The following is an 88234-nucleotide window of genomic DNA, read 5'->3' as shown; positions in this document are numbered from 1 at the left end:
ATCAGATACTATGATAGTGATCGAGTTAGCTTGATTTCCAACATTGGCCGCCTTCCTGAGCACACCCGCTTCCCTAAAGATCTGGATATTGAGCATTTTAACCAAAATGAAGACGTAGTTAAGCTTGTCAGGGAGACGCAAAGAGAGAAGCCATACTTTGAAGCAAGAGTTAACCCAGTCGATATTTCATCAGTGGTTTGCGTTAAGCCAGTACTGGATAATCCAAGAATCATAAAGCAGGATGGCGCCTTTCTACTTTTCGGAGTCGATGGGGGAAAAGGAAAGCCTGCTTCCGTCCCTGAAAGATACTTATTGACAAGCGACGAATTCAAAATAATTGTTCGGGGTGGTGACAAAATTAAAATACTGGAACAACTAGAGTCACTGGGAATAACTAGATCCACTATATATCCTGAGATTGAACATGTCGCGGGATTCCTAAGGGATAGGTACGGGGACAAATAAAACGTAACGATTTTCTAGCCCCTAGAGTGCGACTGACTGCTTCTGGCCGATTTCTGCCGTTCGTGAAGGACAGCAATCGGCCAACCTGACACCCAGAGCTAAACCACAGGTATCTGATACACAACCGACTCATATTTCTCCGCCATCCGCCTTTCGATGACCACTCCCCCCAAAGCTTCAGCAATACGTCGACTCGCACGATTCCGCGTCGCAACAGGATAGATAAAGTACTTAGCCGCCACCCACTGGCTAGCCCACTGAACAACCGCCCGCACCGCTTCACCACCAAACCCCAACCCATGTTTATCTTCACGAACCCAGATCCCCAACTCCGGCGTTTCACTGCCGCTATGGTGCAGCCCGACCAAGCCGGTAAAACGAGCACCTACCCGCTCCCTGACCGTGAACACGATGTCGCTGCCATCCGCTATCGCAGGCAGCCACCGCCCCCAGACTTGCGCGTACTCTTCCAGCGAGGCAGGCGGTTCCCAGGACATGTAGCGAGTCAGAGGCGGTGAGATACAAGAGAAAGACTCAACAGCGTCCTGCTCGCAGAAGGGCTCGATGCTCAGGCGTTGCGAGAGAATGCGGATTGCGTGGGTGTCCACTGGCATTGCAATTTCCTTCCTGGGGACCGTTACTCCATGTATGCCGTGAACATACCACGCAGGTCGCGTCATCAGTATCAGGCTCTCTATACTGAGCCCCCAGGATGGTAGCTAGAGCACCCAATATGCCCGTCGCACACAATCAAAATTCCCCCATCATTTTGGTCCCGGTTCAACAAAGCGACTTGGATAATCTGGTAGCCATTCGAATCGAGGCCATGCGCGAAAGTCTGGAGCGTGTTGGGCGATTTGACCCAGTGCGTGCGCGGGAGCGGTTTCTTGGCGGCTTTGAAGCTCGCGACACACGCTATATCGAGGCGTCTGGAGAGAGGGTGGGTTTCGTAGTGGTGAAACATCACCCCAATGAACTTTTGCTCGATCACTTGTATGTAAGGCCGAGCGCGCAAGGGTCAGGGGTGGGGTCTGCTGTTCTCATGCAGATTTTCAAAGAGTCGGATGCGGCTGCGCTTCCTATTAAAGTAGGGGCTCTCAAAGAAAGCGCTTCGAATCGCTTTTATACCCGCCATGGCTTCCAGTTCATCGAAAGCAGTGAATTCGACAATTATTATGTTCGTCAGCCTATTCCGGCGATTGGCGCTCATTCCGGAACCATGGGCTGACGTGGACTAGTTCTTCAGTTCACCAGCTCGATTGCTCGCCGCGTCGTCATACGCCACATACAGCGACTCTGCAATTTGGCTTTTGATCGCCTTGGTGGCCTCCAGCCCCAGCACAAAACCCTCGGCTTTACCGCCAGCACGGTTGAGTTCTTCATGGGTGGAGGCGCCAGTAATAGCGTCAAGCAGCTTGGCGGCGTGGGGGCCGACGCCTTTGGGGAGGGAGATCTGGTCGATGGACATTATCGCTACCTTGAAAAATTGAGTTCGGGAGCGAGTGAAACCACTGCCGGGGCTGGCATGGTAGACCTGTTTGCCATGAAAGGGGTCGCTTTACGCGCAGCGGCGCTATTCTTTGCGGCTACGCAGTGAGATGGGGCCATTGGTAAATCTGGAGGGGCTTATGGAGTATTGCGTTGAGGGCTATTGCCTTCGGCCATTGTGGGCCGACGATTTCGAGAGGGTCAGCCGTTACGAACGCGTCAACCGCAGGCATCTGCAACCCTGGGAGCCGCTCAGGGATGAGGAATACTTCACCACTGGCAACGCCAAGGCCAGGGTCGAGCAGCAGGTCAACAATATGCACGCTGGCAACGCTCTGTGTTTCCTCTTGCTTGAACCCGAGAGCGGAGAGGCTCTAGCGCGGTGTAACTACACGAACATTGTGAGAGGCGTTTTTCAGGCCTGTCATCTTGGCTTCTCGCTGGCTGAATCTGCCCAGGGTCGCGGCCTGATGAAAAAAACACTTCAGGTCACTAACCAACACTGTTTTGAGCAGTTGGGTCTTCACCGGATCATGGCCAATCATTTACCCCGCAATGTGCGAAGTGAACGCCTTCTGGAGTCGCTGGGGTTTGAAAAAGAAGGACATGCGCGAGCCTATCTGAAGATTGCTGGCGTTTGGGAGGACCATACGTTGAGATCGTTGATCAACCCTGAACAATAAGCGCGCCCCCTGCCACCGAGACAGTCGCTGGTTGCGCCAATCAAGCCTGGGTGCTGAACCCCTGGGCAGCACGCCGCTCCAACATCGCCCGCTCAGTCTCTTGCGTAGCGCGCTCGCCGTTGGAAGACAATTGGTTTATGAAAAACTGGTTTCTGCCCGCTTTAATATCCGACGGGTCATGGGTTCTGAACAAGGGCGCAAGATCAATAGTGCTGGCGAAGTTTTCATTGGTCAGGCTGTAGTAGCCCAGGGTGCTTCCCGACCAGGGTGAACCTGCGTCTACCATGTCGATGGCGGCGTTGCGGTAGGCCACGGCTGTGGCTTTCAGCTCAACGGATTGATTGAGCAGAACCGTCAGCCTCTCGGTCGCCTCACGGCTGAGCTGGCCAGCCGTATCCAGCACTTTCAGCCGGCCGTCAGTCTCAACGGTAAAACCGTACCCGCTGCTGGCCAGGTCAGGCGCAGTGGCTGCCAGGTTCGCTTCGAATGCCTGGAAGGAAGCTTTCAGCGCACTTTGCGCGCCATTGAACAGGTCGACGAAGCGAGGAAAGTGCGGCGATTCGGAGCGACCGACCCAGGTATCAACGGCCTCCGGGGCTTGTGCCGTGGTTGTCGCCGCTTCACTGGGATGGTAAATGGCCGCGGGGCCGGCGTTTGCCAGGGCTTGCTTGGCGGGGTCCGTCGACGCCTGGGGTACGAGCTTCTGCTCAGAAGGCGTGAGGTTGAGATTGGCCGGTGGAATATAGGCAGGGCTAACGGAAAGTGCCATTTAATCGGTCCTTGATTAGCGGGTTCATACGGGTTATCGACCATAAACGCGTCAGCTTTAGACCGTCACGGGAGCAAGCTCCCTCGCCACAGCTTTTGATCGTTCCACGCCCTGCGCAAGAACGAACACGCGCCCGAAGCATTCCTGGTGCTCGAAGGCTCGCCACGGGGCATTTTGAATAGCGGGCATGAAGGTGGGGAGCGTACGGCTGAAAATGCTCGGTGGATTTGAACAGGCTACGCCCATGCCATTGGGCATCCAGATCACACCCTGAGGGATGCATGTTTTCTTGATGTTTCGACACGCCCGCTGCCTGTGTCTCCTTGTATATGATCTGGTCACCGCCAGATTCATTCTGGCCGTTTATCATCTGTCGCCTCAATGCGCTTGAAAAAGAACGCAAGGCGACTCGCCAGAAGGATACGACAATGACGACTTGCGCCCCACCTGCTGGGTCACGTGAACACTACGACTCGGTAAGCCGAGCAGTGCATTGGCTGATGTTCTTGTTGTTTGCGTGGATCTATTGCTCAGCCATAACCCATTACCTGGCGTCAGACTCAACGCTGGATAAATGGCTGTGGCCCTTTCACAAACCCGTGGGGTTGTTATTACTGGTGTTGCTGATCCTACGTGCCGGCTGGAGTCTGCTGAGCCGACACCGGCGCCCACTCAGCGTCAGCCGTGTCGCCGCCGCCGGGCACGGCATGCTGTATGCACTGATGTTCCTGATCCCGCTGATCGGGATAATCCGCCAGTACGGCTCCGGCCGGGCTTTTTCTGCGTTTGGCGTGCCGGTCATGGAGGGGTTCGAGGGGGAAAAAATCCAGTGGATGGTTGATCTGGGCAGCAACTTTCATAGCTTGCTGGGTTGGACAATGCTGGTGCTTATCCTCGGGCATGTCGGGGCGGTGGTCATGCACTATTGGCAGGGCGATAAGCAGGTACTGCGGCGTATGACAAGAGGGGTGCGCCAGCACTGAAGTGACGCGGCCCACAGGTAGGGCCGCGCTGTCAGGATTGCTCCCACACCACCGGCTTGATCGCCCGCCCATGCTGGCGCGCCGTGACCAGGCCGATGGTCGATGACACTTCGCTGCAATGACCAGACCACTTGCATTGCGGTACCCTTCTCCACCGAGTTGGCGATGGAACACAAACGGGGATACCCGGATATCGTTGCCGAGGATTGCTTGAATGAGTGGCAACGCTTGCGCCCCGCGCTTCAATAACGCCCGCTCTGATCAGCCTATCGCCTGACGCCCCAACCCACTCCCAGGATTCACGGATTTCCTTTATGCCGCCTGCCTCACGCGACCACGCCCGTATCGAACGCCGTCTCATCGCGGCCCTGACCGACGCCTGCGAGATCGCAAAGGTCGAAATCCCGGGCTTCGACTGGTTAACCCACACCGTCGACTACTGTGCTTTTCCCCAAAGCCTGCGGGTGATCTGGGTGTTCGACAACGTCGCGAGCAAGGCTCGCGCCCTTGCGACCGGCGCGGACGCCCGTATGCGCGAGCTGACTACCGCCGCGCTGGATGACGCTGACGTGCACGTCCCGAACATCGGCCGCTGCGTCAGTTTCGACTCCGAAGAGGAATGCCACCTTCGGCATGGCGGCGATTGGCGTCGGCGGTTGGCTACTCTCCGGGCGATCTGAATCGCGCCACCGGTTGTCGAGCAAGGGCAAACATCGCTACCCCACTTTGCACGTCAACCAAGCCCCCCAGAAAAGGCTGCTGAAGAAACGGATCGCGTCGCCGAAGCCAGCGTCATGCAACAGCTTCTGAACTGCGGCCTCGGAATGGGGTGGGTCGGCGCCTTGAAGGATTTTGCCGAGCTTGGCCTTCACTTCGTCCGGGGTGGCGCCATGCTGACGCCACCGTTGGCCCCATGCCGCCAGCAGCAACGGCTGGCTGGCATACGCGTAATGATTGCCCGCGACGATCAGCGGTGCCCCCCGTTTCAGGTGCGCCCGAATCGACCGCAGCATCCGGCCCTTGGCGTCATCCCCCTCCAGATGGTGGAGCACACCGATCAAGGTGGCGGCGTCGTATGACGCGTCTGCTGCCAGGTCTTCAAGCGTCCCGAGATGCAGGGTGGTTCTGTCAAGCAAGTGGTTGGCTTCCAACTGCTGCCTTGCCGCGTCCAGCATCGGCTGGGAGGGATCAACCGCCATGAAGCGCCAGCCCGGTTCAAGGTTGGCCATGGCGATGATCTCCTGCGCCGTACCGCCGGCGCCGACCACAAGTACCTTGGCCGAAGGGGCATCGCCAAGGCTCGCCGCGAGCATGCAGGCTGCCAGATCCTGGCACGCGTCATAGCCCGCCAACGCGATACGGCTTTGTCGCGCGTACTCGTTGGCTCTTGAGGTATCGAATTTGTCAGCAGGGTTGGATGAGGATGAGTTCAAGGCGGTTCTCCGTGGCCTTGACGCAAATTACGTTAACCGTCGCAGTAAGAAAAATGCATTAATTTTATGCGCTGCATTCCCGTGGGGAATGCGCACCGGGCTCCCCCATGACTTGGCTCCCCCTCGAATGCTCAGCCAGGAATAGCGGGCTGGAGCGTCTAAGGTGCAAGCTCCCTCACCCTGGATACTGCGTTGCGCAGACCCACGGCATCTATTCCACGAGGCGAAGGAGCTGGCCGTTTGTTAAAAACTACTTATCACACACCTGCAATCTGCCAATCACTCCTGGGCTTTGTTCACTACGTTGCGATCTTCATCCACTTGGTACGGCGTGTCAGCCTCTACCCCGTCCTTGCCCGTCGTCGCTACGACGTTGGTGTAGCGCTTGCCGTCCCAGCAACGAAATATCAGCGTGGAATGCTCTCCCGCCGTTAACGTCGAGCCGAGGCTGGCAACGAGCCGGCTGCGGGCCCCCGCAGTCAAGACGCTGTTTTTACCGGCCGTCAACCGGCTGCGGTCGCCCGCCATCAGCACGCAGTCATTGCCAGCGGTGAGTTTGCTGCGGTCTCCGGCGGTAAGGTAGCTGTTGCTGCCGGCCAGGAGTTTGCTGCGATCGCCGGCGGTCTGGATGCTGTCGGCGCCAGCGATAAGCTTGCTGCGTTCACCGGCCATTTGGGTACTGTCGGCACCGCAAATAAGGGTGCTGCGGTAGCCAGCGGTTTGTGAACTGCTTTTGCCGGCGATCAACATGCTTTTATGCCCGGCAGTTTGCGTGCTGCCATGCCCCGCAATCAATGAGCTGCGGTGGCTCGCCACTTGGTTGCTGCCGTATCCAGCCGTTAGGGTGCTGTGCATGCCGGAGGTGAGGCTGCTGCCATAACCGGCGGTGAGCACGCTGCGCAGCCCGCTGATCAAGGTGCTGCCATAACCGGCCGTCAGGAAGCTGCGAATGCCGCTGGTGAGCGTGCTGCCGTAGCCGGCGATCAACGAACTGTCTTGGCCTGCGGTGCCGGTGCTGCCGTATCCGGCGGTGAGGGTACTGTCGCGCTCGGCGGTTTGAGTACTGCCATAACCGGCGGTCAACGTGCTTTCGTAGCCCGCGGTCTGCGTGCTGCCGTAGCCGGCAATCAACGAGCTGGAAAATCCGGTGGTCTGGGTACTGCCATAACCGGCGGTGAGCGAACTGCTGTCCAGTGCGGTGAGTGTGCTGCCATAACCCGCCGTCAGTGTGCTTTCATAACCGGCCGTCTGAGTACTGCCATAACCCGCTACCAGCGTACTTTTATAGCCTGTGGTTTGGGTGCTGCCGTAGCCGGTTGTAAGGGAACTGTTGTACTCCGCGGTTTGGGTACTGCCATAACCCGAGGTCAGCGTGCTTTCATAACCGGTGGTCTGGGTGCTGCCGTAGCCCGCGATCAATGAGCTGTGGAAGCCCGCCGTAGAGGTGCTGCCGTAGCCGGTCGTGAGCGAGCTGTTTTCCTGGGCAGTCTGGGTGCTGCCATAGCCTGCCGTGAGGGTACTTTCATGCCCGGCTGTTTGCGTGCTGCCGTAACCGGCGATCAGTGAACTGTCGGGGCCGGCCGTTCCTGTGCTGCCGTAACCGGCGGTGAGCGAGCTGCCTTCCTGGGCGGTTTGCGTACTTCCATAGCCTGCGGTGAGGATGCTGCTATGCCCAGCGGTCTGCGTACTGCCGTAGCCGGCGATCAGAGTGCTGGCATACCCCGCCGTGCCGGTGCTGCCATAACCGGCCATCAGGTCGCTGTTTTCCTGGGCTGTCTGGGTGCTGCCATACCCTGCGGTAAGGACACTTTTATAGCCTGCGGTTTGGGTACTGCCGTAGCCCGCGATCAGCGAGCTTTTTGCGCCTGCGGTGCCCGTACTGCCGTAGCCAGCCGTAAGCGTGCTGCCTTGTTGGGCGGTTTGGGTGCTGCCGTAACCGGCGATCAACGAGCTGTCGGAACCTGCCGTGCCGGTGCTGCCATAGCCGGCGATGAGGTCGCTGCCTTCTTGTGCCGTTTGGGTACTGCCGTAGCCCGCCGTCAGCGAGCTTTCTTCTCCGGCGGTTTGGGTGCTGCCGTAGCCGGCGATCAGTGAACTGTCAGAACCTGCGGTGCCGGTGCTGCCGTAGCCGGCGGTGAGGTCGCTGCCCTCTTGGGCCGTCTGGGTACTGCCGTAGCCCGCCGTCAGCGAGCTTTCTTCTCCGGCGGTTTGGGTGCTGCCGTAGCCGGCGATCAACGAGCTGTCCGAACCTGCCGTGCCGGTGCTGCCATAGCCGGCGATGAGGTCGCTGCCTTCTTGTGCCGTTTGGGTACTGCCGTAGCCCGCCGTCAGCGAGCTTTCTTCTCCGGCGGTTTGGGTGCTGCCGTAGCCGGCGATCAGTGAACTGTCAGAACCTGCGGTGCCGGTGCTGCCGTAGCCGGCGGTGAGGTCGCTGCCCTCCTGGGCCGTTTGGGTACTGCCGTAGCCCGCCGTCAGCGAGCTTTCTTCTCCGGCGGTTTGGGTGCTGCCGTAGCCGGCGATGATCGAGCTATCAGAGCCTGATGTCCCGGTGCTGCCATAGCCGGCAATCAGGGTGCTTTTGTCGCCAGCAGTTTCCGTACTACCGTAGCCGGCAATAAGTTGGCTCTGGTTTGCGCCAGTCAATGTACTGCCGTACGTGGCCGTCTCTAATGTGGTTGATGACGAAACACTCTCAACGGGCCTGGCAATATCAAACACACTTTCAGTCACTGGCAACGACACTGCAACCGTCGCGTTCACCTCGACAGGTATCTGTGTAGAGGCGTCCACCTCAATAAAGTCCACCGCAGACAAGGGATAATCAGCAATATGCTCAACGATATAACGCGCTGCGCTACTTCGCGTGCCAACATGTACAACTTCAGCACGAGGAAACTTAACGCCTTCACCCGCATCCAGAACAACAACTTCTTGAGCAAGCACTTCACACACCACCCAACGAGCATCGGGCTGCATATTCAGATGGGTACTCGCGCCCTTGCCCCAGAGCAGTCCAGACAAGCCATTCTCGACTTTTCGGGTGGGTTTCCAATACTTGCACTCCGCAACACCGGAGACCGGCCAAATCAGGCCGCAGTGATCGGACATATTATTGGCACACGTGCGTAACACTAGAACTTTATCAGTGTTCATAACAATACCTTCATAAGGTTAATTATCGGAGAATCATTGCTCCTTGCTCACTGAAAGTAACATCTAATGTCCAGCAATAATTTTTTCATCTCTCGGACGACTTCACGCAATTTCGGAAAATGCAGAAAAACGCCAGGGCTTTCAGAGCGCTGCCCAACTATTACAACCCTTATTTGTTTTGTGCGAAGACTTCAACGATTTCGGCATGACTGCAATTACGACATGAATAAATCGCCGCAAACATTAAACCGTTATAAATATTGATCCACATCACTTGTGCAGGATCGTACAAGCCCTCGGATCAGCATCTGGATACGCTAAGGCCTTCGAAAAGAGGATCCAACATGACTCAACGCCCACATCCCACCCAGCCTGTAAACCTCACGCACAAAGCCTCGCTCATCGATCAGCAATGGAGCCCAAGAGTGGTCGCCGAAATGAACGACTACCAGTTCAAGGTGGTGCGTATCGAGGGCGAATTCATTTGGCATTCGCACCCCGAAACCGATGAAGCGTTCCTGGTGCTTGAAGGCACGCTGCGTATCGACCTGCCGGATGGCCCGGTGTATGTGAAGCCGGGTGAGTTGTATGTGGTGCCGCGTGGCATTGAGCACAGGACGGCGGCCGAGGGAGAGGCCAAGCTGATGATGATTGAGCCACGGGGCATTTTGAATACCGGGCATGAAGGTGGAGAGCGTACGGCAGTCAACGATCAGTGGATTTGAGCGCAAGCGTACGCTGCTTAGCGCTGTACAACCCTTAACCAAAACCCATAAGATGAGAAGAGTTATCATTTAAACCAAGCGAATCTCACATGTTCAACGACAGCACCGCCTCGCCGGTCGAGCAGTTGTATACCCGCCATCGCACGTGGTTGCGGGGCTGGTTGCATCGGCGCCTGGGGCACCGTGCCGATGCCGAGGACCTGGCCCACGACACCTTCGTACGCGTGCTGTGTTCACGCCAGGAGGTGGGCGAGCTGCGCCAGCCCATGGCGTTTCTGGCCAAGATTGCCAACGATCTGTTGATCAACCGTTGGCGGCGCCAGGCGATTGAACGCGCTTACCTGGAGGCATTGGCCGCGCGGCCCGAAGCGCTGGAGCCTTCGCCGGAGGAGCGGCTGCTGACCATCGAGACCCTGCTGCAACTCGACTCATTGTTGGTGGGGCTGTCGATGCCGGTGCGGCGGATTTTCTTTTTGTCCCAGCTCGACGGCTTGACCTACCCGCAAATCGCCGCGCAGTTGAACCTCAGCGTGGCTCAGGTGCAGCGGGCCATGGGCAAGGCGTTCAGCGTGTGTTACGCGAGTCGTTTTGAATGAGCCTGCCGGTTGATCCGCAGGTCCGCGACAGCGCTATCGACTGGCTGGTGAAAAGCCAATCCGGGCTGATGAACGCTGCCGATTGTTTGGCTTTGCAGCAATGGCGCCAAGCCAATATCGAACATGAATACGCCTGGCAGCGCGTCAGCAGCTTGCCGTTGTCGTTGCAGCCGGGGGCGGCGCTGTTGGCGGATGCCACCACGCGACGGGCGCTGGAAGCTGCCGGCAATGATCCACACCAACGCCGCCAGGTGCTCAAGGCCCTGCTCGCCGTCGGCCTGCTCGGCGGGCTGTCGTGGCAAGGTGCGCAGTCCACTGTGGTGCGTTCGGCGTTGGCCACTTATAGCACCAGCACCGGTGAGCGGCGCCAGTGGCGGTTGGCGGACGGCAGTTCGTTGTGGCTGAACACGGCCAGCTCGGTCAACCTGGACTTCAACGCCGCACAGCGCAGCGTGCAGTTGGTCGAGGGCGAGATGGCCCTGGACGCGCCCGTCGAATCGCGAGCACTGCAACTGAAGACACCCGACGCGACGCTGCACAGCCCGGGCGCTCATCTGCTGGTGCGCCATGACCGCCAGAGCACTCAGGTGACGGTCCTGCGCGGCTTGGTGCAGGTGCATACGCGGGGCCACCCACTGCCCCTGCGGCTGGAAGCAGGTTGGCGCACCCAGGTGAACAGCCAGGGGGTCGCCGCGCCGGTCCCTGTCGATGGGTTCCTCGCCCAGGCCTGGCTGCGAGGTTTGCTGCCTGCCGAACGCATGCGCCTGGACGCGCTGCTGGCCGAACTCTCGCGCTATCGCCCAGGGATTTTGCGCTGTGGCGAAGCCGTTGCGGGCTTGCGCGTCACCGGCAGTTTCCAGCTCGACGATACCGATGCCGCCCTGGCCCTGCTCGCCCAAGCGCTGCCGGTGCGCATTGAGCGGCGCACGCGCTATTGGGTGACCGTGGTGCCGGCCTGAAAATATTTTTGTCATACAGCGCAGTTTTTTCCACGTCGCTTGGCCTATGGGAATAACCCATCGAAACAGGTGGGCCTTCACCCTCAGGAGCCCTGCATGACCTCCCCCCTCCATGTTCTGCGCAGCCGCACCGTCGGCCTGCTGTTTCTTGCCTTGCAACCGCTGTGCGGCGCGGCGGTGTTGGCTGCCGATGAGCGCCAGCACTTCAACATCGACGCCGGCACGCTGGATCAGGTGCTCTCGCGCTTTGGCGTGCAGGCGGGCATCAGCATGGCGGGGCGTGCCACGCTGACTGCCGGCAAGAACAGCCAGGGCCTGACCGGCGACTTCACCACCGAAGCCGCGTTGACAAAGCTGCTTGAAGGCACGCGCTTGGTTTATCAGCGCCTGGCCGATGGCAGCTACGAGCTGTACCAGGGCGGCACGGCCCTTGCGCTGCCCACGCAGAAAGTCATCGGCGAAGACCCGCAAAAACAGCAGGTGTATGCGGCGCCGCGTTCCTCCGTGTATATCTCCGGCGAGGACATGCAGCGCTTTGGCGTGATCTCCGCCGGCGACCTGCTCAAAGGCCAGCCCGGCGTACAGGTGGGTGACAGCCGCAACGGCGGCGGCCTGGATGTAAACATCCGCGGCATCCAGGGCCAGAGCCGCGTGGCGGTTACGGTGGATGGCGCGCAGCAAGCACTGGATGTGTATCGCGGCTACGCCGGCACCCAGCAGCGCAGTTACATCGACCCGGATTTGATCAGCGACGTGACCATCGACAAGGGCCCCAGCGTTGACTCCAGCGCCATCGGCGGCACGGTTAAAATGCGTACCCTGGGAGTTGAAGACATTCTGCGCGATGGGCAAAACATCGGCCTGCGCCTCAAGGGCGAGACGTGGAACAACGGCGTTGCGCCCGCCTACCGCGACGGTCACTCATCAGAGGGCAGCCTGTACGCCGAACCGCACCGAAACCGTGGCGGGTTGTTCGGCTCCCAAGCCGAATCCGGCAGCGCCGCGTTTGCCTACACCCATGACCTGTTCGATGTAGTCGCAGCCTACGCTCACCGCAATCAAGGCAACTATTTTGCGGGCAAGAAGGGCCAGGATCGCTACCGTACCTACGACCGCTATGGCGACGAAGAAAGCACGGTGGCCAGCACTTATAACGCCGGCGAAGAAGTACTCAATTCGTCGGCTGAGACCGAATCCTGGTTGCTCAAGACCACCCTCCGCCCCACCGACGAACACACCTTTGACCTGGGTTACCAGCGCTACAACGGGCACATCGGCGAGATCATGCCGTCGGACATTTTTCGGTTCGGCACCGGCGGCATCTACCAGTACCCGCTGGGCCATACCCAGATCGACACCTATACCGCGCGCTACCATTACCTGCCCACCAATAACCCGCTGGTGGACCTTACCACCAGCCTGTGGATGACCGATGCGCAAACCAGCCAACTGACTTCAGTGCTCGCGCCCGCTTCCCAAGCCTACCGTTCGGACCGCAACTGGAGCCGCCAGGCCAACCGTCGCATTGGCGGCGACCTGGCCAATACCTCGCGGTTCACCAGCGACTATGGTGACCTCAAGCTGGACCTGGGCGGTGGCTTCCAGATCGAAGAGCTGCGCCCGCAAAAAGGCGTGGTCACCACCCAGCATGACATCAACGCCAACCGCAGTTTGCGCGATGGTTCACGCCAGGAATTCAACCTCAACGGCAAGCTCGAATACCAACCCGTGGACCGCCTGACACTATGGGGCGGTGGCCGCTATACCTATTACCGCACACAAGACCACGTGCCGCTTTCAACGGCGCGCCGGGAAGAGCGCCCGTTGCGCTACGTGTCAGCCACGAAGGCCGGGGCCTACGGCAACATGCTCTGGTTCCCCGACCTGAACGGGGACTACACCGACGCTACCGACCCGCGCCTGAACAACGGCATCGTTTTCAGTAACACCAACTACCCATTTGAAGGCCCGCGCTATAACGATTTCGGGGCCACCGATACCACGGTGTATGAGCCCCAGGTGGGCGAAGTGGTCAGCGGTTATGACTACTCCGGAAAAAACCGCAACAGCGGCGGTGCGTTTGCGCCTGCCTTCGGCATCAACCTGGAGGTGGCGCCCGACACCTTCGTCTACGCCTCTTACACTCAGGGCCTGCGGATGCCGTCGCTGTTCGAGACCAGCCAGGGCGTATTACAAACTTTACCCGGCAAAGGCTTGAAGCCCGAGCGTTCGAGTAACTGGGAAATCGGCGCCAGCACCCTCCAAAAAGGCCTGTTTGTGGCTGACGATGAGGCGGCGATCAAACTGGCGTACTTCAACAACACCATCAAAAACTACATCACCCGTTACTACGACCCCAGCCCAGGCCTGATGGGCCTGATGCAATTCAGCAACACCGACAGTTTCAAGACCAGCGGCCTGGAGTTGCAGTCCCATTACGATGCCGGCCGTGTGTTTGCCGACCTGTCATCCACCTACTACCTCAAGACCCAAACCTGCGACTCGGCGTTCGCCGCTCGCCTGCGTGCCAGCAGTAACCGCTATCGCGACACCAGCCAGACGCCCAACTGCACGCCCGGCAGTTTCATGGGCTCCTACACCAATACACAGAACCCGCCACGCTTTGCCGCAAACCTGATCACCGGCCTGCGCTTTTTCGACCAGTCGCTGACGGTCGGCACGCGCATCACCTACACCTCCGGCCCCACGGTGACCGCCGATAAACCTTGGCAGACAGGCGCCACCACGCCGCAATTGGTCTATCGCGAAGTGACGCTGGTGGATCTGTTCCTCAACTACAAATTGCAGGACCACACCCAACTGAATGTCTCGCTGCAAAACCTCACCGACCGCTACTACCTGGACCCCTTGGCGCAAAGCTTTATGCCGGCACCGGGCCGAACACTCAGGGTGGGTCTACAAACGAAGTTCTGACAGGGGCAGGCACAACTCTCGAAAGGCACACATTCCAACTGTGGGAGCTGTCGAGCCCCGGCGAGGCTGCGATGGCGGCGGCACAGGCAACATCCTCATCGACTGAACCACCGCTTTCGCAGCCTCGCTAAAGCTCGACAGCTCCCACAGGGGTTCGGCAGTGCTGGGTTCAAAACGGTTGGCAGCGCCATCGCGCCAAGCACAACCCCCGACAACAACACCGCCCAACTGTGGGAGCTGTCGAGCCCCGGCGAGGCTGCGATGGCAGCGGCACAGGTAACATCCTCATCGCCTGAACCACCGCTTTCGCAGCCTCGCTAAAGCTCGACAGCTCCCACAGGGGTTCGGCAGTGCTGGGTTCAAACCGGTTGGCAGGACCATCGCGCCAAGCACAACCCCCGACAACAACACCGCCCAAATGTGGGAGCTGTCGAGCCCGGGCGAGGCTGCGATGGCGGCGGTACAGGCAACATCCTCATCGACTGAACCACCGCTTTCGCAGCCTCGCTAAAGCTCGACAGCTCCCACAGGGGTTCGGCAGTGCTGGGTTCAAACCGGTTGGCAGGGCCATCGCCCCCGACAACAACACCGCCCAACTGTGGGAGCTGTCGAGCCCCGGCGAGGCTGCGATTGCAGCGGCACAGGCAACATCCTAATCGCCTGAACCACCGCTTTCGCAGCCTCGCTAAAGCTCGACAGCTCCCACAGGGGTTCGGCAGTGCTGGGTTCAAACCGGTTGGCAGGACCATCGCCCCCGACAACAACACCGCCCAACTGTGGGAGCTGTCGAGCCCCGGCGAGGCTGCGATGGCGGCGGCACAGGCAACATCCTCATCGCCTGAACCACCGCTTTCGCAGCCTCGCTAAAGCTCGACAGCTCCCACAGGGGTTCGGCAGTGCTGGGTTCAAAACGGTTGGCAGGGCCATCGCGCCAAGCACAACTCCCGACAACAACACCGCCCACAAAGAATTGGCTATGTCAGGCTTGTTACACCACGACCGGCTTAATTGCCCGGTTGTGCTGACGCGACGTAACCAGGCCGATAAAGGAAATCACCAACGCCAGGCCAATAGTCGAGGACACTTCGGTGCGGTGTTCCGGCGTCACCATCATCACCCCCAGGGCCAGGCAGATGAATACGATCACCAGGTAAGTCAGCCACGGAAACAGCCACATGCGAAAGGTCAGTTCGACGTTCTGCCGAAGCAGCAAGCGACGCATACGCAGTTGCGAGATAGCGATCACCAGGTACACCAACAACGCGATGGCGCCGGAGCTGGCGAGCAGGAACTGGAACAGACCGGCCGGCATGAAGTAGCTCAGCAACGTAACGCCCGCACCGATGATGGTGCTGGCGATCACCGCCGCCCTGGGCACGCCCGCCTTCGAGGTGATTTTAAGCGCCGGCGGCGCATCGCCGCGTTTGCCCAGGGAAAACAGCATGCGCGAAGAAATGTAGATCGAGGAGTTCATGCAACTGGCTACTGCGATCAACACCACCACATCGACCATGAACTTGGCGTTGGGGATGTTCATAATTTCCAGTGCGCGCTGATAGGAACCCACGGAGGCCAACAGCGGATCGTTCCAGGGCACCACGGAAATCACGACGGAGATCGACAGCAGGTAGAACACGCCAATACGCCAGATCACCGAGCGGGTGGCCTTGGCGATGTTCTGCGCCGGGTTGCTCGATTCCGCCGCGGCGATGGTCACCGCTTCGGTGCCGATGAAACTGAACATGATGGTAATGAACGCGCCCACCACCGCCGACAGGCCGTTGGGAGCAAACCCGCCGTGTTCCTCCATCAAGCGGCTCAAGCCGCTGGCTTCGCGATCTGGGATCCAGCCCATGAGGACGCTGAAGCCCAGGCCGATAAAGCCGACGATGGCAATCACCTTGGCCATGGCGAACCAGAATTCGAATTCGCCGTATTTGGCCACGCTGAACAGATTGGTGATCACCAGCAGAACGATTGAGATCAACGCAAACAGCCACGCATCAACCTGAGGGAACCACTGGTTGAGCACATGCCCGGCGGCCAACGCTTCGATAGGAATGACCAACACCCAGAACCACCAATACAACCAGCCGATGGTGAACCCCGCCCAGGGGCCGATGGCCTGGTCGGCGTAGGTGGAAAACGAGCCGGTGTCCGGGCGCGCCACCGCCATTTCCCCCAGCATGCGCATGACCAGCACCACCAACAGGCCGGAAAACAGGTAAGCCAGCAACACCGCTGGCCCGGCGGCGGCGATCGCATGCCCGGAGCCGACAAACAACCCCGCGCCGATGATGCCAGCGATGGACAACATGGTCACATGGCGCGGCTTGAAGCCCTGCGCCAGCTGACCGTTGGAATCGTTGCAGTTGAGGCTAGTCATTGTTTTTGTTGTTCTCGGGCGGCCAATGACCCTCACCTTAAGTGCCCGAGGCCAGGCACAAGTAGCCTGGTTACGCCACCATCGTGCCTGATATCGACATGGGGAATAGTGGCACCGTGAGGCAACGCGCGGCGTGCTCTACTCTTGCGCGCTGCGTATCAACGACCCGAACAGCTCGCCACGCGGCATCTTGCTCAGCTCGATATCGGCATTTTCAAACCATTCCCGCCCAGCTTCCGGATGCGGCCCGCTCAGCACCACCACGCCACGTTCGTAGGTGTAACGCGCCGCCGCCACGTCGCCATTGTGGTAGGTCGCGATGACCTTGTAAGGCGCAGCGGCGCTGGCTTTGGGGAAGTAAGGGCCATCCTGATAGAACACAGAGTCGGGCTGCCCGTCCCACGTCACCCGCACGGCGGCGTCTTCAATGCCGGACACTTCAAAACCGGGACGGCCAGCTTCGGTATCAAGCGCCTGGGGGATCAGGCCGAGGTTGTTGTCGTCGGCCAGGTAGGCGCCCATGCACAGGCCCAGGTAGCGGCCGCCTTTGGCGACGTAATCGCGGATGGCTTCTGCACGCGCATCGCCCAGGCTGTCGAGGGCGGCCGGGATGTCCTGGCCACCGCCGGGTTGCACGTATAGATCGTAGCGCGCCAGGGTTTGCGGGGTGATGTCGATGGGTTCGTTGGCACCGACGAAGTCGATCTGGTAATTGGGGTTAAGGCGCTGCAGGGCGGTTTTCACGTTTTCCGAGCAATCCGGGCAACCCGCCGGGCCTCGGTAGATGGCGACATGGGTGATGGGGCCTGCGCTGTGTACGGGTAAAGGATGCAGCGTAGCAACGGCGAGAAACGTGGCAGCGAGGGCAGGCAGTTTCATGGGTTAGGCTCAACGGTCAGTTGAATGGGTTTGATCCGGACGTGACAGCGCCAAGCCTATAACGATGAGCCTTTTGAATTCGTGAAGAGTTGTAAATCCACGAGGGCCATTTATCCACTTCCCAGCATCTGCCATAACGACGCGCCTACGCCGGTAATGCTCTCACCGGCGATCATCCCCGCCGCTGCCGTGATCGCAAAGCGCTGCGTCACGCTCGGCAAGCGACAGCTCACGGCCCAGGTCATGATCGCGCCAAGGGCCATCATCAGCGACACCGACGCAGGCAAGACAAACGCCAGTCCCAAGGCTGCCGCACTGGGCAGATAGCGGGCGCGATGGGCGGGCAGCGTGCTATCGAGTATGCCCAGCAGTACGCCGCACAGGCTTGCAACAGCAATGGCCCAGCGGATGCTGGGTGACAACGAATCCAGCCCGTGGGTCAGGGTTTGGGCCACGGCTTTCCAAGTGGCGACGGCCGGGGCTGGCCACTGTTCGGTGAGCAGCATGGTTTGCGGGTCTGGGATCAACGCCAGGTAAGCGAATACGCCGACGATGCTGCCGACAAAAATCCCGAGGATCTGAGCGATCACTTGCTTGTGCGGCGTCGCGCCAATCGCTTTGCCCACCTTGAAGTCATTCATCAGGTCTGTGCACTGCCCCGCCGAACCGCCGGCGGTGTTGGCGCTCATCAGGTTGATCGGCACCTGGCCCGGCGCAACGATGCCAAAACTCAGCTGAGATAATTGCCCGATGGCGCCAATCGGCGGAATACCCGTTGCCCCCACCACCCGCGCCGCCACGGCGGCCAGGCAGATCGCCAGGGGAATGGTCAGCAGCGCCATCCCAAGGTTGATACCGAACAACAGCGCTTGCAGGCTCACCACCAACACGATCGCCAGCGCGAACCCCACGGCAGGCCCAGGTTTTGGAATCGCCCAGGGCGTGCCGCCAGTCGCTCGGGTTGAGCGATGCAACGCCCACAGGCGAATCGCCAGGGACGCCAGGGTGGAACACACCATCAGGCTCACCCCGGGCCACAGCAGCCATTCCACCAGCGCGGCAAACTGCGGGCCGCTGCTGTCGGCGGGCAGGCTCACCAGGTCGTTGGCCAACAGCCACGGCCCCAGCCCGCCCCATGCCAGCAAGGCGCCGAGCAACAGGGTCAGGCCCACGCGAATGCCGATGATGCCGCCGAACCCCAGCAACAGCAGAGAGGGGTCGGCGGTGAAGGTCAGGCGCTCCAACTGGGCGTTCGGAGACCAGCGCGGGAAGGCCCACATAAAGGTATCCACCCACTTGACCAGCCCGGACAACAGCGCCGCGCCGAGCAGCACTTTTAAACGCGTGGCGGCTTCGCGGCCATGGTTGTAGATGTGCAGCAGGGTCTCCAGGGTGGCCATGCCTTCGGGAAACTTCAGCGCCTTGTCATTGAGCAATGAAGGCCGCAGGTACCATGCGATCCAGATCCCCAGGAAACTCACCGAAAACACCCAGGCGATCATCGGCAGCGCTGCCAGTTGGTTTCCGGTGAGCAAGGTATACGCCGGGATGGGCGCGACCAGCCCGCCGGAAATGATCGACGCCGCGGCAGAGGCCACGGTCTGGTTGATATTGCTCTCGTGCAGGGTCCACGGCAGGTGTTCAGCGGAACGCCGGGCCAGGCCTTGCCAGATGCCATAACCGATCAGCAAGGCGATGATCGACATATTGAACGACCAGCCGATCTTCAAGCCTGCATAGACATTGGAAGGGGTCAGCAGGATGCCCAGCACGATCCCGGTGATGACTGCCCGCAGGCTCAGTTCGCGCTCTACGGGCGCGATTGACGAGGTGGAGTGCATGCAGATTCCTTTCGAGAAAAGCCAGTGCCACCTTTAAGTGAGCGCTGGGAGACTCGAAGGTTCACCTGCCGAAACGGGTTCTGTAGGAGCGAGCTTGCTCGCGAAAAACCCAAAGGCGCCGCGTTCATCCAGGAAACACGCGTTATCGTTTACGTTTTTCGCGAGCAAGCTCGCTCCTACAGGAGGCGGTGTCGGTGGGCCCGCTATTTGGCAAACGCGTATTCCCCGCCCCGCTCCACCGCCTTGCGGTAAGCCGGGCGCGCCTGGAGCTTTTGCAGCCACGCGGCCAAGTTCGGGTAGGCCTGCAATTTGCCCTGGGCCTGGGCGACTTCGCCGATAAAGCTCATCTGAATATCCGCGCCGCTGAGTGCGTCGCCCACCAGGTACGGCGTGTGGCCCAGCACGTCATTCAGGTAGCCCAGGTAATTGGCCAGCTCCGATTCGATCCGCGGATGCAGCGGTGCGCCTGCTTCACCCAGGCGTCCGACGTAGAGGTTGAGCATCAGCGGCAGCATGGCCGAGCCTTCGGCGAAGTGCAGCCATTGCACATAGCTGTCATAGGCGTCGGTAGCCGGGTCGGGTTGCAGTTGGCCGTTGCCGTGGCGGCGGATGAGGTAGTCGATGATCGCGGCGGACTCGATCAGCACACGAGAACCGTCTTCGATCACCGGGGATTTGCCCAGCGGGTGAATGGCCTTGAGTTCAGGCGGCGCCAGGTTGGTCTTGGCGTCGCGCTGGTAGCGCTTGATGTCGTAGGGCAGGCCCAGTTCTTCAAGCGCCCACAGGATACGTTGCGAGCGGGAGTTGTTGAGGTGGTGAACAGTGATCATCGAGGCAACACCTTGGGGGGATTTAAGAGAAGACTACAGCGTAGCGGTGAAGTGCCGCGAATGTGGCTCAGGCGAGCAATTGATCGATCCACTTCACCTGCTGCATGATTTCCTGCACTTTCTGCTCGGGCACCGCCTGCCGCGCCTGTTCGAGGCTGGTCAATGTCTTGCGCTTCTGGCGCAACATCCGTTGCCACTTCGCCACAAACGCCGGGCTGCGGGCCTGCATTTGCAGCGGGCCAAAGTACAGTTGCTCTTCGGTGTAGGTCACCGCTCCAACACGTTCAGCAACGATGATTTCGTAGTAGAAGCGGTTTTCCAGTAGCAACTCCTCGTGCAGGATCTGGTAGCCGTTGCCCATCAACCATTGGCGCAGGGGTTGCTCGCCGCCGTTGGGTTGCAGGATCAGGCGCTCCCGCCCATTGAGGTGCGCCTTGCCGCTGTCGAGAATGTCGCGGATCGTCTCGCCGCCCATGCCGCACAGGCTGATGGCGGTAATGTCATCGCCCGATTGAATCGCCGCCAAGCCATCGGCCCGGCGCACGGTGATGTGCTGAGCCAGGCCGTTGTCGGCCACAGTACGGTTGGCCGCGTGAAACGGTGTAGCGGCCACTTCCCCCGCCACGGCCGCCGCAATAGCGCCGCGGTGTATCAGGGCCACCGGCAGATAGGCGTGGTCCGAGCCGATATCGGCCAGGCGGGCACCCGCCGGTATGTACGCGGCTACGCGCTCCAGGCGCTGGGACAAGGTGTGTTCGTTCAACGGTGATTCCTTAAGAGTGCCCGGAAAATCGATCCCGGCTGTTGGTCAAGTGCAGCACCATGGCCGCCCGTGCGGCGTCCGGGTCCTGGCGCTTGATAGCGTTGTAGATGGCCTCGTGTTCCAGGTTCGCCAACTGCCCCAGTTGGGCAAAGTCCGCGCCGCCGCGCTCGACGGCATTCACCTGGGTGCGCGGAATCATCGCCGTGCCCAGGTGCTGCATGATGTCGGTGAAAAACGTATTGCCGGTGGCTTCGGCGATCAGTTGGTGAAAGCGCTTGTCCTCCTCCACACAGCTGTCGTTGTTGGCCAGGGAGGCTTGGTAGTCGTCCAGTGCCTGGCGCATGTGGGCCAATTGCGCGTCACTTCTGCGCAGTGCGGCCAGGGCCACCGCTTGCACTTCCAGGCCCAGGCGTAATTCGAGCATGTTGCGCACGCTGGCGACCGTGTCCACATGCAAGCGCAGCCCCGGCTGCGTGTGCTGCTCCAGCACAAAGGTGCCGATGCCGTGACGCGTCTCCACCAGCCCCGACGCCTGCAATTTGGACAAGGCTTCACGCACCACGGTGCGGCTCACCCCATGCTCAAGCACGATGGTGGATTCGGACGGCAGTTTTTCACCCGGCTTGAGTTGCCCCAACTGGATGCGCTGGGTCAGTGCCTCGACCACACCCTGGGCCAGGTTGGCGGAACGTTTGCGCACAGGCGGTGTGCTTTTAATCGGCATCGAGACGGGTCCACGGGGTTGGGCTGGGGGGAGCTTATCACCCTGAACGCACGGGGCGACGGGTGGCGGCGAAAAACACTCAACTTGTATGACAACACACTCATCCCACCTCACCCGACCCTGTCTTCGCTTTGAGAGAAGCGCACACCCCGAGCCATCACCAGCGGGGCAAAACCCAATAAAATCTGGCAAATAACCAAAATAGCCAATCTCAATACCGGCTTATAAGCACAAAAACAGCCCTCACAGGATTGCGGCCTTTAAAAAACAACTTGTATGATATCTGTCAACAAAACACCAAACCCGCATAAAAATAATCAGGGGGAGTTTTCATTCGTGAAGCATTCAAGCCCAGCATCTGCCGTACCCGAAAGTGATTCAGCGCTCGCCCGCGCCGTGAGCAAAGTGAAGCGCCATGTGCTGCCACTGTTCGTGGTCATGTTCATCCTCAACTACATCGACCGGGTCAATATCGGCTTCGTGCGCACGCACATGGAGCATGACCTGGGGATCGGCGCAGCGGCTTACGGCTTCGGTGCCGGGCTGTTCTTCATTGGCTATGCGCTGTTCGAAGTGCCGTCCAACCTGCTGCTGCAAAAAGTCGGCGCGCGTATCTGGCTGACCCGCATCATGTTCACCTGGGGCATCGTCGCCACGCTGATGGCGTTTATCCAGAACGAAACCCACTTCTACATCCTGCGTTTCCTGCTGGGTGTGGCGGAAGCAGGATTCTTCCCGGGCGTGATCTATTACTTCACGCGCTGGTTGCCCGGCGTGGAACGCGGCAAGGCCATCGCGATCTTCCTCAGTGGCTCGGCGGTGGCGTCGTTGATCTCCGGGCCGTTGTCGGGTGCGTTGTTGCAGATCGAAGGTTTTGGTTTGCATGGCTGGCAATGGATGTTCGGCATCGAGGGCCTGGCCTCGGTGGCGCTGGGCTTCTTCGTGTGGTTCTGGCTGGACTCCAAACCCCATGATGCCAAGTGGATGAGCCGCGAAGAACAAGACGCCCTGGTTGACGCCATCGACCAAGAACAGCGCGAACGTGAAGCCCTGACCACGGTGAAACCCACCCTCGGCAAGCTGCTCAAGGACCGCCAGATCCTGCTGTTCTGCGCCCTGTACTTCTGCATTCAATTGACGATCTACGCCGCCACCTTCTGGCTGCCCAGCATCATCAAGAAGATGGGTGACCTGAGCGACGTGCAGGTCGGTTTCTTCAACTCGATCCCCTGGCTGATCTCGATCATCGCCATGTACGCCTTCGCGTCGCTGTCGGGCAAGTTCAAGTTCCAGCAGGCCTGGGTCGCGGCGGCCCTGCTGATCGCGGCGGCCGGCATGTTCATGTCCACCACCGGCGGGCCGATCTTCGCTTTCGTGGCGATCTGTTTTGCGGCCATCGGGTTCAAGTCTGCGTCGTCGCTGTTCTGGCCGATCCCCCAGGGCTACCTGGATGTGCGCATCGCCGCCGCGGTGATCGCGCTGATCAACTCCATTGGCAACCTGGGCGGTTTTGTGGCGCCGACTACCTTCGGCTTTCTCGAACAAACCACCGGCTCGATCCAGGGCGGGCTGTATGGCCTGGCCTGCACCTCGGTGCTCGCGGCCATCCTGGTGTTCTTTGCCAAGACCTCACCCTCTGCCGTACCGGCCGTGCCCAGCGGCGCCGCCATCAGCAAACCTCTTTGAACTCAGCCAGGAACGCGCCATGAATACCCCTGTCGTTACTCATTTCCAAGTCATCCCCGTCGCCGGCCACGACAGCATGTTGCTGAACCTCAGCGGCGCCCACGGCCCCTACTTCACGCGCAATATCGTCATTCTCAAGGACAGCAGCGGCAACACCGGCGTGGGCGAAGTACCCGGCGGCGAGCGCATTCGCCAAACCCTGGAAGACGCCCGCAGCCTGGTGATCGGCCAGCCGATTGGCCAGTACCAGCGCGTTCTCAACCAGATGCGGAGTACCTTTGCGTCCCGAGACAGCGCGGGCCGCGGCCTGCAAACCTTTGATCTGCGCATCACCATCCACGCCGTCACCGCCATGGAGGCCGCGCTGCTCGATTTGCTTGGCCAATTTCTTGAGGTGCCGGTGGCCGCCTTGCTTGGCGAAGGCCAGCAACGCGATGCGGTGAAGATGCTCGGCTACCTGTTCTATGTGGGGGATCGCAACGCCACCGACCTGGCCTACCGCAACGAGGCCGACGCCGATGATGAGTGGTTCCGCCTGCGTCATGAAACAGCCCTGACCGCCGACGCGGTAGTGCGCCTGGCCGAAGCGGCCAAGGCCAAATATGGTTTCAACGACTTTAAGCTCAAGGGTGGCGTATTGAGCGGCGACGCGGAAATCGAAGCGGTCACCGCGCTGGCCGAACGCTTTCCCGATGCGCGCATCACCCTTGACCCCAACGGCGCATGGTCGTTGAAAGAAGCCATCCGCCTGTGCCGCGACCAGCATCATGTGCTGGCCTACGCCGAAGACCCTTGCGGCGCAGAAAACGGCTACTCTGGCCGCGAAGTCATGGCCGAATTCCGCCGCGCCACGGGCCTGAAAACCGCCACCAACATGATCGCTACCGACTGGCGTGAAATGGGCCATGCCATCCAGTTGCAATCAGTGGACATCCCCCTCGCCGACCCGCACTTCTGGACCATGCAGGGCTCGGTGCGCGTCGCGCAGATGTGCAACGAGTGGGGCCTGACCTGGGGCTCGCACTCCAACAACCACTTCGACATTTCCCTGGCGATGTTTACCCAGGTGGCGGCGGCCGCACCGGGCGAGATCACCGCCATCGATACCCACTGGATCTGGCAGGACGGCCAGCGCCTGACGCGGGAACCGTTGAAGATTGAAGGGGGCTATGTGAAGGTGCCGGCCAAGCCTGGCCTGGGCGTGGACATTGATATGGACGCCGTGGCCCAGGCCCATGAGCTGTACAAAGGCATGGGCCTTGGAGCGCGGGATGACAGTGTGGCGATGCAGTTTCTGATCCCGGGTTGGGGCTTTGATAACAAGCGGCCTTGTCTGGTGCGGTAAATCGGCTTTAGGAATGCTCAGCGCAATTTGAGCGTGACGCAAAAAATCCGATGCCCAAACAGGCATCGGATTTTAGTCAGATCAGAAGCGTAGCTGTTGGACCTCTGGCACGTCTGCCAGAGGCCCCTTTGCACTACTGCCGATTGGCGATCTCCAGTCCCGCCTCATCCTGCTCCAGGCCAGCGAGATCAGTGCCATTGATCATCGGCCCATAACGGCGGCTGAATTCCCAGTTGTAGGGCACGTGGTCTTTGCTGATCCCGTTGTCCCAATTCACCGACCAGGTCATCAGGCCCTTGATCGACAATCCTTTGTCGTGCAAACGCTTGAATGTATTGGTCACGGCTGTCGGGTTGACTACATAACCGGTGGCAGCCGCATCGACGTTCGCGGGCAGGCCAATGACGAACTTGTCGGCCGGGATCTTGGTAAACCCGCGCGTTCCGCTCACCAGACTTTCGGTCAGGTAAAACAGAAAGTCCTCTTTCATTGCGTCGTTGTTCTGGGCAATCCAGGCGCCGTTGCCATTGTTGACCTCCTGCACCCAGATGCCGTCGCCCCCCTGGTTGTAATACTGCGGGGCGATGAAGTCGTAATAGCCTTCCAGCGCCTGGATGTAACCGACGTATTTGCCGGCGGTGGTGAGGTACGGAAACTCCGGTGCCATGCTGATGATGAAGTGTTTGCCTTGACCTGCGTAGTGGTCCTTGACCAGTTTCAAGGCGGCAGGCAGGACAGTCTTGTTGTCGGCGAAATCAATCGCGCTCTGTTCAAGATCGATATCCAGGCCATCAAAGCCATAGGTTTCCACCAGGCGGATAATTTCGCTGGCCAGTGGCTGTTCGTTGCCTTTATGCAGTTCGATGTGTGCATCGGCGCCGCCAAGGGAAATCAGCACCGCCCTGCCCTGGCTGTTCAGCACACCCACCTGGCGACGGAACTCGGCGTCGGAAAGCTTGTACGGGGTGAAGGTTGGGATACCGTTGCCCTTCATGAAGGCCACGGCCACCACGTTGTAATCCTTTGGCACATCCACCAGGCTCATATTGGCGAATTGGCCACGCTGGTAGCCATCGCTCGGGCCGGCAGGCCAGTTGTGCCAGAAGCCCATGAGGATCTTTTTGCCGGCAATGCTCGGCATCAGCGAAGCGGCATCGTTAAGCGGCGATTGCAGCGAGGTAAAGTCAATCTTTGACATGTTCTAATCCTTCAGAACGTATGGGTTTAACGGTGCGGGCTTATTTGAAGTCCACATCGAAGGCTTGATAGAAGGCGTTGCCGGTGTTGGCGACGATCCACATCAACACAATCACATGCTGGCCCTTTTTGTTGGTCGGCAGTTTCACCTCATGATTGACCTTGGCCTTCAGTTCGCCTGCATGGCTGTAGTACGGCACTTGGGCATAGAAGTCTTCAGCGAACGGCTGGGTTTCCAGTTGTGCGCGGGTGATGCGCTGTTTCGGGTCCCAACCATCCTTGGTGATCAGCCAGCGATAGCCACGGGTGGTGTGCGGCGCGGTGTATGCCCAGGTGACCTTGAAGGTCTGGCCCGGCTCGACATTGAGCAACGGCCAAGTGAAAGCACGGCCGAGTTTCTTGGCCATTTCCTCGTGGGTGAAGTTGATGCAGTCACGGGCATCGGTCTTGCCACCGCTGAGAATAAAGCCGTCGGCTGGCGGGGTGACGCTGTCACTGTCGGTTTGATAAGGCGCCGGGAACGGACCGGCCGTCAGTGCCGGGAAGTTCTTGCCGCCTTCCATTTCGTTGACCTGCCAGGTCTCCAGCAGGCCAAGATCCACGGCGACTGCGCCACGGCTGGAAGGGGATGTGACACGACCATGGCGAAGAGGTGTCTGGGTTTGTGGTTTGTTCATGTTGTGACTCCATTCACTTGATTAAGAACTCTCCTTTCTTGAAGGAGAGGACCTCAACTTAACGGAGTTGCTTTTTTTTGCCACAGGCCCATTTTTCACTCATTTTCGTTTCGTGAGCGCGCCGCCCTGAAAATACTGGATATATAACCAGTGCAGTGAAGGAAACCTTACGCTGCCAGAGGTCGATTTCCTACAAGACCAGGCGCACATCAACTCGCCTTCTCTCGTAAATGGCTTATCCCGTTCGTAACGGATGGGCGCTCTGTCGACAAAAAGGGAGGTATCTATTTTCAATCAAATAAACCGTCCTGTTTTTGGTTCATCACGCTTTGCCAATGACGACCGTTTTTTTAAGTGTGGGCGCGGCAATCGGTTGCACCGTCAGTTCCACCCCTAATGCCAACATCAGCTTCTGGACCGTCTCATATCGCGTCTTTGAGCCGCCTTTCAGGGTTTTATACAGGCTCTCCCGATTCACCCCCGCCGCTTCGGCAACCTTGTTCACTCCCTGGGCCTTGGCAACCTCGGCCAGCGCCTTCATAAGGACTTGCGGGTCATGGCACGCCATGCTTTGCGCAAGATAGGCACTGATGGTTTCCGGGCTATCAAGGAAACGTGAAGCTCCATAGGCGCTGGTGCCGGATGTATCCAGCTCGAGGATCGGCATGTCCTCTGGTTTGAATGTCGACTTACTCATGTCATTGACCTCTCAGGGCATCGAGAATCTCTTTTGCCCGCTTGATTCCTCGTTTCTGGTCGGTTTTATCGCTCCCCCACAGCATCAGGTAAGCGGTGATGCCCGTGCGCACAAAGTAAATCCTGTAGCCAGGCCCGACAAACACACGCATTTCACTCATGCCATCGCCTACAGGCTGGCAATCGCCAAAATTGTTTTCTTCGGCTCGATCCAGGCGGATCAGCACAGCCGTTTTTCCCCACACATCCCTCATACCGTCGAGCCATGTATCGAACTCGGGCGTCCTGCCAATCGTATTGATCACAGAGTCACATGTAGCCTACTGGCTACTCCTTGTAGATGCCAGTGAATTTTTAATGTTGGTGTGCACCGCAAGAAAAAATCCTAGTCCAGCCTCCGCGCAGGCAGCCGGGCAATACTATTAGCGCTTGTGTCCTCGGGCACCGAGTCGCCTTGGAGTAGCGCCATCAACCCTCCCACATCTTCCACCCACTTGAAAGATCGCTGAGTGGTTGTGACCACATTCATGACTGCTCGGCGATTTTATCTAGGGTAATTAAATCAGCCCCCCTCATCCGATATTGCAGAGCGTCTGACTGTCAGCTATCGTCCATAAAGGCACAACGCCATCTAACAAAAGGACTCGAAAATGAGCACAGTACAACGACTGGCTATGCTCGTTTTGATGGCGACACTTAGTACCGCCTGTATGCCACAAGGGCCCTATCGAGTAACGCCTGATCCTGCGCCTGGCCCAGACGGCCGGATTACCCCACACAAAACACTCGACGCGCAAAAAACCATGCAATGTGCGGACTCAGACGAGAAAAACCAAAACTGTATTTACTTTGTTGAATTTGACGAGTTTGGTAATTCATTTAGTCGGCGCCAGTTGGACTCAGGCGTGAATACAGCTCGAGACGTCGCGCGATCTGGGGGCAACATTATTGTTTATATCCACGGGTGGCATCACTCCTCCAGAGTCGACGACAGTGACATTGATAATTTTCAAAACCTGGTAACCAGATTCGGTAATACAAAAAACACACCGAATAAAACAATGGGCATTTATGTCGCTTGGCGCGGCGACTCTATCGACAAGCAAACTCCGCTCGTCGGCTGGAGCAGCTATTTACTTACATTCTGGGATAGAAAAGCTACAGCGCATAACGTTGGAAACGGCGGCGGGGTTTCGGAGCTTCTACGCAAGCTATCTAATATCCGCGAAATGAACCCCGACTCCCGTTTAATCGTGATTGGGCACAGCTTTGGCGGAGCAATTCTTTATTCCTCCATCTCACAGACGCTTGGGGACCAAATCCGCCGCGACGCCTATGGGAGCGAAAGCTCGAAAGCGACATCGGTTGCCGACTTAACGCTTCTAGTTAATCCTGCCTTCGAAGCTATGCGCATGAAACCGCTCTTTGACTTGGCAAGATCCTATGAATACTACAGTCCTCTCAGACCGAGTTTGGTGGTCGTCACGACCACTGCTGATTGGGCTACGAAGGATGCCTTCTCATGGGGCAGAAATTTAGGAACCTTATTTCAAGCATACCCGGACAAATATTACCGGGCTTTGAATACTACGGCGATAGGGCATTATGAGCCCTACATCACTCATCAGTTAGTGGCAGCAACTTGCACAAGCTCTACGCTCGACCCACTTCCACTGGAGGCCATCAATAAATCCCCAAAAGACTTATGCATTCCAGGTACTGGAGCCGACGGAGTGTCACCTTTATTACTTACTCGTTGCGAGAAAGCTTATGACTGCGAACGTGTAATAGGGGATAAATATTTGGCACGAGGTTCTATTGACGAAGGCTTCATCCCCTATCGATTTCCGATTTCAAACATTCGAACTGACGCATCGGTGATGACGGGACATGACGATATCTGGAATGACACGATGTCGAATTTCATTTATCAGTTAATGCTAGTGATCGTTGAACGCCCAATGGCAATGCCGGTGCCGATAGAGTAATTTCACCTTATCTGAACCTCTTGGAGTTCCAGATGAGCGAACGATTCTATCCGCCACACCCACTTCGAAGGACTTCCTATGAAGCCCCCTGAGATCAGCACATTCATTCCCCAATGGCCCTCACTCGGCATCGGCACTCGCGCCGCCTGGTTGATAGCCCAGGACTGCGAAAACCAAGTCCTGGGATTGCTTTCACGCCTCGGCGCAGGCTACCGCCGCCACGGAAACTGCGCCATCCACGAAACGGCCACTGTCGAAGAAGGCGCTGTGCTGAAGGGGCCGATCATCATCGGTGAAGGCTCATTCGTAGCCGCAGGCGCCTACCTGCGTGGCGGCGTTTATCTGGGCAAAAATTGCATCGTGGGCCCAAGCTGCGAGTTGAAAAGCAGCTTCATGCTTGCCGCGAGCAAGCTGGCGCACTTCAATTTTGTCGGCGACTCGTTGATAGGCGAAGGCGTAAATATTGAAGCCGGGGCGATCATTGCCAATTACCGTAACGAACTGGATGGGGCGGCTATCAAGATCCGCTACGCAGACGATGTGATCGAGACAGGGGTGAACAAATTTGGTGCCTTGGTAGGCAACGGCTGCAAAATCGGCGCGAATGCCGTCATTGCTCCAGGCGCAATATTAGAGCCAAACAGTCGTGTTCCGCGTTTGGGGTTGATTGACCAGTTCGCCTACGAGTAGCGATAGCCTGTAGACATGTCCTACAGCGCGCTGCACCACCTTGCTCCGTTGCCTACAGTTGCGTCAGAATCCGCCGGCTTGTGCGCTTGGATGGGCGTCTCTAAGGTGGCTCGGTCGCTGACAATTCAGTGATCGGGTTTAGTATCCCGAGTGACAACATAAAGTGCATGAGCCTCATCGATCAGATGTTCTTGTCTGTGCTTGATGGTGGCTGTGCGCAGGGCGCCCTCGGGCGCGCCGGCTTTGTGTGTTTCCCCGGTCTACTAACCTGCGTACAGCTGCCACCCTTTCGTTTAGTAGCGAAGATCGACTTCGCGACGACTCGACAGCGCCTTGCGCCGGTCAGGCCCTCGGAGCCTGGCGGGCGCTCTTTCTCTTGGTAGACGCTGGAGCCGCCCCATCCTCGCGCAGACGATCAATCAGCATCTGCGCATTCTCGGCACATGCCATGCCCTCGGGCCTACCTTCGATGCCCTTGATGACGTTCAACAACTGAGCCTTGTTGTGAGCCAGGCGTTGTTGCAGGACCTCGATTTCCTCGACCTTGTGCTTGAGCCCGCTGAGCAGCTCGTCATGCTGCCAACCACCGGCACTTCTGGGCATTAACTGCCGGATTTCCTCCAGAGAAAAACCTGCCGCCTGAGCGCCTGTGATGATCTCCAACACCGCCTCGGTGCCGGGCGCATAGTCCCGATAGCCGTTGGATTTACGCACAACCGATTGGATCAGGCCGCTCGCCTCGTAAAAGCGGATGCGTGAGGCCGCCAACCCGCTGATTTTTGCCAGCTCGCCTATTCTCATGTCCCATCCATAAAAACCATTGACCTTGAAGTTGACTTTAAACCTAAAGTCATTGGGCGGCCAAGGCGCCCGTTACCCTCTACCTGAACCGACCGATTCAGGTCATGCTGCGCCCTCTCTTTCAAGGACGAAAAAGCATGAAAGCCCCCCTCGCCGCTCTGCTGCTGATGTGCCTGAACGCTCCCGCATTCGCCGCCGACAACCCCGTCGGCTTCCAAACCACCACCTTGCCGGACACCCACAACAACCGCCCGCTGGAAATGGCCGTGTGGTACCCCGCCACTACCACCGCGCAACCCAAGCTGATCGCCGACAACCTGGTATTCATTGGTGTGCTTGCGGTACCTGATGCCGCACCGACGCCCGGCAGGCATCCTTTAGTGGTGCTCTCCCACGGCTACGGTGGTAACTGGGGCAAGCAGGCGTGGCTGGCCAGTGCGCTGGCCCGGCAGGGTTATATCGTGGCGGCGGTCAACCACCCGGGCACTACCAGCCAGGATCGCAGCGCCGAGGCCGCTGCGCAGTTGTGGCAACGGCCCAGGGATTTGAGCCGGGCCATCGATGCGCTGTTGGCGCAGCCCGAGCCATTCGGTGCGGTGGATAGCGGCCGGATCGCGGTGGTGGGTCATTCCCTCGGGGGTTGGACGGTGATGGAGACGGCCGGTGCACGTTTCGACCCGGCGCTGTTTGCCCGGGACTGCAGCGCCCATCCGACGCTGATCGCGTGTACCGCCTACCGTGAGATGAACCCTGAGGGCACTCCGAACGGGAAGGCGCAATTGGCCGCGGACTTGAGCGACAAGCGCGTCAGCGCCGTGGTGTCTTTGGACCTGGGCCTGTCGCGCGGGTTTACCGATGCAAGCCTGGCGGCGCTGCCGGTGCGGGCGTTGGTGATAGCGGCGGGTGTACCGTCAGCGGATTTGCCAGCGCAGATGGAATCGGCCGACATGGCCAAGCGGCTGCCAAAAGCCTCGACGCAGTACGTGGAGATCCAGGACGCCAACCACTTCAGTTTTATGTCCCAGTGCAAACCGGGCGCGGCAGCGGTGCTTGACGCTGATGTGCCCGGCGACAGCATCATTTGCCAGGACGGTGAAGGCGCGCGGCCACGGCCCGTGATCCAGCAGCAGATAACCACGCTGATCACCCAGTTCCTGGCGCGCTGAGCCCGTGGCGAGGGAGCTTGCTCCCGCTGGAGTGCGCAGCGCTCCCAGCTTTTTTGGGGCCGCTACGCAGCCCAGCGGGAGCAAGCTCCCTCGCCACAGTTACCGGCTCTGCCTTAACTGACTGGTATTAACCCAGCGCCCGGTCACATTTGTTGAAACTGGTATCATCCGCGCCTTTCCCCTTCAGGCAACGAAACATGAACCGCCAGAAAAAACTCCAGCAGCTCTTCAAGGCCAAAGCCAAAAAGGCCAGTGCCAAGCTGGCGCCAAAAAGCAAAGACAGATACATCAGCAAGGCCGATCGTTTGAAGTTGGAAACCGAAGTTGGCCAAGACCCGGTTACGTCCCCCGAGACGCCTGCTGAGTAAGGCGCATGGCTGAAGGGGTTGCCGCTTCATATTTACCCCAGATCCGCCGCAGATGACGCGCCGAACCAAAGCCTGCGCGTTCGGCGACGGTTTCAATGTCCAAGGCCGACTCGGCCAGCAGTTCGCGGGCTACGGCCAGGCGCAGGCGGTGCAAGTAATCCAAGGGGCTGATCTGTACGTGCTCCTGGAACAGGCGCGCCAGGTGCCGGCTGCTGGTGCAGGCCAGGCTTGCCATGCGGGTGAGTGTCCAGGCTTCACAGGGCGCGGCGGTGATGGCGTCTTGCACGCGATGGACCGCCGGGTGCAGGTGATTGCGCCCGCTCACCCAAGGCGACAACTGCGGGTCGCTGCCGCTGCGGCGCAGGTACACCACCATGTCTCGCGCCACCGCGCATGCCAGCCGTGGCCCGGCCAGTTCGGCAACCAGGTGCAGCATCAGGTCGATACCCGCTGTGACACCGGCGCTGCAACTGACCGCGCCATCGGTGACGTACAGGCGGTTTTCCAGAACCCGGGCCTTGGGGGCGAGGGCCTGCAGGGTGGCGCACAGCGAATGGTGCGTGGTGCATTGGCGCCCATCGAGCAGCCCGGCCCTGGCGGCACTCAACGCGCCAGCGCACACGCACACCAGACGCTCGGCCGAGGGCGCGAAGACGTTTTGCAGCCACTGGGTGAGCTGATGGCTGGCCGATTCGAAAGCCTTTTGGTGGGCTTTCGACACGTTCATCGTGGAGCCCACCAACACCACCAGCGTACCGGGGACCAGGGTCGGCGGCAGCGGCGCCAGCCCCGTCAGCGGCAAGCCGATGGAGGTGTGCAGCGTTGCCACTGGGCTGACGTATTGCAAGTCGAAATCCACCGCCGCCGGGTCATCGACCTGCGCGGCCAGGCGCAGCACTTCCGCAGGCCCGGCCAGGTCGAGCATCAGCACGTTTGGTAACAGCACGAACAGCACCGGCACGCTCACCGCGTCACTCCGCGAGTACCTGGGCGACCGTCACGATGCGGGCGAAGCGGTCATCGAGGACCAACTCCGTGCGTTCGCGAATCTCGGCCGGCGTATAGACCCGGCCGCTACGCGCGTGGGTCATCGGGAAGGTCAACGTCGCCTCACTGACAAAATCCACCTTGAAGCCGCTGTCCGCAGCCTGCCGCGTGGTGGTCTCGCAGCATTGCTCGGTGCGGATGCCGCTGATGATCAGCGTGGTGACGCCCATTTCCACCAACCGAGCGGCCAGTGGCGTACCGGCCAAAGCACTGTGGTAGCGCTTATGGATCACCAGTTGCGGATTGATCGACAGCTCGCTCAATGCCCTGACGTTGCCCGATTGCATGGAGAAATGCCCCTGGTCTTCAACATGGAAGACTTGTACCACCGGGATGCCGCGCTGAACACAACCATCGATGAGGGCCTGCTGTTTTTCCAGATAGTCGGGCAGGTCATTTTCGGACCAGTAGGTTGAATGGCGGAAGGAATGTTGGGCGTCGATCACGATCAGGGCTTTATGGGTCATGGACAGTCCTTGTGGCTTGCATCAGTGGGTAAACGATGCACGCCATGGTAAGGACCACCCACAGTGCGCGACAGGCGCAAGGCAGACTACTTCAGGACGGATTCGGACATGTCACCTGGCACGCCATGGCACAACGGCTGCCGGGTTCGAAGCCATGGGCGTACTCATCCGCCAGGATCGTTTCCAGACGCGAATCAAGGTAAGGGGCAAAGCCAAGGCGCCGGTAGAACGGAGCATTCCAGGGTACATGCACGAAGGTGGTCAGCGTCACCGCACGCAGGTGTTGGGCGCGGGCATGCTCTATCGCCGTTTCCACCAATCTGCGCCCCCAGCCCTGGCCTTGGAGCGGCTGAGCCACCGACACTTCATGGATATGCAGGTCGTCGCCAAAGCGTTCTGCGCTGAGGAAGCCTTGAGGGCGATCGTGGTCATCAACCACCACCCAACAGGTCGATAACGCGATCCACTGCCGATGGCACTCGACGCCGATCGGCGCGGCATCCGCCAGCCAAGCCAGCCCTTCGATTGCGCGAAACGCCTGGGCCGCGCACTGCTCGATGGCGGGCAAAAAACCGGCATCTTGCATGCGCCCCAGGCGAATGTGGGTGGACTGCTCAGCAGCCACTCAAGGCCACCTGGGGCCGTTCGCCCGCAAAGAAGAAGGGCCGCAGGCGCACGCCCACGCTGTTGCCGATAAAGGCCGCCACCAGCCACACCCAACCATGCAGGCTGCCCGAGGCGATGCCACTGAAGTACGCGCCGATGTTGCAGCCATAGGCCAGGCGCGAACCATAGCCAAGCATCAGGCCGCCGATCACAGCCGCGATCAACGAGCGCGCTGGAATATTCAGGCTGGGCGCGAAACGCCCGGCCAGGCCAGCGGCCAGCAGCGCGCCGAGGACAATGCCGATGTCCATGACGCTGGTGATGTCTTCCCACACCGGTGCAGCCAGGGCCTTGGCATTGCCCGGCATCTGCCAGAATGCCCAGCTGGCAACGTCCACGCCCAGCCCGCTCGCCACCTTGGCGCCCCACAGCGCGAACGCCGAGGTAATGCCCCACGGCCGCCCAGCCAAGGCCAGGGTGGCGTAGTTGAGCAGCGCCAGGCCAATCGCGCCCCAGACTAACGGCCATGGCCCACGCAGAAAGCGGCGTAGCCCTTGGTGCTCGCTTTGCACGCCTGGTTCAAGCTGGCCGTGACGGCGCTTTTCCAGGCGCACCGTGACTACCGCAATCAACGCAAACAGCGCCAGGCTCAGGACCAGCGCCGGCAGCACACCGAAACTTTTGACAATGGAAACCGCCGGGAACGATGGCAGTGCAAACCACCAGTCGACGTGATGGGTGGCGATCAACGAGCCACAGATAAAGAACAGCAGCGTCACCAACATCCGCGCATTACCGCCGCCGACGGTGAACAAGGTGCCCGACGCACAGCCGCCGCCCAGTTGCATGCCGATCCCGAAGATAAACGCCCCGAACACCACCGACACACCCGCCGGCGCCACCAGCCCCACGACCGGCTGGCCGAACAAAGTGCCCGCGCCCAGCGCCGGGAAAAACAGCAGCACCGCCACCGCCAGCATCACCATCTGCGCACGCAGGCCAGCGCCACGCCGATCATTGATAAACACGCGCCAGGCCGAGGTGAAACCGAAGGCTGCGTGATAGAGCGTCAGGCCCAGCGCGGCGCCGACCACCAGCAGCAACACCTGGCGTGCGCCAACCATGTTCTGCAGGAACAGCGCGCCCGCCACCAGGATGATAAAGGCAATCAGTGGCGCGACGGGCTTGCGCACGGGCGTCAGGGAAAGAGACGTGCTCATGGGGTTCTCGATTGGTTGGAAGGAGGCAAGTATAGCCTCAGAAGGAATTTGACCAGGTGGGGCATTACCGAAAGGATCATCGTTTGAACCACCGCTTTCGCAGCCTCGCTAAAGCTCGACAGCTCCCACAGGGGATCGGCGGTCTATGTGGAATATCGGTTTGCAGGGCCATCGCCACAAGCACAACTCTCGACAGCAACACCGCCCAAATGTGGGAGCTGTCGAGCCCCAGCGAGGCTGCGATGGCGGCGGCACAGGCAACCTCTTCATCGCCTGAACTACCGCTTTCGCAGCCTCGCTAAAGCTCGACAGCTCCCACAGGGGATCGGCTGTGTATGTGGAATCACGCTTTGCAGGACCATCGCGCCAAACACAACTCTCGACAATAACACCGCCCAAATGTGGGAGCTGTCGAGCCCCAGCGAGGCTGCGATGGCGGCGGCACAGGCAACCTTTTCATCGCCTGAACTACCGCTTTCGCAGCCTCGCTGAAGCTCGACAGCTCCCACAGGGGATGGAGGACTGACTAACCCAGGCTGATCGACTTCCACGCTGCTTCAGCCAGCAGTTCGCGGTATTCAAATGGGCTCTTTTTGACCTTCGCCGACAACCACGCACGCGAGTAACTTTCCGCCGCGCCAATGATCAGCGAAGGGATCAGCTCGGCAGGCAAGTGACTGAAATGCTCCTTGCGCCCTTCCCCGCTCATCCACTCCTTCAACTGTTGGTTGCGCTGTTTATTGCGTGCAAGCAGCTCGTCCTTGAACGGGCCGCTGGAGACGGCAAAACGGCTTTGGAACACGAACCGCGCCCAGTCCGGCTGTGCGGTCACCCATTCAACGTAGCTGTACACCAGCCCGACGACACCTGCGTGGGCGGTGTCCGCTGCTTGCAAATAGTGGTCACGCAGGCTGGCCTGGTCCTCCAGCGCCGCAAAGAACAGCGCAGCGACCAACCCTTCTTTATTGCCGAAGTGGTGATAGATAGCGCCCACGCTGGTGTCGCAGCGCGCGCGAATGGTTTCGATAGAGGTCGCCTCGATGCCCACCTCGTTAAAACACGCCAGTGCTTCGCGCAGGATGATGCGCTTGAGGTCGCTGCGCCTGCCGGGGAAGGTGCGCTCGATGAGATCGATGGAGTGCATGGAGGAACGCCAAATCAAAACAGTTTATAGGCTGAACGACCGGCAGAGAAAGCTCAGGTTGACAGTCGTGGAATCAACAGAATATTGTTCCGTTACAGAATATTATTCTGCAAATGACCCTTGAGAATATTCCGATGAGCCAAGCCCTGAGCATGTTCAATAGCGTAGGCCCCGCCGCATTCAGCAACCTGGCGTGCCAAATGGCACCCTACTTCAGCACCATCACTCCCGAGATCGCGGAGCTCAAACCCAACCATGCGGTGGTCACCGTGCCGTTTCGCAAGGAAATCACCAATCACCTGGCCTCGGTGCATGCCATCGCACTGTGCAACGCCGCCGAACTGGCCGGCGGCATGATGACCGACGCGTCGATCCCCGCAGGCGCACGCTGGATTCCCAAAGGCATGACTGTGGAATATCTGGCCAAGGCGAAAACCGATATCCGCGCTGTTGCCGATGGCAGCGCTATCGATTGGCAAACCACCGGAGACAAGATCGTGCCGGTGGAGATCTTCGATGCGGGCGGCGTCAAGGTCTTCACCGCCCACATCACCATGAATGTGAAGCTCGCTTAGGCACAATCGTTCAACAGACTCCAGGTGCGCCGTCTGCCGGCGGCGTGTCCCGCCCGCTCGTAAAATCAAGAATGACCGTAAACCGCTGCTGCTCACGGATCACCTCAATCTGCCAGCCCAGCTTTGCGCACAACTGCCGCATCAACTGCAACCCAAGCCCATACCCAAAATCATCGGACTCCTGCCGCGGCTTGACCTCACTGATGTAATTGGCAATCACCAGCCGGGGGTATTTGAAACTGATATCCACCGTGCCCTCTTCCGCGTATTGCAGCGCATTGCGCAGGAAGTTGCCGATCACGATACGACACGCCGTAGGGGGCAGCCGGCAAGGTTCGTTGTGGATGTCGATGCTTAGCTCAATATCCCGGTGACCGATCAGGTAGCGGTGCCTTTCAATCAGTTCGCCAACTACTTCGCTCAGATTAACGTCTTCCTCGGGCAACGACTCTGGACGTTCGCGGCTCATCCACAGCAATGTCTCGGCGATGAGCTGCATATTGAGCACGGAGCGTTCTACGCGCTGCAACGAGGGTGGTAGCACACCACCCGATTGCAGAGCCAACAATTCGATATTGGCCTTGAGCACCGCCAGCGGCGTGCGCAGTTCATGGCTGGTGTAGCGCAACAAGCGGCCTTCACGCTGGCTGGCGGCCTGCACTTGCACAACACTTTTGGCCAGGGCATCGGCCAACATATTGAACTCCTTGAAGTTGAAACCCGGCCGCTCGCTGGCCAGGGCGTCAGGATTGTTCAGGGTGCTGGACCATTGGATCAGACGTCCCAGCGGACGCACCAACCACCACACCAACAGCGCGATGATAATCAGCGCCGGCACGAATACGGCCAGGCTGATGAGCTGGACGCTTTCCAGTACCTGGTCAAAGTAGGCGTCGGACAATGGCGTCTCCACCTCACCCCCTACCTCCTTATCGTGGTCGATGTCATACATGTAGAGGGTTTTGCCGTCGCCCAGAGGTTGTTCGAGAACGATATGGAACGGCGCCTCGTCGTCATCGGAATAGAGATCGCCGAAGATATTCACCGCACCAAAGGACAGGCTCGGCGGTGCATTCAGCAACTCGCGCACGTCCTGCGGCAACGCCTCCTTGCCGATGACGCTGGTGTAGTAGTAATTGTGCGGCGTCGGCGTGGTCGGGTCCTGTTTGTAGTGCCGGAGAAAATACAGGGCTTCCTCCTCCATCATCGCGCTGGCGGTGTAGAACAGGCCGCGCACGGTGAATTCAGGCAGCAGCCTGCTATAGATCACCAGCACCACCGCAATCAGACACAGGAAACTGCCGCTGATTACCCACTTCAGGCTCAGGCCGCTACGCATGGGGCTTTACCTGGATGCCGACACCCGCCAGGGTGTGGATCAATGGCCGGCCAAAAGGTTTGTCTACCGCCTTGCGCAGCCGATGCATATGCACTTTGAGCGTATTACTGTCGGGCGGCTCATCGCCCCAGATTTTGCTTTCCAACCGCTCCCTGGGAACAGGCTCGGGACTGGCGCGCATCAAGTGCTCCAGCAAGGCCCAGCAGATGGGTGACAGATGAAGCTCCTGCCCTGCCCGGCTGACTGTGCGAGTGGTCAGCTCCATGACCAGGTCGTCCACTTGCAGGCGGCTGGTCTGGCCGCTGCGCCGCAGGCTCAAGGCGCGAATCCGCGCCACCAGCTCGGCAAGCTCGAACGGCTTGACCAGATAGTCGTCGGCTCCCGCAGCAAAACTGGCGAGCTTGTCGGGCAACGCATCCAGCGAGGTCAGCATCAGGATGGGGGTCTGGATGCCTTGCTGGCGTAACCCTGCGCACAACTGCTGGCCGTTCAGTCGCGGCAGCATGATGTCCAGCAGAATGACGTCGTAATGCTGGTTGAGCGCCAGGTTGAGCCCGGCCTGGCCATTGCTGGCGTGATCGCAGACGATACCGCTGATCTCCAGGTACTCGATGACAGTGGTGGCCAGGTCCAGGTTGTCCTCGACCAGCAGCAGATGAATATGCACGGAAAAACCCTCGGGCAGATGGTGCTCAGCGGTGTGAAGGATAGCGGAAGTCAGGCTGCTTCCTGCGATGTTTACCTGGTGTTAACCCCGCGCTGCTTAGGCTAAGGCTCTTCTTATCCAGAGCTCGTCACCGTCATGAACCTGTATTCGATGATCAAAGGGGTGCTGTTAGCCGTGATTTTCCTCGCGCTGATGGTGGGCATCCTTCCACAGCAAACTCAGTTGGTACGCATGGGAGGCAGTGGCTGGTTTCTGATTGGCCAGAATGTTGAGCAGACAGGGTCGTGTCATGTCGCCCGTGCGTCGTGATGAGCTGGGCGCCAGCTATGCCAGCCAGTTGGTCGTCTGCGTGGTGCTGGTTATTGGTGTGGCGGTTTCGATGGGTCTATATATCGCGCGCTTGAATGCGCACCTCGATGAGCAACGCAACCTGACCTCGGTGTATCTGCCCGACTGCCCTGACGGCCGTGGTGGTTTTATGGTCTATCCCGATGACAGGCGCAGTGGTGACGAGTGCTACACCGCGCATGAAGATGAGTCGAGCGATGTCGATGAGCTGCAGCGGCTATCAGGCTGGAACCTTGCGCAACGGTTCGACTACCTCCTGCCTACAGTTCAATCACCGCGCACGTTTTAGATGCACGGCCTTAATGCTTACCCAGCGCAGGCGCTGGGCAGCTTTACAGCCGTTGCGCTGGAGGCAGACTTGCTGCCAGGCCAGGTCGCCAACGGCGAGCTGCGCAGCGCACCAGAACACCCTCTCAACGTTTCACGCCTGAACATGCCGCCGCGTTGATCACTGTCATTCTCCTTAGTGGCTCATGAGCTTGTCGATGGCACCGGGTTTGTCATGCACACCGAAGCGGTCAACGATTGTTGCGCTGGCTTCATTGAGACCGAGCACTTCAACCTCAGCGCCTTCACGGCGGAACTTGATCACGACCTTATCCAGCGCTGCGACGGCGGTGATGTCCCAGAAATGCGCCTGTGTGAGATCGATGGTGACCTTGTTGAGCGCTTCTTTGAAGTCAAAAACCTCAGTGAACTTGTCCGCAGAGCTAAAGAACACCTGGCCCACGACGTGGTAAGTCCGATGCGATTTCGTCTCTTCCAGACTGCTCTTGATATCCAGGTAGTGCCCAACCTTATTGGCAAAGAACAGCGAAGCCAGCAGCACACCTACCAGTACGCCGTAAGCCAGATTGTGAGTGGCCACGACGACCACGACGGTCGCTACCATGACCAGGTTGGTCGACAGCGGATGCTCTTTCAGATTACGCAAAGAATCCCAGCTAAAGGTGCCGATGGACACCATGATCATCACAGCCACGAGTGCCGCCATAGGGATTTTGGAGAGCCATTCGCCAAGAAATACCACCATCAGCAGCAGGAAAATGCCGGCACACAATGTCGAGAGACGGGTGCGGCCACCAGACTTCACGTTGATGATCGACTGGCCGATCATGGCGCAACCTGCCATGCCGCCAAGCATGCCGGCAGCGATGTTGGCCACACCCTGGCCTTTGCACTCGCGGTTTTTGTTGCTGGTGGTACCGGTCAGATCGTCGACGATGGTCGCGGTCATCATTGACTCGAGTAGACCCACTACGGCCAAAGCAGCCGAGTACGGGAAAATGATGCGCAGGGTTTCAAAGTTCAGCGGCACTTCGGGCCAAAGAAAAATCGGCAACGTATCCGGCAGTTGGCCCATGTCACCGACGGTGCGGATATCCAAACCGAGGTAAATGGCGACGGCAGTCAGCGTCAGGATGCACACCAACGGTGACGGAATCAGCTTGCCGATCTTCGGTACGTATGGGAACAGGTAGATGATCCCGAGGCCCGCTGCCGTCATGGCGTAGACGCGCCAGGTGACATTCGTAAGTTCCGGCAACTGCGCCATGAAAATCAGGATCGCCAATGCGTTTACGAAACCGGTGACTACCGACCGTGAAACGAACCGCATCAACGAGCCAAGCTTCAGGTAGCCGGCAAGGATTTGAAGTACGCCACATAGAAGGGTCGCGGCCAGCAGATACTGAAGTCCGTGCTCTTTAACCAACGTAACCATGAGCAGTGCCATGGCGCCGGTGGCCGCCGAGATCATCCCGGGGCGCCCTCCGACAAAGGCGATGACAGCACAGATACAGAAGGAGGCGTAGAGACCGACTTTGGGGTGTACACCGGCGATGATGGAAAAGGCGATGGCTTCCGGGATAAGCGCGAGTGCGACCACTACCCCCGCGAGCACGTCGCCACGGACGTTGGAAAACCACGTTTGTCTAAGTTTTTGCAGCATAGAAAATATCCAAGGCAAAGCATCGCGCACGCCAAGGGAACGGCGAGCTAATCGATACAAATTCAAATTTTGAGGATTTTTTGCTGTGTGCTTAAGGTGAAAAACCAGGCGTACAGCAGTGCGCGCCCGCGAGCGAAGCTAGCGGAAGCAAGGTGTTGCGAGGGGGCGTAGCGCTAAGGCGGCGTAGGCTGCCAGTAGATCGTTTGGAGTACAGTCATGCTGATGTTCCTGTAGCTCAAAGGGATGCAGAGCTGGCACTGTACCTCAAATCCCTTTTAAATTGCGACCGGGTGTCAAGCTCTAAGTGGATTTCATAGCGTATAGGATGCTGACGGTTTACTGCAGGCAGTAGACTCCTACCAGCCCACTCTTGATCAACATCTGTGGCGCTAAACATGCTTTCGGTAGCACCGCCAGATCGCCATATTCAATATGGTGTTCGGAAAAGTAGTGTCTACGTTTTGAATTAAGGCGACTTCAATGGTTTCGAAGATTCGTACGGCGGCGGTAGCAGATGCTGAAGCCATCCAGCGCATTTACGCCCCCATCGTTTCAACAACGGCGATCTCGTTTGAAGAGATTCCGCCAAGCGTTGAGGAAATAGCTCGGCGGATAACCACGACACTTCAGACATATCCCTACCTTGTGGCCGAAGAAGATGGGGAGATCAAGGGCTATGCCTATGCAAGCCAGCACCGCGCACGCCCGGCCTACCGATGGGCAGTTGACGTGACGGTGTACATAGCAGAGTCAGCTCGCCGTCAGGGTGTTGGCCGTGAACTCTATGAGACCTTGCTTCCGATTCTTGATAAACAGAGATTTCGCGCAGCGTACGCCGGAATTGCGCAGCCCAATGAAGGAAGTGTGGGACTGCACGAGTCGCTGGGATTCGTGCACATCGGCACATATCCAGAGGTAGGCTTCAAGCTTGGAAAATGGCACGACGTTGGCTACTGGCGGCTCAGCCTGTGCCAGGCGACTCCGCCACTGGAGCCAATTATTTTTCCTGAACTTGAAGCCGTATCACAGTAGCCCGCTCGAACTCTCGGCGTGAACTATCAGGCTGTATCTGTGAGATAGCTTTGCACTTGCTTGACTACATCCCGAGCGGTACGGGTTACTCCGATCAATGTCGCAGACGCGAGCCCCGTCCAATCGCCGTAACCCACCAGCCACAAATTGGGTGAAGCGACACTCCGGTTTCCGTCCACAGCCGCTTTGCCATCCTGGCCTGCAATGCCTAGGCTCTTTAGGTGGTCGAGCGCTGGAGAAAACCCGGTGCACCAGATGACGACATCCACCTTCGTCTCGTTTCCTGATGACCACACGACACCCGTTGAGGTGAAGTGCGTGAATGGCCGCACCGCGTTCAGCACGCCTCGCTCGCGAGCGTCCTTTACGGGCGGCACCATCACAATGTCTCCCAGCCCTCCAACGGGTTGCTGAGGCTCCACACCAACCTGTTGCGCCTTCAATCGAGCAGTAGCTCGTTCGAACAGGACACGCCCATCAACCTCATCAGGTAGAAACTTTGGAGCCTCTTGAGTCACCCAGGTTGCCTGAGCCACTTTAGATACCTCGGCGTAAATCTGGGCTCCCGAGTTGCCACCACCCACGACAAGGACGGTTTTCCCCTCAAACTCATCCGGCCCAACGTAATGAGCGGAATGAAGCTGCTGCCCTACGAACAACTCCTGTCCGGGATAGCTTGGGGTAAATGGGCGGCTCCAGGTGCCTGTTGCACTGATAACCGCTTTGGCATCCCAGTTTCTATCCCCGGAGACAACCCGTAATCCTTCTTCGATTTTTTCGACACGGGTCACCCTGGCGGATCGGATGATGGGGAAGTCATATCGACGCTCGTACAGAGTCAGATAGTCGATAACATCATCACGGTGAGGCGTTTCTTCTGATACGGCAGGCATCGGCCAGCCCGCAATCGAGCTCCATGCCGATGGAGAGAAGAGTCGCAGCGAGCCCCAGCCATGCCGCCAGGCTCCTCCTGGTGCCGACTCCGCATCGAGCAGCACGTAAGACAAGCCTGACCGCTTCAAATAATAGGCGACTGTCAGCGCGGATTGACCACCGCCAATGACCACAACATCAAGTTTCGAATTCTGACTCACCAGCATCCTCCAGGCTCAATCGCGGCACCTCACCGTCGTCGTATCAGACTCTGCGACCGTGCTCATCAATGACTATTTGGCCGTCCTCTTTGGCGAAACTCCCACGCTGCTCTTGCGGTAACAAATCGAGCACAGCTTCTGACGGACGACACAAACGCGTCCCCAAAGGCGTCACGACGATGGGGCGATTGATCAGGATAGGGTGAGCCATCATGGCATCGATGAGCTGTTCGTCCGTCAGCGAAGCTTCACCCAATCCCAGCTCTTCGTACGGAGTGCCTTTAATACGCAAAAGAGCCCGCACCCCGATACCCATGTCCCCGATGAGCCTGGTAAGTGTGGCGCGATCAGGCGGGGTCTTCAGGTACTCGATAACCGTCGGTTCTTCCCCGCTGTTACGGATCAACTCCAAGGTATTGCGAGAAGTGCCGCATTCGGGGTTGTGGTAGATCGTGATCTGGCTCATATCGCTTCCTCGTGCTGACGTTAGATGGAGCGCTGGTTGACGCGCTTGGAAAGCTCTTGGGCGGACTCTTTACGCTCGGAGTACCGATCAACCAAATAATCCTGGCGATCCCGCAACAGCAGCGTGAACTTCATCAACTCCTCCATCACGTCCACCAGTCGGTCGTAGTACGAGGACGGTTTCATACGGCCTGCTTCATCGAACTCGGTGAACGCCTTGGCCACGGAAGACTGGTTAGGGATGGTAAACATCCGCATCCACCGTCCAAGTACCCGCAGTTGGTTAACCACGTTGAAGGATTGGGAGCCGCCACAGACCTGCATCACAGCTAGGGTTTTGCCCTGCGTAGGTCGTACAGCACCTATCGCCAGCGGAACCCAGTCAATTTGGGCTTTGAATACTGCGCTCATGGAGCCGTGACGCTCAGGGGAGCACCACACCTGTCCCTCAGACCATTGCATCAGCTCGCGCAGCTCAGAGACCTTTGGATGTGTATCGGGAGCGTCATCCGGAAGCGGTAGACCCGATGGGTCAAAGATCTTGGTTTCAGCACCAAACTCATTCAGCAGGCGTGCCGCCTCTTGCGTGACTAATCGGCTAAATGAGCGCTCTCGTGTTGATCCATACAGCAGAAGAATGCGAGGTTTATGGAGCGAAGGCGTGCGAGGCGACAGTTGCTCCAGCGACGGAATGTCGATCAGGTCAGCGTGTACGTTCGGCAATGTGTCTTGCATATAAACTCCTACGGCGGCGCCTAGTTGGGTGCCGCCTCGGTTGATCTTTAAAGCGAACCGATGCGGTTCAGTTCAGCTTTCAACTGTTCAGCGCTGATGGTCGTCAGTGGCAGCGCAAGAAATGCGCTCACGCGCTCGTGAATTTTGGCGAGTGTGGTTTCAAAAGCTGTGGTGATCTCGGCTTCCGAACCGCTAGCGTCAGACGGGTCGGCCAGACCCCAATGCGCCTTCAAAGCTGGCCCAAAGAAGATTGGGCATGCCTCACCCGCGGCCCGGTCACAGACAGTGATCACGATGTCTGGAGGTGAGCCTTCAAAAGCATCCGAAGCCTTGCTGCTCAAGCCCGCCGTGGAGATACCCGCCGTCTCCAGCGTTTGCAACGCCCGTTGATTCACCCGGCCACTGGGAAAGCTTCCTGAGCTGACGGCTTCTACACCCTCGGGCGCCAAGTGGTTGAAAAGCGCCTCGGACAGAATGCTGCGGCAGCTGTTGTGTGTGCACATGAACAAGACTTTCATCAGACGATTCCTTGATTCAAAAACTGAGGCGCAGTGCCAGGGCGGACAATGTGGCGACGAGGATGGGCACGGTCAGCACGATCCCGGTCTTGAAGTAGTAACCCCAGCTGATCGTTATGTTTTTCCGGGCGAGCACGTGCAGCCACAACAGAGTTGCCAAGCTCCCAATTGGGGTGATCTTCGGGCCCAGGTCGCAGCCGATGATGTTGGCGTAAACCATCGCTTGCTGGACAACACCATCGACTTCGGCGGCATGAATGGATAAGGCGCCTACCAGAACGGTGGGCATGTTGTTCATGATCGAAGACAGCAACGCTGTTAGCAGCCCTGTACCAAGGGACGCGCCCCAAACGCCATAACCGGCGAACACGTTCAGGATCTGCGCGATGTGGTCGGTCAGGCCGGCGTTCTTCAGGCCATAAACAACCAGGTACATACCCAAAGAAAAAATCACCACCTGCCATGGCGCCTCTTTTAGCACCTTGCTTGTGTTGATGGCGTGACCACGAGCCGCGATGACATAGAGAATGAATGCACAGACCGCTGCAATGGCGCTGATTGGCACTCCCAATGGCTCAATGACAAAGAAGCCGATCAGCAGTAATGCCAGCACCCACCAACCGGCTACAAAAGTGGCCCGGTCGTGGATCGCCTCGTCCGGATTGTCCAGTTGGTTGAGGTCATAGGTCTTTGGTAGATCTTTGCGGAAAAACCACAGCAGCATGGCTAATGTCGCTGCCACGCTGACGATGTTTACCGGCACCATGATCGAAGCATATTCGTTGAAGCCGATATCGAAGTAGTCGGCAGAGACAATGTTGACCAGGTTGGAAACCACCAGCGGTAAGCTCGCCGTATCGGCGATAAAACCGGCTGCCATTACGAATGCCAACGTAGCAGCAGGCGAAAAACGCAACGCCAACAACATCGCGATCACAATGGGTGTGAGGATCAATGCTGCTCCGTCATTGGCGAACAGGGCCGACACCGCTGCGCCCAGCAGGACGATAAATGCGAACAGCTTACGGGTGCTCCCGCCTCCCCATCGGGCCACATGCAGCGCAGCCCATTTGAAAAAGCCTGCCTCATCAAGCAACAGACTAATAATAATGACCGCGATGAACGTTCCGGTAGCGTTCCAGACTATGCGCCAAACCTCTGGTATGTCGGCAAGGGTAACGACACCTGCCAGCAACGCCACGATGGCACCGAACATCGCACTCCAGCCCACCCCAAGCCCCTTGGGCTGCCAGATAACAAGGACGATGGTGGCGATAAAGATCAATACGGCAATCAGCATTTCATTAATCCGGTTGGGCGTGAATCAGCTACACACGGCTTGGTTGATCGGACGGTCGCTCATGCAGCAGAGGCGCTTAGCCTCGGTTTCCAGCCATTGCTGATTGGCGTCTACTACTTCCTTCAAAACTGCAGTCACCCACGTGGGCAAATCAGGATTCAGCCGGTAGTACACCCATTGGCCTTGGCGACGATCCAACAGCAAACCGGCAGAGCGCAGCAGCGCCAAATGACGAGAAATCTTCGGCTGACTCAGGTCGAGTGCTGCCGTTAGCTCGCAAACACACAGCTCACCTTCACTCACGACAAGCAGCGAAATTTTTGCTCGGGTGTCATCCGCCAGGCACTTGAATAAGGTGGTGGGATTCATGGGTTCTGTCACAGATCCTCCAGGTGTTTGGTCTTGACCAAAACGAAGAGCTTGATGCGCTCGTGGATGTCGTGGAGCGTGTGGCGAAATGCGCCAGGATCATCGCTGGTTACTGGGTCAGGAAAATCCCAGGCAATGACTTCACCTGCGCTGGGCATTGGTAGGCACTCGCTTGCGGATTTATCACAAAGAGTGATTACGTAATCGAATCGATCAGCTTGAAACTCGTTGATGGACTTGCTGCGCAGACCCGTTGCATCGACTCCAACCGCCTCCAATGCTTGAGTCGTGCACGGATCAACCTCAGATGGTTCAGACCCTGCGCTGAAGGCCTCGAAGCGCGGGTCGGTGTGCCGCAGCAAAGCCTCTGCAAGCAGGGAGCGGGCTGAGTTGGCAACGCACACGAAAAGAACTTTGATAGCAGGGCTCATGGTTGAACTCTATGCATATGGAGAAACAAATATACGGATATTCGAATATCCAGTAAACCATATGTGTTCGCTATCGCCGCTTTTCTTCCTGTTCGTTGGAGAGCGGCGGTGAGTCGCAAGCCCGATACTCCAGACGATGTGCGGGAACTCCTTCAGTCGAAGATTAGGGATGCGGGTCTTGGAAATGACCTGATCGGCACGCGTCTCGTTATTGGCGATCAGTTGGTAGGTCCCGCCCGGCGCCTCATGCGTTAGCGTATAGAACGAGGACAGTGACGGCTGGGTATCGAGATCGATGAGTAAGGTACGAAGACCCACTTCGGCGCAGAACGCGCCTAGATTGGCGCCAACCGTAGTTTTCCCCGGTCCGCCTTTGGTTGAAACGACTGCAGCGACTTTCATTGGCCTTACCTCTGAATCGAAGGATTAGAGAGGGCGTCATGCTAAGCGCGCTAAGCGTTTGGATTGCTGGGTCAAATCCCAAGCAAAAAAAAGCCTGTATCTCTACAGGCTTTTCTCTATCTGGCTCCACGACCTGGACTCGAACCAGGGACCCAATGATTAACAGTCATTTGCTACCTGTCCATACGCTCCAGGGGGGCTCTCAACGGCAACTGAATGCTGATAGCCCCCTACCCGCCTCCTCACCGATGACGCGTATCGACATCGACCTCAACCGACATGCCCGGGCGCAGCGAGGACTCGAAAGGCTGGTCCGGATCAACAGATATGCGCACCCCGATACGCTGCGGTACCTTGACGAAATTGCCCGTTGCATTGTCCGGCTTGAGCACCGCGAATTCCGAGCCCGTCGCTGGTGAGAGCCGCTCGACATGCCCCTTTAGCGTCGCACCTCCTAACGCATCAATCCTGAGCGTCGCGGTCTGCCCGGGCGCAATAGCCTTAGTTTGCGCCTCCTTGTAGTTCGCGACTATCCAGTGATCAGCGGGCACTACCGACATCAATTGTGTACCGTGGGTCACGAATTGGCCCAACCGCACGCCCACTTCTCCGAGCACGCCATCCTCCGGCGCCTGGATGACCGTGTGATTAAGATCAATCTGAGCCGCACGCAGTTTTGCCTGTGCCACCCGCACCTGGGCTTCCAGACCTTCACGGCCGACATCCACGGTACGCAACTCCTCCCGAGCAATCGACTCTTGCGCACCCGCCTGCTGTACCTCGGCCTGGGCTTGACTGAAATCGGCTCGTGCCTGGTCGCGCTCGCGCGTAGAAATGGCGCCATCCATGACCAACGCGTTTGCGCGCTGCATATCAGCGCGGGCACGCAATAAGCGCGCCTGCGCACCAGCCGTAGCTGCAACTTGACTCTCGATGCCCGCCATGCGAGCAGCGTGCGCCTGCTGGTTGTTGGAGAGGTCGGCCTTGGCGACGGCAAGATTAGCCGTCGCCTCATCCACCTGCGCCTGGTAGACCTCATCGTCAATACGCACAAGGACCTCGCCTCGCTTGACCTGCGCGAAATCCTGCCCGGCCACCTGGACGATATAGCCGCTGACCTGAGGGGCAATCACCGTGGTTCGCCCCCTCACATAGGCGTTATCTGTCTGTTGCAAACCTGCGTCAAAAGGCGGCAATTTCCAGATGTACAGGACGATCGTAATAACGCCAATCGCAGCCAGCACCATGATGATGCCTTGCAAACGGCCCCGGGGCGGGGGCGACCAATGAGAAGCAGTGTGTTCAACATGTGATGGAACAGTATTGGAATCAGTCATTTACGGTCTCAGGCTCACGACGAATGCGCGAGAGGAAAAAAGCCGACATCTGCAGATAAAACACATACAGCGCGGTGCCAAAAGCCAGCACTGACACGATGCGAAAGACGTCATTGAATGCCAGTACGCTAGCCTCCTGCTGCAACGCTTGTCCAAGCAGCTTGCTGCCCTGCTGCTGGAGCTGTTCCGGGTCGGTTATATGACTCGACAGTGACGACTCGCCAATCCCGAGGCGCGTTACGACAAGAGGATTGGTGAGCAGCGTACTGTCCGCCAGACTAGCGGTATGGGACTGGGTTCTGATGAACTCGTAGCTGCCCATTACAGCCGACCCCGCCAGGCCGCCGATACTCTGGCTCGCCCCGTACAAGACCACGAGCGTGACCATGTAGTGCGGCCCCTTCGCGAACAGTTTGAGGAAGCCAAAGATCAAGGCAGGCCCGATAAACAGCGTCGCACCGAACCCAATCAAACACTGGCTCAGGTACAGTTGCGGCGCACGCGTGAGGCTGGTGGATTGCGAGTCCAGATACGCTCCCGTTGCGATAAACAACGCCGCGACCATGACCTGCCAGGGGATACGTTTGGGCGACAACGTCAGGCAAGCGACGACGATCCCCGCCAGCATCGACACCAGTACGCACGCAAACAGGACACGCAACTGATCGTTATTGAGCCCGCCCATTGATAGCAAACCTACCGAGCCGAAAGTCTGCTCGGCCAGCGATAGCCGAACCAGCAGCGCAATCGCAACAAAACGCATCAAGTCGAAACTGCCCAGCCATTCCAATTGCAACAGCGGCTGACGCCGACGTCTTTCAATGAACACCGCCGTCACCAGCAGAGAGATAGCCGCCACCAACATCCAGCCGAGAAAGGGCGCATCGGTCCACCAATAGCTCCGGCCGAGGCCAAGCACACCGGCAAACAGCAGGAAGGACGAAACCAGCAATACAATCACCACGCCGTCCGAGGCAGAAAACACGCTGACCCTATCACTGCGTGGCAAAGGCACCGCCAACGTCACACCCAACACCGCCATACCGATGCCAAGATTCAACAGGTGCAGCCCCAACCAATGTTCTGAGGCGAGAAATTCCACGGGAATCATGCGCGCCACCGGCGATCCTATCTGGGTAAGCCCTACGCTGATAATCAGGGCCATCGGCTGGGCCGATGGGGCTAGGGCCTGCATCAGATAATAGGTACTCAAGGCGATCAACGTCGCGCACATCAAGCCGTTGATCGCCGTGGCAATGACCGCAGTTGTCAGAGTGGGCCACAGTAACTGCAGCACACAGGCAGCGATGTAGGTACCAACAATGCTTGCCGTAACCAAAGGGATTCCGAACTGCATCCGGGCCTTGACCAAGGTCAGGTTGGCGCTGGCATTGATCGCCAAAAAAATTGCCACCAACCATGAGACCTGAGCCGTGTACTCACCAATAGAGCCAGAGATTACGCCTAGATTGCTCGCCACCAGGCCGTTGCACAGCGTCGTGCAGGTTCCGAGGAATAAGCCTACGACAAAATATATGCCACGCTTGGCCGGCGACAGCCTGGGCATATACGGACTGCCCGCCATCGCCGGTTTCTCGTCAGCTTTGAACACGTATTCAGCGCTGGCCATGTACAGGTAACGCCTTCTTTTGCCGTCGCTGCAGACGCTTCACGGTTGGGATGTCGGAAGGCTGAAGGCCATTACATAGTCACCGGTGTCGGGAGAATGCGCTGCCCCGCCTACGGAGATGACAACGTACTGTTTGCCCGTCGTCGGCGAGACGTAGGAGATCGGCGTGGCGCTGGCGCCAACCGGTAATTCATGCTCCCAGACGAGTTTGCCAGTTTGCCCGTCGTATGCCCGGATGTAGTAGTCCTGATAACCCGCAAAGAATACGAGGCCGCCTGCCGTGGTCATCGTTCCTGCATAAGTTGGCATGCCCATGGGCATGGGCAGGTGTGATGCGATACCCAGTGGCCCCAATTGCTCTGTGGTGCCAGCCGGCACTTGCCAGGCCACCTTGTGCGTATTCAGATCGACCGCCGTGACGGTCCCATAGGGTGGCTGGTTGCACGGAACCCCGAGGGATGACATCCAGATATAGATGGCTTGACCGTAAGGTGTTTTCAACTGCGGTGACGGCCCATGTCCACTCACCTCGATCTGGTGGGATTTTGTCCAAGTATTGAATTCATCACGAGGCATCAACCAAAAGACGTTCGGCACCCGAATATCGTTCATGTAAGCCAGATGGTTAACGGGGTCGTAGGAGACGCTGCCCCAGTTGAATCCTCCGATATTGCCTGGCTGATCCAACGCCTTGGTTAGACCGATCGGCGTAAAGTCACCCTCGTAGCGCAGTTGCTTGAACATGATGCGGCACATGAGTTGGTCGAACATGGTTGCCCCCCACATCTTCTTCTCGGTGAGGTGTTCGGCACCGATAGTCGGCATCCCTACCGAATAAGGCTGTGTAGGCGAAAGCTTTTCTTCAGGTACCGCACCGGCCGTAGGCACGGGCTTTTCGACGACGTCCGCAATCGGCTCCCCGGTGGCGCGATTTAGCAGGAAAAGCTGGCCACGCTTGGTGGTTTGCAATACCCCGGGGATGGTTCCGCCTTGGCCGTCAGGCAAATCGACCAGCGCGGGTTGAGAAGGCAAGTCGTAGTCCCAGATGTCGTGATGGACGGTCTGGAATTTCCATTTCGGGCGGCCCGTCATGATATCGAGGGCGACAAGGGAAGAGTTGTATTCATCCGAGTGCGGTGGTCGCTCCATGCCGAAAAAGTCCGGCGTGGCATTTCCCAGCGGCGCATAGATAAGACCCAACTGGTCGTCATAGGCAGCGGCGGTCCACATGTTTGGCGTGCCGGGCGTGTAGGTCTGCCCAGCCGGTGGCAAGCCGGTTATGTCCGGGTTGCCCAGGTCCCACGCCCATGCCAGTGCGCCGGTGCGGGCATCAAAGGCGCGGATCACACCTGACGGCTCACCGCGACTGTAGTTATCAACTACCCAGCCACTGATAATAATGTAGTCGCGCGCCACCAGCGGCGCGGAAGTCTGAAAGTAGAACCCAGGCTTAACGTCGCCCATGCCCTGCTTCAGGTCGACGACGCCGTCGCTGCCAAAACCTGGGCATTGCTTGCCGGTCTTGGCATCTAGTTCGATCAGGCGCGCATCGATGGTGGAGTTGACGATTCGTTCCGCACAGACGCCATCAGCCGGCGCCTCCTTGAGCTTGTAGTAACCCAGGCCGCGGCAACGGTTCCACATAGGAGATGCACTATGGGTATCGAATTTCCAGCGTTCTATCCCCGTATCTGCATCGATGGCAGCAATGCGATCATCGGGTGTGCAAGTGAACAACGTATCTTCAATTTGCAATGGGGTGTTCGAATCCACGGCACCCTTGTCCAACTCGATCTTCGCGCCGGTACGATAGGTCCAGGCCACTTTCAAGTCCTGAACATTGTCACGGTTGATCTGCGTAAAGGGCGCGTAGCGCGTACCCGCCGTGGTTCGGCCATATGCGGACCAATTTGAAGGCGTGGTGTTTGTAGCTGCTGCAGTAAAAGGTGTGCCCGGGACAGGCGAGATGACACCATGCGGAGTAAAGGCAAACCCGAAGAACACAACCGTCCCTAATAGCGCTAGTACACCCAGGCCGCGTATCCGACGCCGGGAGTCCGCAGGCAACCAAGTGGATAGCAGAAGCAAGCCGATGCTCGCCAACGCTGCCGGTACGAGCAGGCGTGGAAACAGCGCCCAATAGAACGTGCCTGACTCCCAGAGCGCCCATGGAACACTTAGCACGGCAACCGCTACCAGCAACCATACTCCATAAATTTGTCGACGCCAGAGCATGACGCCAGCGCTCAGATAGGCCCATCCGGCCAGGACGTAATAAAACGATCCGCCAAGGGTTAAGAGGTAAGCCCCACCTAACAATAGCCCCAGCCCCATCAAGGCGACCAGGCTGGCAAAAATACGATTTATCGAGGTCACAGTTGAACTCCTATACGCTAAATGGCTCTCAGACCCAGTCATGATAGTGTTAGCCTATTAGTTTTAGCCATGTCATATGGAGCAACTATACATTGCATAAAAGCAACGCCATGTGGAGCGAATACCACACCTTCCTCGTTGCCGCGGAAACATTGAACTTCAGCCGTGCGGCTGAACGGCTTGGGCAGAACACTTCAAGCATCAGTCGCGCCGTGACCCGGCTGGAGGAGCACCTGGGTCTGCGCTTGTTCAATCGAATGCCCTCTATGCGATTGACGGACCCGGGCGAGCGGCTCTATAGCGAAATCGCGCCCTTGTTCGAAGGCCTTCAGGAGGTTGAAAGCGCGATCAAGTCGGATGATGGAAAAATTAAAGGACGTATCCGAGTCGTCGGATCGCCCGAGGTTGTGTACTGGATTATCAACCCGGTTATTGCTCGAATGTTGGAAGAAAAGCACGACATTCATTTCGAAGTGGAGGCCAGCACACGCGTGCCAAACCCCCTTGAAGAGCCAGTGGATGTCTACTTCAGTCATCGCCGCGCCGAAGTGATTAACAAGTCGCTGGTTGCTCGGCCAATCTGTTCAGTGCCACAAGGGTTATTCGCTTCTCCCCTGTTACTGGCCGTCAGGAACCCTCCACGGGTACCGGACGATCTCTTGCAATGGCCCTGTCTTGGGCGTCAGGGAGAACCCGAGTGGGAGCTGATCGACCCCCAAGGACATAAACACCTGACGCCGGTGCAACCCATCCTGCTTGCCACACCGAACGATGCGCGCATGGATCTTACTCTACGCGGACTTGGCATCGCGCAGTTCAATTTGCCCAGCGCCGATGAGGCCGTAGAGAGCGGCAAACTGGTACGTATTTTACCTGGCTATACCCTCCAGAACATGTCGCTGTATGCTTTTCTACTGTCACGACGCTTGATTCCGCAGGCGGTGCAGATCTTTCTGCGCTATACCACGGAAGAGGCAAAAAAATACTTTCCCGATTGAGTCCTGACTTGATATCGGATCGTTAGGGCACATGACGTAAGGCCTTAATATTCTTATAGCCTCCTATTCGTTGCATAACCGAGTAAAAACACTATGGGTAATTACTTTCATCATGTTCTTATTGGACTATTAGCCCTGCTTCCTATGGCCAATCCTCTAACTAGCATCTCCCTTTTACTAGGACTTGGAGGAAAGCTGCCTACAGTAGAGCGTAACCGGCAAATCCTGAAGGCAAGCTTGTATGTAGCTCTGATTATGTTTGTCAGCTTCTACGGGGGCAGCCTGGTAATGCAGGTATTCGGAATATCTGTCCCCGGCTTGAGAATAGCCGGAGGCCTGATCGTTACCTACATCGGTTTCGCCATGCTTTTTCCAGCAACGACACCTGACGAAACGGAGGTTCAGAAAGATTTCCTTTCAGAGAAAGAGAAATCAACCCCACATTTCCGCGATTTGTCATTTGTACCTTTAGCTCTTCCTGGTGCAGCAGGCCCAGGCACGATAGCGTTGCTTATCAGCTCCGCCTCTACCCTGCAGTCGACCTACCAGACCCTACCACTCGTCATTCACCTTGCAGCCGCAACCGTATTCATCATTACTGCGCTTATTTTCTGGATAGCTTTACGATGTTCGGGGCGAATAATGAAAGTGCTTGGTGAGTCAGGAATCGATGCAATTTCCCGAGTCGTTGGTTTTCTACTGGTTTGTATGGGCGTTCAGTTCGTTATCAATGGTGGTTTTGAGTTAGCGTCTACACCTATGCACTGATCATAGTTTTTCATAATAGTGAATTATTAAAGGCCGTTGATATTCCCGCGGCCATATTCACTAGCCATATTATCAAATGCCTGGCTCAGCGCTTCACCTCATTACCGACAGAAGAAAGCGCTCCGCGGAGGCATTTCATTATTAACGATCAGTTGGTAGGTCCCGCCCGGCGCCTCACGCGTTAGCGTATAGAACGAGGACAGTGACGGCTGGGATCGAGATCGATCAGTAAGGTCCAATGACACGCGTCGGCGCAGAATGCGCCTAGATTGGCGCCAACCGTGATTTTCCCCGGCCCGCCTTTGGTTGAAACGACTGCAGCGACTTTCATTGGCCTTACCTCTGAATCGAAGGATTAGAGAGGGCGTCATGCTAAGCGCGCTAAGCGCGCTAAGCGTTTGGATTGCTGGGTCAAATCCCAAGCAAAAAAAAGCCTGTATCTCTACAGGCTTTTCTCTATCTGGCTCCACGACCTGGACTCGAACCAGGGACCCAATGATTAACAGTCATTTGCTCTACCAACTGAGCTATCGCGGAATGCGCCGTATGTTACTGATTAAAAAGAAGAAGTCAAGCGTCCTCAGAAATTTTCCGCAAATCGTCCCCCTGCTCGCTTGAATACGGCGGTTCCTTGGCCAAATCCAACCAGGCCCGCGCTGCCGGTGGCAGATGAGCGCTGGAGCGCCAGGCCAGGGCGATGTGCCAATCGGTATGAGGCTCGTCCAGGGGGATCAAGGCGATGCCGGGATGTTGGTGTTTGTGCGCCAGCATCCTAGGCAGGAAGGCAACGCCCAGCCCGGCGGTGACCAGGTCGACGATAAAGTCTATTTGCCCACTGCGGGCGGTGACTTTGGGCGTCACGCCTTTGCGTTCACAGGCGCTGAGGATCTTGGCATTGAGGGCAAAGCCGGCCTCGAACAGGATGAAGGGTGAGTCGGCCAGGTCGGTGAAGTCGATGCGCTCGCGCTGGGCCAGTGGGTGACCCATGGGCAATACGGCGATCAATGGCTCGTTGCGCACCGGTTGGTAGTCGAAGCCTTCATCAACCGGCAGCAGCAACGCGGCGAGGTCCACCTCCCCTGCTTCCAGGCATTCGCGCAGCCTTTTACTGCCGTATTCGGTCAGTTCGATGTCGATGCCTGGGTAACGGCTGCGGTAAGTGGCGAACATCGCCGCAAACAACACGCCGCACCCTACCGGCGGCAGGCCGATGCGCAGCACGCCGCGCTTGAGGCCGCGCAGGTCGTTGATTTCGGCCATCAAGTCGGTGCGTTCGGCGAGCATCACCAAGGCGCGGCGGTAGGCAATTTCACCAGCGGCGGTGAGTTCATTCCTGTGGCCGAGACGGTTGAGCAACGGCATGCCCAGTTCGTCCTCTAGGGTCTTGACCGCTTTGCTGACGGTAGACTGGGTCAGGGCAACCACTTCGGCCGCCTGGGAGAACCCGCCCTGGCGCACCACTTCGACAAACGCACGCAAGGTTCGCAGGTTCATCAGTATTCCTTTGGCGACTGGATGACAGTGATAAAAGTTGTTTTCATCATGGCATAACTTTGCTTAGGGTGTAGCGCTTTGCTCAGGGGAGACACCGTTGATGATCATCTCGTCCGCTTCCGATTACCGCGCTGCGGCCAAGCGCAAGTTGCCGCGCTTTCTGTTCGATTACATCGACGGCGGTGCCTACGCCGAGCACACGCTGCGCGCCAACAGTTCGGACCTGGCCGAGATCAGCCTGCGCCAACGCATCCTGCGCAATGTCGACAACCTGAGCCTGAGCACCAACCTGTTCGGCACGGAACTGGCGATGCCGGTCATCCTTAGCCCGGTCGGGCTGACCGGCATGTATGCGCGACGCGGTGAAGTGCAAGCGGCCAAGGCGGCGGCCAACAAACACATCCCTTTTTGCCTGTCGACGGTGTCGGTGTGTTCGATTGAGGAAGTGGCCTCGCAAAGCCCGCAGTCAATCTGGTTCCAGCTGTATGTGCTCAAGGATCGCGGCTTCATGCGCAACGCTCTGGAGCGGGCGCAGGCTGCCGGGGTGACCACGCTGGTGTTCACCGTTGACATGCCGACACCGGGCGCACGCTACCGCGACGCTCACTCGGGCATGTCCGGCCCCTACGCGGCTCAGCGGCGCATGTTGCAGGCGGTGACCAAGCCGCAGTGGGCCTTCGATGTAGGCTTGATGGGCCGCCCCCACGACCTGGGCAATATTTCCAAATACCTGGGCAAACCCACCCACCTGGAAGACTACATTGGCTGGCTGGCCAACAACTTCGACCCGTCCATCAGTTGGAAAGACCTGGAGTGGATCCGCGAGTTCTGGAAAGGCCCGATGATCATCAAGGGCATCCTCGACCCTCAGGATGCCAAGGACGCGGTGAGTTTCGGTGCCGACGGCATCGTGGTCTCCAACCATGGCGGCCGCCAGCTCGACGGGGTGCTGTCCACGGCCAAGGCGTTGCCGCCGATTGCCGAAGCGGTGGGCGATGACTTGACCGTGCTGGTGGACTCCGGCATTCGCTCCGGGCTCGACGTGGTGCGCATGCTCGCCCTGGGCGCCAAGGCGTGCCTGCTGGGGCGTGCCACCGCCTACGCGCTGGCCGCCGAGGGCCAGCATGGGGTAGAGAATCTGCTGGACATCTTCGCCAAGGAAATGCGCGTGGCCATGACCCTTACCGGGGTCACCTCCATCGCGCAAATCGACCGTACCACCTTGGTCTAGTGGTGATGGGTGCGGTGTACTTTGTTCACGAATAACCGAAGCGTTGTTTATTTGCGACAAGCAACTCGCCCCACCGAAACAGTTACGTCAACCGGGCCGGCGGCAACGCTGGCCCAAATCAGCCAAATAACTGGCGCCATGTTTTAACGGACTTTTCTTACTTAAAAATTAGTTAATTGATTTATAAGGATTTTTGCCAACTAAATACACTTGGCATGAATCTCGCTCTAGTACTGTTCAAGCAGGTTCGGCGATGACAAGACGTGCGGCAGGGCCATGGGGTTATAACCCAATGAAAAGCGGTTTAAACTGTTTCCAATGTTTTACGGAACTGAAGGATCAGTAAGACGCTTGGCACTCGCCACCCTCATCCCGCCTGTAAGACAGCCCAGTGCTTAGAGGCCCCGCGCTTATGAAAACCCCCACCCAGACCAACGCAATTGACTTTGACAGTGCCAAATTGCAACGCCTGGGATTTGGCCAGCCATCCTTGCGCCCACGCCGCCCCGCCACCCTCGCCGAACTTCGCCAGCAACTGAACCAGCAGTTGCAGACCAGCCTGGAGCCGGAGCGCATCCTGGGCCTGTTCTTTCGTGAGGTTCAGCGCCTGGTGCCGCTGGACGCGTTGCAATACCGTCACGCCGCCAGCGACCTGCGCCTGGAGTTTGGCCACCGGGGTCATCACTCCGTCAGCTACACCCTGAGCCATGAAGGCGAACACCTGGGGGAACTGGTCTTTCGTCGCAACCAGCGGTTGCTTGAAGAGGAACTGAGCCAACTCGAACTCCTGCTGGTTACCTTGCTTTATCCGATGCGCAACGCCCTGCTCTACCGCGCCGCCACCCGCAGCGCCCTGCGTGACCCGTTGACCGAAACCGGCAACCGTGTGGCCATGGACCAGACGCTGCAGCGAGAAATAGACATGGCACGTCGGCACTTGCACCCGCTGTCGTTGTTGATGCTGGACATCGACCACTTCAAGAAAATCAACGACACCCATGGGCATGCTGCGGGCGACAGCGTACTGCGCGCCGTAGCCGGGGCGATCAAACGCCAGCTGCGCAACGTGGACATGGTGTTTCGGTTTGGCGGGGAAGAGTTTTTGATCCTGCTCTCCAACACCGGTCGCGATGCCGCGAGAATGGTGGGAGAGCGCCTGCGCCAGGCGGCGCAAGCCCAGGACTACTGGGTAGAGGGCACGCGAATCGAACTGACCGTGAGCCTCGGTTGTTCTACGCTGCTGGCGGCCGAGTCGGCTGAAAGCCTGCTGCGCCGGGCCGACAATGCGTTGTACGTGGCCAAGCGCGAAGGTCGCAATCGCTTGGCGATGGCGGGATAAGGTCAGTTGTGGCGAGGGAGCTTGCTCCCGCTGGGGCGCGAAGCGGCCCCATTCTTTATTTAAAAAGAATGGGCCTGCTACGCAGTCCAACGGGAGCAAGCTCCCTCGCCACAGTTACCGTTACGCCTCGCTGGCGATGCGCACAGGGCGCTCGCGAACGGCTGGCGCCTTGTCTTTTTCCGCATTCTCTAGACGCATGCAGCTTTCCAGGAACAAGTGCATGTAGTCGTAGCTCTTGCACACCGCCTGGCGCAACTCTTCCTGCAAGGCCTTGCTCGGGTTGGTCCCCGCCAGTGTGCAGATGATTTCCAGGGCTTCCCAAGGGTGGGCATCGTCGTATTGGGCGTGCATCTTCAGCCACTTCATCGCCCGCTTGCGGTCTTCCTCAGGGAAGGCGGCAGCATACACACCAGTAGAGCAGACCACGGCAGACCATTCCCCCGTCGCCCCCTCGATCGCGTAGTTGGTGGCGGCAATCGCGACGATCAACGCATCCGCCGAGCTGGTGTGCCAGCACCAATGGCTCAGGGCGTGCAACTCGGGCGGCACCTCCTGCGCTTGCAGTTCTTCAAGGCTGACGCCGTGAGCCCGCGCCCAATTGACCCAATAGTCGGCATGGTTGAGCTCCACGCGAATGTTGCGCATCAGCCAACGGCGCGCCATATCCTCCCCAGGATGGCGGGCAAACTTGGTCTTGGTCAGGTTCTGCGCCATGTACAAGGCAAACTGTTCCACCACCGGCCAACCACCAATCAGGTAGTGGCGCATGGTCTTGGCGCTGAGGGCGTTGTCGCGCATGCGCTGGTACAGTTCGTGCTCGACAACCCGACGCTTGCTCTCGCTACAGTCCTGGATCAGTTGCTGCGCCCAGGCGGGGTAACTCGAGGCTTCCATAAGCGGGCCGGTTCTGTTGAATGTGTCGATCACTGTGGGGCTCCTTTTCAAGTGTGATTGTACAGACCAGCAAATGTTTCAGCGGAAAGTGCCGGGCGCCTTGAATAACAGAGGCTGCGGCCGCTCAGGTCGGCACTGCAGGCTATCAAAGGTAAACAATTGCGGGCGTTCAATCAGGTAGCCCTGAGCGTAATCCACACCTATCTCAAGTAAAGCCTGTTCGATCTGGGGTGTTTCAACAAACTCGGCAATCGTGCGCTTACCCATGACGTGGCCGATGTGGTTGATCACCTCGACCATGGCGCGGTTAATCGGGTCGTCCAGCATATCCTTTACGAAACTTCCATCGATCTTCAGGAAGTCTACAGGTAAATGTTTCAAATATGCGAATGAGGACATTCCGGCGCAAAAGTCATCCAGGGAAAAATGGCACCCTAACGCTTTGAGTTCATTAATAAATCGAATCGCACTGCCCAAATTGGCTATAGCGCTCGTTTCAGTTATTTCAAAACAAATCATTTCCGGTGGAATGTTGTAACTATCGAATTTCTGACGTAAAAAACCCAAAAAGTCATCATCGCCAATGGTTATGCCTGACAGATTAATCGCACACATGGCCATGGGTCGGCCCGGACGCTCATGCATGCAGCGGGCGATAATCTTGAATACGTTTTCCACTACCCAACGGTCCAGGGACGTCATCAAACCGTAACGCTCGGCCGCCGGTATAAAACTGTTGGGTAAAATGATCCGCCCCGCTTCGTCATGCAGCCGCAGGAGAATTTCGATGTGCCCATTGCCGGCGTCGGTAGGGCCCAACGGCGCGATTTCCTGGGCGTAGAGGCAAAAGCGGTCTTCCTCAAGGGCGATGTGCAGCCGCTGTACCCAGGCCATCTCGCCAAACCGCAGAGACAATTCCGAGTCGTCGACGTGGTAGACCTGCACCCGGTTGCGGCCCTTTTCCTTGGCCATGTAGCACGCCATATCGGCGGCGCGCAGGGAGGTTTCCAGGGTGGTCGGGGTTTGCGAGATATGCACCAGGCCAATGCTGACAGTGGTCATGAAGGGCCGCCCCTTCCACACGAAGTGCAAGCTCTGCACGGTATGGCGCAAGCTCTCGGCAATTTTTTCCGCCACCGGCGCCGGGCAGTTTTCCAGCAGGATGCCAAACTCGTCGCCGCCCAACCGAGCCAGGGTGTCGCCTTCGCGCAGGTCTGATTGCAATAGCGCGCAGATGTGACGCAACAATTCATCGCCCGCCGCGTGGCCACAGGTGTCATTGACCAGCTTGAACTGGTCGAGGTCGAGGAACATCAAGGCATGTCGCCCACTTTGCTGGCGCGCGACCTGTTGCAGCACCTGTTCAAGGCGGAACTCGAACTCGCGACGGTTGGCCAGGCCGGTCAAGGCGTCATGGGTGGCCTGCCAGGAAAGATTGGCGATGTACTGGCGTTCCTGGGTCATGTCGTGCAGCACCAGGACCGCACCGCTGATCTTGCCGGCGCTGCGGATCGGAGCGCCCACCAGGGTGACCGAGACCGTGCTGCCGTCCAGGCGCTGGATCAGCTTGGAATGCTCGCTGCCGCCGCTGAACTGGCCCTTGACGATGTGCTCAATCAGGGTGAATCCGTCGGGCTCGGCGTTTTCATTCAAAAGTTTGAACAACGCCGCCAGCGGCAGGCCCTGGGCCTGCTCCGAGCGCCAGTGAGTCAAGGCTTCAGCGGCAGGGTTCATATAGGCAATGGCCCCGTCGACATCGGTGGTAATCACCCCGTCGCCAATCGACTCCAATGTAATCTGCGCCCGCTCCTTCTCCGCTTGCAGCGCATCGGCAAAGGCATGACGCTGGGCCAGCAGCTTGTGGGTGCGCAGCAGCGCCAACACGATCAGGCCCAAGGCCGTCGCCAGGTTGGTGATCAACAACAGGCGCAGGATCATCCGCGAACCTTCGCCCAGGGCATCGCTGAACGCCTTGGCGGCGGGCGTCACGCCTTCATTGATGGCAGTGATGCGCGCCTTCCAGTGATGGACATCGTCACTGCTGACCTGGCCAGAGGTAATGGCGCCGTGCATCTCCTGGGCCAGCTCATCCAACTGCAGCAGATAGCCGTCGCCCACCGTCCACAGCTCAATGGCTTTTTCCAGGTAACTGAAATGACGGAAGTTAAGGTACAGCCAGATCACGCTGGAAACGTCGTCCGGATGGTTACCGCCCTTGAGAATGCCCAGCCGCGCGGCGTCCACATCGGGGCTGGAACGGTCCAGGGCAATGCGCAACTCATGCCCCCCCTGGGGCACTGCGATGGCCTGCTGGTATTTGAGGTAGGTGGCGTCTTGGCGGTTATCGGCGTAGAGAGTCAGGTAGTAAATGGCATCCTTCTGGCCCTTGGACCACAGGCTTTCACCCGCCACATAACCCCGCACTGCCGAAAGCACGTAGAGACTGACGCAGCCTAACAATGCCTGGAACAACACGACGGCGATGAAGGGCCAGACAATTCCCAACAGACGTGGCGTTCCGAGAGTCCGCTTTTGCTTCATGAAGTCCCTTACACATGCACAGCTTAATACGCACGCGAAAATCCGCTCCCGATAGCACAGCCTAAGCTAAATCAACGCACTTGTTGCAAGTGTCCGTACAGTTTGGCGTACAACCCGCCATCGGCAATCAACTGCTGATGGTCGCCATCCTCGGCGATGTGCCCGCCATCGAACACCAACACTCGGTCAGCCTGCTTCACCGCAGACAGCCGGTGGGCGATGATCAGTGTAGTACGCCCGCTGAGAAACCGCGCCAGTGCCTGGTGCAGGTTGTACTCGGTCGCCGCATCCAATGCAGACGTGGCCTCGTCCAGAATCACCACTTTAGGCTCGGCGAGCACCATGCGGGCAATCGCCAGGCGTTGCCGCTGGCCACCGGAAAAGCGCACGCCCGAACGCCCGACCACGCTGTCCAAGCCTAAGGGCAATGCCTTGACAGTAGCATCCAGTTGGGCGATTTCCAGCGCCTGCCAGCAGGCTTGATCGGTGCGGGTGCGGCCCATGGTCAGGTTGGCGCGCACGGTATCGTTGAACAGCGCCGGGTGTTGCAGTACCACCGCGACGTTTTCGCGGATGGTCTCCAGGCCGATCTCCTGCTGGGTGGCAGTGCCAAAACGAATGCTGCCGGCCTGCGGCGTGTAGAGCCCCAGCAGCAGTTGCACCAGGGTGCTTTTGCCGCCGCCGCTGGCGCCGACAATTGCCACCTTTTCACCCGGTGCGATGGCCAGGTTCAACTGGTTGAGTACCAGGTCTTCGCCGTAGCCAAAGTCGAGGCCACGCACTTCGATGCCGACCGTCTCGCGCCCGCTGAACGGGTCTGCGCCGCCTGGGTATTGCGGCTCATCGGCACGCGCCAGCAGCTCGTTGATGCGCGACAGCGCGCCGCCCGCCGCGTAATAGGCGTATTGCAGGTTCAGCAGTTGTTCCACCGGGCCAATCATGAACCACAGGTAACTGAACACCGCGAGCATCTGGCCGATGGACAGGTCGGAAAACAGCACAGTGAGCATGGCCGCGGCGCGGAAGATGTCGATACCGAACTGGAACAGCAAGCCACTGGCGCGGCTCGACGCGTCGGTTTTCCACTGGGAATGAATGGCATAGTCACGCACTTCCTGAGCACGCTGGCCCAGGCGCCCGAGGAAAAAGCCTTGGCGGTTGCCGGCACGTACTTCCTGGATGGCATCGAGGGTTTCAGTCAGCGCCTGGGTAAAGCGTGAAGTACTGTCGTTTTCCAGCTTCTTGAGGTGCTTGACGCGCTTGCCCAATTGCACCGTGGCGTAGATCACCAACGGATTGAACAACAGGATCAACAACGCCAGTTGCCAATGCATCCACACCAGGATCGCCGAGGTGCCGACCAGGGTCAGCATCGCCACCAGGAAGCGACTGAGGGTTTCACCCACGAATTTGTCCAGGGTGTCCAGGTCGGTCACCAGATGAGTGGTGACCGTACCGCTGCCCAGGCTTTCGTACTCACCCAGAGAGATACGCTTGAGACGCTCGATCAGGCGCACGCGGATGCGGTACACGATGTCCTTGGCCAAGCGCGCAAACAGCCGCGCCTGCACCACGTTGAACACCAGCGCGCCGCAGCGCAGGGCCAGGGTGACCAAGAGCATCAGGCCGATATAGCCAGCGGCTTTTTGCCAACCCAGGGGCAGCGCGTGATTCATCACCTTGAGGGCGGCATCGCCATGGCCCAGCAGCACTTCGTCCACCAGCAACGGCAACAACAGCGGGATAGGCACGCTGCACAGGGTGGCGAGCACGGCGACACCGTTGGCAACCCACAGGGATTTCTTGTGGCGCAGGGCCAGGCGGCGAATTTCTGCCCAGGTCAGGCGGTCGGTGCGTGGAGGCTGTTCATACACAGGCAGCTCGCTCCAGCCATCGACCCAGTAACGGCGACAGCTCGGACAGCGGCTGGTAACCATTGGTCAGCAAGGCCAACTGGCCGTTGCGCTCGGCCAGCAGGGTCGGGAACCCGGCAATGCCCAGGTCTTGCACCCAAGTGAAATCGGCCGCCGTGGCCGCGTGCTGCTCGGCACGGTCGAACTCGCCGGCAAACTCGATACGTGGAATGCCGGCCTGCTCGGCCAGCTCAACCAACACATGGGCGAGGGTCACGTCCCGTCCTTCGACATAGAACGCACGCTGGATCAGCCCCAGCAGCTTCCAGGCGCAATCCGGCGCCAGGCTGCGTGCGGTGACGATAGCGCGGCACGCCGGCTCGGTGTCGTAGACAAACCCCTCAGGCAGCGCGCCGTCACGCTTGAACGGCTGGCCGGTGGCGTCGGTGACGGCCTGCCAGTGTTCAAGGATGTAGCGCCGGGTAGTCGGCTCCAGCGCCGCGCCGCTGCCGGTGCGCAAGCCGCCCACCACCAAGTGCACGTCCACGCCGGCCGCCTGGGCCTGCTCCACCAGCGCTTGTGCCACCGGGGCAAAGCCCCAGCACCAGGAACACATCGGGTCCATTACATAGAGCAGGCGCGCAGACATGGCTCAGGCCTCGGAAGGGGTTTGCTTATAGTTGTAACCAATCGGGTGCGGCATGTTGCGGGCCTTGGCCAGTTCGATCTGCTTCTGGCGGTCGATCGCACTGCGACGGGTCTTCTCCGGCAGCTTATCCCAGCAATGGGGGCAACTGATGCCGGCCACATAATGCTCGGAGGCGCGGTCTTCTACGCTCACGGGTGTGCGGCAGGCATGACATTGATCGTAGTCGCCTTCGCTCAAGTCGTGGCGCACGGTCACGCGATTGTCGAACACAAAGCAGTCGCCCTGCCATTTGGTTTCTTCCTGGGGCACCTCTTCGAGGTACTTCAGGATACCGCCCTTGAGGTGGTAGACCTCATCGAAGCCTTCGCTGAGCATGTAGCTCGACGCCTTCTCACAGCGAATGCCGCCGGTGCAGAACATGGCGACCTTCTTGTGCTTGGCCGGGTCGAAGTTGGCTTTGATGTAGTCGGGAAATTCGCGAAAACTGGTGGTTTTCGGGTCGATTGCGCCTTCAAAGGTGCCGATGGACACTTCGTAGTCGTTACGGGTGTCGATCAACAGCACTTCCGGGTCGCTGATCAACGCATTCCAATCCTGCGGGTCGACATAGGTACCGACTTTTTTGTTCGGGTCGACGCCTTCAACGCCCAGGGTCACGATCTCTTTCTTGAGCTTGACCTTGGTGCGATAGAACGGCTGGTCATCGCAGTAGGATTCCTTGTGGTCGATGTCGACCATGCGCGGGTCTTTTTTCAGCCAGGCCATCAGGCCGTCAATGCCTTCGCGGCTGCCGGAAACGGTGCCGTTGATGCCTTCTTCGGCGATCAGCAAGGTGCCTTTGATGCCGTTATCGACCATCGCCTGCAACAGGGGCTCGCGCAGGGCGACGTAATCTTCGAGGGTGACGAACTTATACAGTGCCGCCACGACAATCGGTTGAGTCATGGGTGTTCTCTCCAGGTGGCTACCCTCGTAAGGGGTGAACCGGATGCAAAAAAAACGCGCCGGCTAAGCGGCGCGTTGCGGATTCTATCAGGGTTACCCCATCAATGTCCGCCGGCGCAGGTCGGCGAGGCCGGGGCTGCGTCGATTGTCGCCCACTCGTCGGGCGTATAGGTATGCAGCGCCAGCGCATGGAACTCGCTCATCAGATCACCCAGGGTGGCGTAGACCTTCTGGTGGCGCTTGACGCGGTTGAGCCCCTCGAACTGCTGGCTGACCAGCACGGCCTTGAAGTGGGTCTGCAACCCACGGCTGTGCATGTGGCTTTCATCCAGCACGCTCAAGTGTTGCGGGGCCAGGGCGGCAAGGGCCGTTTCGATACGCTGTTGCATGGTCATTCCTGCTTACTTCTTCTTGGCCGGTGCGGCGGCTTTTGGCGCCAGCTCGTTGGTCATGTCTTCCAACAGCTTGTTCACCACCGGTACGGCGCTTTCCAGCTTGGCCTGGGTCATCTGGGCCGATTGCTGGGTCAGCTGGGGCATTTTTTCCAGAACTTTCTTGCCAAGTGGCGACTTGTAAAACGCTACCAGGTCCTTGAGCTCGGATTCGCTGAAGTTGGTGGTGTAGAGCTTGACCATGTCAGGCTTGAGCTTCGGCCAGCCGATGGCCTGGTCCAGAGCGGCGTTGGCCTTGGCCTGGTAGCTGTCCAGTACCGACTGCTTGGCGGCAGGCGCCTTGGTCTGTTCGAAACGCTGGGCGAACATTTGCTGCACTTGCATGTACACCGGGGTCCCCAGCTTGTCAGCATGGGCCAGGGTAAGGAAGGCTTCGGCACTGGCGTTGTGGCTGGCGGTATCGGCAAGAACCTGGCCGCTGGCGCAAACCAGAGCAACCGCGGTACAGATGGCACGAAGACGAGTCATCGAGTTTCCTTTTCTAGCAGGCGAGGTAAGACCCCAAGGGCGACCATTCTGCGCCTAAAAAACCTCGCGGCTCAACCCCACTCCTTGGCAAGCCCCGGTTTCACGGGGCGCGATGGCACAAATGCGCTTTTAGGGAACCCACGCTGGCCGCCAGGGCCTAAACTGACCAATCACGACTGCATAACGAGGGTGACCGATGAGCCGTATCGAAACCGACAGCCTGGGGGAAGTACAGGTCCCTGATGACGCCTATTGGGGCGCGCAAACCCAACGTTCGCTGGTCAATTTCGCGATTGGCGAGCAGCGCATGCCGCTGGCGGTATTGCATGCCCTGGCCTTGATCAAGAAGGCCGCCGCTCGGGTCAACGACCGCAACGGCGACCTGCCCGCCGATATTGCCCGCCTGATCGAACAGGCTGCCGACGAGGTCCTGGACGGCCAGCATGATGACCAGTTCCCGCTGGTGGTCTGGCAGACCGGCAGTGGCACCCAGAGCAACATGAACGCCAACGAAGTGATCGCTGGCCGCGCCAACGAACTGGCCGGCAACAACCGCGGCGGCAAGAGCCCGGTGCACCCCAACGATCACGTCAACCGTTCCCAGAGTTCCAACGACTGCTTCCCCACCGCCATGAGCATTGCTGCGGTGCAAGCGGTGAACAAGCAACTGCTGCCGGCGATCGCCACCTTGTCCGGTGGACTGGCAGAATTGGCCGCGCGGCATATGAAGCTGGTCAAGACCGGCCGTACCCACATGATGGATGCCACACCGATCACCTTCGGCCAGGAACTTTCGGCGTTTATCGCCCAGCTCGATTACGCCGAGCGTGCGATCCGCAGCGCCCTGCCCGCGGTGTGCGAGCTGGCCCAGGGCGGCACCGCCGTCGGCACCGGCCTCAATGCCCCCCATGGCTTTGGCGAGGCGATTGCTTCCGAGCTGGCCGCGTTGTCGGGTTTACCTTTTGTGACCGCGCCGAACAAATTCGCCGCCCTCTCCGGCCATGAGCCGCTGGTGACCTTGCACGGCGCGCTGAAAACCCTGGCCGTGGCGCTGATGAAGATCGCCAACGACCTGCGCCTGCTGGGTTCCGGCCCTCGCGCCGGGCTGGCCGAAGTCAAGTTGCCGGCCAACGAACCGGGCAGTTCGATCATGCCCGGCAAGGTCAACCCCACACAATGCGAAGCGCTGTCGATGCTGGCCTGCCAGGTGCTGGGCAACGACGTGACCATCGGCATGGCCGCCAGCCAAGGGCACTTGCAGTTGAACGTGTACAAACCGGTGATCATCCACAACCTGCTGGAGTCGATCCGCCTGCTGGCCGATGGCTGCAACAACTTCCAGGAGCATTGCATTGCCGGTCTTGAACCCGACGCCGAGCAAATGGCCCAGCACCTGGAACGCGGGCTGATGCTGGTCACCGCCCTCAACCCGCATATCGGCTACGACAAGTCAGCCGAAATCGCCAAGAAGGCTTACGCCGAAGGGCTGACACTGCGTGAGGCTGCACTGGAGCTGGGCTACCTCACCGATGCCGAGTTTGACCAGTGGGTGCGCCCGGAAAACATGCTCGGCGCTTAAACCGACATCCGCAGCCGCCGGGCCCTGAGCCCGGCGAGCAGCGAAGGCGCCAGCGCCACCATCGCCGAGCCAGTCACCACCACCAAAGCCCCCACATAGCCCAAGGCATTGATCTCTTCGGCTTGCACATAGTCCGGCCACAGCCAGGCCGCCACTGCCACCGCCACAAAGGTCACCAACGGCGTCAACGCCAGGGTCGCACTGACCCGCGAGGCTTCCCAATGCGCCAGGGCTTCGGCAAATGCGCCGTAGGCCACCAGCGTATTCATGCAGCACGCCAGCAGCAGCACACCTTGCAACGGGCTCAACTGCAACGCCTCCAGCGGGTGCGCCCAAGGCGTGAGCAACACCGCGCACGACAAGTAAATCACCATCATCACCTGCAATGAATTCCATACCGTCAGCAACTGCTTCTGCCCCAGTGCATAGAACACCCAGATGGTGGTGGCGAGCAGGATCGTCAGCACACCGGCGGTGTAAGAACCCATGGACGTCAGCAACTCCACCAGGCGTTGGTTGAAAAACAAGCCAAAGCCTGCGATCAGCACCACCAGCCCCACTCCCTGCCCCAGGCTGAAGCGCTCCTTGAACACAAACACACTGGCAACCATCAGAAAGATCGGCCCCATCTGCACCACCAACTGCGCCGTGCCGGGGCTAAGCATTTTCAGGCCAACCAGGTACAGCACGTAGTTGCCCACCAGGCCACACACCGCCATGCCCACCAGCCACCCACCCTTGGGGCCAAGCACTTTGGGGCTGGGCAGGCGTTTGGTGGCGGCCAGGTAAACGAACAGGCACGTGCCCGCTACCATGAGGCGAAACCAGGTCACGGTGATCGGGTCCATCACCTGCAACACTTGCTTGAGCTTGATCGGGAGAATGCCCCACAGGAACGCGGTCAGCAGGGTCAGGAAGAAACCGTAGACCCAGCGGCCGGAAGAGATGTGCATGAGTGCCCCAGATGCCAGAGGAAGTGGAGCAGGCATTCTAGGGGCAAGTCACTGAGTTCGGATACGTCACAGTTTTGAGTGTGGGAGCTTGCCTGCGATGGCCATACGCCCACGGTAACCACGATGCGAAGCGAGTCGCTCTTGATCTTGCTCTTGATCTGCTTGTGATCTTGATCTCAGGCGCCCCGTTAAACCACGCTGGCCGAACGCAGGCTTGAATTCGTGGGTAACCCGGCAGGACGCCGGGTTAGCCGCCCCGCGCCATGGATGGCGCGTGGCGGCGGCCCACGGATTCAAGCCTGTGTTCGGGCACACCGAGCCTAGGCGAGGTGCCGAGTGGTGGGGCAAGAGCGTTTTGCTTACTTTTGCGCTTTTCAAAAGTGAGCCGCCGTCAGGGCGGAACCCTAAGTGGCCGTTACCGAAATAACGGATATGTACCCGGTCCAACTGTGTTGACTGTTAGGCCGCCTTCGCGAGCAAGCCCGCTCCCACAGGTTGATCGTGGTGTGCCAGGTAGATGGGTGTCGGCTATCAGGCCGTCATCGCAGGCAAGCCAGCTCCCACATTAGCCCTCCCACACTGTCGCTGTTCCAACCGCAGTCAGCGTACGGCTTCGAAGAGTCCGGTGGCGCCCATCCCACCACCCACGCACATGGTGACAATCCCATAACGAAGATTGCGCCGTTGCAACTCCCGCACCAGGTGCCCTACTTGCCGCGAGCCGGTCATGCCGAACGGGTGCCCGATGGAGATCGAGCCGCCGTTGACGTTGTACTTGGCATTATCAATCTCCAGGCGATTGCGCGCGTAAAGGCATTGGGAAGCAAAGGCCTCATTGAGTTCCCACAGGTCGATGTCCGCCACCTGCAAGCCCTTGGCCTTGAGCAACTTGGGCACCGAGAACACCGGGCCGATGCCCATCTCGTCCGGCTCGCAACCGGCCACGGTAAAGCCACGGAAGAACGCCTTGGGCTTGAGCCCCAATTCCAGGGCTTTTTCCAGGCTCATCACCAGGGTCATCGACGCACCGTCGGAAAGCTGCGAGGAGTTACCTGCCGTCACCGAGCCATCCTCGGCAAATACCGGCTTCAGGCCGCTGAGGCTGGCCAGGGTGGTGTCCGGGCGGTTGCAGTCGTCACGGTCTACCACGCCATCCAGGATCTGCACCGCGCCAGTGTTCTTGTCCTCGACCTTGTACTTGACCGCCATCGGTACGATTTCATCGTTGAACAAGCCATCAGCCTGGGCCTGGGCGGTGCGTTGCTGGCTTTGCAGCGCATAAAGGTCCTGGTCTTCGCGGCTGACGTGATATCGGCGCGCAACGATTTCGGCGGTCTGGCCCATGGGGAAGTAAATGCCCGGCACCTGTTCTTTAAGCAGCGGGTTGATCAGGTTATCGGTGTTGACGCTCTTCATGGTCAGGCTGATGGACTCCACGCCACCGGCAACAATGATGTCGCTGCAGCCCGAAGCGATCTGGTTGGCGGCAATGGCAATCGCCTGCAAGCCCGACGAACAGAAACGGTTGAGGGTCATGCCCGCCGTACCGGTGCCCAGTTGCGAGAGCACCGCCACGTTACGCCCGATGTTATAGCCCTGGGCGCCCTCGTTGGAGCCGGCGCCAACGATGCAGTCTTCCACCGTCGCCGGGTCGATCCCGTTGCGGGCCAGCAGCGCATTGACACAATGGGCCGCCATGTCATCGGGACGGGTCTGGTTGAACTTGCCGCGAAAGGATTTGGCCAGGCCGGTTCGCACGCTGTCGACGATCACTACTTCACGCATGGGCTACCTCGATCTTGTGGATGTGAATCGAGGATAGATCCAGGCCTGGCCGACCGCGATGATCATTCACTGCGTGGATGCAAAAGCATGGACCGACGTGGGAAACGGCAAGCCCCTCAGGCTATTTCTTTTTCTTCTTGTCGTGCTTGTCGCTTTTATCAAACGCTTCTTCCAGCGCACGGTTGATGGTGCGCAGCACCTTGACCCGCGCCCAGCGCTTGTCGTTGGCCTCTACCAGAGTCCAGGGCGCCACCTCGGTGCTGGTGCGGTCAACCATATCGCCCACTGCCGCGCGGTAGTCGTCCCACTTGTCGCGATTGCGCCAGTCGTCTTCGGTGATCTTGAAGCGTTTGAAGGGGATTTCTTCACGGGCCTGGAAGCGCTCCAGTTGCGTCTCCTTGTCGATGGCCAGCCAGAACTTGACCACGATCACCCCCGCATCGCGCAGTTGCTCTTCGAAGTCATTGATCTCGCCATAGGCGCGCATCCAGTCCGCAGGGGTACAGAAGCCTTCGATGCGCTCCACCAGCACGCGGCCGTACCAGGAGCGGTCAAACACGGTGAACATGCCGCGCGCCGGGATCTTCTGCCAGAACCGCCATAGATAAGGCTGGGCCCGTTCGTCTTCGCTGGGCGCGGCAATCGGCACGATGTGGTACTGGCGCGGGTCCAGTGCTGCCGCCACTCGACGGATCGCCCCACCCTTGCCCGCCGCGTCGTTGCCCTCGAACACGCTTACCAGCGCGTGCTTGCGCATGCGTTTGTCGCGCATCAGGCCAGAGAAGCGCGCCTGCTCGGTAATCAGTTGTTCTTCGTAATCATCCTTGTCCAGGCGCAGGGTCATGTCGAGGCTGTCGAGCAGGCTCTTGCGGTCCACCGAGGCAAGCAACGGCGCCGGGTTCATGCCGCTGGCCTTGACCTTGGCCTGCTTCAGGGCACTTTGCAGCCCATCGAGCAGGATCTTGCCCACGGTCAGCCCACGGTAAAGGGGGTCGACGCCTTCGATCACATGCCACGGCGCGTAATCGCGGCTGGTGCGGCGCAGCACACGCTCACCGAAATGCACGAACTTGTCGTAGGTCTTGGACTGCTGCCAGTCCAATGGGCTGATGCGCCAGCTGTGCAGCGGGTCGTCGGCCAGCGCCTTGAGGCGCGCCTTCATCTGTTTTTTGGACAGGTGGAACCAGAACTTGAAGATCAGCGCACCTTCATCGCAGAGCATCTTTTCCAGACGTTCGGCGCCGGCGATGGCCTGGTCCAGGCGCGCATCCTTGATCTGCCCATGCACGCGGCCTTGCAGCATCTGGCTGTACCAGTTGCCGAAGAAAATGCCCATGCGGCCCTTGGCCGGCAGTTGCCGCCAGTAGCGCCAGGCCGGTGGACGCGCCAGTTCTTCGTCGGTCTGCTGGTCGAAGGTGCGCACTTCGATCAGGCGCGGGTCCATCCATTCATTGAGCAGCTTGACGGTCTCACCCTTGCCCGCCCCCTCGATGCCGTTGATGAGGATGATCACCGGGAAGCGTTTCTGCTGTTGCAGTTCGTACTGAACTTCCAGCAAGGCTTCACGCAGGGCCGGCACTTCGGCGTCGTAGGTTTCTTTGTCGATGGCGTGACCGATTTCGGCGGATTCGAACATGGGCAGCTCCGTTTCAAGATGGCTCAAGACTAGCGGATTGGGCCCCGACACGCGCAAGGAAATACAACCCAGCCTTGCCATGGATCAATTCAACGCCTGTTGATCGGCTAGAATGGCCGCCTTGCCTTTGCCCGCTTTCATTTTATGAGCCGCCATGAACCCCATCACCCACGCCCAGCTCGACTGGGATGACCAAGGCCGCCCGCATTCGCGGGTATTCGACGACGTGTATTTCTCCGACCAGTCGGGCCTGGAAGAAACCCGCTACGTGTTCCTGAAGCAGAACCGCTTGCAGGAACGCTTCGCCGCCTTGCCCGCAGGTGGGCGCCTGGTGATTGGTGAAACTGGCTTCGGCACCGGCTTGAACTTCCTCTGCGCCTGGCAGTTGTTCGAACAGCACGCAGTCGCCGGTGCGCGGCTGCACTTTGTCAGCGTGGAAAAGTACCCACTCAGCCATGCCGACCTGCAACGCGCCCTCGCCCTCTGGCCCGAACTGCAACCCTTGGCCGAGCAACTGCTGGCGCAATACATTGCCATCCACCAGGGTTTCCAGCGCCTGGTACTGGACAACGGCCGCGTGACCCTGACCCTGTTGATCGGCGATGCGCTGGAACAATTGCCGCAACTGGACGCCCAGGTCGATGCATGGTTTCTCGACGGGTTCGCCCCGGCGAAAAACCCCGACATGTGGACCGCCGAGCTGTTCGCCCAACTGGCACGCCTGGCGGCACCGGGCTCGACCATCAGCACCTTCACCAGCACCGGCTGGGTAAGGCGGTTGATCAATGCCGCCGGGTTCAAGATGAAACGCACGCCAGGCATCGGCCATAAGTGGGAGATCCTGCGTGGGGAGTTTGTCGGTTGGCCCGCCGACTTACCCGCGCCGGCCCCACGTAAACCCTGGTTCGCCCGGCCACCCGCCATCGAGGGAGAACGTCATGCCCTGGTCATCGGCGGTGGCCTGGCCGGTTGCGCGACCGCCGCCAGCCTGGCCGCCAGGGGTTGGCGTGTCAGCCTTCTGGAGCGCCACGCCGGCTTGGCACAGGAAGCTTCGGGCAACCCACAGGGTGTGTTGTACCTCAAGCTTTCGGCCCATGGCACGGCCTTGTCCCAGCTGATAGTCAGCGGTTTTGGCCACACCCGACGCCTGCTGGAACATTTGCACCGAGGTGTCGATTGGGACGGCTGTGGCGTGTTGCAACTGGCGTTTGACGCCAAAGAGATCCAGCGTCAGGCTCAATTGGCAAACGCCTTTGCTCCGGACCTGTTGCATCTGCTGGACCGCGAGCAAGCGCAGCAAAAGGCGGGAATCGAACTGGCCCACGGCGGGTTGTTTTTTCCAGAGGGCGGTTGGGTGCATCCGCCCGCGCTGTGCCAGTGGCAGGCGAAACATCCACTGATTGAAGTGCTCACCCACCACGAGGCACTGGAACTGCACCGGCTCGACGACCAATGGCAAGCCCGCGCCGGTGACCGCGTACTGGCCAGCGCCGGTGTCGTGGTGCTCGCAGGGGCTGCGGAGATCAAGCGTTTCCCCTTCAGTGCTGACATACCGCTCAAGCGCATCCGTGGGCAGATCACTCGGCTGGCGCAAACCTGCGCGAGTAAAGCGCTGGCCACGGTGGTCTGTGCCGAGGGCTACGTCGCGCCGGCCCGGCTTGGCGAACACACCCTGGGCGCGAGTTTTGACTTCAACAATCAAGACCTCACGCCCACGCCCGCCGAACACAGCGGCAACCTGCAGATGCTGCGCGAGATCTCTACCGACCTGCTGCAGCGCCTGGGTGCTGACCGCCTGGCGGCCGAACAACTGGAAGGCCGTGCCGCGTTTCGTTGTACCAGCCCCGACTACCTGCCCATCGTTGGGCCATTGGCCGACCATGCGGCGTTTCAGCAGGCTTATGCGGTACTGGGCAAAGACGCCCGGCAAGTGCCGCAAACGCCCTGCCCCTGGCTGCCGGGGCTGTTTCTCAATAGCGGCCATGGCTCGCGTGGCCTGATCACTGCACCGTTGTGCGGCGAACTGCTGGCTGCATGGCTGAGTGATGAGCCCCTGCCCGTGCCAACCAGCGTAGCCGAGGCTTGCCACCCCAATCGATTTGCCCTGCGCGCGTTGGTGCGAGGCCAGGGCGCTGCACAAAAAAAGCCGGATTAAAGGCAAGGCGGCTATCTGCCTTATAACTTATCGGTCTAAAACTCCACGCATAGCACTGGGTCAGTTTCTGGGTACGCGCCCTTTTGGGCGTATTGAGTATTGACCCCTCCCCAACGGAAAAACCGGTAAGGAACTTATGTGTGGACTAGCTGGCGAGTTACGCTTTGATCATCAACCTGCCGACCTGGCAGCCGTAGAACGCATCACGCACCACCTCGCCCCCCGAGGCCCCGACGCCTGGGGCTTTCATGCCCAAGGGCCGATTGCCCTGGGCCACCGCCGCTTGAAAATCATGGACCTGTCGGACGGCTCTGCCCAACCGATGGTCGACGCCCATCTGGGGCTGTCCCTGGCGTTCAATGGCGCTATCTATAATTTCCCGGAACTGCGCCAAGAGCTGGAAGCCCTGGGTTACGCCTTCTATTCCGGCGGCGACACCGAAGTGCTGCTCAAGGGCTACCACGCCTGGGGCGAAGCGCTGCTGCCCAAGCTCAACGGCATGTTCGCTTTCGCCATTTGGGAGCGTGATGCCCAGCGTCTGTTCATCGCTCGTGACCGTCTCGGTGTGAAGCCCTTGTACCTGTCGCGCACCGGTCAGCGCCTGCGTTTCGCCTCGGCGTTGCCAGCGTTGCTCAAGGGTGGGGATATCAACCCGATCCTCGATCCGGTCGCCCTCAACCATTACCTGAATTTCCACGCCGTGGTCCCTGCGCCGCGCACGCTGTTGGCCGGCATCGAAAAGCTGCCGCCCGCCAGTTGGATGCGCATCGACGCCAGCGGCAAGACCGAACAGAAAACCTGGTGGACCCTGCCCTACGGGCCCCATGAGGACGAAAAACACCTGACCCTGGAAGACTGGACCGACCGCGTGCTCGACAGCACCCGCGAAGCCGTGGCCATTCGCCAACGTGCCGCCGTGGATGTCGGCGTGCTGCTGTCCGGCGGCGTCGACTCGAGCATGCTCGTCGGCCTGCTGCGTGAAGTGGGCGTGGAGGATTTGTCGACCTTTTCCATCGGCTTTGAAGACGCCGGCGGCGAACGTGGCGACGAGTTCCAGTACTCAGACCTGATCGCCAAACACTACGGCACCCATCACCACCAACTGCGCATCGCCGAAAGCGAGATCATCGAGCAACTGCCGGCCGCCTTCCGCGCCATGAGCGAGCCGATGGTCAGCCATGACTGCATCGCCTTCTACCTGCTGTCGCGGGAAGTGGCCAAGCATTGCAAAGTGGTGCAGAGCGGCCAGGGCGCCGATGAACTGTTCGCCGGTTACCACTGGTACCCGCAAGTGGACGGTGCCAGCGACCCGTACGCGGCCTATCGCGAGGCGTTTTTCGACCGCAGCTACGACGACTACGCGGCGACCGTAGCCCCCCAATGGCTGACCGCCAACGACGCCGCCGGCGATTTCGTGCGCGAGCACTTTGCAATGCCGGGCGCCGACGCGGCCGTGGACAAGGCCCTGCGCCTGGACAGCACGGTGATGCTGGTGGATGACCCGGTCAAGCGCGTCGACAACATGACCATGGCCTGGGGCCTGGAAGCGCGCACGCCGTTCCTCGACTACCGCCTGGTAGAGCTGTCGGCCCGTGTGCCGGCCCAGTTCAAGCTACCCGACGGCGGCAAACAGGTGCTCAAGGAAGCGGCGCGCCGGGTCATCCCCAGCGAAGTCATCGACCGCAAGAAAGGCTACTTCCCGGTGCCCGGCCTCAAGCACCTGCAGGGCGATACCTTGAACTGGGTGCGCGAGTTGCTGCTGGACCCGAGCCAGGACCGCGGGCTGTTCAACCCGGCCATGCTCGACCGCTTGCTCACCGACCCGCAAGGCCAACTCACCCCACTGCGCGGCTCCAAGCTGTGGCAGTTGGCGGCGCTGAACCTGTGGCTGAGCGAACAAGGAATCTGATCCATGAAACCGAATGCCGCGGCTTACAGCCAACGCTTACTCAAGGGCCAGGCGCCGACCTACGAGCGCCTGCAAGCGCGCCTGGCCGAAGATGGCAGCGCACTGGCCGCCGACCCGATTGCCGTGCATTGCGGCTGGGGCCGTTTGTTGATCGGCCACACCTTTCCCGACCCGGCAAGCCTGGCCCAGGAACTGCTCAACGAGCAGCCCGGCGAGCGCGATATCGCGCTGTACGTGGCAGCGCCCCAGCAAATCCTGGGCATTGACCCGCAGCAACTGTTCCTCGACCCGTCCGACACCCTGCGCCTGTGGTTCACCGACTACCGCCCGGCCACCCGGGTGTTTCGCGGCTTTCGCATTCGCCGGGTGCAGAGCGAGGCCGACTGGCAAGCGGTCAACCACTTGTACCAGGGCCGCGGGATGCTGCCTGTCGACCCGGAACGCCTCACCCCACGTCATCAAGGCGGCCCGGTGTACTGGCTGGCCGAAGATGAAGACAGCGGCGCGGTGATTGGCAGCGTAATGGGCCTCAACCATCACAAGGCCTTCCACGACCCGGAGAACGGATGCAGCCTCTGGTGCCTGGCAGTCGACCCTCAATGCACGCGCCCTGGTGTCGGAGAAGTGTTGGTGCGCCACTTGGTGGAGCACTTCATGAGCCGAGGCTTGAGCTACCTGGACTTGTCGGTGCTGCACGATAACCGCCAGGCCAAGAGCCTTTACGCCAAACTCGGCTTTCGGGCGTTGACCACCTTCGCGATCAAGCGCAAGAACGGCATCAATCAACCGCTGTTTCTGGGCCCCGGGCCCCAGGCGGAGTTCAACCCTTACGCACGCATCATTGTCGAAGAAGCCCACCGACGCGGTATTGATGTGCAAGTGGACGATGCCGATGCGGGTTTGTTCACCCTTAGCCACGGCGGGCGTCGCGTGCGTTGCCGTGAGTCCCTGAGCGACCTGACCAGCGCCATCAGCATGACCCTGTGCCAGGACAAGAGCCTGACCCACAAGGTGCTCAAGGCGGCGGGCCTGCAGGTGCCGGTGCAACAGTTGGCGGGCAGTGCCGACGACAACCTGGAGTTTCTCGACGAACACCAGCGCATCGTGGTCAAGCCGCTGGATGGCGAGCAAGGCCATGGCGTCGCCGTGGATCTGCGCAGCATCGAAGAGGTGCAGCAGGCGATCGAAGCGGCGCGCCAGTTCGACAGCCGCGTGTTGCTGGAAAGCTTCCACGAAGGCCTGGACCTGCGGATTCTGGTGATCGGTTTTGAAGTGGTCGCGGCTGCGATTCGTCGCCCCGCCGAAGTGATCGGCGACGGCCAACATTCGATTCGCGCGTTGATCCAGGCGCAAAGCCGTCGTCGCCAGGCGGCCACCGACGGCGAGAGCAAAATCCCGCTGGATGCAGAAACCGAGCGCACCCTCAAAGCCGCAGGTTACGACTACAACAGCATCCTGCCCCGTGGCGTGCAACTGGCCGTGCGACGCACCGCCAACCTGCACACCGGAGGTTGCCTGGAAGATGTCACGGCGATCCTGCACCCCACGCTGGTGGACGCGGCCGTGCGTGCGGCCCGTGCTCTGGATATCCCTATGGTCGGCCTGGACCTGATGGTACCTGCCGCCGACCAGCCAGAGTATGTGTTTATCGAAGCCAACGAACGGGCCGGCCTGGCCAACCATGAACCGCAACCCACGGCTGAGAAGTTTGTGGATTTGTTGTTTCCACACAGTCAGCCGGCGACTTAAGTGATGTGTCGCCTGTACCGGCGCTATCGCGGGCAAGCCCGACTCCCACAGTTGACCGCACTCCAATGTGGGAGCCGGGCTTGCCCGCGATGAGGCCGTGCCCCCCTCATCGAAACCATCGATGCCCTCAACTCATCAGGAGTTTCCATGACCCGAACCATCCCCGAACCCGATCTCGCGTACCTGCAAAAAGTGCTGCTGGAGATGCTCGCCATTCCCAGCCCCACCGGTTTTACCGACACCATCGTGCGTTACGTCGCCGAACGCCTGGAAGAACTCGGCATCCCGTTTGAAATGACCCGGCGCGGCACCATTCGCGCCACCCTCAAGGGCCAGAAAAACAGCCCTGACCGCGCCGTCTCCGCCCACCTGGACACCATCGGCGCCGCCGTGCGTGCGATCAAGGACAACGGGCGCCTGACCCTGGCACCGGTGGGCTGCTGGTCGAGCCGCTTTGCCGAAGGTAGCCGGGTCAGCCTGTTCACCGACAACGGCGTTATTCGCGGCAGCGTATTGCCGTTGATGGCCTCCGGGCACGCGTTCAACACTGCCGTGGATGAAATGCCGGTGAGCTGGGACCATGTGGAACTGCGCCTGGACGCCTACTGCGCGACGCGGGCCGACTGCGACTCCCTGGGAATCAGCGTCGGTGACTACGTGGCGTTCGATCCTCTGCCCGAGTTCACCGAGAGCGGGCATATCAGCGCTCGCCACCTGGACGACAAGGCCGGCGTCGCCGCCCTGCTCGCCGCGCTCAAGGCCATCGTCGACAGTGGCGAACCCTTGCTGATCGACTGCCACCCGCTGTTCACCATCACCGAGGAAACCGGCAGTGGTGCAGCGGCCGCCCTGCCCTGGGATGTGAGTGAGTTTGTCGGCATCGATATTGCCCCGGTCGCCCCCGGCCAGCACTCCAGCGAACACGCGGTGAGCGTGGCCATGCAGGACTCCGGCGGGCCCTATGACTATCACCTGTCCCGCCACTTGCTACGCCTGGCTTCGGAGAACGACCTGCCGGTACGCCGCGATCTGTTCCGCTATTACTTCAGCGATGCGCACTCGGCGGTCACCGCCGGCCATGATATACGCACCGCCCTGCTCGCCTTCGGTTGTGACGCCACCCACGGTTACGAGCGTACCCATATAGACAGCCTGGCCGCCCTGAGCCGCTTGCTGGGCGCTTACATCCTCAGCCCGCCGGTGTTTGCCAGCGATGCGCAACCGGCCCAGGGTTCCCTGGATCGGTTCAGTCATCAGATCGAGCATGAAACGCAAATGGAGAGCGACACCCGCGTGCCGTCGGTAGACAGCCTGGTCGGCCAGAAGTCCTGACGCGGTGAGTTGATACTGGCAACAAAGGTCCCGGCGCAGTAGCATCGCCGGGACCTGACACCTGAGGCTTGTATGCTGATTCCCTACGATGCACTTGAAGTCGACACCCTGACCCGCCTCATCGAAGACTTCGTCACCCGCGACGGCACCGACAATGGCGACGACACGCCCCTGGAAACCCGCGTGCTGCGCGTGCGCCAGGCGCTGACCAAAGGCCAGGCGCTGATCGTCTTCGACCCCGAGAGCGAGCAATGCCAGTTGATGCTCAAGCACGATGTGCCCAAGCATCTGTTCGACTGAAAAGCTGCGCCTAAAGGTTGGGCACCGGCACGGGATGGGTAGCCTGGCTCTCGCCTTTGAGAATCTTGCGGTACACCTCGGCGCGGTACACGTTGACACCCATCGGTGCCTCGATGCCGAATTTCACATGAGTACCGTTCACTTCAAGGATATGCACGGTGATGTCATCGCCAATGGCGATGGCTTCGCCTATGGCACGGCTTAAGACCAGCATGGCGGTTGTCCTTTGCAAATAACAGGACCTCGACCATGCCCCCTTGGCACTGGACCGGCAATGGCTTGCGGGCAAATCAGGCGCTGCCTACACAGACAGGTAATTTGCCTGACAGACCCCAGCCAAATCAGCCCTTCACAGCCTGCGCCTTGGCGCGCATCTTGTCGGCCATCAGGGTCATTTCGTCATACAGCAACTGCGGATTTTTCTGTTTCAACGCCCAAGCCATGCGGCCTTGCTCGTGGGGCAGGATCATGAATTCACCTTCGGCCACACGCTGGTAAATGTAGTCGGCAATATCCGCCGCCGAGATGGGTGAACTCTCAAGCAACTTGCCCACTTGAGCCTTCATGGCTGGGGTTGGCCCACGGAACGAGTCGAGCAGGTTGGTCTGGAAAAACGACGGGCACACCACATGCACGCCCACTTCCTGTTGCTTGAGCTCCACCAACAGGCTCTCGGACAACGCCACCACGCCCGCCTTGGCCACGTTGTAGTTGCTCATGGCCGGGCCTTGCATCAGCGCTGCCATTGACGCGATGTTGATGATGCGCCCCTTGCTCTTTTCCAGCAGCGGCAGGAACGCCTTGCAGCCTTTGACGACGCCCATCAGGTTGATTGCGATCTGCCAGTCCCAATCCTCCAGGGACAGTTCAGCGAAGAACCCACCCGAGGCCACGCCGGCGTTGTTGACGATCACATCGATGCCCCCGAGCTTCACCTCGCAGGCCTGGGCAAAGGCCGTGAGTTGGCTGTAGTCACGCACGTCACAGCGCTGGATAAAGCCATCCCCCCCGACCTCGCGAACCTGCTTGAGGGTTTCCTGCAAACCGGGTTCGCTGACATCGGACAACGCCAACTGCCAACCTTCACGGGCCCAGCGCAGAGCGATTTCGCGACCCAGGCCAGACCCGGCGCCAGTGATCATCATGCGGTTTTGCATAGAAGTAACCTTGTGGTTTACCGAAGAAGTGACCGGCAGTGTAGCGAAGGTTTTTCCTGCACCCACGCACCATCAGATTGATGAATGCCAGAGGCAAACCCGTGGCTGGGTCGCAGTCGCGCATATAGCCCAAGTTCAATTTTTTTCAACTGATTAGTTCAAGTTGCGTACGGGGTAAAAGAAATAAGCAACTAATCAAAATGTTTTAGAAAAACAATGAATTTTCTGCCAAGTGCATGAGTCGGAATGGTTAAGGCGTCCCAATGCACATGGACGAGATAACGGTCAAACAGCCGGTTTTGCACAGAACCTATAAGGAATAAAACCATGAGCCTCATTCTAATCATTATCCTGATCCTCCTGCTGGTCGGTGGCCTGCCCGTGTTCCCGCACTCGCGTAACTGGGGTTATGGACCGTCGGGTATCCTGGGTGTGGTACTGGTTGTTCTGCTGGTGCTGTTGTTGCTCGGCAAGATATAAAACCCCGGACAAAAAAAGAGGCCTCAATTGAGGCCTCTTTTTTATTGCCGGTCAGTTAGTCCGGTTTGCCATCTACCACACCTGCGGTGTTATCCAGCAGGCTCTTGGTCGCGGTCTGTAGGAACGACTCGAGTTTCTGCTTGAGCGCAGCTTCGTCCGGCGACTCAGGAATCACCTTGCCAGTCGGCTCGGCGCCCAGTGTGTATTCCCACAACTTGGGTGGCATTTCCTTGGGCAATACCAGCACGCGATCGCCGGTGAGCAAGGCCACGGTCTGGTCGCTGCCCGATGGCTTGATCACGCCGAAACCCTTGTCACCTTCCGGCAGGTTCAGCAGGTCGCGGCCCCAGCACTGGTGCAAGGTATCGCCGCCCAGGCGGCCCATGATGGTCGGCACGATGTCGATCTGGGTGCCCACGGTGTGGTCACGCTCACCGAACTTCTCGCGCATGCCGGGTGCAATCATCAGCATCGGCACGTTGAAGCGACCCAGGTCCATCTCGGTGATCTGCTGCTCATTGCCAAAACCGTGGTCACCGACAATCACGAACAGGGTTTCCTTGAAGTACGGCTCCTTGCGGGCCTTTTCAAAGAACTGGCCCAAGGCCCAGTCGGAGTAGCGCATGGCCGTCAAATGCTCGTTGAGGCTGCCACGGTCGGTGACTTTCTCAACCGGCAATGGCGTTGGCAACGCGTACGGCGTGTGGTTGGACAGGGTTTGCAGCAACGCGTAGAACGGCTTGCCGCCTTCACGGGCTTTAAGCTCCTCCAGGCCACGGTTGAACATGTCCTGGTCGGACACGCCCCATGTAGGGTCGGAGAACACCGGGTCGACAAAGTCGTTGCGGCCGACGAAGTTGGTCATGCCCTGGTTGCTGAAGAAACCCGACTGGTTGTCCCAGGCGAAATCGCCGTTGTAGACATACACATCGTCGAAATCACGCGCACTGAGCAACTGTGGCAGGCCCGACAACTTGTGGCTGCCTTCCGGGGTCTGCATCAGGTATTCGAAGCCCGGCAGGTTCGGGAAGCAGGCCATGGTGGCGAACATACCCTGGTGGGTGTGGGTGCCGTTGGAGAAGAAGCGGTCGAACAGCAAGCCTTCCTGGGTCAACTTGTCGAAGTACGGGGTGATATTGCCCGGACGCCCCAATGCGCCCACCGAGTGACCGGCGAAGCTTTCCATGAGGATCACTACGACGTTCTTGATCGGCAGGGTTTTCTCGGCCGGTGGCGTGAAGTCACGGCGCACGGCTGCGGTGTCGGTGTCTACCAGCTTCTCTTGCGGCAGCACCAGCATGTCGCGCACGGTCTGGGTGGCCAGCGGTTGTTCCAGGGTCGCCTTCCAGATGTTGGCGCGGTCTTCACCAAAGCGCGCCTTGGCCGCCGCGATCAGCGACAGGGTGCCATTGAGGCCCAGCTGGTTGGCGAAGTTCGAATCGGTGGTGTAGACGTCACCCCAACGCAGCGGTGGCCCCTGGCGCAGGGTGCCACGGATGGCGACCACGGCGACCAGCAGGCAAACCATGAACACTGCGATGCGGCTGTACCATGGCGCCACCTGGCGCGTGCTGATAGTGCCGCCGCTGAAGGGGCCCCGTGGGCGCGTTGCGCGGTCAGCGCCCTTGAAGGCCATGCTCAGGATCAGCGTGCCCACGGCCCAGGCCAGCAGGTAACGCACCACCGGGAAACCGTACCAGAGCATGCTCATCACGGTGCTCGGGTCTTCCTTCACATACTGGAAGACCAGGCCGTTGAGGCGCTGGTGGAATTCGCGGTAGAAGTCCATCTCCATCAGGCCAAGGAACAAGGCGATGCTGGACGCAACGGTCAGCCACAAACGGAAGAACCCACGCGCCGCCATCGCTCGCACGCTGAACAGCGCCAACAGCAGCGGAATCAGCAGGTACATCACCAGGCGAATGTCCAGGCGCAGGCCGTTGGCGAAGGCTTCGAGGAACGTCGAGGCCGGCGTATCGAGGATCATCTCGCGGTTATAGACCAGCAACGCCAAGCGCAGCAGAGAAAACATCACCATCATGACCAGTGCGCAGAGCAGCGTGTACGCCAGATGGGATTTGACGGTCGGTTGCAGCAGGCGATTTGAAGCTCGCTGCTGATTCAGGGCGTCCGGGTTTGCCATGTCGTTTTAGGACCCATTGGAAGTTTAAGTTGCGAAATAATGCAGTGGCGTCCGTCCCTCGCCCAGGCTGGCTGGGGTAGGCGGTTAACGCGGTGGCGCAAATGGTGCCCGATCAAGGCCGGCAAGGCTATTAATTACTGAACGTATGCCACGGCCCTGCCTTTAAGGGCACTGGAGACAGAGCCTTGGCAGCCGGATAAAGCCGGGGAATTGTCTTGGATGGGATGTGAAAATTTCGTGCGGAGAATACTTTCGACACACAAATTTAATTAATGCCGTGAACCCCCTTGTGGGAGCAGGCAAGCCAGCTCCCACATTGACTGTGCCCGCTCCAAATCGAGTGGGTCGTCAGATCCGCACGTTACCGCGCGGCCCGGCGATAGCCCAGATGATCAGGCCCAGCACTGGCAACAGCAGGATCAACAGGATCCACAGCACTTTGGCGCCGGTGCTGGCGCCGCTTTTGAACACGTTGATGATCGCCCAGATATCCAGCGCGAGGATGATCAGGCCAATCAGACTATTAAACGTGGAACCCATGGTGTCGCTCCTAAGTGAGGGCATGCCCTTGTAGGATAGTCAGCCTTGGCGCGGGTTCCGTTTTATTTCAGACGTGTACGGCAATCTTCAAGGCTTCAAGCGAGGGCTCGGCCTTGATGCCGACTTCGGCACACAGTTCCAGCACCCGCGGCAGGTCGTTACCGAACACCAGCACTGCCTGGATCTCGTCATCCAGCAACTGGCTGAAGTTCATCAGCACATAACCGCCGTCTTCCGGGCTCAGAGCGCTCATCTGGATCTGGATGCGGTTGAGCGCGGTCAGGTCTTCGGTCTTGGCCAGTTGCTTGGGCTTGAGGTTGAACGCCACACCCGGACCGAACGACGCGACGATCTGGGCAAACAGGTCGCCATAGGTGTCGGCCTGGAACAACACCGTGTCCGGCAGGCTACCGACCACCACCCACTCTCCCAGCGGGATCGGGAAACTGTCGTCGTAGTTGATATCCGGATTGGCCGCCAGGAACGCCGCAGGGTCCGCGTAGGCCTGGGCCGCTTCGTCGGCAATACGCGCTACTTCGTCCTCACCCATGACGCCGGCGCTGATTTTGCTGATGAGTTCGACGAGGGCGGTTTTCATGGGGCGGTCCTGTAACGGGCAAGTTTTGAAGGGCGCGTAGCCTACACCAGTTTCTGCAACTGCGCCGCCGTATCCACCGCGCCCATGGTCTGCGCCGCGGCCAGCGCCGTCGCGCCTTGTGCATCGGTGGTCTTGGGGTTTGCGCCTTTACCGAGCAGGTAATCAACCATGTCAACGCGGTTGAACATCGCCGCCATCATCAAGGCCGTACGCCCGTCCGAGGAGGCCGCGTCAATCGGCGTGCCGCCTTCGATCAACGCCTGGACCACCGGCAGGTTGCCTTTGAACGCCGCGCCGGCAATCGGCAACTGGTTCTTGTCGTTGGCGATCAGGGGGTCGGCCTTGAACTCCAGCAGCACTTTGACCGCCTCGGCATGGCCGTGGTACGCCGCGAGCATCAACAAGGTGTCGCCATTGTGATTACGAAAGTTGGCCGGCAGGCCTTTCGCCAACAGTGCGGCAAGCATGGCGGCGTCGCCGCGCCGAGCGACGTCGAAGACTTGCTCGGCAAACTCGGCGGCTTCGTCTTCGGTCATTTGTTTAGGCTGATCTGACATGGGGGCTCCTTGCTGAGGCGACTGACATAACTGTTTAAGGCGCCCAGTGTCGCGATGGAGTTCCCCGGTGTCATGGCTTTTTTGTCAAAAGCCGCCATAGCCAGAATCAATAACGGAATTGGCCGCCCTGGATCTGCGCCAGCAATTGCCCGGTCACCGGCACATAGGTGTCCGAACCCGGCAACCAGGCGTAGACCGGGTCATTGCCAGCCTTGTCCGGGTCGAACCCTTGCTCCTTGAGCTTCACTTTCTGGTACTTGAACGTGCCGGTGGTTTCCATCTTCACCTTGATCCGCAAAAACAACGGCACCGCATAAGGGGGCAACTGGCCGTGGGCGAATTGCAGCAGTTCGCGCATGTCCAGGCTGGCCAGGGATTCGCAGGGGGTGATGGCGACCATGCCGGCGCGGCCGTTGGTGTTGTCGATCTCGACGCCATAGGCCACCACTTCAGCGATCTGCGGGTGTTTCAGCAGGACGTTTTCCACCTCGGTAGTCGAGACGTTTTCGCCCTTCCAGCGATAGGTATCCCCCAGGCGATCGACAAATTGCGCATGGCCGAAACCGATGCTGCGCACCAGGTCGCCGGTGTTGAAATAGCGGTCGCCTTTTTCGAATACGTCGGTCAGTACCACCTTGCGGTTCTTTTCCGGGTCGGTGTAACCGTCGAAGGGCGACTTATCATCAATGCGCGCCAATAGCAGGCCCTGCCCGCCAGTGGGCACCTTGACCATGAACCCATTGTTGCCGCGCAGCGGTTCACCGCTGTCATGGGCGTAATCCACCAGCGCCCAATGCTGCAGGCAAAAGCCGATGGTGTTGTCAAAATTCAGCACGTTGGTAAAGCCGATATTGCCGTCGCTGGCGGCATACAGTTCGCAGATATGCTCCACGCCATAACGCTGCTTGAACTGCGCCCACACACCGGGGCGCAGGCCGTTGCCGACCATCTTGGTCACCTGGTTATCGCGGTCCTGCGCACTCGCGGGCTGGTCGAGCAGATAGCGGCACAGCTCACCGACATAGCCCAGGGTGGTCGCCTTGAACTGGCGTGCATCGTCCCAGAACTGGCTGGCGCTGAATTTGCGCCGAATGGCAAAGCCCGAAGCGCCGATAATCGCCGCCCCCCAGCACACGCACAAGCCGGTGGCGTGGTACAGCGGCAAGGTGCAATAGAGGACGTCCTGCGGCCCCATGTCCAGGGCGATACTGCCGAAGCTCACGGCGGTTTTGGTCCAGCGCCCGTGCTTCATGATGCCGGCCTTGGGCAAGCCGGTGGTGCCGGAGGTGTAGATATAGAAGCAGGGATCGTGGAAGAACACCTGCGCCGAACTTGCCGGGTTGTCCACCGGGCTTTCGGCACTGGCGGCCATCAGGTCGATGTAGCCGTCGGGCACCCTACTATCGGGCTGATCGGCCACGAACCAGGTGCGCCCGGCAGGGATCTGAACTTGATCACGCACTGCTGCGTAAGCGCCGAGCAATTCGGCACCGACCACAATGGCAACCGGCTTGACCAGGGTCAGGCTGTGTACCAGCGCCCCTTGAGTTTGCGCCGTATTGAGCATGGCGCAGATGCCGCCCAGCTTGGCCACGGCCAGCACGTTGAGCAGCAACTCGGGGCGATTCTCGATAAACAGCGCCACCACGTCACCCTTGCGGATGCCCTGGGCCTGCAAGTGATGGGCAATGCGATTGGCGCGCTGATTGGCGTCTCGGTAGCTGATCACGCTGTCCCCATACAGTAGGGCAGCACCCTCCGGGTTACGCAAGGTGGCTTGTTCGAAATGCCAGCCCAGGCCGCAGGGTTGGCTGGGGTCGGTGACGTTGGCCGCACGCATGCCGCGCACCACCCGTGGTAGCGCCCGAACGATGGCAGGCACCTTACGCAGCATCATGCGCCAGGTGATCATGTCGATTTGCTGATGAGTCATGGCGGGACGTCCCTTTTCTTATTCTTGGTCTGGTCCAGGTACATCGACTGGTGTAGCGGAAAATACGTCAGCGGTTCTTTGGCTGTACACGCGGGATTTGAAAAGTTTTGTATCCCGTGGCGGCCGCCCGATGCTTATCTCCCTGCCGCCCCGCGCTCCAACTGTGGGAGCTGGCTTGCCTGCGATGACGACCTACCAGCCGACACTTCTCTACCTGACATCCCACGATCCAATTGTGGGAGCGGGCTTGCTCGCGAAGGCGGCCTGACAGGCGACACAGTTGGATTGTGTAGATATCCATTCCTGCGGTAACGGCCACTTAGGGTTCCGCCTGACGGCGGCTCACTTTTGAAAAGCGTGTACGGACCGGACACATGGTTGACACCTCGCCTAGGCTCGGTGTGCCCGAACACAGTCTTGAATCCGTGGGCCGCCGCCACGCGCCATCCATGGCGCGGGGCGGCTAACCCGGCGTCCTGCCGGGTTACCCACGAATTCAAGCCTGCGTTCGGCCAGCG

Annotated in this window: 81 protein-coding genes, 1 tRNA gene and 5 pseudogenes; 32 read left to right on the top strand and 55 right to left on the bottom strand. The window is 59.4% G+C overall.

The window, feature by feature from the left end:
• Positions 1 to 465 (top strand): annotated as a pseudogene (locus GIV35_RS12665) (hypothetical protein); the annotation flags it as partial.
• 98 nt (positions 466 to 563) lie between these two features.
• Here the strand turns inward: GIV35_RS12665 and GIV35_RS12660 are convergent.
• Positions 564 to 1079: a GNAT family N-acetyltransferase gene (locus GIV35_RS12660; RefSeq protein WP_236265307.1), complete on the bottom strand. Its 516-nt coding sequence runs from the start codon at positions 1077 to 1079 to the stop codon at positions 564 to 566.
• A gap of 119 nt (positions 1080 to 1198) precedes the next feature.
• On the opposite strand from GIV35_RS12660, the gene GIV35_RS12655 reads away from it, so the two are divergent.
• Complete coding sequence (locus tag GIV35_RS12655; RefSeq protein ID WP_236265309.1) at positions 1199 to 1693, top strand: GNAT family N-acetyltransferase; 495 nt, start codon at positions 1199 to 1201, stop codon at positions 1691 to 1693.
• Between the two features lie 6 nt (positions 1694 to 1699).
• Here the strand turns inward: GIV35_RS12655 and GIV35_RS12650 are convergent, their stop codons facing one another.
• Complete coding sequence (locus GIV35_RS12650) at positions 1700 to 1933, bottom strand: hypothetical protein (protein ID WP_236265310.1); 234 nt, start codon at positions 1931 to 1933, stop codon at positions 1700 to 1702.
• A gap of 160 nt (positions 1934 to 2093) precedes the next feature.
• Between GIV35_RS12650 and GIV35_RS12645 the strand changes: the two genes are divergently transcribed.
• The gene (locus GIV35_RS12645) at positions 2094 to 2636 is read left to right on the top strand and encodes a GNAT family N-acetyltransferase (RefSeq protein WP_236265312.1); all 543 of its coding nucleotides are present in this window, start codon (positions 2094 to 2096) and stop codon (positions 2634 to 2636) included.
• Between the two features lie 40 nt (positions 2637 to 2676).
• On the opposite strand, the gene GIV35_RS12640 is transcribed toward GIV35_RS12645, so the two are convergent.
• Positions 2677 to 3405: a hypothetical protein gene (locus GIV35_RS12640; protein ID WP_236265314.1), complete on the bottom strand. Its 729-nt coding sequence runs from the start codon at positions 3403 to 3405 to the stop codon at positions 2677 to 2679.
• 428 nt (positions 3406 to 3833) lie between these two features.
• Here GIV35_RS12640 and GIV35_RS12635 point away from each other — a divergent pair, with 428 nt between their 5' ends.
• Both GIV35_RS12635 and GIV35_RS12630 read left to right on the top strand, forming a co-directional pair.
• The gene (locus GIV35_RS12635; protein WP_213153029.1) at positions 3834 to 4388 is read left to right on the top strand and encodes a cytochrome b; all 555 of its coding nucleotides are present in this window, start codon (positions 3834 to 3836) and stop codon (positions 4386 to 4388) included.
• A 314-nt stretch (positions 4389 to 4702) separates the two neighbouring features.
• Complete coding sequence (locus tag GIV35_RS12630; protein ID WP_105227397.1) at positions 4703 to 5068, top strand: hypothetical protein; 366 nt, start codon at positions 4703 to 4705, stop codon at positions 5066 to 5068.
• A 36-nt stretch (positions 5069 to 5104) separates the two neighbouring features.
• On the opposite strand, the gene GIV35_RS12625 is transcribed toward GIV35_RS12630, so the two are convergent.
• Entirely contained in the window at positions 5105 to 5821 is a 717-nt protein-coding gene (locus GIV35_RS12625) for a class I SAM-dependent methyltransferase (RefSeq protein WP_236265315.1), read from the bottom strand.
• A 279-nt stretch (positions 5822 to 6100) separates the two neighbouring features.
• Positions 6101 to 8482, bottom strand: a pseudogene (locus tag GIV35_RS12620) (beta strand repeat-containing protein); the annotation flags it as partial.
• Positions 8483 to 8650: 168 nt separating this feature from the next.
• On the opposite strand from GIV35_RS12620, the gene GIV35_RS27485 reads away from it, so the two are divergent.
• The 5 genes from GIV35_RS27485 to GIV35_RS12595 all read left to right on the top strand — a co-directional run bounded on the left by GIV35_RS27485 (position 8651) and on the right by GIV35_RS12595 (position 14188).
• Positions 8651 to 8950, top strand: coding sequence for a hypothetical protein (locus GIV35_RS27485; protein ID WP_236489253.1), 300 nt, complete (start codon positions 8651 to 8653; stop codon positions 8948 to 8950).
• A 368-nt stretch (positions 8951 to 9318) separates the two neighbouring features.
• The gene (locus GIV35_RS12610; protein ID WP_236265317.1) at positions 9319 to 9699 is read left to right on the top strand and encodes a cupin domain-containing protein; all 381 of its coding nucleotides are present in this window, start codon (positions 9319 to 9321) and stop codon (positions 9697 to 9699) included.
• An 89-nt stretch (positions 9700 to 9788) separates the two neighbouring features.
• Positions 9789 to 10295: a sigma-70 family RNA polymerase sigma factor gene (locus GIV35_RS12605; protein ID WP_060767271.1), complete on the top strand. Its 507-nt coding sequence runs from the start codon at positions 9789 to 9791 to the stop codon at positions 10293 to 10295.
• Positions 10292 to 11254 (top strand): FecR domain-containing protein, encoded by a 963-nt coding sequence (locus tag GIV35_RS12600; RefSeq protein WP_236265318.1) that lies wholly within the window; start codon positions 10292 to 10294, stop codon positions 11252 to 11254. The genes GIV35_RS12605 and GIV35_RS12600 overlap by 4 nt, the downstream gene beginning before the upstream one ends.
• A 96-nt stretch (positions 11255 to 11350) precedes the next feature.
• Positions 11351 to 14188 (top strand): TonB-dependent receptor, encoded by a 2838-nt coding sequence (locus tag GIV35_RS12595; RefSeq protein WP_236265319.1) that lies wholly within the window; start codon positions 11351 to 11353, stop codon positions 14186 to 14188.
• Positions 14189 to 15176: 988 nt separating this feature from the next.
• Here GIV35_RS12595 and GIV35_RS12590 read toward each other — a convergent pair.
• The 6 genes from GIV35_RS12590 to GIV35_RS12565 form a co-directional block, all read right to left on the bottom strand.
• A complete protein-coding gene (locus GIV35_RS12590) occupies positions 15177 to 16574 on the bottom strand; it encodes an amino acid permease (protein ID WP_236265741.1) in 1398 nt (465 codons plus the stop codon).
• Positions 16575 to 16712: 138 nt separating this feature from the next.
• Positions 16713 to 17453 carry a BPL-N domain-containing protein gene (locus GIV35_RS12585; protein ID WP_236265740.1) on the bottom strand — a complete coding sequence of 247 codons (741 nt, stop codon included), beginning with the start codon at positions 17451 to 17453 and terminating at the stop codon, positions 16713 to 16715.
• 110 nt (positions 17454 to 17563) lie between these two features.
• Positions 17564 to 19294, bottom strand: coding sequence for an OPT family oligopeptide transporter (locus tag GIV35_RS12580; protein WP_236265739.1), 1731 nt, complete (start codon positions 19292 to 19294; stop codon positions 17564 to 17566).
• Positions 19295 to 19497: 203 nt separating this feature from the next.
• Positions 19498 to 20124, bottom strand: a complete 627-nt coding sequence (locus GIV35_RS12575; RefSeq protein ID WP_034126187.1) for a glutathione S-transferase family protein — start codon at positions 20122 to 20124, stop codon at positions 19498 to 19500.
• A 67-nt stretch (positions 20125 to 20191) separates the two neighbouring features.
• Positions 20192 to 20887: a tRNA (adenine(22)-N(1))-methyltransferase gene (locus tag GIV35_RS12570; protein ID WP_236265738.1), complete on the bottom strand. Its 696-nt coding sequence runs from the start codon at positions 20885 to 20887 to the stop codon at positions 20192 to 20194.
• Between the two features lie 10 nt (positions 20888 to 20897).
• Complete coding sequence (locus GIV35_RS12565) at positions 20898 to 21611, bottom strand: FadR/GntR family transcriptional regulator (RefSeq protein ID WP_034126185.1); 714 nt, start codon at positions 21609 to 21611, stop codon at positions 20898 to 20900.
• A gap of 336 nt (positions 21612 to 21947) precedes the next feature.
• On the opposite strand from GIV35_RS12565, the gene GIV35_RS12560 reads away from it, so the two are divergent.
• Positions 21948 to 23297, top strand: coding sequence for an MFS transporter (locus GIV35_RS12560; RefSeq protein WP_236265613.1), 1350 nt, complete (start codon positions 21948 to 21950; stop codon positions 23295 to 23297).
• 19 nt (positions 23298 to 23316) lie between these two features.
• Entirely contained in the window at positions 23317 to 24642 is a 1326-nt protein-coding gene (gene gudD, locus GIV35_RS12555) for a glucarate dehydratase (protein WP_236265611.1), read from the top strand.
• 196 nt (positions 24643 to 24838) lie between these two features.
• On the opposite strand, the pseudogene GIV35_RS12550 reads toward gudD, so the two are convergent.
• The 4 genes and pseudogenes from GIV35_RS12550 to GIV35_RS12535 form a co-directional block, all read right to left on the bottom strand.
• A pseudogene (locus tag GIV35_RS12550) lies at positions 24839 to 25840 on the bottom strand (chitinase); the annotation flags it as partial.
• Between the two features lie 40 nt (positions 25841 to 25880).
• Complete coding sequence (locus GIV35_RS12545) at positions 25881 to 26516, bottom strand: lytic polysaccharide monooxygenase auxiliary activity family 9 protein (RefSeq protein WP_105227419.1); 636 nt, start codon at positions 26514 to 26516, stop codon at positions 25881 to 25883.
• Between the two features lie 322 nt (positions 26517 to 26838).
• Positions 26839 to 27213, bottom strand: coding sequence for an addiction module antidote protein (locus GIV35_RS12540; RefSeq protein WP_105227421.1), 375 nt, complete (start codon positions 27211 to 27213; stop codon positions 26839 to 26841).
• A gap of 1 nt (position 27214) precedes the next feature.
• Positions 27215 to 27517 (bottom strand): type II toxin-antitoxin system RelE/ParE family toxin, encoded by a 303-nt coding sequence (locus GIV35_RS12535; protein WP_032896084.1) that lies wholly within the window; start codon positions 27515 to 27517, stop codon positions 27215 to 27217.
• 345 nt (positions 27518 to 27862) lie between these two features.
• On the opposite strand from GIV35_RS12535, the gene GIV35_RS12530 reads away from it, so the two are divergent.
• On the top strand, positions 27863 to 29200 hold the full coding sequence (locus GIV35_RS12530; RefSeq protein WP_236265605.1) for a hypothetical protein: 1338 nt from the start codon (positions 27863 to 27865) through the stop codon (positions 29198 to 29200).
• A gap of 78 nt (positions 29201 to 29278) precedes the next feature.
• Positions 29279 to 29890 carry a DapH/DapD/GlmU-related protein gene (locus GIV35_RS12525; RefSeq protein ID WP_236265603.1) on the top strand — a complete coding sequence of 204 codons (612 nt, stop codon included), beginning with the start codon at positions 29279 to 29281 and terminating at the stop codon, positions 29888 to 29890.
• 342 nt (positions 29891 to 30232) lie between these two features.
• Here GIV35_RS12525 and GIV35_RS12520 read toward each other — a convergent pair whose 3' ends face one another.
• Entirely contained in the window at positions 30233 to 30691 is a 459-nt protein-coding gene (locus GIV35_RS12520) for a MerR family transcriptional regulator (RefSeq protein WP_213153010.1), read from the bottom strand.
• A gap of 137 nt (positions 30692 to 30828) precedes the next feature.
• Here GIV35_RS12520 and GIV35_RS12515 point away from each other — a divergent pair, with 137 nt between their 5' ends.
• Together GIV35_RS12515 and GIV35_RS12510 are read left to right on the top strand one after the other, a co-directional pair.
• Entirely contained in the window at positions 30829 to 31857 is a 1029-nt protein-coding gene (locus GIV35_RS12515; protein ID WP_236265600.1) for an alpha/beta hydrolase family protein, read from the top strand.
• Positions 31858 to 32054: 197 nt separating this feature from the next.
• Positions 32055 to 32225: a DUF2986 domain-containing protein gene (locus GIV35_RS12510; RefSeq protein WP_105227431.1), complete on the top strand. Its 171-nt coding sequence runs from the start codon at positions 32055 to 32057 to the stop codon at positions 32223 to 32225.
• On the opposite strand, the gene GIV35_RS12505 is transcribed toward GIV35_RS12510, so the two are convergent.
• The 5 genes from GIV35_RS12505 to GIV35_RS12485 all read right to left on the bottom strand — a co-directional run bounded on the left by GIV35_RS12505 (position 32197) and on the right by GIV35_RS12485 (position 36709).
• Positions 32197 to 33192, bottom strand: coding sequence for a GlxA family transcriptional regulator (locus GIV35_RS12505; protein ID WP_236265977.1), 996 nt, complete (start codon positions 33190 to 33192; stop codon positions 32197 to 32199). The genes GIV35_RS12510 and GIV35_RS12505 overlap by 29 nt on opposite strands.
• 4 nt (positions 33193 to 33196) lie before the next feature.
• Positions 33197 to 33739, bottom strand: a complete 543-nt coding sequence (locus GIV35_RS12500; RefSeq protein WP_236304303.1) for a cysteine hydrolase family protein — start codon at positions 33737 to 33739, stop codon at positions 33197 to 33199.
• Between the two features lie 91 nt (positions 33740 to 33830).
• On the bottom strand, positions 33831 to 34364 hold the full coding sequence (locus tag GIV35_RS12495) for a GNAT family N-acetyltransferase (protein ID WP_198715698.1): 534 nt from the start codon (positions 34362 to 34364) through the stop codon (positions 33831 to 33833).
• Positions 34354 to 35565 carry a YeeE/YedE family protein gene (locus GIV35_RS12490; protein ID WP_236264932.1) on the bottom strand — a complete coding sequence of 404 codons (1212 nt, stop codon included), beginning with the start codon at positions 35563 to 35565 and terminating at the stop codon, positions 34354 to 34356. Before GIV35_RS12490 ends, GIV35_RS12495 begins: the two co-directional genes overlap by 11 nt.
• Positions 35566 to 36091: 526 nt before the next feature.
• Positions 36092 to 36709, bottom strand: coding sequence for a TetR/AcrR family transcriptional regulator (locus GIV35_RS12485; protein WP_054921569.1), 618 nt, complete (start codon positions 36707 to 36709; stop codon positions 36092 to 36094).
• Positions 36710 to 36843: 134 nt separating this feature from the next.
• On the opposite strand from GIV35_RS12485, the gene GIV35_RS12480 reads away from it, so the two are divergent.
• Positions 36844 to 37284: a hotdog fold domain-containing protein gene (locus GIV35_RS12480; protein ID WP_105227441.1), complete on the top strand. Its 441-nt coding sequence runs from the start codon at positions 36844 to 36846 to the stop codon at positions 37282 to 37284.
• Between the two features lie 10 nt (positions 37285 to 37294).
• Here GIV35_RS12480 and GIV35_RS12475 read toward each other — a convergent pair whose 3' ends face one another.
• Positions 37295 to 38623, bottom strand: coding sequence for a sensor histidine kinase (locus GIV35_RS12475; RefSeq protein WP_105227443.1), 1329 nt, complete (start codon positions 38621 to 38623; stop codon positions 37295 to 37297).
• Positions 38616 to 39290 carry a response regulator transcription factor gene (locus GIV35_RS12470; protein ID WP_236264930.1) on the bottom strand — a complete coding sequence of 225 codons (675 nt, stop codon included), beginning with the start codon at positions 39288 to 39290 and terminating at the stop codon, positions 38616 to 38618. Before GIV35_RS12470 ends, GIV35_RS12475 begins: the two co-directional genes overlap by 8 nt.
• A 135-nt stretch (positions 39291 to 39425) precedes the next feature.
• Here GIV35_RS12470 and GIV35_RS12465 point away from each other — a divergent pair, with 135 nt between their 5' ends.
• The 3 genes from GIV35_RS12465 to GIV35_RS12455 are packed head-to-tail and all read left to right on the top strand — an operon-like array spanning position 39426 to position 40086.
• The gene (locus GIV35_RS12465) at positions 39426 to 39599 is read left to right on the top strand and encodes a hypothetical protein (RefSeq protein WP_014719228.1); all 174 of its coding nucleotides are present in this window, start codon (positions 39426 to 39428) and stop codon (positions 39597 to 39599) included.
• Positions 39580 to 39927 carry a hypothetical protein gene (locus tag GIV35_RS12460; protein WP_236264928.1) on the top strand — a complete coding sequence of 116 codons (348 nt, stop codon included), beginning with the start codon at positions 39580 to 39582 and terminating at the stop codon, positions 39925 to 39927. The genes GIV35_RS12465 and GIV35_RS12460 overlap by 20 nt, the downstream gene beginning before the upstream one ends.
• Positions 39928 to 40086, top strand: coding sequence for a hypothetical protein (locus GIV35_RS12455; protein WP_223023032.1), 159 nt, complete (start codon positions 39928 to 39930; stop codon positions 40084 to 40086).
• A 15-nt stretch (positions 40087 to 40101) separates the two neighbouring features.
• On the opposite strand, the gene GIV35_RS12450 is transcribed toward GIV35_RS12455, so the two are convergent.
• Positions 40102 to 41589: a SulP family inorganic anion transporter gene (locus tag GIV35_RS12450; RefSeq protein ID WP_236264926.1), complete on the bottom strand. Its 1488-nt coding sequence runs from the start codon at positions 41587 to 41589 to the stop codon at positions 40102 to 40104.
• Between the two features lie 480 nt (positions 41590 to 42069).
• On the opposite strand from GIV35_RS12450, the gene GIV35_RS12445 reads away from it, so the two are divergent.
• On the top strand, positions 42070 to 42621 hold the full coding sequence (locus GIV35_RS12445) for an arsinothricin resistance N-acetyltransferase ArsN1 family B (RefSeq protein ID WP_200649365.1): 552 nt from the start codon (positions 42070 to 42072) through the stop codon (positions 42619 to 42621).
• A 26-nt stretch (positions 42622 to 42647) separates the two neighbouring features.
• On the opposite strand, the gene GIV35_RS12440 is transcribed toward GIV35_RS12445, so the two are convergent.
• The 11 genes and pseudogenes from GIV35_RS12440 to GIV35_RS12390 form a co-directional block, all read right to left on the bottom strand.
• Positions 42648 to 43721, bottom strand: coding sequence for an ArsO family NAD(P)H-dependent flavin-containing monooxygenase (locus GIV35_RS12440; RefSeq protein ID WP_223023030.1), 1074 nt, complete (start codon positions 43719 to 43721; stop codon positions 42648 to 42650).
• 37 nt (positions 43722 to 43758) lie between these two features.
• A complete protein-coding gene (gene arsC / locus GIV35_RS12435) occupies positions 43759 to 44181 on the bottom strand; it encodes an arsenate reductase (glutaredoxin) (protein WP_200649363.1) in 423 nt (140 codons plus the stop codon).
• A 20-nt stretch (positions 44182 to 44201) separates the two neighbouring features.
• Positions 44202 to 44915: an arsenical resistance protein ArsH gene (gene arsH / locus GIV35_RS12430; RefSeq protein WP_105227451.1), complete on the bottom strand. Its 714-nt coding sequence runs from the start codon at positions 44913 to 44915 to the stop codon at positions 44202 to 44204.
• Positions 44916 to 44962: 47 nt separating this feature from the next.
• Positions 44963 to 45433: an arsenate reductase ArsC gene (locus GIV35_RS12425; protein WP_213153020.1), complete on the bottom strand. Its 471-nt coding sequence runs from the start codon at positions 45431 to 45433 to the stop codon at positions 44963 to 44965.
• Positions 45434 to 45449: 16 nt separating this feature from the next.
• Complete coding sequence (locus GIV35_RS12420) at positions 45450 to 46733, bottom strand: arsenic transporter (protein WP_007247284.1); 1284 nt, start codon at positions 46731 to 46733, stop codon at positions 45450 to 45452.
• 24 nt (positions 46734 to 46757) lie between these two features.
• Entirely contained in the window at positions 46758 to 47102 is a 345-nt protein-coding gene (locus GIV35_RS12415; RefSeq protein ID WP_168220182.1) for a metalloregulator ArsR/SmtB family transcription factor, read from the bottom strand.
• An 8-nt stretch (positions 47103 to 47110) separates the two neighbouring features.
• Positions 47111 to 47533 carry an arsenate reductase ArsC gene (locus tag GIV35_RS12410; protein ID WP_202692176.1) on the bottom strand — a complete coding sequence of 141 codons (423 nt, stop codon included), beginning with the start codon at positions 47531 to 47533 and terminating at the stop codon, positions 47111 to 47113.
• Between the two features lie 153 nt (positions 47534 to 47686).
• A pseudogene (locus GIV35_RS27480) lies at positions 47687 to 47935 on the bottom strand (ParA family protein); the annotation flags it as partial.
• A 242-nt stretch (positions 47936 to 48177) separates the two neighbouring features.
• Positions 48178 to 49272, bottom strand: coding sequence for an HlyD family secretion protein (locus GIV35_RS12400; RefSeq protein ID WP_223023029.1), 1095 nt, complete (start codon positions 49270 to 49272; stop codon positions 48178 to 48180).
• Positions 49265 to 50902: an MFS transporter gene (locus GIV35_RS12395; protein WP_223023028.1), complete on the bottom strand. Its 1638-nt coding sequence runs from the start codon at positions 50900 to 50902 to the stop codon at positions 49265 to 49267. The genes GIV35_RS12400 and GIV35_RS12395 overlap by 8 nt, the downstream gene beginning before the upstream one ends.
• Positions 50903 to 50941: 39 nt before the next feature.
• Entirely contained in the window at positions 50942 to 53278 is a 2337-nt protein-coding gene (locus tag GIV35_RS12390; RefSeq protein ID WP_329609841.1) for a membrane-bound PQQ-dependent dehydrogenase, glucose/quinate/shikimate family, read from the bottom strand.
• Between the two features lie 92 nt (positions 53279 to 53370).
• On the opposite strand from GIV35_RS12390, the gene GIV35_RS12385 reads away from it, so the two are divergent.
• Both GIV35_RS12385 and GIV35_RS12380 read left to right on the top strand, forming a co-directional pair.
• Positions 53371 to 54276 (top strand): LysR family transcriptional regulator, encoded by a 906-nt coding sequence (locus GIV35_RS12385; protein WP_198715710.1) that lies wholly within the window; start codon positions 53371 to 53373, stop codon positions 54274 to 54276.
• Between the two features lie 93 nt (positions 54277 to 54369).
• The gene (locus GIV35_RS12380) at positions 54370 to 55044 is read left to right on the top strand and encodes a MarC family NAAT transporter (RefSeq protein ID WP_014719246.1); all 675 of its coding nucleotides are present in this window, start codon (positions 54370 to 54372) and stop codon (positions 55042 to 55044) included.
• A 134-nt stretch (positions 55045 to 55178) separates the two neighbouring features.
• Here GIV35_RS12380 and GIV35_RS12375 read toward each other — a convergent pair.
• The 3 genes and pseudogenes from GIV35_RS12375 to GIV35_RS12365 form a co-directional block, all read right to left on the bottom strand.
• Positions 55179 to 55375, bottom strand: a pseudogene (locus GIV35_RS12375) (ParA family protein); the annotation flags it as partial.
• A gap of 130 nt (positions 55376 to 55505) precedes the next feature.
• Positions 55506 to 55581, bottom strand: a tRNA-Asn gene (locus GIV35_RS12370).
• Between the two features lie 33 nt (positions 55582 to 55614).
• Complete coding sequence (locus GIV35_RS12365; RefSeq protein ID WP_236264924.1) at positions 55615 to 56538, bottom strand: LysR family transcriptional regulator; 924 nt, start codon at positions 56536 to 56538, stop codon at positions 55615 to 55617.
• Positions 56539 to 56638: 100 nt separating this feature from the next.
• On the opposite strand from GIV35_RS12365, the gene lldD reads away from it, so the two are divergent.
• Positions 56639 to 57769: an FMN-dependent L-lactate dehydrogenase LldD gene (gene lldD, locus GIV35_RS12360; protein WP_236264923.1), complete on the top strand. Its 1131-nt coding sequence runs from the start codon at positions 56639 to 56641 to the stop codon at positions 57767 to 57769.
• 412 nt (positions 57770 to 58181) lie between these two features.
• Positions 58182 to 59108: a GGDEF domain-containing protein gene (locus GIV35_RS12355; protein ID WP_014719251.1), complete on the top strand. Its 927-nt coding sequence runs from the start codon at positions 58182 to 58184 to the stop codon at positions 59106 to 59108.
• 120 nt (positions 59109 to 59228) lie between these two features.
• Here the strand turns inward: GIV35_RS12355 and GIV35_RS12350 are convergent, their stop codons facing one another.
• The 7 genes from GIV35_RS12350 to GIV35_RS12320 all read right to left on the bottom strand — a co-directional run bounded on the left by GIV35_RS12350 (position 59229) and on the right by GIV35_RS12320 (position 66910).
• The gene (locus tag GIV35_RS12350; protein ID WP_153474739.1) at positions 59229 to 60002 is read right to left on the bottom strand and encodes a TenA family transcriptional regulator; all 774 of its coding nucleotides are present in this window, start codon (positions 60000 to 60002) and stop codon (positions 59229 to 59231) included.
• Positions 60003 to 60080: 78 nt separating this feature from the next.
• Complete coding sequence (locus GIV35_RS12345; RefSeq protein WP_236265402.1) at positions 60081 to 62543, bottom strand: EAL domain-containing protein; 2463 nt, start codon at positions 62541 to 62543, stop codon at positions 60081 to 60083.
• Between the two features lie 71 nt (positions 62544 to 62614).
• Entirely contained in the window at positions 62615 to 64417 is a 1803-nt protein-coding gene (locus GIV35_RS12340; RefSeq protein ID WP_034126161.1) for an ABC transporter ATP-binding protein, read from the bottom strand.
• Complete coding sequence (locus GIV35_RS12335; RefSeq protein ID WP_236265404.1) at positions 64410 to 65012, bottom strand: DsbA family protein; 603 nt, start codon at positions 65010 to 65012, stop codon at positions 64410 to 64412. Before GIV35_RS12335 ends, GIV35_RS12340 begins: the two co-directional genes overlap by 8 nt.
• Positions 65013 to 65048: 36 nt before the next feature.
• Entirely contained in the window at positions 65049 to 65990 is a 942-nt protein-coding gene (trhO, locus tag GIV35_RS12330) for an oxygen-dependent tRNA uridine(34) hydroxylase TrhO (protein ID WP_014719256.1), read from the bottom strand.
• A gap of 101 nt (positions 65991 to 66091) precedes the next feature.
• Entirely contained in the window at positions 66092 to 66385 is a 294-nt protein-coding gene (locus GIV35_RS12325) for a BolA family protein (RefSeq protein WP_054896313.1), read from the bottom strand.
• Positions 66386 to 66391: 6 nt separating this feature from the next.
• Positions 66392 to 66910, bottom strand: coding sequence for a DUF2059 domain-containing protein (locus tag GIV35_RS12320; protein WP_105227472.1), 519 nt, complete (start codon positions 66908 to 66910; stop codon positions 66392 to 66394).
• Positions 66911 to 67106: 196 nt separating this feature from the next.
• Here GIV35_RS12320 and GIV35_RS12315 point away from each other — a divergent pair, with 196 nt between their 5' ends.
• Complete coding sequence (locus tag GIV35_RS12315; RefSeq protein WP_014719259.1) at positions 67107 to 68489, top strand: class II fumarate hydratase; 1383 nt, start codon at positions 67107 to 67109, stop codon at positions 68487 to 68489.
• Here the strand turns inward: GIV35_RS12315 and GIV35_RS12310 are convergent.
• The 3 genes from GIV35_RS12310 to pap all read right to left on the bottom strand — a co-directional run bounded on the left by GIV35_RS12310 (position 68486) and on the right by pap (position 72863).
• Entirely contained in the window at positions 68486 to 69442 is a 957-nt protein-coding gene (locus GIV35_RS12310; RefSeq protein WP_223023023.1) for a DMT family transporter, read from the bottom strand. The two genes, GIV35_RS12315 and GIV35_RS12310, sit on opposite strands and share 4 nt — an antisense overlap.
• 600 nt (positions 69443 to 70042) lie before the next feature.
• On the bottom strand, positions 70043 to 71227 hold the full coding sequence (locus GIV35_RS12305; RefSeq protein WP_003192745.1) for a thiolase family protein: 1185 nt from the start codon (positions 71225 to 71227) through the stop codon (positions 70043 to 70045).
• Positions 71228 to 71348: 121 nt separating this feature from the next.
• The gene (pap, locus tag GIV35_RS12300; protein WP_105227476.1) at positions 71349 to 72863 is read right to left on the bottom strand and encodes a polyphosphate:AMP phosphotransferase; all 1515 of its coding nucleotides are present in this window, start codon (positions 72861 to 72863) and stop codon (positions 71349 to 71351) included.
• A gap of 154 nt (positions 72864 to 73017) precedes the next feature.
• On the opposite strand from pap, the gene mnmC reads away from it, so the two are divergent.
• The 5 genes from mnmC to GIV35_RS12275 all read left to right on the top strand — a co-directional run bounded on the left by mnmC (position 73018) and on the right by GIV35_RS12275 (position 80308).
• A complete protein-coding gene (gene mnmC, locus GIV35_RS12295; protein ID WP_236265245.1) occupies positions 73018 to 75018 on the top strand; it encodes a bifunctional tRNA (5-methylaminomethyl-2-thiouridine)(34)-methyltransferase MnmD/FAD-dependent 5-carboxymethylaminomethyl-2-thiouridine(34) oxidoreductase MnmC in 2001 nt (666 codons plus the stop codon).
• 136 nt (positions 75019 to 75154) lie between these two features.
• The gene (locus tag GIV35_RS12290; RefSeq protein WP_014719264.1) at positions 75155 to 76927 is read left to right on the top strand and encodes an N-acetylglutaminylglutamine amidotransferase; all 1773 of its coding nucleotides are present in this window, start codon (positions 75155 to 75157) and stop codon (positions 76925 to 76927) included.
• A 3-nt stretch (positions 76928 to 76930) separates the two neighbouring features.
• Positions 76931 to 78676 (top strand): N-acetylglutaminylglutamine synthetase, encoded by a 1746-nt coding sequence (gene ngg / locus GIV35_RS12285; protein ID WP_137204244.1) that lies wholly within the window; start codon positions 76931 to 76933, stop codon positions 78674 to 78676.
• A 147-nt stretch (positions 78677 to 78823) separates the two neighbouring features.
• On the top strand, positions 78824 to 80008 hold the full coding sequence (locus tag GIV35_RS12280; protein ID WP_034126152.1) for an osmoprotectant NAGGN system M42 family peptidase: 1185 nt from the start codon (positions 78824 to 78826) through the stop codon (positions 80006 to 80008).
• 72 nt (positions 80009 to 80080) lie between these two features.
• Entirely contained in the window at positions 80081 to 80308 is a 228-nt protein-coding gene (locus GIV35_RS12275) for a YheU family protein (protein WP_003192759.1), read from the top strand.
• Positions 80309 to 80318: 10 nt separating this feature from the next.
• Here GIV35_RS12275 and csrA read toward each other — a convergent pair whose 3' ends face one another.
• Positions 80319 to 80522 carry a carbon storage regulator CsrA gene (gene csrA, locus GIV35_RS12270; RefSeq protein ID WP_236265244.1) on the bottom strand — a complete coding sequence of 68 codons (204 nt, stop codon included), beginning with the start codon at positions 80520 to 80522 and terminating at the stop codon, positions 80319 to 80321.
• A gap of 127 nt (positions 80523 to 80649) precedes the next feature.
• On the bottom strand, positions 80650 to 81465 hold the full coding sequence (locus tag GIV35_RS12265) for an SDR family oxidoreductase (protein ID WP_213153513.1): 816 nt from the start codon (positions 81463 to 81465) through the stop codon (positions 80650 to 80652).
• Positions 81466 to 81792: 327 nt separating this feature from the next.
• Here GIV35_RS12265 and GIV35_RS12260 point away from each other — a divergent pair, with 327 nt between their 5' ends.
• Positions 81793 to 81945 (top strand): DUF3309 family protein, encoded by a 153-nt coding sequence (locus GIV35_RS12260; RefSeq protein WP_003192767.1) that lies wholly within the window; start codon positions 81793 to 81795, stop codon positions 81943 to 81945.
• 55 nt (positions 81946 to 82000) lie between these two features.
• Here the strand turns inward: GIV35_RS12260 and GIV35_RS12255 are convergent, their stop codons facing one another.
• The 5 genes from GIV35_RS12255 to GIV35_RS12235 form a co-directional block, all read right to left on the bottom strand.
• Positions 82001 to 84088: an LTA synthase family protein gene (locus tag GIV35_RS12255; RefSeq protein WP_105227486.1), complete on the bottom strand. Its 2088-nt coding sequence runs from the start codon at positions 84086 to 84088 to the stop codon at positions 82001 to 82003.
• A 348-nt stretch (positions 84089 to 84436) separates the two neighbouring features.
• Entirely contained in the window at positions 84437 to 84628 is a 192-nt protein-coding gene (locus tag GIV35_RS12250; protein WP_003192770.1) for a PLDc N-terminal domain-containing protein, read from the bottom strand.
• A 67-nt stretch (positions 84629 to 84695) separates the two neighbouring features.
• A complete protein-coding gene (locus GIV35_RS12245) occupies positions 84696 to 85226 on the bottom strand; it encodes a hypothetical protein (protein WP_200647952.1) in 531 nt (176 codons plus the stop codon).
• A 41-nt stretch (positions 85227 to 85267) separates the two neighbouring features.
• On the bottom strand, positions 85268 to 85783 hold the full coding sequence (locus tag GIV35_RS12240; protein WP_200647953.1) for an ankyrin repeat domain-containing protein: 516 nt from the start codon (positions 85781 to 85783) through the stop codon (positions 85268 to 85270).
• Positions 85784 to 85889: 106 nt separating this feature from the next.
• Positions 85890 to 87716 (bottom strand): long-chain-acyl-CoA synthetase, encoded by a 1827-nt coding sequence (locus GIV35_RS12235; RefSeq protein ID WP_105227492.1) that lies wholly within the window; start codon positions 87714 to 87716, stop codon positions 85890 to 85892.
• Between the last annotated feature and the right edge of the window lie 518 nt (positions 87717 to 88234).

Source organism: Pseudomonas sp. PA-1-6B, assembly GCF_021609545.1.
In the GTDB taxonomy this organism is placed as follows: Bacteria; Pseudomonadota; Gammaproteobacteria; order Pseudomonadales; family Pseudomonadaceae; genus Aquipseudomonas; species Aquipseudomonas fluorescens_BV.
The sequence above is the reverse complement of the archived record's forward strand: the minus strand, read 5'-3'. Positions and strand labels throughout refer to the sequence as shown.

Coding starts and splice junctions, on each gene's coding strand:
- GIV35_RS12660 (WP_236265307.1), bottom strand. CDS start 1,079: ATGCCAGTGGACACCCACGCAATCCGCATTCTCTCGCAACGCCTGAGC.
- GIV35_RS12655 (WP_236265309.1), top strand. CDS start 1,199: ATGCCCGTCGCACACAATCAAAATTCCCCCATCATTTTGGTCCCGGTT.
- GIV35_RS12650 (WP_236265310.1), bottom strand. CDS start 1,933: ATGTCCATCGACCAGATCTCCCTCCCCAAAGGCGTCGGCCCCCACGCC.
- GIV35_RS12645 (WP_236265312.1), top strand. CDS start 2,094: ATGGAGTATTGCGTTGAGGGCTATTGCCTTCGGCCATTGTGGGCCGAC.
- GIV35_RS12640 (WP_236265314.1), bottom strand. CDS start 3,405: ATGGCACTTTCCGTTAGCCCTGCCTATATTCCACCGGCCAATCTCAAC.
- GIV35_RS12635 (WP_213153029.1), top strand. CDS start 3,834: ATGACGACTTGCGCCCCACCTGCTGGGTCACGTGAACACTACGACTCG.
- GIV35_RS12630 (WP_105227397.1), top strand. CDS start 4,703: ATGCCGCCTGCCTCACGCGACCACGCCCGTATCGAACGCCGTCTCATC.
- GIV35_RS27485 (WP_236489253.1), top strand. CDS start 8,651: ATGCTCAACGATATAACGCGCTGCGCTACTTCGCGTGCCAACATGTAC.
- GIV35_RS12610 (WP_236265317.1), top strand. CDS start 9,319: ATGACTCAACGCCCACATCCCACCCAGCCTGTAAACCTCACGCACAAA.
- GIV35_RS12605 (WP_060767271.1), top strand. CDS start 9,789: ATGTTCAACGACAGCACCGCCTCGCCGGTCGAGCAGTTGTATACCCGC.
- GIV35_RS12600 (WP_236265318.1), top strand. CDS start 10,292: ATGAGCCTGCCGGTTGATCCGCAGGTCCGCGACAGCGCTATCGACTGG.
- GIV35_RS12595 (WP_236265319.1), top strand. CDS start 11,351: ATGACCTCCCCCCTCCATGTTCTGCGCAGCCGCACCGTCGGCCTGCTG.
- GIV35_RS12590 (WP_236265741.1), bottom strand. CDS start 16,574: ATGACTAGCCTCAACTGCAACGATTCCAACGGTCAGCTGGCGCAGGGC.
- GIV35_RS12585 (WP_236265740.1), bottom strand. CDS start 17,453: ATGAAACTGCCTGCCCTCGCTGCCACGTTTCTCGCCGTTGCTACGCTG.
- GIV35_RS12580 (WP_236265739.1), bottom strand. CDS start 19,294: ATGCACTCCACCTCGTCAATCGCGCCCGTAGAGCGCGAACTGAGCCTG.
- GIV35_RS12575 (WP_034126187.1), bottom strand. CDS start 20,124: ATGATCACTGTTCACCACCTCAACAACTCCCGCTCGCAACGTATCCTG.
- GIV35_RS12565 (WP_034126185.1), bottom strand. CDS start 21,611: ATGCCGATTAAAAGCACACCGCCTGTGCGCAAACGTTCCGCCAACCTG.
- gudD (WP_236265611.1), top strand. CDS start 23,317: ATGAATACCCCTGTCGTTACTCATTTCCAAGTCATCCCCGTCGCCGGC.
- GIV35_RS12545 (WP_105227419.1), bottom strand. CDS start 26,516: ATGAACAAACCACAAACCCAGACACCTCTTCGCCATGGTCGTGTCACA.
- GIV35_RS12540 (WP_105227421.1), bottom strand. CDS start 27,213: ATGAGTAAGTCGACATTCAAACCAGAGGACATGCCGATCCTCGAGCTG.
- GIV35_RS12530 (WP_236265605.1), top strand. CDS start 27,863: ATGAGCACAGTACAACGACTGGCTATGCTCGTTTTGATGGCGACACTT.
- GIV35_RS12525 (WP_236265603.1), top strand. CDS start 29,279: ATGAAGCCCCCTGAGATCAGCACATTCATTCCCCAATGGCCCTCACTC.
- GIV35_RS12520 (WP_213153010.1), bottom strand. CDS start 30,691: ATGAGAATAGGCGAGCTGGCAAAAATCAGCGGGTTGGCGGCCTCACGC.
- GIV35_RS12515 (WP_236265600.1), top strand. CDS start 30,829: ATGAAAGCCCCCCTCGCCGCTCTGCTGCTGATGTGCCTGAACGCTCCC.
- GIV35_RS12510 (WP_105227431.1), top strand. CDS start 32,055: ATGAACCGCCAGAAAAAACTCCAGCAGCTCTTCAAGGCCAAAGCCAAA.
- GIV35_RS12500 (WP_236304303.1), bottom strand. CDS start 33,739: ATGACCCATAAAGCCCTGATCGTGATCGACGCCCAACATTCCTTCCGC.
- GIV35_RS12490 (WP_236264932.1), bottom strand. CDS start 35,565: ATGAGCACGTCTCTTTCCCTGACGCCCGTGCGCAAGCCCGTCGCGCCA.
- GIV35_RS12485 (WP_054921569.1), bottom strand. CDS start 36,709: ATGCACTCCATCGATCTCATCGAGCGCACCTTCCCCGGCAGGCGCAGC.
- GIV35_RS12480 (WP_105227441.1), top strand. CDS start 36,844: ATGAGCCAAGCCCTGAGCATGTTCAATAGCGTAGGCCCCGCCGCATTC.
- GIV35_RS12475 (WP_105227443.1), bottom strand. CDS start 38,623: ATGCGTAGCGGCCTGAGCCTGAAGTGGGTAATCAGCGGCAGTTTCCTG.
- GIV35_RS12465 (WP_014719228.1), top strand. CDS start 39,426: ATGAACCTGTATTCGATGATCAAAGGGGTGCTGTTAGCCGTGATTTTC.
- GIV35_RS12460 (WP_236264928.1), top strand. CDS start 39,580: ATGTCGCCCGTGCGTCGTGATGAGCTGGGCGCCAGCTATGCCAGCCAG.
- GIV35_RS12455 (WP_223023032.1), top strand. CDS start 39,928: ATGCACGGCCTTAATGCTTACCCAGCGCAGGCGCTGGGCAGCTTTACA.
- GIV35_RS12450 (WP_236264926.1), bottom strand. CDS start 41,589: ATGCTGCAAAAACTTAGACAAACGTGGTTTTCCAACGTCCGTGGCGAC.
- GIV35_RS12445 (WP_200649365.1), top strand. CDS start 42,070: ATGGTTTCGAAGATTCGTACGGCGGCGGTAGCAGATGCTGAAGCCATC.
- GIV35_RS12440 (WP_223023030.1), bottom strand. CDS start 43,721: ATGCTGGTGAGTCAGAATTCGAAACTTGATGTTGTGGTCATTGGCGGT.
- arsC (WP_200649363.1), bottom strand. CDS start 44,181: ATGAGCCAGATCACGATCTACCACAACCCCGAATGCGGCACTTCTCGC.
- arsH (WP_105227451.1), bottom strand. CDS start 44,915: ATGCAAGACACATTGCCGAACGTACACGCTGACCTGATCGACATTCCG.
- GIV35_RS12425 (WP_213153020.1), bottom strand. CDS start 45,433: ATGAAAGTCTTGTTCATGTGCACACACAACAGCTGCCGCAGCATTCTG.
- GIV35_RS12420 (WP_007247284.1), bottom strand. CDS start 46,733: ATGCTGATTGCCGTATTGATCTTTATCGCCACCATCGTCCTTGTTATC.
- GIV35_RS12415 (WP_168220182.1), bottom strand. CDS start 47,102: ATGAATCCCACCACCTTATTCAAGTGCCTGGCGGATGACACCCGAGCA.
- GIV35_RS12410 (WP_202692176.1), bottom strand. CDS start 47,533: ATGAGCCCTGCTATCAAAGTTCTTTTCGTGTGCGTTGCCAACTCAGCC.
- GIV35_RS12400 (WP_223023029.1), bottom strand. CDS start 49,272: ATGACTGATTCCAATACTGTTCCATCACATGTTGAACACACTGCTTCT.
- GIV35_RS12395 (WP_223023028.1), bottom strand. CDS start 50,902: ATGGCCAGCGCTGAATACGTGTTCAAAGCTGACGAGAAACCGGCGATG.
- GIV35_RS12380 (WP_014719246.1), top strand. CDS start 54,370: ATGGGTAATTACTTTCATCATGTTCTTATTGGACTATTAGCCCTGCTT.
- GIV35_RS12365 (WP_236264924.1), bottom strand. CDS start 56,538: ATGAACCTGCGAACCTTGCGTGCGTTTGTCGAAGTGGTGCGCCAGGGC.
- lldD (WP_236264923.1), top strand. CDS start 56,639: ATGATCATCTCGTCCGCTTCCGATTACCGCGCTGCGGCCAAGCGCAAG.
- GIV35_RS12355 (WP_014719251.1), top strand. CDS start 58,182: ATGAAAACCCCCACCCAGACCAACGCAATTGACTTTGACAGTGCCAAA.
- GIV35_RS12350 (WP_153474739.1), bottom strand. CDS start 60,002: ATGGAAGCCTCGAGTTACCCCGCCTGGGCGCAGCAACTGATCCAGGAC.
- GIV35_RS12345 (WP_236265402.1), bottom strand. CDS start 62,543: ATGAAGCAAAAGCGGACTCTCGGAACGCCACGTCTGTTGGGAATTGTC.
- GIV35_RS12335 (WP_236265404.1), bottom strand. CDS start 65,012: ATGTGTTCCTGGTGCTGGGGCTTTGCCCCGGTGGCACAAGCGCTGGTG.
- trhO (WP_014719256.1), bottom strand. CDS start 65,990: ATGACTCAACCGATTGTCGTGGCGGCACTGTATAAGTTCGTCACCCTC.
- GIV35_RS12325 (WP_054896313.1), bottom strand. CDS start 66,385: ATGACCATGCAACAGCGTATCGAAACGGCCCTTGCCGCCCTGGCCCCG.
- GIV35_RS12320 (WP_105227472.1), bottom strand. CDS start 66,910: ATGACTCGTCTTCGTGCCATCTGTACCGCGGTTGCTCTGGTTTGCGCC.
- GIV35_RS12315 (WP_014719259.1), top strand. CDS start 67,107: ATGAGCCGTATCGAAACCGACAGCCTGGGGGAAGTACAGGTCCCTGAT.
- GIV35_RS12310 (WP_223023023.1), bottom strand. CDS start 69,442: ATGCACATCTCTTCCGGCCGCTGGGTCTACGGTTTCTTCCTGACCCTG.
- GIV35_RS12305 (WP_003192745.1), bottom strand. CDS start 71,227: ATGCGTGAAGTAGTGATCGTCGACAGCGTGCGAACCGGCCTGGCCAAA.
- pap (WP_105227476.1), bottom strand. CDS start 72,863: ATGTTCGAATCCGCCGAAATCGGTCACGCCATCGACAAAGAAACCTAC.
- mnmC (WP_236265245.1), top strand. CDS start 73,018: ATGAACCCCATCACCCACGCCCAGCTCGACTGGGATGACCAAGGCCGC.
- GIV35_RS12290 (WP_014719264.1), top strand. CDS start 75,155: ATGTGTGGACTAGCTGGCGAGTTACGCTTTGATCATCAACCTGCCGAC.
- ngg (WP_137204244.1), top strand. CDS start 76,931: ATGAAACCGAATGCCGCGGCTTACAGCCAACGCTTACTCAAGGGCCAG.
- GIV35_RS12280 (WP_034126152.1), top strand. CDS start 78,824: ATGACCCGAACCATCCCCGAACCCGATCTCGCGTACCTGCAAAAAGTG.
- GIV35_RS12275 (WP_003192759.1), top strand. CDS start 80,081: ATGCTGATTCCCTACGATGCACTTGAAGTCGACACCCTGACCCGCCTC.
- csrA (WP_236265244.1), bottom strand. CDS start 80,522: ATGCTGGTCTTAAGCCGTGCCATAGGCGAAGCCATCGCCATTGGCGAT.
- GIV35_RS12265 (WP_213153513.1), bottom strand. CDS start 81,465: ATGCAAAACCGCATGATGATCACTGGCGCCGGGTCTGGCCTGGGTCGC.
- GIV35_RS12260 (WP_003192767.1), top strand. CDS start 81,793: ATGAGCCTCATTCTAATCATTATCCTGATCCTCCTGCTGGTCGGTGGC.
- GIV35_RS12255 (WP_105227486.1), bottom strand. CDS start 84,088: ATGGCAAACCCGGACGCCCTGAATCAGCAGCGAGCTTCAAATCGCCTG.
- GIV35_RS12250 (WP_003192770.1), bottom strand. CDS start 84,628: ATGGGTTCCACGTTTAATAGTCTGATTGGCCTGATCATCCTCGCGCTG.
- GIV35_RS12245 (WP_200647952.1), bottom strand. CDS start 85,226: ATGAAAACCGCCCTCGTCGAACTCATCAGCAAAATCAGCGCCGGCGTC.
- GIV35_RS12240 (WP_200647953.1), bottom strand. CDS start 85,783: ATGTCAGATCAGCCTAAACAAATGACCGAAGACGAAGCCGCCGAGTTT.
- GIV35_RS12235 (WP_105227492.1), bottom strand. CDS start 87,716: ATGACTCATCAGCAAATCGACATGATCACCTGGCGCATGATGCTGCGT.